General features: G+C 67.7%; 78 protein-coding genes, 7 tRNA genes, 3 pseudogenes and 1 riboswitch (1 of these 89 cut by a window edge). Of the genes and pseudogenes, 62 read left to right on the forward strand and 26 right to left on the reverse strand.

Annotated features, from left to right (window positions below; all coding sequences use genetic code 11):
* Together recB and recC are read right to left on the reverse strand one after the other, a co-directional pair.
* Nucleotides 1-3,007 carry the 5' portion of an exodeoxyribonuclease V subunit beta gene (recB, locus tag EJK91_RS02055; protein WP_125078134.1) on the reverse strand. 296 nt of this gene lie to the left of the window's left edge, so only the first 3,007 of its 3,303 coding nucleotides appear in the window; the start codon lies at nt 3,005-3,007; the stop codon falls past the left edge of the window.
* Nucleotides 3,007-6,291 (reverse strand): exodeoxyribonuclease V subunit gamma, encoded by a 3,285-nt coding sequence (recC, locus tag EJK91_RS02060; protein WP_125078135.1) that lies wholly within the window; start codon nt 6,289-6,291, stop codon nt 3,007-3,009. The genes recB and recC overlap by 1 nt, the downstream gene beginning before the upstream one ends.
* A gap of 62 nt (nt 6,292-6,353) precedes the next feature.
* Here recC and EJK91_RS02065 point away from each other — a divergent pair, with 62 nt between their 5' ends.
* The 5 genes and pseudogenes from EJK91_RS02065 (at nt 6,354) to EJK91_RS23095 (ending at nt 10,753) form a co-directional block, all read left to right on the forward strand.
* Nucleotides 6,354-6,848: a protein disulfide oxidoreductase gene (locus EJK91_RS02065; RefSeq protein WP_125078136.1), complete on the forward strand. Its 495-nt coding sequence runs from the start codon at nt 6,354-6,356 to the stop codon at nt 6,846-6,848.
* Nucleotides 6,849-7,676 (forward strand): cytochrome c biogenesis CcdA family protein, encoded by an 828-nt coding sequence (locus EJK91_RS02070; RefSeq protein WP_024440965.1) that lies wholly within the window; start codon nt 6,849-6,851, stop codon nt 7,674-7,676.
* A 37-nt stretch (nt 7,677-7,713) separates the two neighbouring features.
* The gene (locus EJK91_RS02075; RefSeq protein ID WP_125078137.1) at nt 7,714-8,880 is read left to right on the forward strand and encodes a zinc-binding dehydrogenase; all 1,167 of its coding nucleotides are present in this window, start codon (nt 7,714-7,716) and stop codon (nt 8,878-8,880) included.
* On the forward strand, nt 8,877-10,001 hold the full coding sequence (locus tag EJK91_RS02080; protein WP_125078138.1) for a 6-phosphofructokinase: 1,125 nt from the start codon (nt 8,877-8,879) through the stop codon (nt 9,999-10,001). The genes EJK91_RS02075 and EJK91_RS02080 overlap by 4 nt, the downstream gene beginning before the upstream one ends.
* A pseudogene (locus EJK91_RS23095) lies at nt 9,994-10,753 on the forward strand (class I SAM-dependent methyltransferase). The gene EJK91_RS02080 and the pseudogene EJK91_RS23095 overlap by 8 nt, the downstream one beginning before the upstream one ends.
* A 318-nt stretch (nt 10,754-11,071) precedes the next feature.
* Here EJK91_RS23095 and EJK91_RS02090 read toward each other — a convergent pair.
* The 4 genes from EJK91_RS02090 to EJK91_RS02105 are packed head-to-tail and all read right to left on the reverse strand — an operon-like array spanning nt 11,072 to nt 13,614.
* Complete coding sequence (locus EJK91_RS02090; RefSeq protein WP_125078139.1) at nt 11,072-11,689, reverse strand: RES family NAD+ phosphorylase; 618 nt, start codon at nt 11,687-11,689, stop codon at nt 11,072-11,074.
* Nucleotides 11,682-12,197: a hypothetical protein gene (locus tag EJK91_RS02095; RefSeq protein ID WP_125078140.1), complete on the reverse strand. Its 516-nt coding sequence runs from the start codon at nt 12,195-12,197 to the stop codon at nt 11,682-11,684. Before EJK91_RS02095 ends, EJK91_RS02090 begins: the two co-directional genes overlap by 8 nt.
* Nucleotides 12,198-12,244: 47 nt before the next feature.
* Nucleotides 12,245-13,105, reverse strand: a complete 861-nt coding sequence (locus EJK91_RS02100) for a cytochrome c biogenesis CcdA family protein (protein WP_125078141.1) — start codon at nt 13,103-13,105, stop codon at nt 12,245-12,247.
* A complete protein-coding gene (locus EJK91_RS02105; protein WP_046300931.1) occupies nt 13,102-13,614 on the reverse strand; it encodes a redoxin domain-containing protein in 513 nt (170 codons plus the stop codon). Before EJK91_RS02105 ends, EJK91_RS02100 begins: the two co-directional genes overlap by 4 nt.
* A gap of 44 nt (nt 13,615-13,658) precedes the next feature.
* On the opposite strand from EJK91_RS02105, the gene EJK91_RS02110 reads away from it, so the two are divergent.
* From EJK91_RS02110 to EJK91_RS02120, 3 genes are read left to right on the forward strand one after another with little or no spacing between them, the layout of a single operon-like run.
* Entirely contained in the window at nt 13,659-14,096 is a 438-nt protein-coding gene (locus EJK91_RS02110) for an SRPBCC family protein (protein WP_125078142.1), read from the forward strand.
* A 23-nt stretch (nt 14,097-14,119) separates the two neighbouring features.
* Nucleotides 14,120-14,569, forward strand: coding sequence for a cyanase (gene cynS, locus EJK91_RS02115; protein ID WP_444850789.1), 450 nt, complete (start codon nt 14,120-14,122; stop codon nt 14,567-14,569).
* A gap of 10 nt (nt 14,570-14,579) precedes the next feature.
* A complete protein-coding gene (locus EJK91_RS02120) occupies nt 14,580-15,644 on the forward strand; it encodes a patatin-like phospholipase family protein (RefSeq protein ID WP_024440975.1) in 1,065 nt (354 codons plus the stop codon).
* 22 nt (nt 15,645-15,666) lie between these two features.
* On the opposite strand, the gene EJK91_RS02125 is transcribed toward EJK91_RS02120, so the two are convergent.
* Together EJK91_RS02125 and EJK91_RS02130 are read right to left on the reverse strand one after the other, a co-directional pair.
* Entirely contained in the window at nt 15,667-16,500 is an 834-nt protein-coding gene (locus tag EJK91_RS02125; protein WP_024440976.1) for a hypothetical protein, read from the reverse strand.
* A gap of 11 nt (nt 16,501-16,511) precedes the next feature.
* Nucleotides 16,512-17,228, reverse strand: coding sequence for an MBL fold metallo-hydrolase (locus EJK91_RS02130; RefSeq protein WP_125078143.1), 717 nt, complete (start codon nt 17,226-17,228; stop codon nt 16,512-16,514).
* Nucleotides 17,229-17,415: 187 nt separating this feature from the next.
* On the opposite strand from EJK91_RS02130, the gene EJK91_RS02135 reads away from it, so the two are divergent.
* The 11 genes from EJK91_RS02135 (at nt 17,416) to rplA (ending at nt 22,120) form a co-directional block, all read left to right on the forward strand.
* A tRNA-Thr gene (locus tag EJK91_RS02135) sits at nt 17,416-17,488 on the forward strand.
* Between the two features lie 39 nt (nt 17,489-17,527).
* Nucleotides 17,528-17,601: transfer RNA gene (locus tag EJK91_RS02140), tRNA-Met, on the forward strand.
* Between the two features lie 37 nt (nt 17,602-17,638).
* Nucleotides 17,639-17,806 (forward strand): 50S ribosomal protein L33, encoded by a 168-nt coding sequence (gene rpmG, locus EJK91_RS02145; protein WP_024440978.1) that lies wholly within the window; start codon nt 17,639-17,641, stop codon nt 17,804-17,806.
* A gap of 12 nt (nt 17,807-17,818) precedes the next feature.
* A complete protein-coding gene (gene hadA, locus EJK91_RS02150; RefSeq protein WP_024440979.1) occupies nt 17,819-18,295 on the forward strand; it encodes a (3R)-hydroxyacyl-ACP dehydratase subunit HadA in 477 nt (158 codons plus the stop codon).
* Nucleotides 18,282-18,710 carry a (3R)-hydroxyacyl-ACP dehydratase subunit HadB gene (gene hadB / locus EJK91_RS02155; protein ID WP_046300928.1) on the forward strand — a complete coding sequence of 143 codons (429 nt, stop codon included), beginning with the start codon at nt 18,282-18,284 and terminating at the stop codon, nt 18,708-18,710. Before hadA ends, hadB begins: the two co-directional genes overlap by 14 nt.
* A gap of 14 nt (nt 18,711-18,724) precedes the next feature.
* Nucleotides 18,725-19,225 carry a (3R)-hydroxyacyl-ACP dehydratase subunit HadC gene (hadC, locus tag EJK91_RS02160; RefSeq protein WP_125078144.1) on the forward strand — a complete coding sequence of 167 codons (501 nt, stop codon included), beginning with the start codon at nt 18,725-18,727 and terminating at the stop codon, nt 19,223-19,225.
* A 160-nt stretch (nt 19,226-19,385) separates the two neighbouring features.
* Nucleotides 19,386-19,458, forward strand: a tRNA-Trp gene (locus EJK91_RS02165).
* A 77-nt stretch (nt 19,459-19,535) separates the two neighbouring features.
* Entirely contained in the window at nt 19,536-19,988 is a 453-nt protein-coding gene (gene secE, locus EJK91_RS02170) for a preprotein translocase subunit SecE (protein ID WP_024440982.1), read from the forward strand.
* Nucleotides 19,989-20,011: 23 nt separating this feature from the next.
* Nucleotides 20,012-20,803, forward strand: a complete 792-nt coding sequence (gene nusG, locus EJK91_RS02175) for a transcription termination/antitermination protein NusG (RefSeq protein ID WP_024440983.1) — start codon at nt 20,012-20,014, stop codon at nt 20,801-20,803.
* 25 nt (nt 20,804-20,828) lie between these two features.
* On the forward strand, nt 20,829-21,257 hold the full coding sequence (gene rplK / locus EJK91_RS02180) for a 50S ribosomal protein L11 (RefSeq protein ID WP_024440984.1): 429 nt from the start codon (nt 20,829-20,831) through the stop codon (nt 21,255-21,257).
* A gap of 155 nt (nt 21,258-21,412) precedes the next feature.
* Complete coding sequence (gene rplA, locus EJK91_RS02185) at nt 21,413-22,120, forward strand: 50S ribosomal protein L1 (RefSeq protein WP_125078145.1); 708 nt, start codon at nt 21,413-21,415, stop codon at nt 22,118-22,120.
* A gap of 63 nt (nt 22,121-22,183) precedes the next feature.
* Here the strand turns inward: rplA and EJK91_RS02190 are convergent, their stop codons facing one another.
* The 4 genes from EJK91_RS02190 to EJK91_RS02205 all read right to left on the reverse strand — a co-directional run bounded on the left by EJK91_RS02190 (nt 22,184) and on the right by EJK91_RS02205 (nt 26,475).
* Complete coding sequence (locus tag EJK91_RS02190; protein ID WP_024440986.1) at nt 22,184-23,074, reverse strand: cyclopropane mycolic acid synthase family methyltransferase; 891 nt, start codon at nt 23,072-23,074, stop codon at nt 22,184-22,186.
* Nucleotides 23,075-23,230: 156 nt separating this feature from the next.
* Complete coding sequence (locus EJK91_RS02195; RefSeq protein WP_046300925.1) at nt 23,231-24,094, reverse strand: cyclopropane mycolic acid synthase family methyltransferase; 864 nt, start codon at nt 24,092-24,094, stop codon at nt 23,231-23,233.
* A gap of 117 nt (nt 24,095-24,211) precedes the next feature.
* Entirely contained in the window at nt 24,212-25,120 is a 909-nt protein-coding gene (locus tag EJK91_RS02200; RefSeq protein WP_275451595.1) for an alpha/beta fold hydrolase, read from the reverse strand.
* 2 nt (nt 25,121-25,122) lie between these two features.
* Nucleotides 25,123-26,475 (reverse strand): ABC1 kinase family protein, encoded by a 1,353-nt coding sequence (locus tag EJK91_RS02205; RefSeq protein WP_024440989.1) that lies wholly within the window; start codon nt 26,473-26,475, stop codon nt 25,123-25,125.
* A 142-nt stretch (nt 26,476-26,617) separates the two neighbouring features.
* On the opposite strand from EJK91_RS02205, the gene EJK91_RS02210 reads away from it, so the two are divergent.
* A complete protein-coding gene (locus tag EJK91_RS02210; RefSeq protein ID WP_125078146.1) occupies nt 26,618-30,781 on the forward strand; it encodes an NEW3 domain-containing protein in 4,164 nt (1,387 codons plus the stop codon).
* Entirely contained in the window at nt 30,781-31,695 is a 915-nt protein-coding gene (locus EJK91_RS02215; protein WP_024440991.1) for an ROK family protein, read from the forward strand. The genes EJK91_RS02210 and EJK91_RS02215 overlap by 1 nt, the downstream gene beginning before the upstream one ends.
* A gap of 56 nt (nt 31,696-31,751) precedes the next feature.
* Here EJK91_RS02215 and EJK91_RS02220 read toward each other — a convergent pair whose 3' ends face one another.
* Entirely contained in the window at nt 31,752-32,075 is a 324-nt protein-coding gene (locus tag EJK91_RS02220; protein ID WP_024440992.1) for a winged helix-turn-helix transcriptional regulator, read from the reverse strand.
* Between the two features lie 71 nt (nt 32,076-32,146).
* Between EJK91_RS02220 and EJK91_RS02225 the strand changes: the two genes are divergently transcribed.
* The 13 genes from EJK91_RS02225 to EJK91_RS02285 all read left to right on the forward strand — a co-directional run bounded on the left by EJK91_RS02225 (nt 32,147) and on the right by EJK91_RS02285 (nt 50,083).
* Nucleotides 32,147-32,587, forward strand: a complete 441-nt coding sequence (locus EJK91_RS02225; protein WP_024440993.1) for an anthrone oxygenase family protein — start codon at nt 32,147-32,149, stop codon at nt 32,585-32,587.
* 259 nt (nt 32,588-32,846) lie between these two features.
* Complete coding sequence (gene rplJ / locus EJK91_RS02230; protein WP_046300534.1) at nt 32,847-33,467, forward strand: 50S ribosomal protein L10; 621 nt, start codon at nt 32,847-32,849, stop codon at nt 33,465-33,467.
* Nucleotides 33,468-33,521: 54 nt separating this feature from the next.
* Nucleotides 33,522-33,908, forward strand: a complete 387-nt coding sequence (rplL, locus tag EJK91_RS02235; RefSeq protein ID WP_024440995.1) for a 50S ribosomal protein L7/L12 — start codon at nt 33,522-33,524, stop codon at nt 33,906-33,908.
* Nucleotides 33,909-34,003: 95 nt separating this feature from the next.
* Nucleotides 34,004-34,192: a carotenoid oxygenase family protein gene (locus tag EJK91_RS22890; protein ID WP_024440996.1), complete on the forward strand. Its 189-nt coding sequence runs from the start codon at nt 34,004-34,006 to the stop codon at nt 34,190-34,192.
* 80 nt (nt 34,193-34,272) lie between these two features.
* Nucleotides 34,273-35,325: an ABC transporter ATP-binding protein gene (locus tag EJK91_RS02245; RefSeq protein WP_024440997.1), complete on the forward strand. Its 1,053-nt coding sequence runs from the start codon at nt 34,273-34,275 to the stop codon at nt 35,323-35,325.
* A 386-nt stretch (nt 35,326-35,711) separates the two neighbouring features.
* Nucleotides 35,712-39,242 carry a DNA-directed RNA polymerase subunit beta gene (gene rpoB / locus EJK91_RS02250; protein ID WP_164517861.1) on the forward strand — a complete coding sequence of 1,177 codons (3,531 nt, stop codon included), beginning with the start codon at nt 35,712-35,714 and terminating at the stop codon, nt 39,240-39,242.
* Between the two features lie 38 nt (nt 39,243-39,280).
* Nucleotides 39,281-43,231, forward strand: coding sequence for a DNA-directed RNA polymerase subunit beta' (locus tag EJK91_RS02255; RefSeq protein WP_024440999.1), 3,951 nt, complete (start codon nt 39,281-39,283; stop codon nt 43,229-43,231).
* Between the two features lie 153 nt (nt 43,232-43,384).
* A complete protein-coding gene (locus tag EJK91_RS02260) occupies nt 43,385-44,866 on the forward strand; it encodes a glutamate--cysteine ligase (protein WP_024441000.1) in 1,482 nt (493 codons plus the stop codon).
* 34 nt (nt 44,867-44,900) lie between these two features.
* A complete protein-coding gene (locus EJK91_RS02265; RefSeq protein ID WP_125078147.1) occupies nt 44,901-45,659 on the forward strand; it encodes a deoxyribonuclease IV in 759 nt (252 codons plus the stop codon).
* Nucleotides 45,660-45,991: 332 nt separating this feature from the next.
* The gene (locus EJK91_RS02270) at nt 45,992-47,632 is read left to right on the forward strand and encodes an acyl-CoA dehydrogenase family protein (RefSeq protein WP_125078148.1); all 1,641 of its coding nucleotides are present in this window, start codon (nt 45,992-45,994) and stop codon (nt 47,630-47,632) included.
* A gap of 14 nt (nt 47,633-47,646) precedes the next feature.
* Nucleotides 47,647-48,582, forward strand: a complete 936-nt coding sequence (locus EJK91_RS02275; RefSeq protein WP_125078149.1) for a crotonase/enoyl-CoA hydratase family protein — start codon at nt 47,647-47,649, stop codon at nt 48,580-48,582.
* A gap of 29 nt (nt 48,583-48,611) precedes the next feature.
* Nucleotides 48,612-49,325, forward strand: coding sequence for a PaaX family transcriptional regulator C-terminal domain-containing protein (locus tag EJK91_RS02280; RefSeq protein WP_125078170.1), 714 nt, complete (start codon nt 48,612-48,614; stop codon nt 49,323-49,325).
* The gene (locus tag EJK91_RS02285; RefSeq protein ID WP_125078150.1) at nt 49,322-50,083 is read left to right on the forward strand and encodes a crotonase/enoyl-CoA hydratase family protein; all 762 of its coding nucleotides are present in this window, start codon (nt 49,322-49,324) and stop codon (nt 50,081-50,083) included. The genes EJK91_RS02280 and EJK91_RS02285 overlap by 4 nt, the downstream gene beginning before the upstream one ends.
* A 106-nt stretch (nt 50,084-50,189) precedes the next feature.
* On the opposite strand, the gene EJK91_RS02290 is transcribed toward EJK91_RS02285, so the two are convergent.
* Together EJK91_RS02290 and EJK91_RS02295 are read right to left on the reverse strand one after the other, a co-directional pair.
* Nucleotides 50,190-50,600: a DUF3060 domain-containing protein gene (locus EJK91_RS02290; RefSeq protein WP_024441006.1), complete on the reverse strand. Its 411-nt coding sequence runs from the start codon at nt 50,598-50,600 to the stop codon at nt 50,190-50,192.
* Nucleotides 50,597-50,962, reverse strand: coding sequence for a DUF3060 domain-containing protein (locus EJK91_RS02295; RefSeq protein ID WP_024441007.1), 366 nt, complete (start codon nt 50,960-50,962; stop codon nt 50,597-50,599). The genes EJK91_RS02290 and EJK91_RS02295 overlap by 4 nt, the downstream gene beginning before the upstream one ends.
* A 140-nt stretch (nt 50,963-51,102) precedes the next feature.
* On the opposite strand from EJK91_RS02295, the gene EJK91_RS02300 reads away from it, so the two are divergent.
* The 13 genes from EJK91_RS02300 (at nt 51,103) to EJK91_RS02360 (ending at nt 64,170) form a co-directional block, all read left to right on the forward strand.
* Complete coding sequence (locus tag EJK91_RS02300; RefSeq protein ID WP_125078151.1) at nt 51,103-51,732, forward strand: TetR/AcrR family transcriptional regulator; 630 nt, start codon at nt 51,103-51,105, stop codon at nt 51,730-51,732.
* Nucleotides 51,733-51,991: 259 nt separating this feature from the next.
* Complete coding sequence (rpsL, locus tag EJK91_RS02305) at nt 51,992-52,366, forward strand: 30S ribosomal protein S12 (RefSeq protein WP_007767794.1); 375 nt, start codon at nt 51,992-51,994, stop codon at nt 52,364-52,366.
* Nucleotides 52,366-52,836, forward strand: coding sequence for a 30S ribosomal protein S7 (gene rpsG / locus EJK91_RS02310; RefSeq protein WP_024441009.1), 471 nt, complete (start codon nt 52,366-52,368; stop codon nt 52,834-52,836). The genes rpsL and rpsG overlap by 1 nt, the downstream gene beginning before the upstream one ends.
* 72 nt (nt 52,837-52,908) lie before the next feature.
* Complete coding sequence (gene fusA / locus EJK91_RS02315) at nt 52,909-55,011, forward strand: elongation factor G (protein WP_125078152.1); 2,103 nt, start codon at nt 52,909-52,911, stop codon at nt 55,009-55,011.
* Between the two features lie 91 nt (nt 55,012-55,102).
* The gene (gene tuf / locus EJK91_RS02320) at nt 55,103-56,293 is read left to right on the forward strand and encodes an elongation factor Tu (protein WP_046282637.1); all 1,191 of its coding nucleotides are present in this window, start codon (nt 55,103-55,105) and stop codon (nt 56,291-56,293) included.
* Between the two features lie 97 nt (nt 56,294-56,390).
* A complete protein-coding gene (locus EJK91_RS02325; protein ID WP_125078153.1) occupies nt 56,391-57,194 on the forward strand; it encodes an SHOCT domain-containing protein in 804 nt (267 codons plus the stop codon).
* Nucleotides 57,195-57,245: 51 nt separating this feature from the next.
* The gene (locus EJK91_RS02330) at nt 57,246-58,076 is read left to right on the forward strand and encodes a mycofactocin-coupled SDR family oxidoreductase (protein WP_024441013.1); all 831 of its coding nucleotides are present in this window, start codon (nt 57,246-57,248) and stop codon (nt 58,074-58,076) included.
* 30 nt (nt 58,077-58,106) lie between these two features.
* A complete protein-coding gene (locus EJK91_RS02335; protein ID WP_125078154.1) occupies nt 58,107-59,285 on the forward strand; it encodes an NAD(P)/FAD-dependent oxidoreductase in 1,179 nt (392 codons plus the stop codon).
* A gap of 178 nt (nt 59,286-59,463) precedes the next feature.
* Nucleotides 59,464-60,510 carry a phosphotransferase family protein gene (locus tag EJK91_RS02340; protein ID WP_125078155.1) on the forward strand — a complete coding sequence of 349 codons (1,047 nt, stop codon included), beginning with the start codon at nt 59,464-59,466 and terminating at the stop codon, nt 60,508-60,510.
* Nucleotide 60,511: 1 nt separating this feature from the next.
* Nucleotides 60,512-61,273, forward strand: coding sequence for an SDR family NAD(P)-dependent oxidoreductase (locus tag EJK91_RS02345; RefSeq protein WP_125078156.1), 762 nt, complete (start codon nt 60,512-60,514; stop codon nt 61,271-61,273).
* A gap of 22 nt (nt 61,274-61,295) precedes the next feature.
* Nucleotides 61,296-62,594, forward strand: a complete 1,299-nt coding sequence (locus EJK91_RS02350) for an acyl-CoA dehydrogenase family protein (RefSeq protein ID WP_046300528.1) — start codon at nt 61,296-61,298, stop codon at nt 62,592-62,594.
* On the forward strand, nt 62,591-63,202 hold the full coding sequence (locus EJK91_RS02355) for a TetR/AcrR family transcriptional regulator (RefSeq protein WP_125078157.1): 612 nt from the start codon (nt 62,591-62,593) through the stop codon (nt 63,200-63,202). The genes EJK91_RS02350 and EJK91_RS02355 overlap by 4 nt, the downstream gene beginning before the upstream one ends.
* Nucleotides 63,202-64,170, forward strand: a complete 969-nt coding sequence (locus tag EJK91_RS02360) for an NADPH:quinone oxidoreductase family protein (protein ID WP_125078158.1) — start codon at nt 63,202-63,204, stop codon at nt 64,168-64,170. Before EJK91_RS02355 ends, EJK91_RS02360 begins: the two co-directional genes overlap by 1 nt.
* Here EJK91_RS02360 and EJK91_RS02365 read toward each other — a convergent pair.
* Complete coding sequence (locus EJK91_RS02365) at nt 64,157-64,546, reverse strand: lipocalin-like domain-containing protein (RefSeq protein WP_125078159.1); 390 nt, start codon at nt 64,544-64,546, stop codon at nt 64,157-64,159. The two genes, EJK91_RS02360 and EJK91_RS02365, sit on opposite strands and share 14 nt — an antisense overlap.
* Nucleotides 64,547-64,713: 167 nt before the next feature.
* On the reverse strand, nt 64,714-65,364 hold the full coding sequence (locus EJK91_RS02370; protein ID WP_125078171.1) for a TetR/AcrR family transcriptional regulator: 651 nt from the start codon (nt 65,362-65,364) through the stop codon (nt 64,714-64,716).
* 164 nt (nt 65,365-65,528) lie between these two features.
* On the opposite strand from EJK91_RS02370, the pseudogene EJK91_RS02375 reads away from it, so the two are divergent.
* Nucleotides 65,529-65,849: pseudogene (locus tag EJK91_RS02375) on the forward strand (amidohydrolase family protein); the annotation flags it as partial.
* 38 nt (nt 65,850-65,887) lie between these two features.
* Nucleotides 65,888-66,802, forward strand: a complete 915-nt coding sequence (locus tag EJK91_RS02380; protein ID WP_046300543.1) for a class I SAM-dependent methyltransferase — start codon at nt 65,888-65,890, stop codon at nt 66,800-66,802.
* A 49-nt stretch (nt 66,803-66,851) separates the two neighbouring features.
* Here EJK91_RS02380 and EJK91_RS02385 read toward each other — a convergent pair.
* Nucleotides 66,852-66,927: transfer RNA gene (locus EJK91_RS02385), tRNA-Lys, on the reverse strand.
* A gap of 134 nt (nt 66,928-67,061) precedes the next feature.
* Between EJK91_RS02385 and EJK91_RS02390 the strand changes: the two genes are divergently transcribed.
* The 3 genes from EJK91_RS02390 to EJK91_RS02400 all read left to right on the forward strand — a co-directional run bounded on the left by EJK91_RS02390 (nt 67,062) and on the right by EJK91_RS02400 (nt 67,346).
* A tRNA-Glu gene (locus EJK91_RS02390) sits at nt 67,062-67,134 on the forward strand.
* Between the two features lie 33 nt (nt 67,135-67,167).
* Nucleotides 67,168-67,241: transfer RNA gene (locus EJK91_RS02395), tRNA-Asp, on the forward strand.
* A gap of 31 nt (nt 67,242-67,272) precedes the next feature.
* Nucleotides 67,273-67,346, forward strand: a tRNA-Phe gene (locus tag EJK91_RS02400).
* A 63-nt stretch (nt 67,347-67,409) separates the two neighbouring features.
* Here the strand turns inward: EJK91_RS02400 and EJK91_RS21620 are convergent.
* Nucleotides 67,410-67,565: a hypothetical protein gene (locus EJK91_RS21620; protein ID WP_164517862.1), complete on the reverse strand. Its 156-nt coding sequence runs from the start codon at nt 67,563-67,565 to the stop codon at nt 67,410-67,412.
* 45 nt (nt 67,566-67,610) lie between these two features.
* Nucleotides 67,611-67,722, reverse strand: a riboswitch (SAM riboswitch).
* A 159-nt stretch (nt 67,723-67,881) separates the two neighbouring features.
* Complete coding sequence (locus EJK91_RS02405) at nt 67,882-68,319, reverse strand: DUF5994 family protein (RefSeq protein WP_125078161.1); 438 nt, start codon at nt 68,317-68,319, stop codon at nt 67,882-67,884.
* Between the two features lie 314 nt (nt 68,320-68,633).
* Here EJK91_RS02405 and EJK91_RS21625 point away from each other — a divergent pair, with 314 nt between their 5' ends.
* Nucleotides 68,634-69,425 carry a hypothetical protein gene (locus tag EJK91_RS21625; RefSeq protein ID WP_164517863.1) on the forward strand — a complete coding sequence of 264 codons (792 nt, stop codon included), beginning with the start codon at nt 68,634-68,636 and terminating at the stop codon, nt 69,423-69,425.
* Nucleotides 69,426-69,428: 3 nt separating this feature from the next.
* Here the strand turns inward: EJK91_RS21625 and EJK91_RS02420 are convergent, their stop codons facing one another.
* Complete coding sequence (locus tag EJK91_RS02420) at nt 69,429-69,761, reverse strand: DUF732 domain-containing protein (protein ID WP_231384361.1); 333 nt, start codon at nt 69,759-69,761, stop codon at nt 69,429-69,431.
* Between the two features lie 94 nt (nt 69,762-69,855).
* Here EJK91_RS02420 and EJK91_RS02425 point away from each other — a divergent pair, with 94 nt between their 5' ends.
* The gene (locus EJK91_RS02425; RefSeq protein WP_024443954.1) at nt 69,856-70,299 is read left to right on the forward strand and encodes an SRPBCC family protein; all 444 of its coding nucleotides are present in this window, start codon (nt 69,856-69,858) and stop codon (nt 70,297-70,299) included.
* A gap of 55 nt (nt 70,300-70,354) precedes the next feature.
* Nucleotides 70,355-70,807: an SRPBCC family protein gene (locus tag EJK91_RS02430; protein ID WP_125078162.1), complete on the forward strand. Its 453-nt coding sequence runs from the start codon at nt 70,355-70,357 to the stop codon at nt 70,805-70,807.
* Here EJK91_RS02430 and EJK91_RS02435 read toward each other — a convergent pair.
* The gene (locus EJK91_RS02435) at nt 70,794-71,984 is read right to left on the reverse strand and encodes a pyridoxal phosphate-dependent aminotransferase (RefSeq protein ID WP_125078172.1); all 1,191 of its coding nucleotides are present in this window, start codon (nt 71,982-71,984) and stop codon (nt 70,794-70,796) included. The genes EJK91_RS02430 and EJK91_RS02435 overlap by 14 nt on opposite strands.
* A 188-nt stretch (nt 71,985-72,172) precedes the next feature.
* Here EJK91_RS02435 and EJK91_RS02440 point away from each other — a divergent pair, with 188 nt between their 5' ends.
* Genes EJK91_RS02440 through EJK91_RS02450 form a run of 3 tightly spaced genes read left to right on the forward strand, consistent with a single transcriptional unit; the run spans nt 72,173 to nt 75,829 of the window.
* The gene (locus EJK91_RS02440; protein WP_125078163.1) at nt 72,173-73,384 is read left to right on the forward strand and encodes an acetyl-CoA C-acetyltransferase; all 1,212 of its coding nucleotides are present in this window, start codon (nt 72,173-72,175) and stop codon (nt 73,382-73,384) included.
* A gap of 15 nt (nt 73,385-73,399) precedes the next feature.
* Nucleotides 73,400-75,532, forward strand: a complete 2,133-nt coding sequence (locus tag EJK91_RS02445; RefSeq protein WP_024443958.1) for a 3-hydroxyacyl-CoA dehydrogenase NAD-binding domain-containing protein — start codon at nt 73,400-73,402, stop codon at nt 75,530-75,532.
* Nucleotides 75,533-75,544: 12 nt separating this feature from the next.
* On the forward strand, nt 75,545-75,829 hold the full coding sequence (locus EJK91_RS02450; protein ID WP_024443959.1) for a hypothetical protein: 285 nt from the start codon (nt 75,545-75,547) through the stop codon (nt 75,827-75,829).
* A gap of 15 nt (nt 75,830-75,844) precedes the next feature.
* Here EJK91_RS02450 and EJK91_RS02455 read toward each other — a convergent pair whose 3' ends face one another.
* The 3 genes from EJK91_RS02455 to EJK91_RS02465 are packed head-to-tail and all read right to left on the reverse strand — an operon-like array spanning nt 75,845 to nt 80,319.
* Complete coding sequence (locus tag EJK91_RS02455) at nt 75,845-76,270, reverse strand: pyridoxamine 5'-phosphate oxidase family protein (protein WP_125078164.1); 426 nt, start codon at nt 76,268-76,270, stop codon at nt 75,845-75,847.
* Between the two features lie 35 nt (nt 76,271-76,305).
* Nucleotides 76,306-77,958: a DNA repair helicase XPB gene (locus tag EJK91_RS02460; RefSeq protein ID WP_125078165.1), complete on the reverse strand. Its 1,653-nt coding sequence runs from the start codon at nt 77,956-77,958 to the stop codon at nt 76,306-76,308.
* 39 nt (nt 77,959-77,997) lie between these two features.
* A complete protein-coding gene (locus tag EJK91_RS02465; RefSeq protein WP_125078166.1) occupies nt 77,998-80,319 on the reverse strand; it encodes a helicase-associated domain-containing protein in 2,322 nt (773 codons plus the stop codon).
* Nucleotides 80,320-80,381: 62 nt separating this feature from the next.
* Between EJK91_RS02465 and EJK91_RS02470 the strand changes: the two genes are divergently transcribed.
* From EJK91_RS02470 to EJK91_RS02485, 4 genes are read left to right on the forward strand one after another with little or no spacing between them, the layout of a single operon-like run.
* Nucleotides 80,382-80,570 (forward strand): hypothetical protein, encoded by a 189-nt coding sequence (locus EJK91_RS02470; protein WP_024443963.1) that lies wholly within the window; start codon nt 80,382-80,384, stop codon nt 80,568-80,570.
* 10 nt (nt 80,571-80,580) lie between these two features.
* Nucleotides 80,581-81,054: a cyclic pyranopterin monophosphate synthase MoaC gene (gene moaC / locus EJK91_RS02475; RefSeq protein ID WP_024443964.1), complete on the forward strand. Its 474-nt coding sequence runs from the start codon at nt 80,581-80,583 to the stop codon at nt 81,052-81,054.
* Complete coding sequence (locus EJK91_RS02480; RefSeq protein WP_024443965.1) at nt 81,051-81,530, forward strand: MogA/MoaB family molybdenum cofactor biosynthesis protein; 480 nt, start codon at nt 81,051-81,053, stop codon at nt 81,528-81,530. Before moaC ends, EJK91_RS02480 begins: the two co-directional genes overlap by 4 nt.
* Entirely contained in the window at nt 81,527-81,964 is a 438-nt protein-coding gene (locus EJK91_RS02485; protein ID WP_036458814.1) for a molybdenum cofactor biosynthesis protein MoaE, read from the forward strand. The genes EJK91_RS02480 and EJK91_RS02485 overlap by 4 nt, the downstream gene beginning before the upstream one ends.
* A gap of 62 nt (nt 81,965-82,026) precedes the next feature.
* Here the strand turns inward: EJK91_RS02485 and EJK91_RS02490 are convergent.
* A pseudogene (locus EJK91_RS02490) lies at nt 82,027-82,500 on the reverse strand (transglycosylase family protein); the annotation flags it as partial.

Below are 82,500 nucleotides of genomic sequence, written 5' to 3' on the forward strand. Positions count from 1 at the left end.
CCAGCCGGTTGGTCTTGTAGTCGACCACCACAAAGCGCTGTTGCCGAACCCGCAGCACCACATCGATCGACCCGGACAGATATCCGCGCAGCGGCTGGCCGCCCAGTGCTTCGGTGGCCAGCCGGTCGGCATACGGGGCGAACGGGTCGTCAGCCGGCAGATGCTCGCGCAGCAGCGTCCCCACTTCGGCCAGCCGCAGGTCCGTTGCCACCCCCCGAACATCCCCTCCGGCCAATGGAATCTCGAAATCCAACTCCCGCAACCGGTCTCGGGTGCCGATGTCGCGCAGCGTCAGCCCACCGGCCAGCGGCCCCAGCGGGGTGTCGTGCATCGGCACCAGTGCCGCGGCCAATACGGCCGGCTCGGCGTCGACCGACCACCAGGCGGCGTGCAGGCTTACCTGGGCTTCCAGCTCGGCCGCCAGGTCGGCGGCGAACGGATCGGCGGTCTCCAACACCGCGTGCACCAACGAACCGAACGCCGCCCCCGCCGGCAACTCGGCCATCGGCGAGACCAGATCCGCGCCGTCCGGCGGCGCCGCCACCGCCACGGGCACGTCGTCGGCCTCGTCGTCGCGGGCGGTCAGCTCCGGCTCGCTGTGCACCCCGGACGCCGCGCCCGCCACATCTGCCACGCCTTCGGAGGCATGCCGGATCAGCCCCGAATACGACGTGCGCCGCCAGCCGGTGTCGATGTGGCGGTGGAAGTGCCGTGCTTCCAAGCCATCCGGAGGCTGTGCCGAGGCGACCGGGGCCAGCGGGGCGATCACCGACTCCTCGATGACCAGACCGCCGGCGGCCTCCCACTCCCGAAAGCAGCTCAGCGCTTCGTCGTCGGACGGCTTGGGCTCGCAGCGATCCGGTACCGGCGCCTCGCCACGGCACCGGCCCCGCAGCAACCGGGACAGGCCGCCGTTGGGTTCGTCGTAGGACGCCGCCCACCACGCCACCACCTGCGACTGCGCGCGGGTCAACGCCACATAGGCGAGCCGAATGTCATTGCGGGCGGCCTCGGCCACGCTCAACCGCTGCACCTCGTTGTGGTCGGAACTGTTCGGGCCGCCGACGTGCCGGCAACGCACACCGGCTTCGTGGTAGAGCGGGATGGCCTCGTCGAACATGTGCCGGTTGAACGCGAACGGCAGGTACACGATCGGAAACTGCAAGCCCTTGGAGCCCCACACCGTCAGGATCTGCACGGCGGCCGCGTCGGAGTCGAGCCGGCGATTGTGCTGCCCGCCACCGTTTCTTTCCGTGCACTGACGGCGCAACCAATCCCGCAACGCCGGCAGGCCCAACCGGTCGCGGTGCGCGGCCTCATGTAGCAGCTGCGCCACATGCGCCAGATCGGTCATGGTGCGTTCCCCGCCGTACTCGCCGAGCAACCGGCGCTTGAGGCCGGCCAACTGCGCCGCCTCGAACACCGCCGCCGGCCCGTGCAGACGCAGTTCATCGGACCAGTCCCGCAACGTGGACGCCACCTGGTCGGTCAACGTGTCACCACCGTCGGCCAGGGTAGCGGCGGTATGGCCGAAGAACACCGTCGCCGCGGCGGCCCGCACCAGCCCGGCGCGATGCGTTGCCTCGAACGCCTCCAAAAGACACAACCAGTCGGCGGCCGCAGCCGAGGAGAACACGTCGGCGTCACCGGTGAACACCGCGGGAATCCCGGCCCGCAGCAAGGCTTCTTGGCAGGCGGCCGCGTCCTTGCTGTTCTCCACGATCACCGCCACATCGCCGGGGCTGATCGCACGGCCGTCGAAAGTCGCGCCGCTGGCCCACAAGGCGGCGACGTCGGCGGCCAGATCATCGGGGATATGGCGGCGCAGCTTGGTCATCGGGACGACACGGTCGGCGCTGACACCGAAGGTCGCGCGGCCGACCACCCGCAGCCGCAACGGCGCGGTGCAAGGCGCGCCGGCCAGCCGGGTTCCGCTGACCGCGGCCTCGACATCGTGGACCACGATCTGCGGATCGCCCAGCGCCGCACCGCCCATCACCGTCTGCAGCGCATCGACCAGTGCGGAGTCGCTGCGCCAGTTCACCGCCAGGGTGCGCTGCTGCCCAGCGGTGCGGGCCGCCTGCAGATAGGTGTAGATGTCGCCGCCGCGGAACCCGTAGATCGCCTGCTTGGGGTCGCCGATCAGCACCACCGCCGAATGCCCGACGAAGCCGCGTTCGATCACCTGCCACTGGATCGGGTCGGTGTCCTGGAACTCGTCGACCATCACGATCGGCCAGCGTTGCCGCATCCGTTCACGGGCCGGTGAGTCTTCGGGCTCCAAGGCGCCGGCCAGCCGGCGCAACAGGTCGTCATAGCCCAGCACGCCGAGCTGGCGTTTGCGCAACTCCAATTCGGTGCAGACCGCATCGACGAATCTCAGCCGCACCTCGGCCACCGAGTCGGGTTCGGGATCCAGCGGGCGCAGCTGGGCATAGGGGTCGGAGACCACCTGCCGCGCGAGTTCCAGCGCGTCGGCGTAGCTCAGCGCCACCTCGTCGCGCTGGGTACCGAACTTCGCCAGGTACAGGTCGTCGACGACCCGGATCACCAGGTCGTCAAGGCTTTCCACCAACTCGACCCCGGCGCTGGTGTCACCGGCGATGCCCAGTGACTTCAGCACCAGATGACAGAACTGATGCGTGGTGGCGATGGTCGCGGCGTCGAATCCGGCCAGCGCATCACGCAGCCGGCGCCGGCTCAGCTCCCGCTCGTCGGCGCTACCGGCGCACAGATGCGCGACAAGATCATTGGGTTCCTGTGCGCACATGCCGTCCAGGGCGGCCAATGTCTCCACCAGTTGGCGACGCACCCGGTCACGCAGCTCCCGGGTGGCGGCGCGGCTGAAGGTGATCAACAACATCTCGTCCAGGGTGGCGTGACCCTCGGCCAGGTAGCGGGTCACCAGACCGGCCAGCGTGAACGTCTTACCGGTGCCGGCGCTGGCCTCCAGCACCGTGGTGGTGCCGCGGGCCGGCAGCGGGCCCAGCAGATCGAAGCGGTCCATCAGCGCATCCGCCGTTCCGCGCGCAGCAGCGGCAGCCACAGCCGGGCGGCCAGCGCGCCCAGGCGGGTGTCCTCACCGTCGAACTCCTCGCCCGGGCGTGGTGGGGCCTGCAGCACGTCAAACGGCGCGTGCGGTCCCCACACCCGCACGCTGGCGGGTTCGGCGTTCTCACCGGGATAGCGCTGGGTGGCCCATTTACTGCTCGCATACGACACCGGGTCGCGCCCGGCGTGACGCTTCTCGGCCCATGCGAACGACGTCTTGATCGGCAGTGGCAGCGGTTCGCATCGCCCCATGTCATAGAGCCACACCAGCTCCCGCAATGTTTCGACCGGGTCGGGTGGCGGCCCGAGCACCCGCTGCCGGGCGCGCTCGCCGCCTCGGTCGCGGCCGATGCAGCGGGCGGTCCACTCGACGTCGGGACGCTGGGCGGCCAACGCCACCAGCGGAATCCAGGCCTGCAACAGATGCGTGTCCCGCAGTTTGGAGTAGTTGACCGACACCGTGGTGGCATCGAACACCGGGGTGACGGTGCCGGTCAGCCGGCGCCCGCCTCCGAGATCCAGATCGATGTCAAAAGTCGCCGGGGCGCCTTGGCGATGCTCAAGGGCCGCCGCCGCCAGGTACATGACCCGGTCCCGGATCTGTTTGGCGGTGCGCCAGCCCAGTTGCCCGGGTGGCAGGCTGCCGCGCCGCCACTCAGCCGCGATGGCATTGGCCGGGTCGGTGCCCAGCAGCATGTCGTGCAGCATTCGGTTGCCCACCGCCCACTCGCCCAGCGCGTCGATCTCGACCGGCATACCGTCTTCGACCTCGTCGACTTCCCACGGCAGGGTGTAGTTCAGCGCACTGAAAAAGCCCTTGACCGGGTCCTTGAAGAACTTGAGCAGGTCGACGAGCGTGACGTCTGCCGGCGGCGGCGCGGGAAGCGGGTCGTTGATGAACACCCGTGCAGCACAACGGATTCCGGCGGCGGTTCGGGCGGCCAGCGGCACGGTCGGGTCGAAGGTGAACGGCACATCGGGGATCAGCCGACCGGGTTCGACGTTCTTGACGTCGAACGGCTGCAGCGGATGCTCCACAACAAGCTGCGCGCGCACCGGTTCGGGGGTGGTCTGATCCAGCGCATCGAGCAACTCGGCCAACGGGACGGCGGGCGGGCGGGGGTGGCCGCTGTGTTCGTCGGCGCCGGTGTAGGTGATCACCAGCTTGTCGGTGGCCGCGGTGATCGCATCCAGCAGCAATTGCCGGTCCTCGGAACGGATGTCACGTTCCCCGGTCATCGGGCGCCGCGCCAGCACGTCGTCGCCGTCGGGCAGGTTCAGCCGGGGGAACACTCCGTCGTCCACGCCCAGCAGGCACACCACCCGGTGTGGCACCGACCGCATCGGCACCATGGTGCACACCGTCAGCGTTCCGGTGCGGAAGTTGGCCCGGGTCGGCCGCCCGGCCAGATGCCCGGCCATCAGCACGCGCACATCGGGTAGCCGCAGGGCGGTGTCGCTGCGGGCCGCGGCGTCGTCGAGCACCTGCGCCAACTCCCGTTGCAGATGCGCGCTCTGCCAGGCATCAGCGCCGGCATCGGCCAGCTCGGCGACCCCGTCGCGCAGCGCGGTGATCCACTCCGCCAGCGGGCGCGTGCCCTCCAACTTCTCGACCGCCGACTGCAACCGGGCCACGAACTCGGCCAGTTTCCCGGCCAGCTCCACCTGACTGCTGCCGACGTCGTCGAGGGGGAGCGCGGTGCCCAGCCAGGCCTGCGAATCATCGGACATCGCCACCCCGGTCAAGATGCGGTCCAGGCCGAATCTCCAGGTGTTGTGCACGATGTGCGACAGCCCGTAGCGCTCGCGGGTGTGTGGGTCAAAACCCCAGCGGATGTTGGCGGTACGCACCCAGGTGGTGATCTGGGCCAGATCGTTGTCGGTGAAGCCGAACCGCGCCCGTACCGGGTCGGCGTGGGCGAGGTTGAGCACGGCGGTTGCGGTGGCGCGGCTGCCGGCGATCTCCAGCAGTTCGGCGGCCACCGCGAGCAGCGGATTGGTCTGGGTCAGTGCCCTGTCGGCGAGCTGCACCCGCAACCGATGCGCCGGGTGGGTGTCGCCGGCGAGCTCGCCCAGACCGAAATCGGCGACGATCAACGGCGCATAGGTTTCGATGTCGGGGCACATCACCACGATGTCGCGGGGCTCCAGCGTCGGATCGTCGTGCAGCAGCCCCAGCAGGACTTCGCGTAGCACGTCGACCTGCCGCGCCGGGCTGTGGCAGCTGTGCACCTGCACCGAGCGGTCTGATGCGGCGTGGCGGCGGCCCGTTGGGCGCAGCGCATTGGCGCCCAGATCGGATTGCAGCCAACCCAGCAGGGTGTCCGGCCGCGTTGCGGCATCGAGGAATTCATCACTGTCGGGCGCGGCGGGCAGGCCGCGTTGCAGCTCACGCAGATCGCGGCCCAGCGTCTCCAGCAGCGGATGGTGGGCGTGGTGGCGGGTGTCGTCCTCGGTGCGCGGTACGACGCCGTGCACGTCGCCGAGCGAGCGCCACAGCGCGTCGGAGGGATGCGGCAACCACAGGTGCAGGTCGTGATGAGTGGCCAGCGCGTCCAGCAACTCGATGTCGGTGCACGCCAACCGGGTGTGCCCGAACAACGACAGCCGGGCCGGCAGTGTGTCGGTCGGCGCCTGGCGCAGACGCGCGACGGTATCGCGGTGCCGAACGGGTGGGGGATCGATACCGATGGCGGCCACCAACGCCCGCCACAGCGGCGGCTGCCAGGCCAGGTCCTCATGCAATTCACCGGTCGCACCGGCGTTCCAGTCGACCAGCAACTGCGGGCGCTGCCGGGCATAGGAGGCGAACAGTCCGGCCAGCCGGCGCGCCACCGCATAGCGCCGGCCGCGCCGCAGCTCACCTTCTCCGCTGGAGTCGGCGTGGCCCAAATGCGTTGCCAGCGTGGCGCACCAGGGCTCGGCCAGGTTCGCGTCGATCACCGCCAACAGCGGCCAGGTCATGGCATCCGGGGACCACGGATCGTCGTCGCCGGCGCCGGTGATCTCGGCGATGAGCGAGATCGGGTTGCGAAACTCCACGCCCGCGCAGACCCCGTCGCCGCCGGGACCGGCACCCAACACATGCGACAGACGTTGGGACAGCCAGCGCTCGACCCCGCGCGCCGGCACCAGCACCAGCTCCTGGGCGAACGGGTCGGCCGGCGGCGTCGCCAACAGTGCACCGAGGCCGTCGGCGAGGACGTCGGTGCGCTCGGCGCGGTGCAGGTGCAGTCCCATCGCGGCCACCATAAACCGCGGCCCCGACGCGTGGGCTGAACCATCGGCCGTCCGCGTTCGTGATGCCTCACATGAGGATCTACACGTTGGTACTGGCCGCTGTCGCCGCACTGGTTGTCGGGCTGGCCGCCTCACCGGCCGCCACCGCCGCAGATGACCGGTTGCAGTTCACCACCACGACCATTGACGGGACCCCCTTCAACGGCGCCAGCCTGCAGGGCAAACCCGTAGTGCTGTGGTTCTGGCGGCCGAGTTGTCCGTTCTGCAACGCCGAAGCGCCGTCGGTGAGCCAAGTCGCGGCCGCCAACCCCCGGGTGACCTTCGTCGGAGTCGCGGGCCGCTCCGATGTGGCGTCGATGCAGGCCTTCGTCGCCAAGTACCACCTGAACTTCACCAACCTCAACGACGCCGACGGCTCGATCTGGACCCGATTCGGAGTGCCGTGGCAGCCCGCCTACGTATTCGAGCGCTCCGACGGCACCTCGACCTTCGTGAACAACCCCACCTCGGCGATGTCGCAACAGGAGTTGTCCGACCGGGTCGCGGCGCTGACCTAGGTGAACCAGAACCTGCCCGCGCTGGCCTTCGCCGCAGGGTTGGTGGCGGCCCTGAATCCGTGCGGGTTCGCGCTGCTGCCCGCCTACCTGGCATTGGTGGTGCGTGGCGAGCGGACCGGCGGGCGGCAGGCGGTGGGCCGCGCGCTGGCGGCCACCGCGGCGATGACCCTGGGCTTTCTGGCGGTGTTCGGCGTCTTCGGGCTGCTCACCGTCACGGCGGCCGCACGGGCGCAGCGCTACCTGCCCTACGCCACGGTGGTGATCGGGGTGGTGCTGGTGGCCCTTGGGTTTTGGCTGCTGGCGGGCGGCCGACTCGCGGTTGGATCGTTCGGCGGACGATGGGCGCCCACCGCCCGGATCGGGTCGATGCTCGGCTACGGGGTGGGCTACGCGTGCGCGTCGCTGGGCTGCACGATCGGCCCGTTCCTGGCGGTCACCGGGGCGGCCTTGCGCGGTGGCCGCGACGCGGTGACGGTCTATCTGGCATATGCGGCCGGGTTCGGCCTACTGGTCGGGGTGCTCGCGATCGCGGTGGCGCTGGCCCGCTCCGCGCTGATCGCCAAGATACGGCGAATCACCCGCTACGCGAGCCGGATCAGCGGGGCACTGCTGGTGGCCGTGGGACTCTACGTCGGCTACTACGGCTACTACGAAGTTCGCCTGTTCCAGGGCGACGCCAGCGTGGGCGATCCGGTGCTGGCCGCGGCGGGACGGCTCCAGGGCACGCTCGCCGGGTGGGTGCACCAGCACGGCGCCTGGCCGTGGCTGGCGGTGTTGGCGATCGTCCTGGTGGGAGCCCTGTTACGTGCTCGCCGCCCCGGTCGTTGACACCCCACCCGCCGGTCACCCTCGTAGGCTGGAAACCGTGAAAGCGGTCAGTTGCAGCAACAGCGAACTCGAGCTCGTCGAACTACCTACCCCCGTCCCGGCCAGAGGCCAGCTCCTCATCGACGTGCTGCGGTGCGGTATCTGCGGATCTGATCTGCACGCACGCCAGCACTGCGACGAGGTCGCCGATGTCATGGCCGCGACCGGATACGACGGCTTCATGTGCTCGGATCAGCAGGTGGTGCTCGGGCACGAAGTCTGCGGCGAAGTACTCGACCACGGTCCCCGTACTCGAAAGGCGCCGCGCCCCGGCACCCGAGTAGTCGCACTACCGCTGTTGCGGCGCGGTGACGCTGTCCATGCGATCGGGTTGTCGGAATCGGCGCCGGGCGGCTACGCCGAGCAGATGCTCGTCGAGCAGTCGCTGACCCTGCCCATTCCCAACGGCCTGTCGGTGGACGCGGCCGCACTCACCGAACCGATGGCGGTCGCCTGGCATGCCGTGCGACGCGGCGAGGTGCGCAAGCGCGACGTGGCGATCGTGATCGGCTGCGGACCGATCGGCCTGGCGGTGGTGTGCATGCTCAAAGCCCGCGGTGTGCGCACGGTGATCGCCAGCGACTTCTCGCCCGGCCGCCGCGCGCTGGCCACCCGATGCGGCGCCGACATCGTCGTCGACCCGGCACACGATTCGCCCTATGCCGCGGCCGCGGGCCACGGCCACCTGGAGAAGGCGCCGGATGCGCTGGGCTTGGCGGTGGGCACCGTCGAAAAGCTGTACAAGGCACGGTTGCCCTGGTGGCATGTCTGGCGGGCCGCCGAAGCCGTCGGCGCCGCCACACCCAACCGCCCGGTGATCTTCGAGTGCGTCGGGGTGCCCGGTGTCATCGACGGCATCATCGCCGGCGCGCCCCTGTTCTCCCGGGTGGTCGTGGTCGGCGTCTGCATGGGAACCGACGCGATCCGGCCGGCGATCGCGATCAACAAGGAAGCCGACCTTCGGTTCGTATTGGGATACACACCAATGGAATTCCGAGACACCCTGCACATGATCGCCGAGGGGAAGGTCGACGTCTCGCCGTTGATCACCGGCACCGTCGGACTGGGCGGGGTGGCGAACGCGTTCGACGCGCTGGCGGACCCGGCCCGGCATGCCAAGGTTCTGATCGATCCCAAAAGCCCGGTGCTGGCGGTCCAGGGGTGACGGCGGGCATCAAGCGCATCGCGATCAGCACTGGTGGCGGTGACGCACCAGGTCTCAACGCCGTCGTCTACGCCGCCACCCTGGCCGCCCAAAGACGAGGCTGGGACGTGGTCGGGATCCGCGACGGCTACAACGGGCTGCTGCTGGGCGACGACTATCCCGATGGCGGTCTGATCGAGCTGAACCGTAACCGGGTGCGCGGCATCATCCACCAGGGCGGCACCATCTTGGGCAGCACCAACCGCGGCAACCCGATCGCCTACCCGGTGCAGCAGCCCGACGGCAGCTGGAGCGAACAGGACCGCACCGACGAGCTGCTCGAGCGCTTCGCAGAGCACGAGATCGATGCGTTGATCACCATCGGGGGCGACGGGTCCCTGGCGATCGGCCACCACCTGCACCAGGCTGGGCTGCGGCTGGTCGGGGTGCCCAAGACCATCGACAACGACCTGGAGGGCACCGCGGCGACGTTCGGTTTCGACAGTGCGGTCGATTTCGCCTCCGAGTGCATCGATCGGTTGTTTCCCACCGCGACCTCGCACAGCCGGATCATCGTGGTGGAGGTGATGGGCCGCTACGCCGGCTGGATCGCGCTGCATGCCGGGCTGGCGTCCGGGGTGCACGCCATCTTGCTTCCGGAGATCCCGTATCGGCTCGAGCCGGTGGCCGAGCTGATCAACCAACGCGCGCAACGTGGTTCGACCTACTCCATTATCTGCGTGGCCGAAGGCGCCAAGCCGGTAGGCGGCGAGCTCACCGTGGCGGGCAAGGCGGTGGGTCAGGCCGAACGCCTGGGCGGCGTGGGCGCCAAGGTTGCCGCTGAACTCGAGGCGCTCACCGGGCGCGAGTCGCGTGCCGTGGTGCTGGGGCATCTGTTACGCGGCGGTTCGCCGTCGTCGGTGGACCGGCTGCTGGGGCTGCGGTTCGGCGCTGCGGCGGTGCGGGCCCTCGACGAGGGGCGCAGCGGGGTGATGGTGGCGCTCAACCCGCCGACGGTGGATTACGTGCCGTTGGCCGAAGCTACCCGCCGACAGAAAACCGTTCCAGTGGACTGTGATTCGATCGAGACAGCGCGCGATCTCGGGATCAGGTTCGGCGACGAGAGCCTGCACGATGACTGAGGCGCCACGCCATCGCGGCGACTACGGCATCGACGGATCGTTTCACCGGGTCTCGCTGGGCGGGCAGCTCGCCGCTTTTGGCGATCGGGTCCGCCGCGCTGGCGATCTACGGCGGCATCGCCCTGGCCCGCGGTCCACTGTGGCCCGGCGCGGCGGCGTTGGTCCTCGACGCCGCCGTCCTGACCCAGGTCGGGCTGTATTGGCATGCGACGCGGGCCGGCAAGTTCAAGGTGTGGGACGACGTACTCGATGGGCTGCGCCTGCGCGGCGACGAAACCGTGCTCGACATGGGATGCGGTCGAGGTGCGGTGTTGTGCGCCGCGGCCAAGCGGCTGCCCGACGGCCGTGCGATCGGAGTCGACCTGTGGCAGGCCGATCAGACCGACAACTCAGCTGATGCCACCCGGGCCAACGCCGCCCTGGAAGGCGTCGCCGACCGGATCGAGGTGAGCACCGGCGACATGACCGCGCTGCCGCTGCCCGACGCCAGCGTCGACCTGGTGGTGTCCAACCTGGCGATCCACAACATCGGGTCTCGCGAGGGCCGCCGGCGTGCGCTGGCGGAGGCGGCCCGGGTGCTGCGGCCCGGAGGCCGGTTGGCCATCGCCGATCTGTGGGAGATCCGCCGCCACGCCGCCCAACTGCGTGAAATGGGTTGGCGTGACGTGACATGGCGCAACCTGGGCTGGCGAATGTGGTACGGCGGGCCGTGGACTTCGACCCGGCTGGTCACCGCGACGAAGCCGGGCTGAGCGCCGGGATCGGTCACGTCCGTCTCAGGCGTCACGCGGGAGCGGGGGTGTGGTGTGTGCCCGGCTCCGAGCGACAAGCGACGTTATGTCAGGCCGTGGCGGGGTGCTGGTGGAGAATCGCGCCTCGGCGAGCGCAATGCGAGTTGACATAACCGGCGTTGTCGCTCAGAGGCGGGCGCATGCCCACATCCTCCGTGCTGTGACTGGTGGGTATGTGACGGGTGGGTCTGTGACAGATGGGTCTGTGGCAGGTGGGTCTGTGACGGGTGGGTCTGTGACGGGTGGGTCTGTGGCAGGTGGGGCAGTGCGCTATCGGACTCAGTACGCGACGGTAAACCCGTGCCGCAGCACCAGATCCGCGGTCACCTCCGGGCGCTCCGCGAGCGGCCAGCACTCCACCGCGAATGCACCGACATCGAAGAACGCATAGTTGACCGAAGTCTCCGGGGTGGTGCGCGAACGATAGACGATCGCATCCGGGCATTCGTCGGGCTCGGGCCACCAGCGCCGCACGGCATCTGCCAGGTGCTGGCAGGTGGCCCACACCGCGTCGTGCTGGCCGGTGCTGATCTGGTCGTCGACGCCCAGGGCATCCAGGTTGCGCTCGGTGCGCAGATCGAGCACCCGCAGGTGTCGGGCGGCGGACAGCCGCACCAGATGGTGGCGGGCGTGATCGCCGGGGATCATCAATCCGGTCAGTCGGTAGCGTTCCCGGAACGCGCCGACGAGATCGGTCGCCGCGTAGCGGGTGCGAAACCCGCCGGACGGGGGATCGAAGCGATAGCGCGGCTGACCGAAGCCGCCCCAGGTCCACTGGCCGGGGGGCTCGGCGTCGAGTCGCCACAGCTGTGCGCCGGCGGCGATGCGCCGGCGGCGCAGCCCGCTGGGCCGGGCATCGGGCAGCGGTGCCCGATAGCCGGCCGGGAGTTCAGGCACCGAGCGAGGTGAGCAGTCGGCGCGCGGCGGGCGCCGTCTCGCCGTGGCGCAGCGCCTCGGCGATCGAGACACCGCCCAGTTCGTCATGGGTGAGCCGCATGATGCGGTCCGCGGCCAGCGGGTCGGTGGTGAACCGGCCCAGCAGCTCCAGGATCTCGGTCAGCTCCGGGCGCAGCCGGGCGTCATCGAATTGCCAGGCCGGAAACCAGGTCTGGTTGCCGATGGCCGCGCCGATGAGCTTGCCGCGGCTGCGCAGCCGGTGCACCGCCTGCGGTGTGCCCAACCGCAGGAGGTCTTGGACCTTCGGCGTGGGCAGCGCCCCGGCGACGAAGTCGTCGMCGAGGGCAGCGCGGCGCTGGTCGTTCAGGGCGTGGGCGGCGATACGCTCCAACGTGCCCTGAGGGGCGGTGGGCGCCTCCAGGAGCGCGTCGAGGACAAGGGCGAACCCGGCGTCGGTGCGGGCGCGTTCGGCGACCTGGCGGGCGATCGGGGCGACGGCGGTGGGCATGCGCCCATGCTACCCGCCGCTGCCCGAGATTGAAACAATCGAAACAATTATTCGGGGGCGGACCGGTGCCGGCGCCGCAGCGCTCGCCAGCCCAGTGCGCCGGCCACCAGCGCGACGATCGCGCCCAGCAGCGGCCAAACACCCAGCGCGTCGACCTGATCGGCCAGCCAGGACTGCACCGCACCCGCGGCACCGACCACCGGATCATGAGCGTCGCCCTCGGCGAAGTACAACCGGATCTCGTAGTAGCCGTAATAGCTGACGTACAGCCCGGTGAGCAACACGATCACCCCGGCGACGCGTCCCACATACGGCAGCACGCGCCGCAACGCGGAGCTGGCGGCAGAACCCGCCACCGCCACCGCCAGCGCCGCAACGCCGACGGTGATGCTCATGCCCACGGCATAGGCGATGAACGCCAGCACGCCCGCCACCGTCGAACCCTGCCGAAACGTGGTGCTGATCACCGCCAGAAACGGAGCGATCGTGCAGGACAGTGACGCCATGGCGTAGCCGACGCCGTAGCCGTACATCGACCCCAGCCGTGCCGTGGGTATCCCGCCCGCCCTACCGAGCAGCAACAGCGGGATCTCGCGGCCGGCCAACAACCAGACGCCCGTCGCCAGCAGCGCCACGCCGATCACCACAGTGGCGAACGGCAGATACTTCTGTGCCGAAGCGATCAACGGCGAGACGGCCAATCCGAAGATCCCGAACACCGTCAGAAATCCGGTGGCCATCACCATGGTCGCCAGCGCTGCCCGGGCCAGGGCGACCGGTCGTGAGGTATCTCGGCTGGCGGCGATAACCAGGCCCAGATAGCCGGGAAGAAACGCGAAACCACACGGGTTCAGCGCCGCCACCAGCCCGGCCCCCAGGGCAAAACTGAGTGCGGCGGTGTCGATCACGAACCGGTCAGGGCCTGTAGGCGCCTGTTCAGCTCGGCCTCGGCCAGCGAGCCCGTCACCACCTCGACGTGCCCGTCGGGCTTGATGAAGGCGTACGCCGGCTGCCGGGTGACCCCGAACCGGGCCCACACCGCCGCGTCGGTGTCGGCCAACTCGGTGAACTCGTCGACGCCGTACCTGTCGACGAACGCCCGTAACGCGTCCAGCCGGTCCTGCGCGCCCACGCCGACGAAGGTCACCTTGGGGTGCGCGGCGGCCAGTCGAGCGACCATCGGTGCATCCCGTTGGCACAGCGGACACCACGGCGCCCAGAACCACAACACGGCCGGTCTGCCGACCAGGCTCGCACCGGAAAATGGTCGGCCATCGAGGGTTTGGGCGGCGAAATCAAGTTGGGTGTTCTCGGCCCGGGTTTGCGATCCGCAGCCGAAGAGCAGCACCGCTATCGCCGCTACAGCCATGAGCAGTACGACCGATTGGCGACGCCCAGAGGCCTTGTCTTGCGGCATACCGGCGAGTATGCCACCGCAACCTGCGGGGCTAAGGTGCTGCCATGGCACGCGGACGCCTGGAGCACACCGCCGTCATCGCTGCGCCGCCCGAGACCGTCGCGGCGTTTCTGGCCGATCTGGTCAACTACGAAGCCGTGCACCCGATGCTGGTGCACGTCCGCCAGGTTCCCGGCGGCGCCGACGGCGTCACCCGATACCTGGCTCCGCATCGTATGCGCCTCTACGGAATACCGATCCGGTTCACCTGCCGGGTGGACCTGCGCACCAGCGCGCCCGGCGAGATCCGCACCCACACCCGGCAGCGGCCCGGCATCGAGATGTGGTCCACCATGACGGTGCACCCGCACGGTGGGGGCACCAGACTGCACGAACTGGTCGACATCAGCGCCCCACGGTTGTTGATGAAGACCGTGCTGCGCGACGGCGGCAGCTCGCACGCCGCGATGTGGGACAACCTGCGTCGCTATTTCGAACAGTGAGCGAGGCGGGCATGCTGGATGCCATGAACCGAAGCCAGATCACCGAGCAGATCATCGCCGCCCGCCTCGCCAAGGGACTGACCTGGCAGGAGCTGGCCGACGCAATCGACAAGCCGGTCGTGTGGACCACCTCGGCACTGCTGGGCTCACATCCCATTCCCGCCGAAGCGGCCAAGACCCTCGCGAGCCTGCTCGGACTGGACCCCGAGGTGGTGCCGGTACTGGCCGCGGTACCGATGCGCGGCGGGCTCACTGGACCGCCCACCGACCCGACCATCTACCGGCTTTATGAAGCGGTGGGCGTGTACGGCCCGGCGATCAAAGAGCTGATTCACGAGCAGTTCGGCGACGGCATCATGAGCGCCATCAACTTCAGCATGGACATCGAGCGCAAGCCCCATCCGGGCGGCGACCGAGTGGTGATCACTTTCGACGGTAAATTCCTTCCCTACGAATGGAATTCAGCGGACTGAGCGCCGGTCGATGGCTACTCGTCGAGCCCGCGACACCGACCCGCTGACCGCCGACCTGGTGCTGTCCGGCGGGGGAGTGCGCTTCATCGGGCTCGTCGGAGCGGTGGTCGCCCTGATGGAGGCCGGCTACTCGGTACAGCGCATCTCCGGGGTGTCCGGCGGTTCGGTGGTGGGCACGATTCTGGCCGCCGCGGCCCAGGGCGACCAGCTGACCGCGGCGCAGGTCAAAGACCTGGCGCTGTCGGTACCGCTGCACACCTGGCGCGACGCGGGGCCGATCCCGCTGGTCGGACCGGTGTGGGGGTTCCTGCGCGACAACGCCCTCTATCGCGGCGACGTCGCCTACGAGTGGATCCGCAGCGAGCTGGCGAACCTGGGAGTGCGCACCTGGGGAGATCTGGGCTACCACGCCGACAACCTGCTGCCCGAGCGGCGCTACCGCGCCGTGGTCACCGTCACCGACGTGACGACCGGGCAGCTGGCGCGGCTGCCGTGGGACTACCGGCGGCTCTATGGGCTCGATCCCGATGAGCAGTCCGTCGCCGACGCGGTGCGCGCTTCGATGGCGGTGCCCTTCTTCTACCGCCCGGTGACGCTGACCAGCGCCAGCGGGCTGCGATCCACCCTGGTCGACGGTGGGGTGCTGTCGAACTTCCCGATCTACACCTTCGACCGGCTCGACGGCCGAGCACCGTTGTGGCCCACGTTCGGGGTCACGGTCGTCCCGGAGATATCCGACGGGATCGGTGCCATGGTTCCGGTGCTGCGGCCGCTGCGACTGTTCGGGCAGTCACTGCTGCTGGAGAACCTGATCAGCACCATGCTGGTCGGCCACGACCAGACTTACCTGAACCAGCCGTGGGTCAGTGTGCGGGCCATCAAGGTCAACTCCACCGACGTCAGCGTGCTGGACTTCGACATCTCCCGGGAGCGGCTGGAGAAGCTCTACGACAACGGCTACGCCGCGGCCAGCGAGTTCCTGTCGAGCTGGGACTGGCCGGCTTACCTGCAGCGGTTCCGGGCGTCGCACTACCCCAGCACGGGCGCAGCCGAGGACACCGCCGAAAGCGACTGAAGCCGGGATCCGTGCGGTGGGCTCAGCTGCGATGCTTGCCTAACTCCGCGCTGGGGTCGCCGAGCCGCACCGTGATGTCGGTGCTGCCGGACGCCTCCAGTTGCTCGCGACCGCGAAGGCGGTCCTGGATCTCACGCGCCGCACCGTTGATCCGCTCGATCTCGCCGCGGAACACGTCCGGGCGGGTCTCCTTGCTGGCGTAGTGGAAGTAACTGAGCAGACTGCGCAGCAGCTCCAGTTTCTGCTTCTCGCGCTTGGCCAGGTCGTGGGTGGTCATCAACTCGACCCGCCGCACCGGGGGCAGGTCACCCCAGTCGAGGACCACCTTGTTCTCGTACCGAGGCTGCTTGCCCCGCCGCCCGAACCAGCCCTTGGGCTCGTCGGGGCTGTCGGCGTAGCTGATCGTCCCGGTGAACCGCGACTCGATGCCCTCGCCGAGCTCGGCTCGGTCGATCGCGGAGTCCCACACCGTTCGCCATTCCTGGTTCGGCGCCAGCACCGTCAGTTCTTCGGGCAGTTGCAGCGCGACGACGTCGGCGTAGCCGTCCGAGGCGGTTTCGTAGCGGGCCACCGTCGGTGGCTGGTCGAACGCGAACCGGATGTCGTAGGCCGCGGTCTTGCCGAAGTTGCGGACCACCAGCTCGATGACGTGCCAATCGGCGGCGTGCGGCTCCATGAACATCGCCACGTGCGGCCGGGTCTGTTCGGCGGCCAACCGGCGGTTGCGCTGCAGTTGACGGTTCAAATAGAACAGCGCCAGCACGGTGATCCCGATGGCCAGCCAGGCGGCCCAGGCCAGCCAGGCATCCGCGCCCGCGTGGGCGACGTCATACAAGCGGTCCTCAACTGATCCCATCAGCCATCCCCTCATCCGCCCATCAGCATGCGCCACCGGTCCAGGCTTCCGGCGCTGAATACGTAGTTGGATCGCTTCACTTCCGACAGCGCTGCGCTCGGGTCGGCCGAATACCAGTGCCCAGGGAACACGGTCGGGTCACCCGGCAACGCGGCCAGCTGCTGCAGGCTGCGGTACATCTCGTCGGAGTCGCCGCCCGGAAAGTCGGTGCGGCCGCAGCCCTCCAGGAAGAGAGTGTCGCCGGCCACCAGCCGGCCATCGAGCAGGAAGCATTGGCTGCCCGGCGTGTGGCCGGGGGTGTGCAGCAGCTCGATGTCGATGGCGCCGACGCTGACCTTGTCGCCGTGTTCGTGCGAGGTCAGATCCGACAGCGGAATTTCGGTGACCCGCGAAACCCACTGCGCTTCATGGCTGTTCACGTGCACCGGAACGCTGGCCCGTTCCAGCAGCTCGGCCAGCCCCTTGAGCTCGAAGCCCATCATCTTGCCGCCCACGTGATCGGGGTGGTGATGGGTGACCAGTACGCCCGACAGGTGCATCCCGTCGGCCTCGAGCGCGTCGAGCAGATCGCCGGCGGCATAGGCCGGGTCGATCACCACGGCGTCGCCGGTCTCGCGGTCGCCGATCAGGTAGGCGAAGTTGCGCATCTGCGCAGCGATCGGGTCGCCGGCCGCGAAATCGCGTCCGGAGAGCAGCTGGCGGAAGTACAGCCGGTCGGAATCGGGCACGCCCTTCAGCCTAAAGCAGCGGGGGCCGGTCGATTGCGAGCGCGGCGAAGCCGGGCGATGCAGGTCGCCGCCAAGCGGGCCGGGCCTGCCCTGACACAGGTTCTGTCGTCGCGGTTTGGTGACCTCGTGGCCGAGGTTGTAACCTTCTACAGGCTTGCAGCGCCCGAAAGGGTTGCTGTGGGTGACCGCCCCCTTAGCTCAGTCGGCAGAGCGTTTCCATGGTAAGGAAAAGGTCAACGGTTCGATTCCGTTAGGGGGCTCGGTGGACGCCAGTCGGTGCGCCGACTAGCGCCGATCGGGGCGGTGTAGCTCAGCTGGTTAGAGCGCACGACTCATAATCGTGAGGTCGGGAGATCGAGCCTCCCCACCGCTACTGCAAGCAATTCGACATGTGAAGAAGGACGACAGACGTGGCCTCCAGTACTGATGTGCGGCCGAAGATCACCTTGGCCTGTGAGGTGTGCAAGCACCGCAACTACATCACCAAGAAGAACCGCCGTAACGACCCCGACCGGCTGGAGCTGAAGAAATTCTGCCCCAACTGCGGCAAGCACGAGTCGCACCGCGAATCTCGCTAAGCAGGCCGAGCCATGTCGTTGGCCGACCGCCTCGCTGGGGCGCACTACCGCTATCCCGACCACTACGACGTGGAACGGGAGAAAATCCGCGAGTACGCCCGTGCGGTCAAGGCGGTGGACCCCGCCAGCCTGGACCTGCGAGCGGCAGCGGATCTCGGTTACGACGGGCTGGTGGCCTCGCTGACCTTCATCTCGGTGTTCGGGCACATGGCCATTTCGGGTTTCTTCGAGCATTGCGGTGTCACCACCGACGACGCTCAGATCGTCCAGGTCGACCAGAAGATTGAGTTTCACCAAGCGATCAAGGAAGGTGACCGGCTGTTTTGCGACGTGTCGGTCGAATCCGTTCGCCGCGCACACGGCACCGACATCATCGTCACTCAACAGGTGGTCACCAACCACGCCGGCGAGATCGTGCAGAAGACATATACGACACTGGCGGGCCGCGCCGGCGAGGGAGATAAGGGTTTCACCGATGGCGTTGCGTGAGTTCAGTTCGGTCAAGGTCGGCGACCAGCTGCCCGAGCGGGTCATCCCGCTGTCGCGGCAGGATCTGGTCAACTACGCGGGCGTGTCCGGCGACCTGAACCCGATTCACTGGGACGACGAGATCGCCCAGCAGGTGGGCCTGGACACCGCTATCGCCCACGGCATGCTGACCATGGGCCTCGGCGGCGGATACGTCACGTCGTGGGTGGGGGACCCGGGCGCCGTGACCGAGTACAACGTGCGTTTCACCTCTGTGGTGCCGGTGCCCAACGATGGCAAGGGTGCGGAGATCACCTTCAGCGGCCGGGTGAAGTCTGTCGACGCCGAGTCGAAGACGGTGACCATTGCGCTCACCGCCACCACTGGGGGCAAGAAGATCTTCGGGCGGGCGGTCGCGTCCGCGAAGCTGGCTTAGAGGAACGCGCTGCGATGGCGATCAAGACTGACATCAGGGGGATGATCTGGCGTTACCCGGAGTCGTTCGTGGTGGGCCGCGAGAAGATTCGCGAGTTCGCCCGGTCCATCAAGGCCGAGGATCCCGCCTACTACGACGAGGCGGAAGCCGCCAAGCTGGGCCACGACTCGCTGCTGGCACCGCCGACGTTCGTGGCGATTCTGGCGAAGCTGGTGCAGTCCGATTTCTTCCGTCACGTCGACACCGGCTACACCACCATGCAAATGGTCCAGGTGGACCAGGGCTTCAAATACCTCAAGCCGATCAAGGCCGGCGACACCCTGTACGCCCGGATGGAGATCGCCTCGGTAGTGGAGCGTTTCGGTGCCGACATCGTCACCACCCGCAATATCTTGACCAACCAGGACGGTGAGGTAGTGCTCGAAGCCTTCACCACGATGATGGGTCACGACGGCGATGATTCGGTCAACCTCCGATGGGACGCCGAATCCGGTCAGGTCGTCCGAACAGCCTGATTAGTAACTGGCCGCAGCGGCGAGGTACACTCGGACCTCGGGGTTTTCCCAGCATTAGCGCGCTTTCCGTGAGGCGAACGGGGGGCGCGCGAATTGTGTGAGCCGGAGACGGCGCACGGGTAAGGCTTCCGAACCCGCAGGGTTGGTACGCCAACCGCGAAGGGGCGTAGCTCAACTGGCAGAGCAGCGGTCTCCAAAACCGCAGGTTGCAGGTTCAAGTCCTGTCGCCCCTGCTGACGTGCCATGGTGGACACTGGACACCATGCGCGGTACGGCAATGAGGTAAGCGCGAACAACGAAGGAGCATGCGGTGACCGACGAGCTCGACCGTCCCGACGCCGCAGCCGACGGCGATAGCGATGCCGAATCCGGCAGCAGCAGTCGCACGGCCGTGGTGAGCAGGCAGGTCGGCGACCCGCTGCGGCCCACCGGCAAGCGTTCGCGGCGTCGTGGTGCCGGTGACGGCGGCGACGACGTGGAGTCCACGGCTACCGAATTGGACGCGGAAGACGCCGCGGACGCCGCAAAGGCCAAGAAGAAGGCGAAGAAGAAGGCCGAAGGGCCTTCCCGCAACCCGTTCGTCTTCGTTCTGAATTTCCTCAAGCAGGTCGTCGGCGAACTTCGCAAGGTGATCTGGCCGAACCGCAAGCAGATGGTCACCTACACCGCGGTGGTGCTGGCCTTCCTGGTCTTCATGGTGGCGTTGGTCGCCGGGGCAGACTACGGATTCGCTCGGCTGGTGCTGCTGGTGTTCGGCGAGTGAAGTTATAGGAAGGACTGACAACCGTGACTACCTTCGACGGCGACACGCCCGCGGGCGAGCCGGTCGACGTGGCGGAGGCCGCTGAGGTTCCCGCTGAGGACTCCGCGGTGGAGGCCACCGAGTCCGCCGAGGCTGACGCTCCCGAGGCCACTGAGGCCACCGAGGCGGCCCCGGACGAGCCGGCTGAGGAACTCGACCCCGCGGTGGCGCTGAAAGCCGAACTGCGCTCCAAGCCGGGCGACTGGTACGTCATCCACTCCTACGCCGGGTACGAGAACAAGGTGAAAGCCAACCTCGAGACCCGCGTGCAGAACCTCGACGTCGGCGACTACATCTTCCAGGTGGAAGTGCCCACCGAAGAGGTCACCGAGATCAAGAATGGCCAGCGCAAGCAGGTCAACCGCAAGGTGCTGCCGGGCTACATCCTGGTCCGAATGGACCTGACCGACGACTCCTGGTCTGCGGTGCGCAACACCCCGGGCGTCACCGGATTCGTCGGCGCCACCTCGCGGCCGACCTCGCTGCCGCTGGACGACGTGGTCAAGTTCCTGCTGCCGCAGGGTGCGGCGAAGAAGCAGGCCCGTGGCACGGCGAGCGCCGCGGCGGCCGCCTCTGAGGGCGGTCTGGAGCGGCCGGTCATCGAGGTCGATTACGAGGTTGGCGAGTCGGTCACCGTCATGGACGGTCCGTTCGCCACGCTGCCCGCCTCGATCAGCGAGGTCAACGCCGAGCAGCAGAAGCTCAAGGTGCTGGTGTCCATCTTCGGTCGCGAGACACCAGTGGAACTGGCCTTTAACCAGGTCTCCAAGATTTAGTACGTAGGAAAGGAAACACCCTCTCATGGCCCCGAAGAAGAAGGTCGCCGGGCTGATCAAGCTTCAGATCAAGGCTGGCGAGGCCAACCCCGCGCCGCCGGTCGGACCCGCACTTGGTCAGCACGGCGTGAACATCATGGAGTTCTGCAAGGCGTACAACGCCGCGACGGAAAGCCAGCGCGGCAACGTCATTCCCGTGGAGATCACCGTCTACGAGGACCGCAGCTTCACCTTTGCGCTCAAGACCCCGCCCGCCGCACGGATGTTGCTCAAGGCCGCCGGTATCGCCAAGGGCTCGGCCGAGCCGCACAAGACCAAGGTCGCCAAGGTGACCTGGGACCAGGTGCGCGAGATCGCCGAGACCAAGAAGGCTGACCTCAATGCCAACGACATCGAGGCCGGCGCCAAGATCATCGCCGGAACCGCCCGCTCCATGGGCATCACCGTCGAGTAGTACCCCCACTCGACGAATGTCCTGAGCACGACGAAGCGGGCCGAGGAACGAGGCCCAGCGCAGGAGTGCGAAGGAGTATTCGGAGAGAAACGGAACCGTGGGAGGGCCAGCTTCGGCCCGTCAACCACAACCAACCATTTGAGATTGGATAACCAATGAGCAAGACCAGCAAGGCTTACCGCGCCGCCGCCGAGAAGGTGGACCGCGACAACCTCTACACTCCGTTGCAGGCGGCCAAACTCGCCAAGGAGACGTCCTCGACCAAGCAGGACGCCACCGTCGAGGTCGCCATCCGGCTCGGTGTCGACCCGCGTAAGGCCGACCAGATGGTCCGCGGCACCGTCAACCTGCCGCACGGCACCGGTAAGACCGCCCGCGTCGCGGTGTTCGCGGTCGGTGAGAAGGCCGAGCAGGCTATCGCCGCCGGCGCCGACGTGGTTGGCAGCGACGACCTGATCGAGAAGATCCAGGGCGGGTTCCTCGACTTCGACGCCGCGATCGCCACCCCGGACCAGATGGCCAAGGTCGGCCGCATCGCCCGCGTGCTGGGCCCGCGTGGTCTGATGCCCAACCCGAAGACCGGCACCGTCACCCCCGACGTCGCCAAGGCCGTCTCCGACATCAAGGGCGGCAAGATCAACTTCCGTGTCGACAAGCAGGCCAACCTGCACTTCGTCATCGGCAAGGCGTCGTTCGAAGAGGCCAAGCTGGCGGAGAACTACGGCGCCGCCCTCGACGAGGTGCTGCGGCTCAAGCCGCCGTCGTCCAAGGGCCGCTACCTCAAGAAGGTCACCATTTCGACGACGACCGGCCCCGGCATCCCGGTGGATCCGGCCGTCACCCGCAACTTCGCGGCTGAATAGCACTCAGCGAAAAGCCCCCGCCCGCTTGCGCGTGACGGGGGCTTTTTTGCTGGCTGGTGGGATCTAGCCGGCCTGCTTGACGTAGCTGACCAGACTGACGTCCAGCGCCTCATCGGTGAAGTAGTACTCGCAGCCGCGCAGGTACTTCATGTAGCGCTGGTAGACCTCTTCGGACTGGATCGCGACGGCCTCGTCGTGGTGGGCCTCCAATGCGTCGCCCCAGATCCTGAGGGTCTTGATGTAGTGCGGCCGCAGCGAAAGCGCCTCGGGCACAGTGAAACCGGCCTTCTCACCGTGCTCCACCATCATGTTGGTGGTGGGCAGCCGGCCGCCCGGGAAGATCTCGGTCAGGATGAACTTGATGAACCGCGCGGTCTCGAACGTCAGCTTCTTGCCGCGCGCGTTGAGCTCATAGGGGTGGAAGCTCACGCTGCTCTGGATCGTCATCCGGCCGTCGGCCGGCATGATGTCGTAGCTGTTTTTGAAGAAGCTGTCGTAGTTCTCGAAACCGAAGTGCTCGAACGCCTCGATGGAGACGATCCGGTCCACCGGCTCGTGGAACTGCTCCCAGCCCTGCAGCAGGACCTGCCGTGACCGGTCGGTGTCGATGGCGTCCAGCAGGCTCTGCGAGTACGCATGCTGGTTCTTCGACAGGGTCAGGCCGATGACGTTGACGTCGTACTTCTCGACGGCGCGCTTCATGGTCGCACCCCAGCCGCACCCGATATCCAGCAACGTCATGCCGGGCTTCAGGTCCAGCTTGTCGAGGTTCAGGTCGAGCTTGGCCAGTTGGGCTTCTTCCAACGTGGCGTCCGGCGGCTCGAAGTACGCGCAGCTGTACATCCGGGTCGGGTCCTGGAACAGCGCGAAGAAGTCATCGGACAGGTCGTAGTGGGCCTGAATGTTCTCGAATTTCGGACGCATATCTGCGGTCCGGGTCGATTTGTCCACCATTTTTGACTGATTGCCTTCCTGATGAAACCCGCTGTGACCGGACGCGATAACCGCCTTGTCGTCCGTTCCGGTCAACTGTTGCAGCTTAGCGGGTCGGGGGTGAATCGGTTGACGTGAAATGTAGCCAAGCCGGATCCCGCGGCAGGCCGATCCCGACTATTTCTGCAAGGTGTACTGGTGGACGCTGGTGTTTCCGTTGCGGAACAGCTCCACACAGCCATTGAGGTACTTGTCGAAGCGGTCGTAGGCCTCTTGGCCCTGAACCTCGATCGCCCGCTCCTTGTTGGCCGCCAACATGGCCGCCCAGTCCTGCAGGGTGCGTGCGTAGTGGAATCCGATCTCGTCATCCCGGGTCACGGTGAAACCGGCGTCGGCGGCGTACTTGCGGGGCAGCCACGCCGACGGAAGCTGTCCGCCGGGGAAGATCTCCCGCATGATGAACAGCGTGAACTTGGCCAGTGACATGGTCATCGGGATGCCCTTGGCCTGCGCTTCGTCCTGCCCGCTGATCGCGGTGATGGTGTGCAGCAGCATCCGGCCGTCGTCGGGCAGCGCGTTGTAGGTGATGTCGAAGAAGGCCGGCCAGCGGTCGCGGCCGAAGTGCTCGAACGCCCCGATCGACACGATCCGGTCCACCTTGTCGGTGAACTCCTCCCAGCCCTGCAGGCGCACCTCGACGTTGCGGTTGGTGTCCACCTTGGCCAGCTTGTCGATGGCGTACTGGCGCTGCTCGCCGCTGAGGGTGAGCCCGATGACGTTGACGTCGTACTTCTCCAGCGCCCGCTGCATGCAGGCCCCCCAACCGCAGCCGATGTCGAGCAGCGTCATGCCGGGCTCCAGACCCAGCTTGCCTAGCGCTAAGTCGAACTTGGCGATCTGCGCCTCGTCGCAGGTGGTGTCCTTGTCCGGGTAGAACCCGCAGGTGTAGCCCATGGTCGGACCTAGGAAAAGCTCGTAGAACTCATTGGAGATGTCGTAGATCGACTGCAGTTCCTCGTACTTCGGCTCCAGCTTGGGCATGGCTCAGTTCACTCGCGATCTTCTCAAAATGGGGGGAGAGTGTGCACAGACTACCGTTGCTCAGCTGTTATGAGCACTTCGGTGTGGCTTTGGCGACGTAAGGACCACCGCCATAGATCACCGCGCGGCGGCAAATGTCGTGGTCAGCTCACTGATCACCGGATCCCACAACTCTTCGGGCAGGTCGTGACCCATGCCCTCGAACAGCACCAGCCGGGCGCGGTCGATGGCATCGGCGACCGCCTTGCCTCCCGAGGGCCGCATCAGCTTGTCGGCCAGGCCGTGAATGACCACAGTCGGCGCGGTGATCAGTCGGTCATAGGCGGTCAGGCTGCCGCTGGCCAGGATGGCGCCGAACTGCCGGGCGATGCCCCACGGGTAGTAGCTGCGTTCGTAGGCCTCGATGATGTTGGCCCGAAGTTGGTCTTCCGGCGCCGGGTAGCGCGGACTGCCGATGATCCGGCTGGCCCGCACCGCGTTGTCGATGATCACCTCACGAGGGGAGTCCGGTGAGGGCCCGGTCAGCAGCGCCATCAGTGCGCGCGGCGCCGGCGGGGGAAGAAAACGCCGGTTGTTGCTGGAGAAGATGACGGCCAGCGAACGCGTGCGGGGCGCGAACCGTGCGGCGAACACCTGCGCGATCATGCCGCCCATGGATGCGCCGACCACGTGCGCCTGCTCGATTCCGAGGTGATCCAGCAGGGCGGCGGCGTCGTCGGCCATGTCTTCGAGGGTGTAAACGGCCGGGCTGGGCTTGCCCATCCAGAACCGCGCCATCCGGGGCACCAGTGCGCCCCGGGCATGTTCGCGGCCCAGCTTGCTGGACAAGCCGACGTCGCGGTTGTCGTAGCGGATGACGCGCAGACCCTCGGCGACCAGCTTCTCGCAGAACCCGGTGCGCCACAGCAGCAGCTGAGCGCCCAGCCCCATCACCAGCAGCACCGGCGGATCCTCGGGGTTTCCCAGATCTTCGTAGAAGATCTCCAGATCGCCCGAGCGGGCGGTGCCGCTGCGCATCTCCACCAAGGTCAGACTCCCGGGTCGTCGTTGTCTTTGTGCTCGCGGCTGACATCGACCATGAAGTTGGCGAAGTAACCGGTCAGCTGTGGGTCGGACATCATCTGCCAGCGCGGCGCCAGCAGTTTCATGTAGCGCTCCACGTAGAGGAACTGCTTGCCGATGAGCACCAGCTCGCGCGGCAACTTGACGTCGTAGGCATCGGCCAGTGCGCCGAGCTGCTTGCCGATCTCGGAGTAAGACATGTCGCCCAGCGATTTCATCGTCAGCGGGGTGGCGAACGCCTCGAGATCCTTGGCGGCCTGGCCCTCGGGTTTGACGGTGCCCACCGCGCCCATTAACACCACGATCTTGCCGGCCGCGGCGTGATCCTTCTTGACCAGCAGCGCGTAGACCAGCTCGCGCAGCAGCCACCGGGTGCGGGGGTCGATGCGGCCCATGATCCCGAAGTCCAGGAACACCACCCGGCCCTCGTCATCCACCAGCAGATTGCCCGCGTGCAGGTCGCCGTGGAACAACCCGTGCCGCAGCCCGCCCTCGAAGGTCGAGAACAGCAGCGCCTTTACCAGCTCCACGCCGTCGAAACCGGCTTTGCGGATGGCGAGGGCGTCGTCGATGCGGGTGCCCGCCACGCGCTCCATCGTCAGCACCCGCTCGCTGGTGAAGTCCCAGTGCACGTCGGGCACCTTGATGTTCTTGCCGAGGGGGGAGGCGTGCAGGTGCGACACCCAGGTCTGCATCGACTGGCCCTCGATACGGAAGTCCAGCTCCTCGGCGAGATTGTCGGCGAAATCGGCGACCACATCACCGGCCGACAGTCGCCGGCCCAGCTTGGCCAGCTCCACCACCTGGGCGAAGCGTTTGAGGATCTGCAGGTCGGCCGCGACCCGCCGGCGGATGCCCGGCCGCTGGATCTTGACCACCACCTCCTCGCCGCTGTGCAGGGTGGCGAAGTGCACCTGGGCGATCGAGGCTGAGGCGATCGGGGTCTCGTCGAACTTCGCGAACAGCTCCTGCGGTTCGGCGCCCAGTTCCTCGACAAAAAGGGCATGTACCTCGGCCGGGTCGGCCGGCGGCACCGAGTCGAGCAGTCCGCGGAACTCGCGAGACAGCGGTTCGCCGAACGCGCCGGGACTCGAGGCAATGATCTGGCCGAACTTGACGTAGGTGGGGCCCAGATCGGCGAACGTCTGGGGCAGCTCGCGGATCACCTTCTGCTGGATGGGCCCGGGCCCGAGCAGCCGGGTGAACACCCGGGTGGCGGCGCGGGTGAGCTGCCAGCCCGTTGCGCCGATGCGGGCCGCCTCAACCGGCAGCGGCACCCGGTCCAGCTGGGCCACCTGGCGGGGTGGGGTCGAACTCATTGCTGCAGTCTGCCAAATCAGCGGCGGAAGTTCTCCGCCAGCGCATCGCCTCAGGGCTTGGCACCCGGGCGCCAGGGGGTCAGCCATGCGCCCGGTCGCCGAAAGTCTCCGCTCGGCGGGCGCGCATCCGTAGGTTTGTGTCATGCGGATCCTCGACGTCGAATCGACCGAGAAGTTCGTCGGGCCGGCCGATGCGCCCGCGCAACTGGTCCGCGTCGAATACGGCGAAACCGAGGTGGCGACACCGCTGCGTATCGACGGCGAGGGTCTGGCCGGGGAGGCCGTGGCCGAGCCCGGAAGCGGTGTCGTCGAGGTGCCGGTGACCGTCGACGACCCGGTGCCGGGTCAACAGCGGCCCGCCCAGGTCAACGGCAGCCGGTTCACGTTCACCGTCGCCGAACCCGGCTGGACGATGTTCATGATCGGCCACTTCCACTACGACCCGGTCTGGTGGAACACCCAGGCCAACTACACCAGCGTGTGGACCGAGAGCCCGCTCGGCGCGTGCCGGCAGACCAATGGATTCGATCTGGTGCGCGGCCACCTCGACTGGGCCCGGGACCACCCCGACTACAAGTTCGTCCTGGCCGAAGTCGACTACCTCAAGCCGTACTGGGACACCCACCCGGCCGACCGCGCCGAGCTGCGCCGGCTGATCGCGCAGGGCCGGGTCGAGGTGATGGGCGGCACCTACAACGAGCCGTCCACCAACCTCACCGACGCCGAGACCACGATCCGCAACCTGGTGGCCGGGATGGGTTTTCAGCGCGACATCATGGGTGCCGCACCGGCCACGGCCTGGCAGCTCGACGTGTTCGGCCACGACCCACAGTTCCCCGGGCTGGTCGCCGACGCCGGACTGACCTCCAGCGCCTGGGCGCGCGGACCCTTTCATCAGTGGGGTCCGATGGCCGACCGGGGCGATCCGCGCCGCATGCAGTTCGCGTCCGAGTTCGAATGGATCGCGCCGTCCGGTCGCGGTCTGCTGACCCACTACATGCCCGCGCATTACGCGGCCGGCTGGTGGATGGACGCGAATGCGACCCTGGCCGCCGCCGAGGACGACGTCTACCGGTTGTTCACCGAAATGAAGAAGGTCGCCGCCACCCGCAACGTGCTGCTGCCGGTGGGCACCGACTTCACCCCGCCGAACCGCTGGATCACCCAGATCCACCGCGACTGGAACACCCGCTACACCTGGCCGAAGTTCGTCTGCGCCGTGCCGAGTGAATTCTTCGCCGCGGTGCGCGCCGAACTGGAGCAGCGCGGCACGGCCCCGTCCCCGCAGACCCGGGACATGAACCCGATCTACACCGGCTGCCACGTCTCCTATATCGACACCAAGCAGGCCAACCGGGCCGCCGAGCAGGCGGTCCTGGACGCCGAGCGCTTCGCGGTGTTCGCCGCGGCGCTCACGGGCGTGGACTACCCGGAGGCGGCACTGGCCAAGGCCTGGGCACAACTGTCCTACGGCGCCCACCACGACGCCATCACCGGCTCGGAAGCCGACCAGGTCTACCTGGACCTGCTGACCGGCTGGCGCGACGCCTGGCAGGTGGGCGCCGACGCCCGCGACAACGCCCTGGCGGTGCTGTCGGGCCTGGTCGATACCGGCCAGGGTGACAGTGCCGTGGTGTGGAATCCGGCGGCCCGCGACCGCACCGACATCGTCACCGTGCACCTGGCGACACCGCTGTCGGCCGGGGCGCGCCTGGTCGCCCCGGACGGAACCGAACTGCCCGCCCACGTCGAACACGGCGGCAGCACCGTCAGCTGGCTGGCCCGCGACGTGCCGTCGCTGGGCTGGCAGACCTACCGGCTGCGGCCCACCGCGGACATCACCGGCTGGCAACCGGTGGACGGCACCCGGATCAGCAACGAGCACCACCAGCTGACCGCGGACCCTGATCGCGGCGGCGGTATCACCTCGTGGCGCCAGCAAGGCCGCGAAATGATCGTCGAAGGGGGCCTGGGCAACCAGCTCGCCGTCTACGACGAATACCCCAAACACCCGCAGGCCGGTGAGGGCCCATGGCATCTGGTGCCCAGCGGCAACCTGTTCACCTCCGCGGTCGCCCGCGATGTGACGGTGCAGGCCTACCGCGGACCGCTGGGGGAGCGGCTGGTGGTGTCCGGGCGGCTCCGCAACGTGCTGGCCTACACCCAGACCCTGACGCTGTGGCACGGCGTGGACCGGGTGGACTGCTCCACCACCATCGACGAGTTCACCGGCGCCGATCACCTGCTGCGGCTGCGCTGGCCGTGCCCGGTGCCCGGCGCCCTGCCGGTCGCCGAGGTGGCCGACGCCGTCATCGGCCGCGGCTTCGGCCTGCTGCACGAGCCCAGCGGACGCTCGGTGGACACCGCGCGGCACCCGCGGACCCTCGACACCCCCGCGCACCGCTGGTTCGGGCTGTCGGCAACCGCGCGGATCAGCGTCGGCGACGCGAGCCGGGCGGTCGCGGTGGCCGAGGTAGTCACCGCGGGCTCCCCGGCGCGGGAGCTGATGGTGGCGCTGGTGCGCGCCGGGGTCACCGCCGCCTGTTCGGTGGCCGAGGGGCCGCGCTACGGCAACCTCGACGTCGACTCCAACCTGCCCGACACCCGTATCGCGCTGGGCGGACCGGACCGCAACGCCTTCACCCGGGCCGTGCTGGACGCCGCCGATCCGGCCTACACCGCCGAGCTGCAACGCCAGCTCGATCGGCACGGCCGGGCCCGGGTGTGGGTGCCGGCCGAAAAGCCCCTCACCGAGGTCTGGGTGCCCGGGGCGGATCTCAGCGGCCCGCGCGCCCTGCCGGTACTGGTGATCGCCGGCCGCGACGACGACGCCTTGGTCGCCGAGATCGCCCGGGTGGCCGACGACCTGGCCGACGCCGAGATCGAGGTGGACCAACACGCCGACGCCGAGATGGCGCCCTTCCAGGCGCGCACCGTCGCACTGATCAACCGCGGCGTGCCCAGTTTCGCGGTGGACTGCGCGGGCACGTTGCACACCGCCCTGCTGCGCTCGTGCACCAGTTGGCCGTCAGCGGCCTGGGAAGACGACCCGCGCCGCACCGCGCCCGACGGCAGCGCCTTTCAACTGCAGCACTGGACGCACACCTTCGACTACGCGCTGGTGGCCGGCGACGGCGACTGGCGGCAGCTGGAGATGCCCGCGCGCAGTGCCGAATTCGCCGACCCGCTGCGGGCCGTGGCGGTGACCGGAGGTGATGGCCGGCTCCCGGCGAGCGGCTCGCTGCTGCGCATCGACCCCGCCGACGGGGTGGGCCTGGGGGCGCTCAAGGCGGCCGGCAACCCGATCGCGCGTGGCAGCGTGCAGCCCGTCGACCCGAACACCGTCACGCTGCGCCTGGTGGAAACGCGCGGCGCCGACGCCGCCGTCACACTGCGCAGCGACCTGGGCCCGGTGACCGTGTTGGGCCGGGCCGATCTGCTGGAGCAGCCGTACGAGCATCCCGCTCCGGATCGGCTGCACGGCTACGAGATCGCCACCGTCACCGCTCGCCTCGACATGGAAAAGCGGGGCGACGCCGTTGCTGCTTTGGCCCCCGAATCCGAGGCAGCCCAACCGCTCTACGCCCGCTATTGGCTGCACAATCGCGGGCCGGCGCCGCTGGGTGGGCTGCCGGTGACCCCGGCGCTGCACCCGCACCGGCTCGACACGGACGCAGGCGCACTGCTGAACCTGGAGCTGACGGTGGCCAGCGACTGCGTCGACGCGGTCGTGTCCGGTGCGCTGACGTGGCAGTGCCCGGCGGGCTGGGCGGTCGCGCCGGCCGAACAACCGGTGCGGTTGGCCGCCGGGGACCACACGTGCATCCCGGTGCGGGTGAGGGTTCCCGCCGACACCGGCCCAGGGCTGTATCCGCTGCGCGCGCGACTCGACCTGTTCGGTGACGTGCCACCGGCGTGGCGCCAGGCGGTGGAGGACGTGGCGGTGGTGCGGGTCGGCGATCCCGGTTCCGACCGGCTGCTCTACGTCGACGACCCGTCCGCGATCGAAGTCACCGCCGGACGCTCTGCCCGGCTGACCGTCCTGGTCGGCACCGACGCGCACGCCGCCCTGGCGGTCGAGGCGCACCTGATCAGCCCCTGGGGTACCTGGGAATGGGCCGGTCCGCCGGCCCAGGGTGCGGTGGTGCCGGCGCGCGGCCGGGTGGAGCTGAGCTTCGACATCGCCCCGCCGGTGTGGGCGACACCAGGCACCTGGTGGGCGCTGGTCCGGGTCGGCGGCGCGGGTGCGCTGGCCTATTCGGCCGCGGTGCCCCTGGTGGTGCTGGCGCCCGTGGGGGTCGACTGATGGCCGCGGTCCTCGCGCTGGATGTCGGTGGCACCAAGATCGCCGTCGGCCTGGTCGATCCCGGCGGATCACTGATCTACGCCGCCACCTTGCCCACCCAGGCCGATCAGGGCACCGAGGTGGTGTGGGCGGTGGTGGCCGAGCTGATCGACGGTGCCCTGCAACGGGCCGGCGGGCGGGTGGCCGCCGTGGGCATCGGCTCGGCCGGACCGATCGACGTCAACGCCGGAACCGTCAGCCCGGTCAACATCGGGGGCTGGCGCGGGTTCGCGCTGCGTGACCGGGTGGCCGCCGCGGTGCCCGGGGTTCCGGTCCGATTGGGTGGCGACGGCGTCTGCATGGCGCTCGGCGAGTACCGGCACGGCGCCGGGCGCGGCACCCGATCCATGCTGGGCATGGTGGTCTCCACCGGCGTGGGCGGTGGCCTGGTGGTCGACGGCGCGCCGTTGCACGGCCGTACCGGCAACGCGGGCCACGTGGGGCACGTCATCGTCGATCCCGACGGAGAGCGGTGCCGCTGCGGTGGCCGCGGCTGCGTCGAGACCATCGCCTCCGGTCCGTCGATGGTGCGCTGGGCGCTGGCCAACGGATGGACGCCGCAAGCATCCCCAGCAGATGCCAAAACGCTCGCCGCGGCCGCCGCCGCCGGTGACCCCGTGGCGCTGCGGGCTTTTCGGCGCGGCACCGACGCGCTGGCGGTGATGATCACCTCGGTGGCAGCGGTGTGCGACCTGGATCTGGTGGTGATCGGCGGGGGAGTCGCCCGCTCCGGTCCCCTGTTGTTCGACCCGCTGCGGATCGCGCTGGCCGAGCGTGCCGGGTTGGACTTCCTGGTGGGCCTGCAGGTGGTGCCCGCCGAACTCGGCGGCGACGCCGGGCTGGTGGGGGCGGCTGTGTTAGCCACCTTGCGTTGACTCTGCTTACTACCTACCGCCGATGGTTCGGCAACGGCCCCGCTCCCGGGGCTGAGTCAGCGTGAAAGGTGGTGGCGGCCCCACTCGCACAGCTGAGCCAGCACCGGGGCCAGAGTGTTCCCGTACTCAGAGATCGAATAGTGCACACAGGGCGGCACGGTACCGGCGTCGTGGCGTTCGATGATCCCGTCGGCGACGAGCTCGTGCAGATGACGGATGAGCATTCGTTCGGTGATGCCCGGGATGCTGCGACGTAGCTCCGCGGTCCGCATCGGCCCGTCGGCCAGGCGCCAGAGGATGGTGCCCTTCCAACGGCCGTTGATGACCGACAGTGCGGCGTCGATGGGGCAGTCACTGACGATTGTTTTCGATGCCGCCACCAGCGCTCCTTATGCTGACTAATTTGTCAGTACCTTGTTTTTTGTCAGCATAACCCTCACAGTGGCTTGTCGTGAAGCAGATCGTGGAAATACTTGCGCTGGTGGCGGTCGGGAGCCTGCTGGGTTCGGAGTTCGCGGTGGCGGCGTTTCTTCGTCCAATCCTCGGGTGCCTGCCCGACGAAGCCTTCTGGGCCGCCCGCGGGGGCGGCGCCGGGCTACTGGGGAAGGTGATGCCGTTCTGGTATCTGGCCTCATTCGCACTGCTGGTGGGGGTCGCCGTCGTCGCAGGCCCGCAGCGTTGGCTCATCGGTGTGGGCGCCGGCCTGATGGTGGTCGTCGTGGGACTGTCCGTGCTGGTGCTGGTGCCGATCAACAACAAGATCGCAGCGTGGCGCAGCGCCGACGACGTGTCGCGTGTGCTGGCCGCGCGTTGGGATCGACTGCACTGGTTGCGCGTCGCGATGCTGGCGGTGATCTTCGTGTCGCTCGTGGTCGGCGTGGTGATCGCTTAACGGCCGCCGGGCCGGTGGACGCCGTTTTGGCTGATCGGCCCTCGTCACGTTATGGTGTGTGGCGATCCACCAAAGACCGTCGGTCACCGAGCAATCGGTTGAAGGTCCGGGAACATCCCGGCGGCCCACGCAGGAGGACGAGGCACCGGCACCGCCGGCACACATTGTGACGCCCCGACCGCATCCTGCGTCGGGGCGTTCGTTATTTCCCGGGTGGAGCAAAACTTGAGACAACAACAGCGACACCGAGGAGGTATGCATGGCGCGGGCTGACAAGACCGCCGCCGTCGCGGAGATCGTCGAGCAGTTCAACGGCTCGACTGCCACCGTGATCACCGAGTACCGCGGTCTGACGGTTGCGAACCTGGCGGAGCTGCGGCGTTCGCTCAGTGGTGCGGCAACCTACGCGGTGGCGAAGAACACCCTGGTCAAACTGGCCGCGGCCGAGGCCGGAGTCGAAGGGCTCGACGAGCTGTTCGCGGGCCCGACGGCCATCGCGTTCGTTCAGGGCGAGCCGGTCGACGCCGCCAAGGCCATCAAGAAGTTCGCCAAGGACCACAAGGCGCTGGTCATCAAGGGCGGCTACATGGACGGTCGCGCGCTGACCGTCGCTGAGGTGGAGCGCATCGCCGACCTGGAGTCGCGCGAGGTGCTGCTGGCCAAGATGGCTGGTGCCATGAAGGCCAACCTGTCCAAGGCCGCCGGACTGTTCGCCGCCCCGGCGTCGCAGATGGCCCGCCTGGCAGCCGCACTGCAGGAGAAGAAGCCTGCCACGGAAGCCGCCCCTGCAGCACCTGCTGCCGAGGCGCCCGCCGAGGCGCCTGCCGAGACCGAAGCCGCGGCGGAGACCGCCGAGGCTCCGGCCGAAGCCGCCGAATAACTAGGCACAACCCCAACCCAACTTCCCTAACCGGAATCAGAAAGGACCGAAATCATGGCCAAAATTTCCACCGAAGAGCTGCTCGACGTCTTCAAAGAGATGACTCTGCTGGAGCTGTCGGAGTTCGTGAAGCAGTTCGAGGAGACCTTCGACGTCACCGCTGCGGCCCCGGTCGCCGTGGCCGCCGCTGGCGCTGCCCCCGCTGCCGCTGAGGCCGGCGAGGAGCAGAGCGAGTTCGACGTCATCCTCGAGTCGGCTGGCGAGAAGAAGATCGGCGTGATCAAGGTGGTCCGCGAGGTCGTCTCCGGCCTGGGCCTCAAGGAAGCCAAGGACCTGGTCGACAGCGCGCCCAAGCCGCTGCTGGAGAAGGTCGCCAAGGAGGCTGCCGAGGACGCCAAGGCCAAGCTCGAGGCGGCTGGCGCCACCGTCACCGTCAAGTAGTTCCCGGAACAAGGGGAAGCCCCCGGAACCCGCGAGGTTCCGGGGGCTTCTGCTGTCTGCGGGATGGTGCTGTGCGGCCAGGTCGGCAGGCGTGGATGCCCACTCCGAGCACCGCGACGGTCAATCGCGGCAGCCGGCCGCCGGGCGGGTTGTCCTACTCCTGGAACTCCCGGTTCCTCGACGCCGCGACCTGTGAGTCGTTGGCTGCCGTGCAGCTGCCGCAACGGGTCGCGATGGGCTTCTGCGGCAACTGGACACCACTGACTGAGACGGACCGCCGATAACAGTCGCACCCGTGCGCTACAGTGGCCCAAGCCACAAGCCAGTCGTGGCACGAATAGACGTTGCGGAAGGACCTCAACTAATGGGTGTCGCCATCGAGGTGCAGGGGCTTACCAAGTCCTTCGGATCGGCCCGGATCTGGGAAGACGTCTCCATGACAATTCCCGAGGGAGAGGTCAGCGTTCTGCTCGGTCCCTCCGGTACCGGCAAGTCCGTGTTCTTGAAGTCGCTGATCGGCCTCTTGCGCCCCGAGCGCGGTTCGATCGTCATCGACGGCACCGACATCCTGCAGTGTTCGGCCAAGGAGCTCTACGAGATCCGCACCCTGTTCGGCGTGCTGTTCCAGGACGGCGCCCTGTTCGGCTCGATGAACATCTACGACAACACCGCCTTCCCGCTGCGCGAGCACACCAAGAAGTCCGAGAAGGAAATCCGTGACATCGTCATGGAGAAGCTCGAGATGGTCGGTATGCCCAACGACGGCTACAAGTTCCCGGGTGAGATCTCCGGCGGTATGCGCAAGCGTGCCGGCCTGGCCCGCGCCCTGGTGCTGGACCCGAAGATCATCCTCTGTGACGAGCCGGACTCCGGCCTGGACCCGGTTCGCACGGCCTACCTGAGCCAGCTGCTGATCGACATCAACGCCCAGATCGACGCGACCATCCTCATCGTTACCCACAACATCAACATCGCCCGGACCGTGCCGGACAACATCGGGATGCTGTTCCGCAAGGAGCTGGTGATGTTCGGGCCCCGCGAGGTGCTGCTGACGTCCGACGAGCCGGTGGTGCGCCAGTTCCTCAACGGCCGACGGATCGGCCCGATCGGCATGTCCGAGGAGAAGGACCAGGCGACCGCGGCGGCCGAGGAGGCCATGATCGCCGCCGGGCAGAGCGACGGCGGCGTGGAAGAGATCGAGGGCGTGCCGCCTCAGCTGAGCGCGACCCCTGGCTTGCCGGAGCGCCAGGGTGTGGCCCGACGCCGGGCTCGGGTGCGCGAGATCCTGCACACCCTGCCCCCCAACGCCCAGGCGGCCATCCGGGACGAGCTGGAGGGCACCCACAAGTACGCCGTGCACGACTTCCCGGCAGACGAAGAGGCTCCCACCGCGTCGATCCCGACCCCGCCTGGCTGAATCCGCGCAGGCTCACCCCGTGTCAGCTCTTGACGGACGGACCTAAACGGTCCAATCTGGTCACCAGCACACGTGCGGAGAGCCCGGCGGAAGGTCAGCCAGCACCGATAGGGCCCCGGGGCATCGCAGTTGAGGATTGCGTCAGCCTGCGCTATTGTTGGACGTTGCGCTGGCTTCCTCCTGCCCATCCCTTACCCGCACCCGAACACCGCAGTACCAGCCTGAGTCACGTTATTGGCTCGTTTTGGCTTGTCACCTCGTGGTTTGGCTGTGCGTGAGACCGGACAGAGCGTTCGCCAGCCGAACCAACGGTCGAATATTCGCAGCGAACGGGTCCGGTGAGAGCCGGAATCCGCTGGCCGCATTAGGTGCTGGAAGGATGCATCTTGGCAGTCTCCCGCCAGAGCAAAAAGAACGCTTCAGGTACTACCACCCAGAATTCTCCCAATAGTTCTGTGCCCGGAGCCCCGAACCGGGTCTCCTTCGCCAAGCTGCGTGAACCCCTCGAGGTTCCGGGTCTGCTCGATGTGCAGACCGACTCGTTCCAGTGGCTGATCGGGGCGTCGGAGTGGCGCGAGAAGATGGCCGCGCAGACCGGTGCTGCGCCCAAGGGTGGCCTCGAAGAGGTTCTCGAAGAGCTGTCCCCGATTGAGGACTTCTCCGGCTCGATGTCGCTGTCGTTCTCCGACCCGCGGTTCGACGAGGTCAAGGCCCCGGTCGAGGAGTGCCGCGACAAGGACATGACGTACGCGGCCCCGCTGTTCGTCACCGCGGAGTTCATCAACAACAACACCGGCGAGATCAAGAGCCAGACGGTGTTCATGGGTGACTTCCCGATGATGACGGAGAAGGGCACCTTCATCATCAACGGCACCGAGCGGGTGGTGGTCTCCCAGCTGGTGCGTTCTCCTGGCGTGTACTTCGACGCCAACATCGACAAGTCGACCGAGAAGACGCTGCACTCGGTGAAGGTGATCCCGGGCCGCGGCGCCTGGCTGGAGTTCGACGTCGACAAGCGCGACCTGGTGGGCGTTCGTATCGACCGCAAGCGCCGGCAGCCGGTCACCGTGCTGCTCAAGGCGCTGGGCTGGACCTCCGAGCAGATCCGCGAGCGCTTCGGCTTCTCCGAGATCATGATGTCGACGCTGGAGAAGGACAACGCCGCCAACTCCGACGAGGCGCTGCTGGACATCTACCGCAAGCTGCGTCCGGGCGAGCCCCCCACCAAGGAGTCCGCGCAGACGCTGCTGGAGAACCTGTTCTTCAAGGAGAAGCGCTACGACCTGGCGCGGGTGGGTCGCTACAAGATCAACAAGAAGCTGGGCCTGACCGCCAACCCGGGCGAGTCGCAGCCGACCACGCTGACCGAAGAGGACATCGTGGCCACCATCGAGTACCTGGTGCGTCTGCACCAGGCCGCTCAGGATGGCGTATCGGCCACCATGACGGTGCCTGGTGGTGTCGAGGTTCCCGTCGAGGTCGACGACATCGACCACTTCGGAAACCGCCGTCTGCGCACCGTGGGTGAGCTGATCCAGAACCAGATCCGGGTCGGTCTGTCCCGGATGGAGCGCGTGGTCCGTGAGCGGATGACCACTCAGGACGTCGAGGCCATCACGCCGCAGACCCTGATCAACATCCGCCCAGTGGTCGCCGCGATCAAGGAGTTCTTCGGCACCAGCCAGCTCTCCCAGTTCATGGACCAGAACAACCCGCTGTCGGGTCTGACCCACAAGCGCCGGCTGTCGGCGCTGGGGCCGGGCGGTCTGTCGCGTGAGCGGGCCGGCCTGGAAGTTCGTGACGTGCACCCGTCCCACTACGGCCGGATGTGTCCGATCGAGACCCCGGAAGGCCCCAACATCGGTCTGATCGGATCGCTGTCGGTGTACGCACGGGTCAACCCGTTCGGCTTCATCGAGACCCCCTACCGCAAGGTAAACGACGGTGTGGTCAGCGATGACATCGAGTACCTGACCGCCGACGAGGAGGACCGCCACGTTGTGGCGCAGGCCAACTCGCCGCTGGAGGACGACGGCCGCTTCAGCGAGGACCGCGTTCTGGTCCGCCGTAAGGGTGGCGAAGTCGAGTACGTCTCCTCCGCCGAGGTCGACTACATGGACGTCTCGCCGCGCCAGATGGTGTCGGTGGCCACGGCCATGATCCCGTTCCTCGAGCACGACGACGCCAACCGCGCCCTGATGGGTGCCAACATGCAGCGTCAGGCGGTTCCGCTGGTGCGCAGCGAGGCACCGCTGGTGGGTACCGGCATGGAACTGCGCGCCGCGATCGACGCCGGCGACGTGATCGTCGCCGACAAGACCGGTGTCATCGAGGAGGTGTCCGCCGACTACGTCACGGTGATGGCCGATGACGGCACCAGGCAGACCTACCGGATGCGCAAGTTCAACCGGTCCAACCACGGCACCTGCGCCAACCAGCGTCCGATCGTCGACGCCGGCCAGCGTGTCGAGACCGGCCAGGTGATCGCGGACGGCCCGTGCACCGACAACGGTGAGATGGCCCTGGGCAAGAACCTGCTCGTGGCGATCATGCCGTGGGAAGGGCACAACTACGAGGACGCGATCATCCTGTCCAACAGGCTGGTCGAAGAGGACACGCTGACCTCGATCCACATCGAGGAGCACGAGATCGACGCCCGTGACACCAAGCTGGGCGCCGAGGAGATCACCCGGGACATCCCGAACGTCTCCGACGAGGTGCTGGCCGACCTCGACGAGCGCGGCATCGTCCGCATCGGCGCCGAGGTCCGCGACGGCGACATCCTGGTCGGCAAGGTCACCCCCAAGGGTGAGACCGAGCTGACGCCCGAGGAGCGGCTGCTGCGCGCGATCTTCGGCGAGAAGGCCCGGGAAGTCCGCGACACCTCCCTGAAGGTGCCGCACGGCGAGTCCGGCAAGGTCATCGGCATCCGGGTGTTCTCCCGCGAGGACGACGACGAGCTGCCCGCCGGGGTCAACGAGCTGGTGCGCGTCTACGTCGCGCAGAAGCGCAAGATCTCCGACGGTGACAAGCTGGCCGGTCGCCACGGCAACAAGGGCGTCATCGGCAAGATCCTGCCGGCCGAGGACATGCCGTTCCTGCCGGACGGCACCCCGGTCGACATCATCTTGAACACCCACGGTGTGCCGCGACGGATGAACATCGGTCAGATCCTGGAGACCCACCTGGGCTGGATCGCCAAGACCGGTTGGAACATCGACGTGGCGGCCGGTGTGCCGGACTGGGCGGACAAGCTCCCCGAGGAGCTGTACGCCGCCGGGCCCGACACCCGTACCGCGACGCCGGTGTTCGACGGTGCGCGGGAGGCCGAGCTGCAGGGTCTGCTGTCCTCGACGCTGACCAACCGCGACGGCGAGGTCATGGTCAACGGTGACGGCAAGGCGATGCTGTTCGACGGTCGCTCCGGTGAGCCGTTCCCGTACCCGGTGACCGTCGGCTACATGTACATCATGAAGCTGCACCACCTGGTGGACGACAAGATCCACGCGCGTTCCACCGGCCCGTACTCGATGATCACCCAGCAGCCGCTGGGCGGTAAGGCGCAGTTCGGTGGCCAGCGGTTCGGTGAGATGGAGTGCTGGGCCATGCAGGCCTACGGTGCGGCGTACACGCTGCAGGAGTTGTTGACGATCAAGTCCGACGACACGGTCGGTCGTGTCAAGGTCTACGAGGCGATCGTCAAGGGCGAGAACATCCCCGAACCGGGTATCCCGGAGTCCTTCAAGGTGCTGCTCAAAGAGCTGCAGTCGCTGTGCCTCAACGTTGAGGTGCTGGCGAAGGACGGTGCGGCGATCGAATTGCGCGAAGGCGAGGACGAGGACCTGGAGCGGGCAGCCGCGAACCTGGGAATCAACCTGTCCCGCAACGAATCCGCCTCTGTTGAGGACCTCGCTTAATTACTCGCTACTAAACCCGCAAGGGGAAAGGGAGTTACGTGCTCGACGTCAACTTCTTCGATGAGCTCCGCATCGGCCTGGCGACCGCGGAGGACATCCGGCAATGGTCCTACGGTGAGGTCAAGAAGCCGGAAACGATCAACTACCGCACGCTCAAGCCCGAGAAGGACGGCCTGTTCTGCGAGAAGATCTTCGGACCGACTCGCGACTGGGAGTGCTACTGCGGCAAGTACAAGCGGGTGCGCTTCAAGGGCATCATCTGTGAGCGCTGTGGCGTCGAGGTGACTCGCGCCAAGGTGCGTCGTGAGCGGATGGGCCACATCGAACTGGCCGCCCCGGTCACCCACATCTGGTACTTCAAGGGCGTGCCGTCTCGCTTGGGTTACCTGCTGGACTTGGCGCCCAAGGACCTCGAAAAGATCATCTACTTCGCGGCCTACGTGATCACCAGCGTCGACACCGAGATGCGCCACAACGAGCTGTCCACGCTGGAAGCCGAGATGGTCGTCGAGAAGAAGGCCGTCGAGGACCAGCGCGACGCCGACCTGGAGGCCCGCGCCCAGAAGCTCGAGACCGACCTGGCCGAGCTGGAGGCCGAGGGCGCGAAAGCCGATGTGCGCCGCAAGGTTCGCGACGGCGGCGAGCGCGAGATGCGTCAGCTGCGCGACCGTGCTCAGCGTGAATTGGACCGCCTCGACAACATCTGGGACACCTTCGTCAAGCTGGCTCCCAAGCAGCTGATCGTCGACGAGACCGTCTACCGCGAGCTGGTGGACCGCTACGGCGAGTACTTCACCGGTGCCATGGGTGCCGAGTCGATCCAGAAGCTCATCGAGACCTTCGACATCGACGCCGAGGCCGAGCTGCTGCGCGACATCATTAAGAACGGCAAGGGGCAGAAGAAGCTTCGTGCCCTCAAGCGCCTCAAGGTGGTCGCCGCATTCCAGCAGTCGGGTAACTCCCCGATGGGCATGGTTCTGGACGCGGTGCCGGTGATCCCGCCGGAGCTGCGTCCGATGGTGCAGCTTGACGGTGGCCGCTTCGCGACCTCCGACCTCAACGACCTGTACCGCCGGGTCATCAACCGCAACAACCGCCTCAAGCGACTGATCGACCTCGGCGCCCCCGAGATCATCGTCAACAACGAGAAGCGGATGCTGCAGGAGTCCGTCGACGCGCTGTTCGACAACGGACGTCGTGGCCGGCCGGTCACCGGACCGGGCAACCGTCCGCTGAAGTCGCTCTCCGACCTGCTCAAGGGCAAGCAGGGCCGGTTCCGTCAGAACCTGCTCGGCAAGCGTGTCGACTACTCCGGCCGTTCGGTCATCGTGGTCGGCCCGCAGCTCAAGCTGCACCAGTGCGGTCTGCCCAAGCTGATGGCCCTGGAGCTGTTCAAGCCGTTCGTGATGAAGCGACTGGTTGACCTCAACCACGCGCAGAACATCAAGAGCGCCAAGCGGATGGTGGAGCGTCAGCGTCCTCAGGTGTGGGACGTCCTCGAAGAGGTCATCGCCGAGCACCCGGTGCTGCTCAACCGTGCACCCACGCTGCACCGCCTGGGCATTCAGGCCTTCGAGCCGCAGCTGGTGGAAGGCAAGGCCATTCAGCTGCACCCGCTGGTGTGTGAGGCCTTCAACGCCGACTTCGACGGTGACCAGATGGCGGTGCACCTGCCGCTGAGCGCCGAGGCGCAGGCCGAGGCCCGCATCCTGATGCTGTCGTCGAACAACATCCTGTCGCCGGCCTCGGGTCGGCCGCTGGCCATGCCGCGTCTGGACATGGTCACCGGGCTGTACTACCTGACCACCGAGATCGAAGGTGAGACAGGCGAATACACCCCGGCAGCCAAGGACCGCCCGGAGACCGGCGTGTACGCCTCGCCAGCCGAGGCGATCATGGCCGTCGACCGTGGTGCGTTGAGCGTGCGGGCCAGGATCAAGGTGCGTCTGGACCAGCTGCGGCCGCCGGCCGAGGTGGAGACCGAGCTGTTCGGGGTCAACGGCTGGCGCCCGGGCGGTGCCTGGATCGCCGAGACCACGCTGGGCCGGGTGTTGTTCAACGAGCTGCTGCCGACCGGCTACCCGTTCGTGAACAAGCAGATGCACAAGAAGGTTCAGGCCGTCATCATCAACGACCTGGCTGAGCGCTACCCGATGATTGTGGTCGCCCAGACCGTCGACAAGCTCAAGGACGCCGGCTTCCACTGGGCCACCCGTTCGGGTGTCACGGTTTCGATGGCCGACGTGCTGGTGCCGCCGCGCAAGAAGGAGATCCTCGACTCCTACGAGGAGCGTGCCGACAAGCTGGAGAAGCAGTTCCAGCGTGGCGCTCTCAACCGCGAAGAGCGCAACGAGGCGCTGGTGGAGATCTGGAAGGAAGCCACCGAGGAAGTGGGTCAGGCGCTGCGTGACCACTACCCGGCCGACAACCCGATCATCACCATCGTCGACTCCGGTGCTACGGGTAACTTCACCCAGACCCGGACGCTGGCCGGCATGAAGGGTCTGGTGACCAACCCGAAGGGTGAGTTCATCCCGCGCCCGATCAAGTCCTCCTTCCGTGAGGGCCTGACGGTGTTGGAGTACTTCATCAACACCCACGGCGCCCGAAAGGGCTTGGCGGACACCGCCCTGCGTACCGCTGACTCGGGTTACCTGACGCGTCGTCTGGTCGACGTGTCCCAGGACGTGATCGTGCGCGAGCACGACTGCGGCACCGAGCGCGGCATCATGGTGGAGCTGGCCGAGGTGGCCGCGGACGGATCGCTGATCCGCAACCCGTTCATCGAGACGTCGGCCTACGCCCGCACGTTGGCCGTCGACGCGGCCGACGAGAAGGGCAAGGTCGTCATCGAGCGCGGCCACGACCTCGGCGACCCGTCGATCGAGGCGCTGCTGGCTGCCGGCATCGCGCAGGTAAAGGTGCGCTCGGTGTTGACCTGCGCCACCGGAACCGGCGTGTGTGCCACCTGCTACGGCCGCTCGATGGCCACCGGCAAGCTGGTCGACATCGGTGAGGCGGTCGGTATCGTCGCGGCCCAGTCCATCGGTGAGCCCGGTACTCAGCTGACCATGCGTACCTTCCACCAGGGTGGCGTCGGTGACGACATCACCGGTGGTCTGCCGCGTGTGCAGGAGCTGTTCGAGGCCCGGATTCCGCGCGGCAAGGCGCCGATCGCCGACGTCGCCGGACGGGTGCAGCTGGAAGAGGGCGAGAAGTTCTACAAGATCACGATCGTGCCGGATGACGGTGGCGAGGAAGTGGTCTACGACAAGCTGCCCAAGCGCCAGCGGCTGCGCGTGTTCAAGCACGAGGACGGCTCGGAGCGGTTGCTGGCTGACGGCGACCACGTCGAGGTCGGCCAGCAGCTCATGGAGGGCTCGGCCGACCCGCACGAGGTGCTGCGTGTGCAGGGCCCGCGCGAGGTGCAGATCCACCTGGTCAACGAGGTTCAGCAGGTCTACCGGGCCCAGGGTGTGTCGATCCATGACAAGCACATCGAGGTGATCGTCCGGCAGATGCTGCGCCGGGTGACCATCATCGACTCGGGCGCCACGGAGTTCCTGCCCGGTTCGCTGACCGAGCGGGCCGAGTTCGAGACCGCGAACCGTCGGGTGGTGGCTGAGGGCCTCGAGCCCGCGGCCGGACGTCCGGTGCTGATGGGTATCACCAAGGCGTCGCTGGCCACCGACTCGTGGCTGTCGGCGGCGTCCTTCCAGGAGACCACGCGCGTGCTGACCGATGCGGCGATCAACTGCCGCAGCGACAAGCTGCAGGGTCTGAAGGAGAATGTGATCATCGGCAAGCTGATCCCGGCCGGCACCGGCATCAACCGGTACCGCAACATCGCCGTGCAGCCCACCGAGGAGGCCCGGGCCGCTGCGTACACGATCCCGTCCTACGAGGATCAGTACTACAGCCCGGACTTCGGCGCCGCCACCGGTGCCGCGGTTCCGCTGGACGACTACGGGTACAGCGACTACCGCTAGATCCGTTCTGCGCGAGCAGTCCCGAAAGCCCCCATTTCGAACTCGAAATGGGGGCTTTCGCGTCTTGTCGCGGCGCGGGTGAGGAGCTTTGCACAGGGGGAGGCGGGCCTGCCCAGGTTGCGGCCGGCCGCCAGACCGGGTTGCATCGTTGAGATGGGGGACGAAGTCAACCGCACCGCCTACTCGCGCACCCAGCGTCGCCAATACCGGCGCAAGATTCAGCAGTGCCTGGACGTCTTCGAGACGATGCTGGCGCAGGCCAGCTTCGAGTGTGAGCCGCCGCTGACCGGTATGGAGATCGAGGGCAACCTGATCGGCGACGACCATCACCCGGCCATGTCGAATGCCGGCGTGTTGTCCTCGATCGACGATCCGGCATTCCAACGGGAACTGGGCTCCTACAACATCGAATTCAACGTGCCGCCTCGTCAGTTCACCGCGCGCGCAGCCCTGGAACTGGAAGCCGAGGTGCGTGCCAGCCTCAATGACGCGCAGGCCAAAGCCCGCACAAACGATGCGGGCATCGTCATGATCGGCATCCTGCCCACCCTGATGCCCGAACATCTGGCCGGTGACTGGATGAGTGATTCGGCGCGGTACGCGGCGCTCAATGACTCGATCTTCGCGGCGCGAGGCGAAGACATCGACATCGACATCGACGGCCCCGAGCCGCTGAATCTGCACGCGGAGAACATCGCACCGGAATCGGCTTGCACCAGCATGCAGTTGCACCTGCAGGTCTCGCCGGCCGACTTCGCCAACTACTGGAACGCCGCCCAGGTACTGGCCGGCCCGCAACTGGCGATCGGCGCCAACTCGCCCTACTTCTTCGGTCACCGCCTGTGGGCGGAGACCCGGGTGGAGTTGTTCGCGCAGTCCACCGACACCCGACCCGACGAACTGAAGAACCAGGGGGTGCGGCCCCGGGTGTGGTTCGGCGAGCGGTGGATCACCTCGATCTTCGACCTGTTCGAGGAGAACGTGCGTTACTTCCCGTCGCTGCTTCCCGAAGTCTCCGAGGAGGACCCGGCCGACGAGCTGGCCCGGGGACGCACCCCGCAACTGGCCGAGCTGCGGCTGCACAACGGCACGGTGTACCGCTGGAATCGCCCGGTTTACGACGTGGTCGACGGAAGACCGCACCTGCGGGTGGAGAACCGGGTCCTGCCCTCGGGTCCCACTGTCGCCGACATGGTGGCCAATGCGGTGTTCTACTACGGGCTGCTGCGCAGCCTGGCCCTCGACCAGCGCCCGCTGTGGACCCAGATGAGTTTTGCGGTGGCACACGACAACTTTCGCCGCGCCGCGCGCCTGGGTATGGATGCCCGGCTGTTCTGGCCGGAGCTGGGCGAGGTGAGCGTGGCGGAACTGACCCGGCGTGAGTTGTTGCCGCTCGCCCGCCACGGGCTCGAGGAGTGGGGCGTGGCCGCCGAGGTGATCGACCGGTTCCTCGGCATCATCGCCGACCGGGTGGCAACCGGACGCAACGGCGCCACCTGGCAGGTGTCGACGGTCCGCGCGCTACAGGCCCAGGGCTTGAGCCGGCAGGACGCATTGGCGGAGATGCTGAGCCGCTACTGCACACACATGCACACCAACCAGCCGGTGCACACCTGGCCGACAGAACTGGGCTGAGGTGGCCGGTCGCGGCGCCGGTAGGCTGGCCGCCGTGTTGATCGGATCCCATGTGCGCCCGCAGAATCCGCTGGCGGCCGCGGAAGCCGAGGGCGCCGATGTGGTGCAGATCTTCCTCGGTAACCCGCAGAGTTGGAAGCCACCCAAACCGCGCGAGGACGCGGCGCAACTTCGCGCGGCGGCGCTGCCGATCTATGTGCATGCGCCGTATCTGATCAACGTCGCCTCGCCGAACAACCGGGTGCGCATCCCGTCGCGCACCATCTTGCAGCAGACCTGCGAGGCGGCCGCTGACATCGGCGCGGCCGCGGTGATCGTGCACGGTGGCCACGTGACGGCCGACGACGACGACCCGCAGGCCGGGTTCGCGCGGTGGCGCAAGGCGCTGGACCGTCTGGAGAGCACCGTCCCGGTGTACCTGGAGAACACCGCGGGCGGCGACTATGCGATGGCCCGCCACTTCGACACCATCGCCAAACTGTGGGACCACATCGGTGACACCGGCGTCGGGTTCTGCCTGGACACCTGCCACACCTGGGCGGCCGGGGAATCCCTGCCCGACGCTGTGGAGCGCATCAAGGCGATCACCGGCCGCATCGATCTGGTGCACTGCAACGACTCCAAGGACGCGCCCGGCTCCGGACGGGACCGGCACGCCAACTTCGGTGACGGCCAGATCGACCCCGACCTGTTGGTCGCCGTGGTCGAGGCCGCCGGTGCCCCGGTGATCTGCGAGACCGCAGAGGAGGGCCGCAAGGCCGACATAGCGTTCCTGCGTGAGCGGCTGAGTTGACCGGCGCCCGGGGTGCCGACCGGCCGAAAAAACATCCGAAATGACTGATTTGTCACGCAATGGGCGACATTGGGTCGGTTGTGTGCTACAACTTTCCTAGGCGCCGTGACCGCGGCAGCTGCGCACACGTCTCAGGACTGGAGGGGGTCCAAATGCCTGAGCGACACCAGCATGGTGTGGGGGGAGTGCGCAGCACCTAGTCCGGCGCCCCAAAACGACGGCGGTCACAGCTTGGAACCTCCCGACCCCAGGCTGTGACCGCCGTTTTTATGTGCCGACATCAATTTTATTACACCCATTGTGCATGCGTGCAAAAACTGTAATATTCGGCTATGGCCGATACGCACATCGTCACCAACCAGGTCCTTCCGTTGGAAGGCTATAACCCGGCGTCGTCCCCGGTCCTCATCGAGTCGCTGATCCGCGAGGGCGGCCAATGGGGCGTCGACGAAGTCACCGACCTCGGTGCGACTTCCGGATCCAAGCAGGTGCAACGCTGGGGCGCGCTGGCCGACCGCCACCGGCCGGTGCTGCACACCCACGACGTCGTCGGTAACCGGATCGACGAAGTGGAATACGACCCGGCCTACCACGAGCTGATGCGCACCGCGATTGCCCACGGCCTGCACGCGGCCCCATGGGCCGACCCGCGACCCGGCGCACATGTCGTCCGCGCCGCGCAGACCGGGGTGTGGACCGCCGAGCCGGGCCACGTCTGTCCGATCTCGATGACCTACGCGATCGTGCCCGCGCTGCGCCACAACGCCGAACTCGCCAAGACCTACGAGCCCCTGCTGACCAGCCGGGTCTACGACCCCGAGTTGAAGGTGCCGGCCACCAAGGCCGGCATCACCGCCGGGATGTCGATGACCGAAAAGCAGGGCGGCTCCGATGTGCGCGCCGGTACCACCCAGGCGGTGCCGAACGCTGATGGCAGCTACACCCTGACAGGGCACAAATGGTTCACCTCCGCGCCGATGTGCGACGTGTTCCTGGTGCTGGCGCAGGCTCCCGGCGGACTGAGCTGTTTCTTCCTGCCCCGGATCCTGCCTGACGGCACCCGCAACCGGATGCGGCTGCAGCGGCTCAAGGACAAGCTCGGCAACCACGCCAACGCCTCCAGTGAGATCGAGTACGAGGGCGCRACCGCCTGGCTGGTGGGGGAGGAGGGCCGCGGGGTCTCGGTCATCATCGAGATGGTCAACCTCACCCGCCTGGACTGCGCGCTGGGCAGTGCCACCAGCATGCGGATGGGACTGGCTCGCGCCAGCTACCACGCCCAGCACCGCAAGGCGTTCGGCGCTTACCTGATCGACCAGCCACTGATGCGTAACGTGCTGGCCGACCTGGCGGTGGAGGCCGAGGCCGCCACCATGGTGTCGATGCGGATGGCCGGCGCCACCGACAAGGCGGTCCGCGGAGATGAACGGGAGGGCCTGCTGCGCCGGATCGGGCTGGCAGCCACCAAGTATTGGGTATGCAAGCGCGCCACCCCGCACGCCGCCGAGGCGATGGAATGCCTGGGCGGCAACGGCTACATCGAGGACTCCCTGATGCCGCGGCTCTACCGGGAGGCACCGTTGATGGGCATCTGGGAAGGTTCGGGCAACGTCAGCGCCCTGGACACCCTGCGCGCCCTGGCCACCCAGCCCCAATCGGTGGCCGTGCTCTTCGATGAGCTCGCCGAGACCGCCGGCCAGGATCACCGCCTCGACGCCCACGTCGACGCGTTGAAAGCCCGGCTGGCGGACCTGGGCGCCGACGTGGTCGCCGCCCAGTACCAGGCGCGCAAGATCGCCGAGGACATCTGCCTGGCGTTGCAGGGCGGGTTGCTGGTCCGCCACGGCCACCCGGCCGTCGCCGAGGCGTTCCTGGCGACGCGGCTCGGCGGCCAATGGGGTGGTGCGTTCGGCACCCTGCCGGCCAGCCTCGACCTCGGGCCGATCATCGAGCGTGCCCTGGTCAAGGGCTGAGGTCAGCGCACGCCATGCGACACCACATCGCCCCGGTCGAGTTCGACAACCTTCGGACGATGACCTACGAGGTCACCGACCGCATCGCCCGGATCACCTTCAACCGCCCGGAACACGGCAACGCCATCACGGCCGACACCCCGCTGGAACTGTCGGCGCTGGTGGAACGCGCCGACCTGGATCCCCACGTGCATGTGATCCTGGTGTCGGGTCGCGGCGAGGGATTCTGCGCCGGATTCGACCTGGGCGCCTACGCCGAAGGCTCAGCGTCGGCGGGCGGGGAGAACTACCGGGGCAGTGTGCTCGACGGTAAGACACAGGCGACCAACCACCGCTCGGATCAGCCGTGGGATCCGATGATCGACTACCAGATGATGAGCCGCTTCGTCCGCGGCTTCGCCTCACTGATGCACGCCGACAAGCCCACCGTGGTCAAGATCCACGGCTACTGCGTGGCCGGTGGCACCGACATCGCGCTCCACGCCGACCAGGTGATCGCGGCGTCCGACGCCAAGATCGGCTACCCGCCGATGCGGGTCTGGGGAGTGCCGGCGGCCGGGCTGTGGGCGCACCGTCTCGGCGACCAGCGTGCCAAACGTCTACTGCTGACCGGAGATTGCATCAGCGGAGCCCAGGCCGCCGAATGGGGCCTGGCGATCGAGGCCCCCGACCCCGCTGATCTCGACGAGCGCACCGAACACCTAGTGGCCCGTATCGCCGCCATGCCGGTCAACCAACTGATCATGGCCAAACTCGCCCTCAACACCGCACTGCTCCAGCAGGGCGTGGCCACCAGCCGCATGGTCAGCACCGTGTTCGACGGGGTGGCGCGGCACACGCCGGAGGGGCACGCATTCGTCGCCGACGCGGTGCAGCACGGGTTCCGCGACGCGGTGCGGCACCGCGACGAACCGTTCGGCGACTACGGCCGGAAGACTTCCGGGGTCTAGGCGGCCACCCGATGTCAAAGCCAGTGCGTATGACGGCCCGCTCGGTAGTCCTGTCGGTGCTGCTGGGGGCCCACCCCGCATCGGCCACGGCGGCTGAATTGCTGCGATTGACAATGGGCTTCGGGATCAAAGAAACAGCCTTGCGGGTGGCGCTGACCCGGTTGGTCGCGGCCGGGGACCTGGTCCGCTCGGTCGAGGGGTACGGGCTGTCCGAGCGTCTGCTGGAGCGACAGCGTCTCCAGGACGCGGCGCTGAATCCGCAGACCAAGCGCTGGGACGGTGGCTGGCTGGCCGTGGTGATCACCAGCATCGGCTGCGATGCGCGAACCCGGGCGGCTTTGCGCTCGGGGTTGGTTAACCGGCGCTTCGCCGAGCTGCGCGAGGGATTCTGGATGCGCCCGGACAACATCGACGTCGAGCTGGGCGAGGAGCTCGGGAGATACACCCGGTTGCTCACCGCTCGCGACGAGAAGCCCGCTGACTTGGCCGCCACGCTGTGGGATCTGGCGGGGTGGTCGCAGACTGGCCACGAGCTGCTGGCCGCGATGGCCGACGCCGAGGACATACCAAGCCGCTTCATCGTGGCGGCGGCCATGGTTCGCCACCTGCGCCTCGACCCGGTGCTGCCACCCGAACTGCTTCCTGCGGACTGGCCGGGGACCCGGATCCGCAGTGGCTACGCAGAGTTCGCCAATGAACTGGGCGCGCGACGCGACGCGGACCGAGAGGCGGTGCTGCGATGAGTGCGGTGCGCGTGGAGCGCAGTGGCCCGGTCACCACGGTGATCCTGGATCGGCCGCAGGCCCGTAACGCCGTCGACGGCCCGACCGCCGCCGCGCTGTATCAGGCGTTCGACGAGTTCAACCGCGATGCGAGCGCGTCGGTTGCCGTGCTGTGGGGCGACCACGGAACCTTCTGCGCGGGAGCCGATCTCAAAGCAATGGGTACGCCGAACGCCAATCAGACCCACCGCAGCGGGCCTGGCCCCATGGGTCCGACCCGAATGATGTTGTCCAAACCGGTGATTGCCGCGGTCAGCGGCTACGCGGTGGCCGGTGGCCTGGAGTTGGCGCTGTGGTGTGACATGCGAGTGGTCGAGGCCGACGCGAACTTCGGCGTGTTCTGCCGACGCTGGGGCGTTCCGCTTATCGACGGCGGCACCGTGCGATTACCCAGACTGATCGGCCACAGTCGCGCCATGGACATGATCCTCACCGGCCGTGCCGTCGACGCCGAAGAGGCGCTCGCGATCGGACTGGCCAATCGTGTTGTCCCGATGGGGGAGGCGCGGAGCGCGGCCGAGCAGCTGGCCCGCGAACTGGCGGAGTTGCCACAGGGTTGCCTGCGCTCGGATCGGTTGTCGGCGCTGCGGCAGTGGGGCATGACCGAATCCCACGCGATGGACGCCGAATTCGAAAGCATCGAGCGGGTTGCCGACGAGGCGCTGCGTGGGGCGGGCCGCTTCGCCGGCGGGGCCGGCCGCCACGGCGCTAAAGCGTGACGCCGGCGGCCCGTCCCCCGCAAGCGGGAGGTACCCCCAGCACCCGGCTTCGCCGCGCTTGCGACCGCCGCGAGGCTTGACGCCGGGGAGTCCCGCCGGCGGCCCGTCAGCGTCTGTCGGCGACGGTGTTACCCGACCCGCGGTTGTCGATCTTGGGATCGCCGCCGCGGTAGGTGACGGAGTTGTTGAGCCCGGTGATCGTCAGCGTCTTGTCGACGCGCTCGATGGTGATGCGGTTGTCGGCACCGGCTACGTTCACCGCCTCGCAGCGGCCCCGGACAGTCAGCTTGTTGTTCGAACCGGCCACATTCAGCGATTTGCCGTCGGCACAGTCCAGGGCCGATGTCGCACCGAACGACTCGTATCTGATCGTGTTGGCGAACCGGCCGTCGAAGTTCTGCGAGATCCGCGAGGACTTGGGCGGCGCCTCCGACTCGCAGCCGGTGAGCACTACCGTAAGCAGCGTGATTCCGCCGGCCAGCAGCGAGCAGAGATTGACCCGGAGAACGTGGGTCACGCCGGTACGCGTTGGAGCCGGTTGGTCATCCCCAGCTCGCGTCCCCGGTCGAACAGCAGCGGGTCGCCATTGTGGAAGTACACGGTCGTGTCGTTACCGTAGACGGTGACGTCGTTGACGATGGTGTCGGCGATCACGGTGTTTTGCGAGCCCTGCGTGGTAACCGCGTAGCAGGTGCCCATCGCGTGGATGGTTAGGTTGACGCCGTTGATGAACAGCGTCCCGCCGTCGCAGTCCAGCGTGTGCGTCTCGTGCACCCCGTAGATGTGGATGTCGCCGGGTACGGCCTGAGCGCTCGCGGCTGCCACCAGCGAACCGGCGGCCAAACCGAGCAACGCACTAGCCAGAGCGGTCCATTTCATCGCCGAGCCCCTCTCACCGGACGCAATCTCGGCAAAGCTTACGTCGCACCAGCTGGCGCGTACTCGGGTTCCCCCACTAATTGGTCCATTAGAGTTCTGTGCTGATCTCCTCCCGCCGCACGATACGAAGGGCGTACGCCATGTCAGCTCGACCAGACCCGCCCGCAGCGGCGGGTCGCTCGCGCGCCAACGGCAAATCGGGGGCGCGCCCGGTCAAGCTGAGCCGGGAAGTCATCGTCAACGCGGCTTTGAATTTCCTGGACCGTGAGGGCTGGGACGCGTTGACCATCAACGCGTTGGCCACCCAGCTGGGCACCAAGGGCCCGTCGCTGTATAACCACGTGCACAGCCTCAACGACCTGCGCCGCGCCATGCGGATGCGGGTGATCGATGACATTCTCGAGATGCTGACCCAAGTCGGGCAGGGCCGCGCCCGCGATGATGCGGTGCTGGTGATGGCCGGTGCCTACCGCAGCTATGCCCATCACCACCCCGGCCGGTATTCGGCGTTCACGCGGATGCCATTGGGCGGCGACGATCCGGAGTACACCGCCGCAGCCAGCCGGGCCGCCGCCCCGGTCATCGAAGTGTTGGAGTCGTACGGGCTCGAAGGGGACCGGGCGTTTCACGCGGCGCTGGAGTTCTGGGCGGCGATGCACGGCTTTGTCCTGTTGGAGATGACCGGCGTGATGGACGATGTGGACACCGACGCTGTCTTCTCCGACATGGTGCGCAGGCTGGCCTCGGCGATGGACAGCCGCACCCAGTAGTGGCGCCGGGGCGGAGGGGCCGCGGGGGACGCTGGGCACGCGCTTTGACCTGCCGGAGTGCTGCCGGGTATTGTGGTAGCTCGTGCCTGGCCACGAGGCGCGTTTGGTGACATAACGCGCGCGCCTGGCCCAATTCGCATGTCCATTATGCAGCGGAGGAATCCGCGGCGGCCCATGCGACACGCCCGACCGCGGGGTAGCGGTGGGGCACAGACCGCGGATTACGACAGTTTTGAACAGCGATACAGGAAGCCGGTAGATGCCAACCATTCAGCAGCTGGTCCGTAAGGGCCGCCGCGACAAGGTCGCCAAGGTGAAGACCGCGGCCCTCAAGGGCAGCCCGCAGCGACGGGGCGTGTGCACCCGCGTGTACACCACCACCCCGAAGAAGCCGAACTCGGCGCTTCGCAAGGTGGCGCGCGTCAAGCTGACCAGCCAGGTGGAGGTGACCGCCTACATCCCGGGTGAGGGTCACAACCTGCAGGAGCACTCGATGGTGCTGGTGCGTGGTGGCCGGGTGAAGGACCTGCCGGGTGTGCGCTACAAGATCATCCGCGGCTCGCTGGACACCCAGGGAGTCAAGAACCGCAAGCAGGCCCGCAGCCGCTACGGCGCGAAGAAGGAGAAGAGCTGATGCCGCGCAAGGGCCCCGCACCCAAGCGTCCGCTGGTCAACGACCCCGTCTACGGGTCGCAGCTGGTTACCCAGCTGGTCAACAAGGTGCTGCTGGACGGCAAGAAGTCGCTGGCCGAGCGCATCGTCTACGGCGCTCTCGAGCAGGCTCGGGACAAGACCGGTACCGACCCGGTGGTGACGCTCAAGCGTGCTATGGACAACGTCAAGCCGGCTCTCGAGGTTCGCAGCCGCCGCGTCGGTGGTGCCACCTACCAGGTTCCGGTCGAGGTGCGCGCCGAGCGCTCCACCACGCTGGCACTGCGCTGGCTGGTCAGCTTCTCGCGGGCTCGCCGCGAGAAGACCATGATCGAGCGCCTGGCCAACGAGATCCTGGACGCCAGCAATGGCCTGGGTGCCGCCGTCAAGCGGCGTGAAGACACCCACAAGATGGCCGAGGCCAACCGGGCGTTCGCGCACTACCGCTGGTGATCACCCCGGCGTAACAGCCGGACACTTGCGACAACAAGCAATTGAAGTAACCGAAAGAGTGGGAAGACTGCTGTGGCACAGGATGTGCTGACTGACCTGAACAAGGTCCGCAATATCGGCATCATGGCGCACATCGATGCTGGTAAGACGACGACGACCGAGCGGATCCTGTACTACACCGGCGTCAACTACAAGATCGGTGAGACGCACGACGGTGCCTCCACGACCGACTGGATGGAGCAGGAGCAGGAGCGCGGCATCACCATCACCTCCGCCGCGGTGACCTGCTTCTGGAACAAGAACCAGATCAACATCATCGACACCCCGGGCCACGTCGACTTCACCGTCGAGGTGGAGCGCTCCCTGCGTGTTCTCGATGGCGCCGTTGCCGTGTTCGACGGCAAGGAGGGCGTGGAGCCGCAGTCCGAGCAGGTGTGGCGGCAGGCCGACAAGTACGACGTGCCCCGGATCTGCTTCGTCAACAAGATGGACAAGCTCGGTGCGGACTTCTACTTCACCGTGCGCACCATCGAAGAGCGCCTCGGCGCTCGCCCGCTGGTGATCCAGCTGCCGATCGGCGCGGAGAACGACTTCGAGGGCATCGTCGACCTGGTCGAGATGAACGCCAAGGTGTGGCGCGGCGAGACCAAGCTCGGTGAGACCTACGAGACCATCGAGATCCCGGCCGACCTGGCCGACAAGGCCGACGAGTACCGGACCGCTCTGCTGGAGGCAGTCGCCGAGACCGACGAGGCTCTGCTGGAGAAGTACCTCGGCGGCGAGGAGCTCTCGATTGAGGAGATCAAGGGCGGCATCCGCAAGCTGACGGTCTCGTCGGAGCTCTACCCGGTGCTGTGCGGCAGCGCGTTCAAGAACAAGGGTGTCCAGCCGATGCTGGACGCGGTGATCGACTACCTGCCGTCGCCGCTGGACGTCGAGTCCGTGCAGGGCCACGTGCCCGGCAAGGAAGACGAGGTCATCAGCCGCAAGCCCAGCATCGACGAGCCGTTCTCGGCGCTGGCGTTCAAGATCGCGGTGCACCCCTTCTTCGGCAAGCTCACCTACGTCCGGGTGTACTCGGGCAAGGTGGAGTCCGGCACGCAGGTGGTCAACTCGACCAAGGGCAAGAAGGAGCGGCTGGGCAAGCTGTTCCAGATGCACTCCAACAAGGAGAACCCGGTCGACTCGGCGTTCGCCGGCCACATCTACGCGATGATCGGCCTGAAGGACACCACCACCGGCGACACGCTGTGCGACCCGAACAACCAGATCGTGCTGGAGTCGATGACGTTCCCGGCACCGGTCATCGAGGTGGCCATCGAGCCCAAGACCAAGAGTGACCAGGAGAAGCTGAGCCTGGCCATCCAGAAGCTGGCCGAAGAGGACCCGACCTTCAAGGTCCACCTCGACCAGGAGACCGGTCAGACCGTGATCGGCGGCATGGGCGAGCTGCACCTGGACATCCTGGTGGACCGCATGCGCCGCGAGTTCAAGGTCGAGGCCAACGTCGGCAAGCCGCAGGTGGCCTACAAGGAGACCATCCGCCGCAAGGTGGAGAAGGTCGAATACACCCACAAGAAGCAGACGGGTGGCTCGGGCCAGTTCGCGAAGGTCCTCATCGACATCGAACCGTTCACCGGCGAAGACGGTGCGACCTACGAGTTCGAGAACAAGGTCACCGGTGGCCGCGTGCCCCGCGAGTACATTCCCGCGGTGGACGCCGGGGCCCAGGACGCCATGCAGTACGGCGTGCTGGCCGGCTACCCGCTGGTCAACATCAAGGTCACCCTGACCGACGGTCAGTACCACGACGTCGACTCCTCCGAGATGGCCTTCAAGGTGGCCGGCTCGCAGGCACTGAAGAAGGCTGCCGCTGCCGCGCAGCCGGTGATCCTGGAACCGATCATGGCCGTTGAGGTCACCACGCCCGAGGACTACATGGGCGATGTGATCGGCGACCTGAACTCCCGCCGTGGCCAGATTCAGGCCATGGAGGAGCGCAGCGGTGCGCGCGTCGTCAAGGCGCAGGTGCCGCTGTCGGAGATGTTCGGCTACGTCGGAGACTTGCGGTCGAAGACCCAGGGCCGGGCGAACTACTCCATGGTGTTCGACTCCTACGCCGAAGTGCCGGCGCAGGTGGCGAAGGAGATTATCGCGAAGGCAACGGGCGAGTAACCAGCTTCCCGCCCGTGCCGCTACGGTGGCACAAACCAAAAAAGATCAATCCTGCTGTAACCCAGCACCAACAAGTCCAGGAGGACAAGAAGTGGCGAAGGCGAAGTTCGAGCGGACGAAGCCGCACGTCAACATCGGGACCATCGGTCACGTTGACCACGGCAAGACCACGCTGACCGCGGCTATCACCAAGGTTCTGCACGACAAGTACCCGGACCTGAACGAGTCGCGTGCGTTCGACCAGATCGACAACGCTCCCGAAGAGCGTCAGCGCGGTATCACGATCAACATCTCCCACGTGGAGTACCAGACCGAGAAGCGGCACTACGCCCACGTCGACGCGCCGGGCCACGCCGACTACATCAAGAACATGATCACCGGTGCCGCGCAGATGGACGGCGCGATCCTGGTGGTCGCGGCCACCGACGGCCCGATGCCGCAGACCCGCGAGCACGTGCTGCTTGCCCGTCAGGTCGGTGTGCCCTACATCCTGGTGGCGCTGAACAAGTCGGACATGGTCGACGACGAGGAGCTCCTCGAGCTCGTCGAGATGGAGGTCCGCGAACTGCTGGGTGCCCAGGACTTCGACGAGGAGGCCCCGGTGGTCCGGGTGTCGGCTCTAAAGGCCCTCGAGGGTGACGAGAAGTGGGTCAAGTCCGTCCAGGACCTGATGGAGGCCGTCGACGAGTCCATCCCGGACCCGGTTCGTGAGACCGACAAGCCGTTCCTGATGCCGGTTGAGGACGTCTTCACCATCACCGGTCGTGGCACCGTGGTCACCGGTCGTGTCGAGCGCGGCGTGATCAACGTGAACGAGGAAGTCGAGATCGTCGGCATCCGTCCGGAGACCACCAAGACCACCGTCACCGGTGTCGAGATGTTCCGCAAGCTGCTGGACCAGGGCCAGGCCGGTGACAACGTCGGTCTGCTGATCCGTGGTATCAAGCGTGAGGACGTCGAGCGTGGCCAGGTTGTGGTCAAGCCCGGCACCACCACCCCGCACACCGAGTTCGAGGGCCAGGCCTACATCCTGTCCAAGGACGAGGGTGGTCGCCACACGCCGTTCTTCAACAACTACCGTCCGCAGTTCTACTTCCGCACCACCGACGTGACCGGTGTGGTGAGCCTGCCGGAGGGTACCGAGATGGTGATGCCCGGTGACAACACCGAGATGACCGTCAAGCTGATCCAGCCTGTCGCCATGGACGAGGGTCTGCGGTTCGCCATCCGTGAGGGTGGTCGTACCGTCGGCGCCGGCCGGGTCGTCAAGATCATCAAGTAGTACCTGCGCTAGCAGAGGCGAAAGCCCCCTTCCCCGGGCGGGAAGGGGGCTTTCGTGTTTGGCAGCAAGAAGCGCCCGCGGCGATATTCTGACGCTCATGGTGTGGCGCTATCTGAAGGCCCAGTTACTAGTCCTGCTGTTCGGCGGCCTGGTGGGGCCGATCTTCCTGATCTGCTACCTGGCCTTTGGCAGGGAGGAAGGACTGGACTGGATGCTGCACTCCGGTGTGCTGATCACCGGCTGCGACATCGTGGCCGCAGTGTTGTGGGCGGGCTACGGTGCGAGATCAGCCCGCTGGAGCGAATTCCTTGAGCAGCACGGTGTGCTGGCACTGGCCGAGGTGGTCGGCATTCATGAGACCGGGACCCGGGTCAACGATCAACCGTTGGTCAAGCTCGACCTACACATCGAAGGGCCGGGCCTGACATCGTTCGACACCCAGGATCGGGTTCTGGCCTCCCTCAACCGGTTACCGGTGATCTCCGGGCGCACTCTGGCCGTCCTTGTCGACCCGGCGACCAATGGATATCGCATCGACTGGGAGCGCAGCGCCCTGCTCAGTGGCACGGTGCCCGCGCGGTTCACCCTGGCCGAGGACAACCAGACCTACGATCTGGCCGGCCAGGTCGGGCCCATGATGGAGATTCTGCAGATCCTGCGGGCCCACGGCGTCCCGGTGCAGGGGGAGATCGACATCCGCTCCGATCCGGCGGTACGTCAACAGGTGGCGGCCGTGGTCCGCCGCGCCGCTGAGCGCAGCGCCGAGGCGGCAGGACCCGGCGGGGCGGCGTCGCGATCGACGGGGGAGCGCCTGCAGGAATTGGAAGCTCTGCGCAAAGACGGAATCGTCACCGACGACGAGTACCGGCAGAAACGTCAGCAGATCATTGCCGACCTCTGACCGTTCGCGATAGGTAGAACACGTTCTAGATTGAGCTGCTAGCCTCGTCGAGTGAGCGAGAGCCAGAACCACAACCTGCAGGGCAAGGTGGCCTTTGTCACCGGTGCGGCGCGCGGCCAGGGCCGTTCGCATGCGATCCGGCTAGCGGCCGCCGGCGCCGACATCATCGCCGCCGACATCTGCGCCCCGGCGTCGGACTGCATCACCTACCCGGCGGCCACGCCCGAGGAATTCGCCGAGATGGTCAGTGCGGTCGAGGCCCACGGCCGTAAGGTGTTGGCCCGCACGGTCGACGTTCGTGACGACGCCGGCCTGCGCCAGCTGGTCGACGACGGCGTTGAGCAGTTCGGGCGCCTCGACGTGGTGGTGGCCAACGCCGGCGTGCTGAGCTGGGGCCGGTTGTGGGAGCTCACCGACGAGCAGTGGAACACCGTCATCGACGTGAACCTGACCGGTACCTGGCGCACCATCCGCGCAGCGGTGCCGGCGATGATCGAGGCCGACAACGGCGGTTCGATCGTGATCGTCAGCTCGTCGGCCGGGCTGAAGGCCACGCCGGGCAACGGCCACTACGCGGCGAGCAAGCACGCCCTGGTGGGTCTTACCAACACGTTGGCTCTCGAGGTCGGGGCGCATCGGATCCGGGTCAACTCGATTCACCCGTACTCGGTGGACACTCCGATGATCGAGCCGCAGGTGATGGCCCAGATCTTCACCGAACGCCCGGACTATCTGCACGCCTTCCCCCCGATGCCGCTGCACCCGCAGTCCTTCATGACCGCTGACCAGGTCTCCGACGTGGTGGTTTGGCTGGCCGGTGATGGCTCTGGAATCCTGACGGGAGTCCAGATCCAGGTCGACAAGGGCGCGCTCAAGTACTGATCGTCCCTGGCCGGGAGAAACAGGGGGATCGTGGTGCCCGACAACGGGATCGTCATCGTCGGCGGCGGCTTGGCGGCTGTCCGCACGGCCGAGGAATTGCGGCGCGAGGAGTATGCGGGGTCGATCACGATCGTCTCCGACGAGACTCGCCCGCCCTATGACCGGCCGCCGCTGACCAAAGAGGTGCTGCGCGGGGAGCGCGACGACACCACGTTGGAGCCGCCCGAGTTCTACGCCTCCCGCGACATCACCCTGCGGCTGGACTGCGGTGCGTGCACCGTCGACACTGCCGCACAATCGGTGACGCTGGCAGACGGCACCGTGCTGGGCTACGACCAACTCGTGATCGCCACCGGTCTGGTGCCGTGGCGTATCCCGAGCTTCGGCGACCTGGACGGCATCCGCGTGGTCCGGTCGTTCGAGGACAGCCTGGCGTTGCGCGACGACGCGGCCGGCGCCAGCCGGGCGGTGGTGATCGGCGCGGGATTCATTGGTTGTGAGGCGGCTGCCAGCCTGCGCAAGCTGGGCGTGGACGTCGTGCTGGTGGAGCCGCAGCCCACCCCGCTGGCGGCCGTGCTCGGTGAGCAGATCGGCGAACTGGTGGCACGGCTGCACCGGGCCAACGGCGTCGATGTCCGCAGCGGCGTCGGCGTCGCGGAGGTTCGCGGCGCGGGCCGCGTCGAGACGGTGGTGCTCTCCGACGGCACCGAACTGGCTGCCGACGTGGTGGTGCTCGGCGTGGGGTCGCGGCCGGCCACCGAGTGGCTGGAGGGCTCCGGTGTGGAGTTGGACAACGGGGTGGTGTGCGACGCGACGGGACGCACCAGTACACCGAACGTCTGGGCCGTCGGCGACGTGGCGTTCTGGCGGGGCCGCGAAGGCCACCAGGTGCGCGTCGAGCACTGGAGCAATGTCGTCACCCAGGTCCGGGTGATGGTCCCGACCATGCTGGGCCGGGAGTCGCTGCATGACGTGGCGGTGCCGGCGTACTTCTGGAGCGACCAGTACGACGTGAAGATCCAGTGCCTGGGCGAGCCGGAGGCTACCGACACCGTGCACCTGGTCGAGGACGACGGTCACAAGTTCCTGGCCTACTACGAGCGCAACGGCGTGCTGGCCGGCGTCGTCGGCGCGGGCCGGCCCGGCAAGGTGATGGGTGCGCGGGCCAAGATCGCCGCGGGAGCGCCGATCTCCGAAGTGCTGGGCTGACGCGGGTCAATCAGGATCGGATCGCCCCACAAGCACCATCGTTACCAGTTCGTCGTTGAGATTGCTTCCCGGGCTGTAGATTTCGTGGATCTACGACCCTAGGTGCAGTTTCAACGGTGGTCTGGTGCTGTCGCTTGGAGAACGCTATTCTCTGCATAGAGATTGCGGGGTGCGTGCGATGGCGGACAGGCAGGCGGCACGGCTGGACAGCGGCGCGCTGGGGCGATGGCTCGACACTCAAGGTGCCCCCGGAACCGGTGAACAACCGTTGTTGGAACCGCTGCGCGGCGGCTCGCAGAACACCCTGTACCGGGTGCGCCGGGGCGAGGCCGCGATGGTGCTGCGAATGCCGGGCGCCCGGGCGGACGCCGCCCGCGTCGACGGGCTACGGCGCGAGATCCGCCTGGTGCGGGCGCTGTCGGGAACCGACGTCCCGCACGCGCAGTTGATCGCCGCCGACGACGGCGGGGAACTGCTCGGCACACCGTTCTACGTGATGGCCGAGGTGGACGGCTGGAACTCGACCGGCGACGCCTGGCCGGCGCCGTTCGACGCGGATCTGAGTACACGCCGCGGCCTGGCCTTCGAGCTGGTCGAGGGCGCCGCCCGCCTCGCACGAGTGGACTGGCGGGCCCAGGGGCTCGACGGGTTCGGCCGTCCGAACGGCTTCCATGAGCGTCAGGTGGACCGCTGGCTGGCCTTTTTGGACAGCTACCGGGTACGCGACCTGCCGGGCCTGGACGAGGCCGCGGACTGGTTGCGCCACAACCGGCCGGCGCACTACACCCCAGGCATCATGCACGGCGACTACCAGTTCGCCAACGTGATGTATGCCCACGGCGCACCCGCGAAGCTGGTCGCGATCATCGACTGGGAGATGACGACCATCGGCGATCCGCTGCTGGACCTGGCCTGGGCGCTGCTCGGCTATGACGGCGAAAACCCGCGTACCCAAGGTTATTACGCCGACCTCGCGGGCATGCCGACCCGATCGGAGTTGCTGGAACGCTACGAACAGGTCAGCGGCCTGTCCACCGAGAACATCGACTACTACCTGGTGCTGGCCAACTGGAAGTTGGGAATCGTGCTGGAGAAGACCTACGCCGCCTCGGTCACCGGTGACCGGGTCGATCCGAAGATCGCCGCCGCCATGGGCCCGATGATCCCGCAGTTGATTAGCGCCGCAGCCGAACTCGCCCGCTCCTTACCGGCCAAGCGCAGTTGACATGGGGTACGCGGATTCACTCTTCGACCTGACCGACCGGGTGGTGCTGGTCACCGGCGGCAGCCGCGGCCTGGGGCGCGAGATGGCGCTGGCGGCCGCCCGCTGCGGCGCCGACGTGGTGGTCGCCAGCCGCAAACTCGAGTCCTGCCAGGCCACGGCCGCGGAGATCGAGGCCGAGACGGGGCGCTCCGCGATGCCCTATGCGGTGCACGTGGGGCGCTGGGATCAGCTCGACGGATTGGTCGACGCGGCCTACGAGCGGTTCGGCCGGGTCGACGTGGTGGTCAACAATGCCGGCATGTCACCGGTCTACGACAAGCAGACCGACGTCACCGAGAAGATGTTCGACGCCGTGGTGAACCTCAACCTCAAAGGCCCGTTTCGGTTGTCGGCGTTGATCGGTGAACGGATGATGACCGCGGGCCGGGGATCGATCATCAATGTCAGCACTCACGGATCGTTGCGCCCGCACCCGTCGTTCATCCCCTATGCCGCGTCCAAGGCCGGCCTCAACGTCATGACCGAAGCGCTGGCACAGGCGTTCGGGCCGGTAGTTCGGGTCAACACCTTGATGCCCGGGCCGTTCCTCACCGAAATCTCCAAGGCGTGGAACTTCGACGAATCCGACAACCCGTTCGGCGCCGCCGCGTTGCAGCGTGCCGGCAACCCGCCGGAGATCGTCGGTGCGGCACTGTTTTTGATGTCGGACGCCTCCAGCTTCACCACCGGTTCGATCGTGCGGGCCGACGGCGGCAGTGTCTGACCTACCGTAGAAGGAGCGGAAAATGGCGTGGGACTTCTCTACTGAATCGGAGTTCGAGGCGAAGCTCGACTGGATCCGGACGTTCGTGCGCGACGAGGTGGAGCCGCTGGAGGTGGTGTTTCCCGGCTGCGAATACCTGCCGCTGACCGAGGAACGCCGCCGGATCGTCGACCCGCTCAAGGACCGGGTGCGCGAACAGGGGCTGTGGGCGCCGCATCTGGGGCCGGAGCTGGGCGGCCAGGGATTCGGGGCGGTCAAACTGACGTTGATCAATGAGATCCTGGGCCGGTCCAGTTGGGCGCCGATCGTGTTCGGCACCCAGGCCCCCGACACCGGCAACGCCGAAATCCTGGCCCGCTTCGGCACGCAAGAGCAGAAGGACAGCTACCTGGCCGGTTTGCTGTCGGGGGAGATCTTCTCCTGCTTCTCGATGACCGAGCCGCAGGGCGGCGCCGACCCTCGGGTGTTCACCACTCGGGCCGTCCGCGACGGTGACGACTGGGTGATCACCGGGCGGAAGTACTTCTCCTCCAACGCATCGGTGGCGTCGTTCTTCATCGTGGTGGCCATCACCGACCCGGATGTTCCGGTGCACCGCGGTGCCTCGACGTTCTTGATCCCGGCCGGAACCCCGGGCCTGGAAATCGAAGCCACCCATCACCTGGTGGGGTCGCATCCGCACGAGGCCGGCCATTCACTAGTGCATTACGCGGGCGTGCGGGTGCCGGCCGACGCGATCCTGGGCGAGCCCGGGCAAGGTTTCCTGATCCTGCAGAGCCGGCTGGCCGGCGGGCGCCTGCATCACGCGATGCGCTCGATCGGGGTGGCCCAGCGGGCCATCGACATGATGGCCCGCCGCGCCAAAAGCCGTTTCACCCAAGGCAGTTCGCTGGCTGACAAGCAGCTGGTGCAGGCGTTCATCGCCGACTCCTATGCCGAGCTGGTCCCCTTTCGGCTGACGGTGCTGCACGCGGCGTGGCTGATCGACTCCGGCGACGAGAAGGCGGCCCGCGCCGAGATCGGGGTCTGCAAGATCCTGGCCTCGCAGGTGCTCAAGTCGATCGGGCTGCGCGCGATCCAGGTGCACGGCGCGATGGGCCTGACCGAACAGTTGCCGCTGACCAATGTGCTCCTTGGTGGGGTGGCGCTGGGCCTGGCCGACGGCCCCACCGAGGCGCACAAGGTGAACCTGGCCCGGCTGCTGCTCAAGGACTACGACGCCGAGGACCCGGAGTGGCCCAGCGAATTCCTGGACAACCGGATCGAAGCCGCGCGCGAGAAGTACGGCGACTTGGTCGACCGGATCCCGGCGGTGCCATGACCACTCGTGTCGATGCCGCGGTGCACCGCGCGCTCGACGACCGCCAGCGCGAGGCCACCGCCGAGGTGGAACGCATCCTGGCCGCGGCGGTGACGGTGCTGCAGCGCAGTGCGCCCGACCCGCCCCGGGTGTGCGACATCGTCGCCGAGGCGGGCTCATCGAATAAAGCGTTCTACCGCTACTTCGCCGGTAAGGACGACGTGATCCTGGCGGTGATGGAGCGCGGTATCGCGCTCGTGGTGTCCTACCTGGAGCATCAACTGGCCAAAGAACCCACGCCGGAAGCCAAGGTCGCGGCCTGGATCCAGGGCGCCCTGGCGCAGCTGTCCGATCCGCACCTGCTGAGCCTGAGCCGCGCCGCCAGCACCCAGCTGGCGGACAGTGCCGACCGCACGCGCTCCGATGAGGACATCCTGGCGCCGTTGCGCGATCTGCTCACCGCACCGGTCAGCGCGCTCGGCGGCGACGACCCCCGCCGGGATGCCGATCTGGTCTTTGGCGCTACCTTGTCGACCATGCGTGGCTACCTCAATGCCGGCCGGCGGCCGAAGCGGGCCGATGTGGATCACCTGGTGTCGTTCTGCCTTCGCGGGCTGGGGGTGGCCTGATGCGCGCGATCGTCTGCGAACAGTACGGGCCGCCGGAAGATCTGGTGCTGCGGGAGCTGCCCGACCCGGCGCCCGGACCCGGCACACTGGTGGTCCGGGTACGGGCCGCGGCGGTCAACTTCCCCGACGTGCTGCTGATCGGCGGCAAGTACCAGCTGAAGATTCCGGCACCCTTCACCCCCGGCAGCGAACTGGCCGGTGATGTGCTCGCCGCCGGCGAGGGCGTGCCCTTTGCGCCCGGTGACCGGGTGGTCGGCACGTCATTCGTGGGCGGTTTCGCCGAGCATGCGCTGGTGCCCGCCGCGGCGGTGAGTGCCATCCCCGACGGCATCGACTACGCGGCCGCGGCCGGCTTCGGAGTGACCTACCGCACGGCCTATCACGCCCTGCGCTCGGTTGCCCAAGTGGCCGAAGGTGATTGGGTAGTGGTGCTGGGTGCTGCCGGCGGTGTCGGGCTGGCCGCCGTCGACCTCGCCGTGGCGATGGGCGCCAAAGTGCTTGCCGCGGCGTCCAGCCCCGAGAAGCTGGAAGTGTGCCGCCAGCGTGGCGCGGTCGCGACGGTCGACTACGACCGCGAAGACCTCAAGACGCGGATCCGCGAGATCACCGGCGACGGCGCGCAGGCCGTGCTCGACCCGGTAGGCGGTTCCTACGCCGAGCCGGCCCTGCGCAGCCTGGCCCGCGGCGGGCGCTTCATCACCTTGGGCTATGCCGCCGGAACGATTCCGGCGATTCCGCTGAACCTGGTGATGCTCAAGGGCATCACGGTGCAGGGCATGGAGATTCGGACGTTCGCCACCGACTTCCCGGCGGAGAACGAGCGTGACCTCGCCGAACTGCAGCAGCTGTTCGCCGAGGGCAGGGTCAGCCCCTACATCGGGGCGCGTTTCCCGCTCGCCGAGGCCGCAACCGCGCTGCGCTACGTTGCCGACCGCAAAGCGATCGGCAAGGTCATCATCGACGTCTGACCCAGACCAACGTGTTGTGCGTCGTCACACCGTCGTTGGTGGTGGTCGCCGACAGCGTCAGCCGGTCGCCCTCGACGCGTGCCTGCCGCAACTGCGGGCTCGCCAGCAGCTCCGGCAGCATCGAGACACTGACGTCGTGATGCACGGTCGCGGTGTCCTCGTCGACCCGGAAGCGGCCGCAGTAGGCGATGTAGGTGGGTGGCGTCGCGTCGGCGCTGCCGGTCAGTTGAGCCGACATATAGCCGTCGGCGGTGTAGAGGATCAGACCGCGCGGCGCCGTGCCCAACGGGTGTGACACCGCGCCGGTGCCGGTGTCGACCGAATCAAACGACGCCAACTCCCAGCCGCCCAGCAGTGCCTCGCGCAGAGTGCTCATCAGGGCATGATGACGGTTCGGGTCACCGGCTCGGCGGCGGCCTGGCGGCTGCGCAGCCCGCGCTGCAGGGCGGACAGCAACGCGTCGCGGGTCTCGCGGGGATCGATGAGCTCGTCGAAGCCGAGTTGCTGGGCCGAGTGACGGAAGGCAGAAAGAACGAGGCGTTCCTAATTGGCGAGGCCGTGGGCACAGAAGTCCCACACCTCCTCGGCTGTGATGGGGTGCGCCGCCGGGTCATTGGACTCGGCGCTGGACTGTGCGACGAACATCACCGTCTGCATTGTCATCGCCGCCACGCGGCGGGCGTTGACGCCCGGACGCAGCTCGCCGGCCTCGTCTGCGGCCTCCACCAACTGGGTCAGCAGCGCCAGTAGGGGGGTGAAGGCCAACCGGACCTCGGCTGGGTGCGATACCAGCAGGCGCGGTGCGAAGTCTGTCAGCAGCGGTCGTTTGGCCGTCGGGTCGGGTCGGGAGAGCTCAAAGAGCAGCTCGATAGCTGCCTTCAGCCGTGCAAGCGGCTGGGGCTGAACCTCGGTGGCGGCGCGGATCTGATCGGCGGCGCGTAGCAGCGCGTCCTCGAACAGGGCCAGCAGCAACTCGTGCTTGCCGTTGAACTGCAGGTAAAAGCTGCGCAGTGACTGCTGGGAACGCTCGACGACCTCCTGGACGGTGAAGTCAGTGCTGCCTTTTTCGAGGATGATCGCTTGGGCCGCGTCCAGGAAGCGCTGAACGCGCTGGGCGGCCCGCAACCGCGCGGTCTTGATCGACCGCTCAACGGCCCGCTGCTTCCAGACAGGCTCTTCTTCCGGGTTGCTCACCAGCGGCTCCGAATAGTTGCCCTGTTGGGAGAACACCAACGCACCCTACCGGAGAAAGGGCTGAGTCGAGGCCGGCGATCGTGGCATTGACGTCTCCGTAGCGAAGGCGACAGCCCTCCCCGGAAGGGAGGTTGTCTCGCCGCGATACCGCGACCGGTGCCGCTTCCTCCCTGCAGCGCAACGCCATTCCGGTGGCACTGTCCACCGACACGCCCTTCGGCGACGGCGACCCCTGGGCGGCCATGCGCGCCGCCGTCCACCGCGCCACCCCCAGCGGTGCCGTGCTGGGGGCGGGGGAGCGGATCTCGGCTCGTACCGCCCTACAGGGGTTCACCGGCCATGCCGAGCGGCCAGCGACACCGCGGCGCATCGCCGTCGGTGAGCCCGGCGACCTGTGCGTGCTCAGCGGTGATCCGCTTGCGCTCGACGCCGGCCTGGTGACGTCCACGATCGTCGCCGGTGCTGTGGTCCACGGCGGTCGGTAGCCTGGCTAGATAGTTTGAGATTTTCGAGAGAGGCATCGATGACGCGCACGGACAGTGACAGCTGGGACTTGGCCACCAGTGTGGGAGCGACCGCGACCATGGTGGCGGCGCAGCGCGCGCTGGCCACCTCCGGTCCGGACAAACTGATCAACGACCCCTGGGCGGCACCGCTGGTGCGTGCGGTGGGCATCGACTTCTTCACCCGGATGGTCGATGGCGACATCCCGGTCGTCGAAGGCGGCGAGTTCGACCCGATCCGGATGGGCCACGGCATGGGCGTGCGGACCCGATTCTTCGACGAGCACTTCCTGTCGGCGACCCGCAGCGGCATCCGCCAGGCGGTCATCCTCGCCTCCGGCCTGGATTCCCGCGCCTATCGGCTGGACTGGCCGGCGGACACCGTGGTCTACGAGGTCGACCTGCCGGAGGTCATCGAGTTCAAGACCACCACGCTTCGCGACTTGGGCGCCGAGCCGACCGCCGAGCGTCGCGCCGTGGCCATCGACCTGCGTGACGACTGGCCGAGTGCCCTGCGGGCCGCCGGCTTCGACCCGCAGGCTCCCACGGTGTGGAGCGCCGAGGGTCTGCTGATCTACCTGCAGCCCGACGCCCAGGACGCCCTGTTCGACACGATCAAGTCGCTGAGCGCTCCGGGCAGCCGGGTGGCCTGTGAGTTCATCAGCGACACGTCGGTGTTCGCCGGCCCGGCGTGGCGTGAACACCGGGAGAAGATGTCGGCGCTGGGGTTCGAAGTGGAGATCGGCGACCTGATTTACCACGGCGAACGCAACCACATCATCGAGTACCTGACCGGCGCGGGCTGGACGGTGACGGGCCGCCAGGTCCGCGACCTCTACGCCGAGTGCGGCCTGGAGTACGGCGACGACGAACTGGCGATCGCGTTCGACGACATGACTTACTTGAGCGCCGTTCTGGCTGGTCCCGAGGTATGAAACGGGTCACAGCGCTGCGTTCGCCGATGTCGGCGGTTGGACGGTGGTGTGGTGCCCCCAGCAGGGCTCGAACCTGCGACCTGCGGATTAAAAGTCCGTAGCTCTACCAACTGAGCTATAGGGGCCGTGCTGGAACAGAATACTGCCTGCCCGATCGTGGTCGATGGGGGCCGGGTTTGAGGATTCGGGCTCCTGTGCCCTAAGCTAGCCAAGCTCCCAACGTGAAACGTTGTGAGTGCCTCGGAGAGATTCGGTTCTGGCCCCCATCGTCTAGTGGCCTAGGACGCCGCCCTTTCACGGCGGTAGCACGGGTTCGAATCCCGTTGGGGGTACTCGCTTCGTAGTAATAACGGAGCGAACAGCAAGGCCCTGTGGCGCAGTTGGTTAGCGCGCCGCCCTGTCACGGCGGAGGTCGCGGGTTCAAGTCCCGTCAGGGTCGCTTTTACGCGGCGAGGCACCTGGTGCCTTCCGGCCAGGTAGCTCAGTTGGTACGAGCGTCCGCCTGAAAAGCGGAAGGTCGCCGGTTCGATCCCGGCCCTGGCCACTTCAGAGGCGGTTTTGGCCTTGGCGTTCAACGTGACTTGTCATTTATTCGTCGCGGGTCATCTCACCAAGCGACCGTCACCGGCCGGGTGTCTCCGGCCTCTTGACGGCGGCGTTGCTCGGCCTCGACCCAGTCGCGGGCCGCGCTCGCCCGAGACCTGTGCAGCTTCCGCTCCTTGGTTGGCGGCGGCTCGCCGATCCAGCCCTGCTCCGCGCTCATCAGCTTCGGCTCCTGTCGCTGTTGTTCACCGGCCTCGCCCGAGGGGAGGCGCTCTTGCCGACACCGGCTGGTGTGGGCCGCTTCGTCATCCGAGCCACCCACGAGCGTGGGGTTGGCGTGCCGTCCAGTCGGAGCTTGGCGACGCCATCTCATGAAGCCACTCCAGGGTACCGAGGTGCACCGACAGCACCCTGATACGGCGGTGGGAGATGCCCACCGGGATCGTCTCGGCCTGGCGCCACCTCGCTTCGGTGTACCCGGGCCGGCGGCGAACGCGTGATGCATCAGCGGCGGGACCACCGCGATGTCAGTCGTCTCAGGCAGAGAGTTGTTGTTTGGCGAGCCGCAAGACTGATCCCGCCGTCAAGCATGCGGGTTTGTCACGGTCCGCAGCGGCTATCGGTAGGCCTGCGGCGCAGCGCATCACCATCAAGGCGAGTGCGCTGTGGGTCGCGTAGGAGATGACCAGCAGGTTGACGCAGCCCTGCGTGCCGCTGACGGTCATGACGTGCTGGCGTTTGCCCTCCCACCCCGGCCAGTTCAGGTCAGGAGGACGTTGCAGCGCGGGCCAGTTGACGTTGATGGTGGTTATGTCTCCGAGCAGGGGAGTCAGGATGGCCATCAGGCTCGGCAATTCGTTGGTGATGCGGTCCGCGTGCGGCCACCAGGCACCGTCTATGGCGCGGCCGAACTCGCGAGCAACCGTGACCCGGGTAGGGCGGGATTGGCGTGCGCCGCCGAGCGGGTGGATCATTGCTCCCGCCGCCTTTGGGGTCTCCCGACAGCCATGGAGCTGGGTATGTCTAAGTGTCGCACCAAATCTCACAATCCACGGGCGGTTCCGTCACAGTCGGAGTCGTCTGGCCCGCGGGTGCAGGTAGGCGGAGGAATCGCAATTGCCCGGCGGGATCGCCCGGGTCGAGTCTGGGTGGACCACCGCTGACAAGTGAGGCAGCTCGCCTTCGACCGTACGCCGCCGGCATCGTTTCGGAGACAGTTCGGCAAAAGCCTGGATTGCGAGGCGAAATGCGGATAGCGGATAAGTGCAGCCCCCTAGACTGGCCCGCTGTGCACCGTGACTCGACTCGACGCGCGTCCTCGATCGTCATCGCCGCGTTGCTCACCGCCGCCGGGCTGCCGACCGCCGCGGCCGTAAGTGACAAGATCCAGCTCGGCGGCGGCGCCGCGATCGTCCTGCACGACGACACGCTGTGCACGCTGACCGCGATGGGTCACGACAGCGCCGGCCGGCTGATCGGCTTCACCGCCGCGAACTGCGGGGGGCCGGGTTCGTCCGTGGTCGTCGAGGGAGCCGAAGACCACGGTGCCGTGGGCACGGTGGTGGCCGCCGACGAGGGACTGGGTTACGCGGTGATCGAGTTCGACGCGGTCAAGGTGAAGCCGATCGGCGACTACGAGGGCTTTGGGATCTTCGGCCTCGGACCCGTCGAACCGAAACCGGCTGCCCCGGAACCGGTCAACCCAGAGCCCGCGAGCCCAGAGCCCGCGAGCCCCGAACCCGCGGGCCCAGAACCGGCGAGCCCGGAACCCGCCGGCGCAGAACCTGCTGCCCCAGAACCTGCTGCCCCCAAGCAGGCCTGCAAGCTCGGCCGCGGCACCGGCCTCAACTGCTACGAGCTGGGGCCTGCCGGCGTGGACACCGCCGGTGAGGATTGGTGGAAGCCCGGTGACGACGGGTCGCCGATCACCATCGACAATCTGCTGATTTCCATGGTCCGCGACGGAAGCTTCCCGACCGCGCCGCTGGACCAGTCGGGGCCGGGGATCGTGATGTTCAAGGCGATCCTCGATGACCTCAACGCCAAGGGCGGCCCGGGCGCCGGGTTCGGCCTCGGCTAAGCCTCAGGGCCGCAACGTCTCCGGGCAGATCTCGGCCTGCGCCGCCTGGATCTGAACGTCCGCGGCTTCGGGGCTGTAATAGAAGGTGTTGGTCAGCTGCCGCACCAGATCACCCGGCGAGATGCCGGAGCGGTAGGTCCCGGTGTGGCCGTACATCCGCAACTGGGCGCAGATGTAGTGCCCGGAGGTCACCTTGACGTGATCGGCGACCGGGATCGCCACCGGGGCGGCATTGACCCGGGCCAGATAGCTCGCGTCATCGGCGTGGGCGGCCGGTGCGGCGGTCAGTGCCGCGGCGGCCAGCAGGGGAGCGGCAATCCGGACGGTCACATGCATGACCTCCATCGTGCCACCGCCGCCCGGCGAGGGGGCGACTCTCGGAGGGCCCAAATCCCCACGCATCACCGCCCGCCTGGTTAGGGTGCCAGCCATGGCAGTCAAGGATTCCCGCGAGGTGGTCATCGAAGCGAGCGCCGAGGAGATCTTCGACGTTCTCGCCGACGTCGAGTCTGTTCCGACCTGGTCACCGCAGTACCAGAGCGCTGAGGTGCTCGACACCTACGATGACGGTCGCCCGCGCCGGGTGCGGATGAAGATCAAGGCAGCGGGCCTCACCGATGAGCAGGTCGTCGAGTACACCTGGACCGACGACAGCGTCGGCTGGACCCTGGTGTCGGCCGGTCAGCTCAAGGCGCAAGACGCCAAGTACACCTTGACGCCGCAGGGTGACAAGACCAAGGTGCGGTTCGACATGGACGTCGACCCGTCGATCCCGATTCCGGGGTTCCTGCTCAAGAGCACGCTCAAAGGCGGCATGAAGACCGCCACCGACGGTCTGCGCGACCAGGTGCTGAAGCTCAAGAAGAGTCGCTGACACCACCTGCGATGAAATCCCGCCTCCGGCAGGGCGCGACGTTAGGCTCGATCTAGTGGCTGTTCGAGCATCGCGGGAAATTGTGATTGACGCGCCGCCGGAGAAAATCCTCGACGCGCTCGCTGATGTGTCCGAGTTGGCGTCGTGGTCGCCGGTGCACAAGCGGATCGAAGTCCTCGACAAGTATGAGGACGGCCGTCCCCATCACGTGCTGGCCACCATCAAGATTCTGGGCTTGGTGGACAAGGAGCTCCTGGAATACCACTGGGGTCCGGACTGGATGGTCTGGGATGCCAAGGCGACGGCCCAGCAGCGCGCCCAGCACGTTGAATACACCCTGACCCGCGAAGGTCCCGACAGCACGAGGGTGCGCTTCGATATCACCGTTGAGCCGTCCGGGCCGATCCCGGACTTCATCGTGCGGCGCGCCAGCAAGCTGGTGCTGAGCATCGCCACCGAACGGCTGCGTCAGCAAATCATGGGAGACGACGCCACTACCGAGCAGTAGCGGGCCCGTCGCGCAGCGTCTCCAGCCGCCGGATCGCCTCGTCGATGGTGTCCTCACGTTTGACGAAGGTGAACCGCACCAAGTGATTCCAGACATCGGGGGCGGTCGCTTCCGAACCGGGCACGCAGAACGCCGACAGCGGGATAGCGGCCACCCCGGCCCGATGTGGCAGCTCGGCGCAGAACGCCGTGCTGTCGGCATAGCCCAGCGGGCGGGGATCGGCGCACAGGAAATAGGTGCCGAAGCTGTCGTGCACCTCGAATCCGATGCGCCGCAGGCCGTCGGTCAACCGGTCGCGGCGGGCCTGCATGGTCGCTCGCAACGCCGCCACCCAGGCGTCCTCGGTGTTCAGCGCCAGTGCCACCGCCGGCTGAAACGGCGCACCGCCGACATAGCTCAGGTACTGCTTGGCGGCCCGCACTCCGGCCAACAGTTCCGCCGGTCCGCACGCCCACCCGATCTTCCAGCCGGTGCAGTTGAACATCTTCGCCGCACTCGAGATGGTGATAGTGCGCTCCGCCATTCCGTCGAAGGGGGCCAGCGGCCGATGGGTCCGTCCGGCGAAGACCAGGTGCTCATAGACCTCGTCGGAGATCACCAGCAGATCGGCGGCCACCGCGATGCGCGCGATCTCGGCCAATTCGGACTCGGTGAACACGGTGCCGGTCGGATTATGCGGTGAGTTGACGATCAGCGCTCGAGTCGCCGGGGTGATGGCGCGGCGCAACGCGTCGGCATCCAGGGCGAACCCCCGCCCGTCGGGCACCAGTGACACGCTGACCCGTCGTGCCCCGGCCATGGCGACCACCGGGGAATAGGAGTCGTAGAACGGTTCGAGCAGCACCACGTCGGAACCCGGCTCCACCAGCCCGAGCACCGCGGCGGCGATGGCCTCGGTAGCCCCTACCGTCACCAGGACTTCGGTGTCGGGGTCGTAGTCGATCCCGTACTTGCGGGCGCGCTGCCCGGCGATGGCTTCGCGCAGGGCGGCGATGCCGGGCCCGGGCGGGTATTGGTTGACGCCGTCGGTGATCGCGGCCCGGGCGGCCTCGAGCATGGCCGGCGGCCCGTCCTCGTCCGGGAAGCCCTGGCCGAGGTTGACCGCGCCGATCCGTGCGGCCAGCGCCGACATCTCGGCGAAGATCGTGGTGGCATAGGGCTCCAGTCGTGAGACCATCCGCGCCGTCATGGGACCCGAGCCTAAAGCGCAGGCGACGAGGTCCGGGGAGCGGCCGGAAACAGACCTCCAGACGGACCAACCATCCGGTTGATAGGCCACCCTGTTAGGCTGGGAATTCGGGGACTACGCTCCGACCAAGACGCAGTCGATCCGCATCGAATACCAATACTGAAGAGGAATCGCCCATGTCCGAAGAAGCCTTCATCTACGAGGCCATTCGCACCCCGCGCGGCAAGCAGCGCGGCGGCGCGCTGAACGAGGTCAAGCCGATCAGCCTGGTCGTCGGCCTCATCGAAGAACTGCGCACCCGCCACCCCGACCTGGACGAGAGCCTGATCAGCGACGTCGTGCTGGGCTGCGTCTCGCCCGTAGGTGACCAGGGCGGCGACATCGCCCGCACCGCGGTGCTGGCCGCGGGCCTGCCCGACACCGTCGGCGGCGTGCAGCTCAACCGGTTCTGCGCCTCCGGACTCGAGGCCGTCAACGTCGCCGCGCAGAAGGTGCGCTCCGGCTGGGACGACCTGGTGCTGGCCGGCGGGGTGGAGTCGATGAGCCGGGTGCCGATGGGCTCCGACGGCGGCGCGATGTTCTCCGACGTGCCCTTCACCTACGACAACTACATCGCCCCGCAGGGCATCGGTGCCGACCTGATCGCCACCATCGAGGGCTTCTCGCGCGAGGACGTCGACAACTACGCGCTGCAGAGCCAGCAGCGCGCGGCCGCAGCCTGGTCGGGCGGCTACTTCGCCAAGTCCGTCATCCCGGTGCGTGACCAGAACGGCCTGCTCATCCTGGACCACGACGAGCACATGCGCCCCGACACCACCCTGGAAGGCCTGGGCAAGCTGCGCACCGCCTTCGACGGCATCGGCGCGATGGGCGGCTTCGACGATGTGGCGCTGCAGAAGTACCACTGGATCGAGGGCATCAACCACGTCCACACCGGCGGCAACAGCTCCGGCATCGTCGATGGTGCCGCCCTGCTGATGATCGGTAGCGAGAAGGCCGGCGCTTCGCAGGGCCTGACCCCGCGCGCCCGCATCGTGGCCACCGCCACCACCGGCGCCGACGCGACCATCATGCTCACCGGCCCCACCCCGGCCACCGTCAAGGCACTGGACCGGGCCGGGCTGACCGTCGATGACATCGACCTGTTCGAGCTCAACGAGGCGTTCGCCTCGGTGGTGCTGAAGTTCCAGAAGGACCTCAACATCCCCAACGAGAAGCTCAACGTCAACGGTGGCGCCATCGCGATGGGTCACCCGCTGGGCGCCACCGGCGCCATGATCACCGGAACCATGGTCGACGAGCTTGAGCGTCGCGGCGCCAAGCGTGCCCTGATCACGCTGTGCATCGGCGGCGGCATGGGCGTGGCCACCATCATCGAGCGCGTCTGAGAGGGTTTGTAAAAAATGGCAGAGAACACCATCAAGTGGGACAAGGACGCCGACGGCATCGTCACGCTGACCCTGGATGACCCGACCGGGTCGGCCAACGTCATGAACGAGCACTACCGCGAGTCCATGCACAACGCGGTGCAGCGCCTGATCGAGGAGAAGGATTCGGTCACCGGTGTCGTCATCACCAGCGCGAAGAAGACCTTCTTCGCCGGCGGTGACCTCAAGGCGATGATCCACGTCGGCCCGGCCGACGCCCAGGCCGTCTTCGACCAGTGCGAGGGCATCAAGGCCGACCTGCGCGCCCTGGAGACCCTGGGCAAGCCGGTCGTGGCCGCCATCAACGGCGCCGCTCTCGGCGGTGGCCTGGAGATCGCGCTGGCGTGTCACAGGAGGATCGCGGCCGACGCCAAGGGCAGCCAGCTCGGCCTGCCCGAGGTCACCCTGGGCCTGCTGCCCGGCGGCGGCGGTGTCGCCCGCACGGTGCGCATGCTGGGCATCCAGAACGCCTTCATGAACGTGCTGGCCCAGGGCACCCGCTTCAAGCCGGCCAAGGCCAAGGAGATCGGCCTGGTCGACGAGGTGCTGCCCACCGTCGAGGAGCTGGTGCCCGCCGCCAAGGCGTGGATCAAGGCCAACCCCGACGCCGGCGTGCAGCCGTGGGATGCCAAGGGCTACAAGATGCCCGGCGGCACCCCGGCCAGCCCGGCGCTGGCGGCGATCCTGCCGTCGTTCCCGGCCCTGCTGCGCAAGCAGGTCAAGGGGGCCAACATGCCCGCGCCGCGGGCGATCCTGGCCGCCGCGATCGAGGGCGCGCAGGTGGACTTCGACACCGCCAGCCGCATCGAGACCCGCTACTTCATCTCGCTGGTCACCGGCAACGTCGCCAAGAACATGATCCAGGCGTTCTTCTTCGACCTGCAGCACATCAACGGCGGCGGCAGCCGGCCCGAGGGCATCGCGCAGACCCCGATCCGCAAGATCGGTGTGCTCGGTGCCGGAATGATGGGCGCCGGCATCGCCTACGTGTCGGCCAAGGCCGGCTACGACGTGGTGCTCAAGGACGTCTCCCTCGAGGCGGCCCAGCGCGGCAAGGGCTACTCGGAGAAGCTGGAAGCCAAGGCGCTCGAGCGGGGTCGCACCACCGCCGAGAAGTCGCAGGCGTTGCTGGACAAGATCACCCCGACCGCCGACCCGCAGGACCTGGCCGGCGTCGACTTCGTGATCGAGGCCGTGTTCGAGAGCCAGGACCTCAAGCACAAGGTGTTCCAGGAGATCGAGGACATCGTCGAGCCCAACGCGCTGCTGGGATCGAACACCTCCACGCTGCCGATCACCGGTCTGGCGACCGGCGTGAAGCGCCAGGAGGACTTCATCGGGATCCACTTCTTCTCCCCGGTCGACAAGATGCCGCTGGTGGAGATCATCAAGGGCGAGAAGACCTCCGACGAGGCGCTGGCCCGGGTGTTCGACTACGTGCTGGCGATCAAGAAGACCCCGATCGTGGTCAACGACAGCCGCGGCTTCTACACCTCGCGGGTGATCGGCACCTTCGTCAATGAGGCGCTGATGATGCTCGGCGAGGGCGTGGAGCCGGCCAGCATCGAGCAGGCCGGTCTGCAGGCCGGCTACCCGGCGGCCCCGCTGCAGCTCTGCGACGAGCTCAACCTGGAGCTGATGCAGAAGATCGCCATCGCCACCCGCGAGGGTGTCGAGGCGGCCGGTGGCACCTTGGAGCGGACCCGCAACGAAGAGGTCGTCGACAAGATGATCGAGATCGGTCGTCCGTCGCGGCTGAAAGGCGCCGGCTTCTACGAGTACGTCGACGGCAAGCGCAGCGGTCTGTGGCCGGGCCTGCGGGAAACGTTCAACTCGGGCAGCTCCACCCCGCCGCTGCAGGACATGATCGACCGGATGCTCTTCGCCGAGGTGCTGGAAACCCAGAAGTGCTTCGACGAGGGCGTGCTGACCTCGACCGCCGATGCGAACATCGGCGCGATCATGGGCATCGGGTTCCCGGCCTGGACCGGTGGCACCGCGCAGTTCATCACCGGCTACCCCGGCGGCAAGGCCGCCTTCGTGGCGCGGGCCAAGGAACTGGCCGCCACCTACGGCGACCGGTTCAACCCGCCGGCATCGCTGCTGTAATCAGGTGACAACGTGGAATCCCCCGAAGCCCCGTGGTTTCGGGGGATTCTGCGTTTCCTCGACCGCCGGGTGAGCGTTGGGGCGCTGATCGAGTCGGCGCTGTGGCTCGGCCTGGTCTATGTGATCGCCGGCGTGGTGTGGCTGTTCTTACACCCCGACGGCGTCGAACGCCTCCAAGCCCAAGCCGAGCGGCAGTACGGCATACCACCGTCCAGCGTCTACGAGGTGGCGACGGTGACCTCGGTGGCGCTGTGGCCGGTGCTGCTGCTGTTGCCCGCCGACGTCTGCGCGCGCTGAGCCGCGAAATCGGGCTCAGATCGCCCCCATGTCGGCTGAAATCCACTGCTGGGGACGCAGATAGATGGCCACGTACTCGCCCAGTTCGGTCCGTACGTACTCGAGGAACTTCTCGGCCCGGTCGGGGGGAAGGTAGCGGTGGGCCAGCTCGGCGTGTTGGTCGTCGGTGCCGGGCTCGATGCGGCTGACGGCACCGTCGACGGCGACGTAGCGCACGGTCGGCTCGGTGCGCTCCACCATGAGCGAGAAGCAGCCGGCGGCCTCGATGAGCTGCGTCTTGCGCGAGTCGGCCCCGGTCAACACCCAGGGCTCCCCGCCGGGTTCGTACTGATACCAGATCGGCACCGTCAACGGACCCCGGCCGGCGCCGGCGTTCACCGACAGCGCCGCGATGTGGGGCTCGGCCAGAAACTGTTCGCGTTCGTCTTTGGACAGTGCCATGTTTTCGAGGCTAGCCGCGATCGGCGTGGGATTCCTCAGATCGCCGGACCGAGCAGGTCGTCGGCGTCGCGGATGATGTAGCCGTAGCCCTGCTCGGCCAGGAACCGCTGCCGGTGTGCGGCGTATTCGGCGTCCAGACTGTCGCGAGCGACCACCGAATAGAACACCGCGCCGCCGCCATCGGCTTTGGGCCGCAACAGCCGGCCCAGCCGCTGGGCCTCCTCCTGGCGCGATCCGAAGGTGCCCGAGACCTGCACGGCCACTGAGGCTTCGGGCAAGTCGATGGAGAAGTTGGCCACCTTGGAGACCACCAGGGTGGAGATCTCACCCCGGCGGAAGGCGTCGAACAGCTTCTCGCGCTCGGCGGTACGCGTCGATCCCTGGATCACCGGCGCGTGCAGCTGCTCGCCGAGTTCTTCGAGCTGGTCCAGATAGGCGCCGATCACCAGGGTCTGCTCGCCGGGATGCTGCTTGAGGATCGAGCGCACCACCGCGATCTTGGAGTGCACCGTCGAGCACAACTTGTAGCGCTCCTCGGGTTCGGCGACGGCGTAGCTCATCCGCTCGCTCTCGGTCATGGTGACCCGCACCTCGATACATTCGGCCGGGGCGATCCAGCCCTGCGCCTCGATGTCCTTCCACGGTGCGTCGTACCGCTTGGGCCCGATCAGCGAGAACACGTCACCTTCGCGGCCGTCCTCGCGGATCAGCGTCGCAGTCAATCCGAGGCGGCGGCGGGACTGCAGATCGGCGGTCATCCGGAACACCGGCGCGGGCAGCAGGTGCACCTCGTCGTAGATGATCAGCCCCCAGTCGCGACTGTCGAACAGTTCCAGGTGCCGGTACTCGCCCTTGGTGCGCCGGGTGATCACCTGATAGGTGGCGATGGTGACCGGCCGGATCTCCTTGCGCTCACCGGAATACTCGCCGATCTCCTCTTCGGTCAGCGACGTGCGCGCCACCAGTTCGCGTTTCCACTGCCGGCCCGCGACGGTGTTGGTGACCAGGATCAGCGTGGTGGCCTTGGCCTTTGCCATCGCCGCCGCGCCGACCAATGTCTTGCCGGCACCGCAGGGCAACACCACCACCCCCGAACCACCCGACCAGAACGAGTCGGCGGCCATCTCCTGGTAGTCGCGCAGCTGCCAGCCGTCCTGATCCAGGTCGATCGGATGGGCCTCGCCGTCGACATACCCCGCCAGATCCTCCGCCGGCCACCCGATCTTGAGCAGCATCTGCTTGACCCGGCCGCGCTCGCTGGGATGCACCACGACGGTGTCGTCGTCGATGCGGGCGCCGAGCATCGGAGCGATCTTCTTGTTGCGCAGCACCTCCTCGAGCACCGCGCGATCCAGGCTGACCAGGGTCAGGCCGTGCACCGGGCTCTTCACCAGCTGCAGGCGCCCGTAGCGCGCCATGGTGTCGACGATGTCGACCAGCAGCGGCTGCGGCACCGCGTACCGGGAATGGCTGACCAAGGCGTCGACCACCTGCTCGGCGTCGTGGCCGGCGGCGCGGGCGTTCCACAACGCCAGCGGGGTGATGCGGTAGGTGTGGATATGCTCCGGGGCGCGTTCGAGTTCGGCGAACGGCGCGATGGCAGAGCGCGCCGAACCGGCCTGTTCGTGGTCGACCTCGAGCAGCACGGTCTTGTCGGATTGGACGATCAGCGGCCCGTCGGTGCTCATGCGCCCATTATCCGGAGAGCTCTGACACCTCGCTCAGCGCTAGGCGTCTTCGCCCGCCGACGACACCGACGTGATGCGGTGGATCGCGAAATCTTTCATCTGCCCCGACGTGGAATCGAACGCCACCAGCCGCCCACCCAGCACTTGGGTGGGGGCCACTTCGCGCTGGGTGGCCACCCCGGCGGCGTCGACGTAGCCGATCATCACCGTGGCTCGTTCCAGCGCGGCGCGCTTGAGCATGATCATCGCGGTCACCGGGTCCAGCCGGATGTTGTCGAACGGCGCCGACGTCACCGTGCGCAGCACCCGGACCAGCGCGGTCAAGCTGTCCTCGCCAGGACCGGCGTGCTGCCGGTGCCCGCGACGCTCCGCGGGGGTGTGCACCCGCAACCCGCGCGGCCGGATGTCGACGATCGTTCCGGTGGCATCCTCGGCGGCCGGGGCGAAACCGGCGTCGCGCAGCGCCGCCAACACGTCGGCAAGCGGAGCCTGCGCCACGGCCACCGTCGGGGCCAGCATCCGCAGCCCCAGCGCCTCGGCGGCCGGAACGGCGACCGCCTGGGCCAGCAGCGCGGGATCCTCGCACCGCACGAAGGAGGCCGCCAACCCGATCCGCAGCTGCCCGTGCCGGCGCGCGACGTCGTCGATCAGATAGCTGAGTCCTTGCGGCACGGGAGTCTTGGAGTGCTTCTCGAAGAACGCCCGCAGCCCGGCACCGGTGCGGCCCACGTCCAAGGCGGACCGGATGGTCTGTTCGGAGACCCGGTAGACCATTGCGGCGCCGGCCGATTCCACGGTCGCGACGACGGCCAACTCCTCGGCGAGATCACGTTTCAGCGGGCCCGGCACCACCACGGTCAGGTCGGCCTGCACCAAGAAGTGGTCGATCGGCTCGGGCAACGCCTTGGCCATGGCGGCCACCGCGGCGGCATCATCGGCGTCGGACGTAGCGCCGTCGGCGCCGGCGGCCAGCAGGATCCGTCCCGGAGAGCTCAGCGCGCCGCGGCCCAGCACACCCAGCGCGTGCGCCTCGTCGAGCAGCTCGCCCACCGGGCCGGGCTGCAGCCGGCTGGCCCAACGCGGCCGGCGCCAGATCAGCGCCTGCGACGCGGTCACCGCGTCAACCCCGGCGCCCGCGGGCAGCTCGGCGAGCATGCCCAGCAGCAGCCGGCGATCCAGCGGGGCGGCGGTGGAGAACAGCGGGGTGGACAGCGCGGCCCGGGGTTTGCCGTCGGCGCCGCGGCTGCCGATCAGACCCGGCCGGGCCGGCAGATCCAGCCAGGTGGCGGCCAGCAGATGCCAGCGCTGGGCGGTGGACTGCTCGGCGAACCGGTCGGCGAGCACCGTCGGCGCCCAGTACGGGCCGTCGGCGTCGGGCCAGTCTCGTTGATCGACGCGCGCCGGATCGGGAAAGTCGGCCGCGATCAGGCGGGCGGTCGCCGCGACCTCCAGTAACAGGCCCAGCCGGATCTCGTCGACCCCGGTGGTCTTGGCCAGTCGCTTGACCTCGCGCACGCCCAGCCCGCCGCTGCGCAGCTCCGGCACCGGCGTTTCGCCCAGATTGGCCAGGATCACGTCGAGTTCACGCAACACGTCGATCACCGAGCCGGCCGCCGCCGCGTCGACATCGGCCGCGGTGGTCTGCGACACCACAGGGTCGGGCGCGTGCAACGCGACCGGGCCCGGCTGTTCGCCCCGCAGGATCTGCCCGACGAGCCGCGGCAGGATCACCGTCTCGTCGTCGATGCGGCGCAGCAGTCCGGCCGCCAGCAGCCGGGGCACCGGACGCTCCGGGGGTGCGTCGGGGGCAGCGTCGCGGGTGCGCCCGATCGGGGAGCCGGTCAGCAACTTGTCCAGCAGGTCACGTTGCGGTGCGTCCAGATCGTCGACGGCGCCGTGCAGTGCAGCGAAGTGCGCATCGTCCTGCGCCGGTTCTTCCCGGGTCACCTGACCCGGATGCCAGGGCAGGCCCGCGCCCGCCTCGGCGACCACGCGCAACACTCCGTTCGGTTCTGTCGAACCCCAACACAGCCCCCGCTCGATCAGGTCGGCCAGTGCCTCGGCCACCGCGTCGGCGGGGGCGCGCGCGCCGATCAGGGCCAGCAGATCGGCGACCGGCACACCGGTGCCGTCGGCATGCAATTCCAGCAGCGCATCGAGGAGGGCAAGCCGCAGAAAATCCAGCTCATCGGTGGCAGCCCGAACCGACTGGCGAGCCTGGGCCCGCGCGGCCAGGGCGGCGATACTGCCCGGCGGGGGTTGGGCGAGGTCGGGCCGTAGCTTCAGAAGCCGGATCAGATCCTCGTCGGGCAGCTCGGCCAGCCACGACCCCAGTGGGACACCCCGGGCGCGTTCGGTCATCGACGACCAGCGTAAGGCCCAACCGGTGAACGTCGTCGATCGCGACCTGTCAGAATGGTGCCGTGGCTGGAAACCAGGACAACAAGAACCGGTACGTCGACAACGGTTGGCCGAAGACCGACGGCGAACCGGCCGTCAGCGAGCTGCGCACCGATCGGACTGGCGCACTGTCGCCGTTCGGGGACCTCGTGTTCCCGCTGCCGTCCGAGGAGCTGCCCTACCTGCATCCGGTCACCGTCGTCAACCGGTAGCGGTGACGCTATGACCGGGCCGCTCTCACATCTCGACGACCGGGGTGCGGCCCACATGGTCGACGTCAGCGCCAAGGCGACCACCAAGCGTGTTGCGGTCGCCGGCGGGGTGCTGCGCACCACCGCCGAAGTGATCCAGCTGATCTCGGCCGGCGGACTGCCCAAGGGCGACGCGTTGGCCACCGCCCGGGTGGCGGGCATCATGGCCGCCAAACGCACCAGCGATCTGATTCCGCTCTGCCACCAACTGGCTCTGACCGGCGTCGACGTGGACTTCACCATCGGCGAGTCACAGATCGACATCACCGCCTCGGTACGCACCACGGACCGCACCGGTGTGGAGATGGAAGCACTGACCGCGGTCAGCGTGGCGGCCCTGACCCTCTACGACATGATCAAGGCCGTCGACCGCGCCGCCGTCATCGACAACATCCGGGTGCTGAGCAAGGACGGCGGCCGTACCGGCGCCTGGGAGCGCTCGTGAGCGCCCGGACCGCCCGCGTCATCATCGCGTCCACCCGAGCATCGGTCGGGGAGTACACCGACCGCACCGGGCCGGTCATCGCCGACTGGCTGGTGCAGCGCGGCTTCGCCGACGTGCAGCCGGAGGTCGTGCCGGACGGCGAGCCGGTCGGCGCCGCTCTGCGCGCCGCGGTGGCCGACGGGACGGACGTGATCATCACCTCCGGGGGAACCGGTATTTCACCGACGGACGACACCCCGGCGCAGACGCGTACGGTGCTCGATTACGAGATCCCCGGCCTCGCCGATGCGATTCGCCGGTCCGGGCTGCCGAAGGTGCCGACCTCGGTGCTGTCTCGTGGCCTGTGCGGGGTGGCCGGCCGCAGCCTGGTGGTCAACCTGCCCGGGTCGTCCGGCGGGGTGCGTGACGGGCTTGGCGTGCTTGCCGACGTCCTGGATCACGCCTTGGACCAGCTCGCCGGCGGAGACCACCGATGACCGCCTCCGCCGCGGTGGTTCTGCGGGCCGCGATCACCGAGCAACCCATCGTGCTGTCCGAACACGAGGAGCTGGTAGGCCACCGGGCCGCGGGGGCGATCGTCGGATTCGTCGGCATGATCCGCGACCACGACCACGGCCAGCAGGTGACCCGGCTGGAGTACTCCGCGCACCCGTCGGCGCAGCAGGTGATGGCCGAAGTGCTGGCCGAGGTTGCCGCGCAGGCCGCAGGGGTCCGTGCGCTGGCCGCCAGCCACCGGGTCGGCGCGCTGCACATCGGTGACGCCGCCCTGGTGGCCGCCGTGGCGGCCGATCACCGCCGAGAAGCCTTCGAGGCCTGCGCGTTGCTGGTGGACACCATCAAGGCGCGGCTGCCGGTATGGAAGCACCAGTTCTTCGCCGACGACACCGAGGAGTGGGTCGGCTCGGCCTGATCGTGTGAACACAAAAAGCGGGGGCCGGTTATCCGGCCCCCGCTTTTTGTACGAACTTGTGACTACATAACCCGGCTGGGCTGCAGCGCGAACGCGTCCAGCGCGTCGTTGCCGCTGATGTTCTCCGACCGAACGGCCTGCCACAGCTGCTGGTGGAAGCCGACCGAGACAGCTTCCTGGCGGTTGCCGTCCTGGCCGGGAGCCGGAGCGACCTCGTCGCCGGGCGCCGGGGCCTCGGGCGCCGGAGCCTCCGGGTTCCACCACGGGGCCTCGGGGGCCGGCGGCGGGACATCTTCGGCGATCGGGGCCGGGGCCTCGGGTGCCGGGGCCTCCGGTGCGGGGGCCTCCGGAGCGGGAGCCTCGGGAGCGGGCGGCAGGTCCTCGGCGATCGGGGCCGGGGCCTCGGGTGCCGGTGCTTCGGGTGCCGGAGCCTCGGGAGCCGGGGGCATCCAGCCTGCGGGAGCCGCCGGTGCGGCGCCTTCCTCAGGAGCCGGAGCCTCGGGTGCCTGCGGAGCCCACCACGGTGCGGGCTCGGG

Origin of the sequence: Mycobacterium sp. P7213 (assembly GCF_900604305.1) — a bacterium.
GTDB lineage: Bacteria > Actinomycetota > Actinomycetes > Mycobacteriales > Mycobacteriaceae > Mycobacterium.

Bases quoted from the DNA above. Each gene is read 5' to 3' on its own strand.
- EJK91_RS02420 (WP_231384361.1), bottom strand. From the start codon at position 69,761: ATGCATGTGACCGTCCGGATTGCCGCTCCCCTGCTGGCCGCCGCGGCA.
- EJK91_RS22890 (WP_024440996.1), top strand. From the start codon at position 34,004: ATGCCCACTCCGAGCACCGCGACGGTCAATCGCGGCAGCCGGCCGCCG.
- EJK91_RS02360 (WP_125078158.1), top strand. From the start codon at position 63,202: ATGCGCGCGATCGTCTGCGAACAGTACGGGCCGCCGGAAGATCTGGTG.
- EJK91_RS02440 (WP_125078163.1), top strand. From the start codon at position 72,173: ATGTCCGAAGAAGCCTTCATCTACGAGGCCATTCGCACCCCGCGCGGC.
- EJK91_RS02295 (WP_024441007.1), bottom strand. From the start codon at position 50,962: ATGAAATGGACCGCTCTGGCTAGTGCGTTGCTCGGTTTGGCCGCCGGT.
- EJK91_RS02340 (WP_125078155.1), top strand. From the start codon at position 59,464: ATGGCGGACAGGCAGGCGGCACGGCTGGACAGCGGCGCGCTGGGGCGA.
- EJK91_RS02205 (WP_024440989.1), bottom strand. From the start codon at position 26,475: ATGAGTTCGACCCCACCCCGCCAGGTGGCCCAGCTGGACCGGGTGCCG.
- EJK91_RS02365 (WP_125078159.1), bottom strand. From the start codon at position 64,546: ATGAGCACTCTGCGCGAGGCACTGCTGGGCGGCTGGGAGTTGGCGTCG.
- EJK91_RS02455 (WP_125078164.1), bottom strand. From the start codon at position 76,270: ATGGCACTGTCCAAAGACGAACGCGAACAGTTTCTGGCCGAGCCCCAC.
- EJK91_RS02350 (WP_046300528.1), top strand. From the start codon at position 61,296: ATGGCGTGGGACTTCTCTACTGAATCGGAGTTCGAGGCGAAGCTCGAC.
- EJK91_RS02435 (WP_125078172.1), bottom strand. From the start codon at position 71,984: ATGGTCTCACGACTGGAGCCCTATGCCACCACGATCTTCGCCGAGATG.
- rpsL (WP_007767794.1), top strand. From the start codon at position 51,992: ATGCCAACCATTCAGCAGCTGGTCCGTAAGGGCCGCCGCGACAAGGTC.
- EJK91_RS02105 (WP_046300931.1), bottom strand. From the start codon at position 13,614: ATGCCGCAAGACAAGGCCTCTGGGCGTCGCCAATCGGTCGTACTGCTC.
- EJK91_RS02210 (WP_125078146.1), top strand. From the start codon at position 26,618: ATGCGGATCCTCGACGTCGAATCGACCGAGAAGTTCGTCGGGCCGGCC.
- EJK91_RS02485 (WP_036458814.1), top strand. From the start codon at position 81,527: ATGACCGCCTCCGCCGCGGTGGTTCTGCGGGCCGCGATCACCGAGCAA.
- EJK91_RS02380 (WP_046300543.1), top strand. From the start codon at position 65,888: ATGACGCGCACGGACAGTGACAGCTGGGACTTGGCCACCAGTGTGGGA.
- EJK91_RS02300 (WP_125078151.1), top strand. From the start codon at position 51,103: ATGTCAGCTCGACCAGACCCGCCCGCAGCGGCGGGTCGCTCGCGCGCC.
- rplK (WP_024440984.1), top strand. From the start codon at position 20,829: ATGGCCCCGAAGAAGAAGGTCGCCGGGCTGATCAAGCTTCAGATCAAG.
- rpsG (WP_024441009.1), top strand. From the start codon at position 52,366: ATGCCGCGCAAGGGCCCCGCACCCAAGCGTCCGCTGGTCAACGACCCC.
- rplJ (WP_046300534.1), top strand. From the start codon at position 32,847: ATGGCGCGGGCTGACAAGACCGCCGCCGTCGCGGAGATCGTCGAGCAG.
- hadB (WP_046300928.1), top strand. From the start codon at position 18,282: ATGGCGTTGCGTGAGTTCAGTTCGGTCAAGGTCGGCGACCAGCTGCCC.
- EJK91_RS02065 (WP_125078136.1), top strand. From the start codon at position 6,354: ATGCCTCACATGAGGATCTACACGTTGGTACTGGCCGCTGTCGCCGCA.
- rplL (WP_024440995.1), top strand. From the start codon at position 33,522: ATGGCCAAAATTTCCACCGAAGAGCTGCTCGACGTCTTCAAAGAGATG.
- EJK91_RS02190 (WP_024440986.1), bottom strand. From the start codon at position 23,074: ATGGTGGACAAATCGACCCGGACCGCAGATATGCGTCCGAAATTCGAG.
- EJK91_RS02280 (WP_125078170.1), top strand. From the start codon at position 48,612: ATGACGGCCCGCTCGGTAGTCCTGTCGGTGCTGCTGGGGGCCCACCCC.
- EJK91_RS02275 (WP_125078149.1), top strand. From the start codon at position 47,647: ATGCGACACCACATCGCCCCGGTCGAGTTCGACAACCTTCGGACGATG.
- EJK91_RS02425 (WP_024443954.1), top strand. From the start codon at position 69,856: ATGGCAGTCAAGGATTCCCGCGAGGTGGTCATCGAAGCGAGCGCCGAG.
- EJK91_RS02195 (WP_046300925.1), bottom strand. From the start codon at position 24,094: ATGCCCAAGCTGGAGCCGAAGTACGAGGAACTGCAGTCGATCTACGAC.
- EJK91_RS02110 (WP_125078142.1), top strand. From the start codon at position 13,659: ATGGCACGCGGACGCCTGGAGCACACCGCCGTCATCGCTGCGCCGCCC.
- EJK91_RS02355 (WP_125078157.1), top strand. From the start codon at position 62,591: ATGACCACTCGTGTCGATGCCGCGGTGCACCGCGCGCTCGACGACCGC.
- EJK91_RS21620 (WP_164517862.1), bottom strand. From the start codon at position 67,565: ATGAGCGCGGAGCAGGGCTGGATCGGCGAGCCGCCGCCAACCAAGGAG.
- hadC (WP_125078144.1), top strand. From the start codon at position 18,725: ATGGCGATCAAGACTGACATCAGGGGGATGATCTGGCGTTACCCGGAG.
- EJK91_RS02345 (WP_125078156.1), top strand. From the start codon at position 60,512: ATGGGGTACGCGGATTCACTCTTCGACCTGACCGACCGGGTGGTGCTG.
- EJK91_RS02120 (WP_024440975.1), top strand. From the start codon at position 14,580: ATGGCTACTCGTCGAGCCCGCGACACCGACCCGCTGACCGCCGACCTG.
- EJK91_RS02260 (WP_024441000.1), top strand. From the start codon at position 43,385: ATGGGGGACGAAGTCAACCGCACCGCCTACTCGCGCACCCAGCGTCGC.
- EJK91_RS02325 (WP_125078153.1), top strand. From the start codon at position 56,391: ATGGTGTGGCGCTATCTGAAGGCCCAGTTACTAGTCCTGCTGTTCGGC.
- moaC (WP_024443964.1), top strand. From the start codon at position 80,581: ATGACCGGGCCGCTCTCACATCTCGACGACCGGGGTGCGGCCCACATG.
- EJK91_RS02215 (WP_024440991.1), top strand. From the start codon at position 30,781: ATGGCCGCGGTCCTCGCGCTGGATGTCGGTGGCACCAAGATCGCCGTC.
- EJK91_RS02405 (WP_125078161.1), bottom strand. From the start codon at position 68,319: ATGATCCACCCGCTCGGCGGCGCACGCCAATCCCGCCCTACCCGGGTC.
- rplA (WP_125078145.1), top strand. From the start codon at position 21,413: ATGAGCAAGACCAGCAAGGCTTACCGCGCCGCCGCCGAGAAGGTGGAC.
- EJK91_RS02245 (WP_024440997.1), top strand. From the start codon at position 34,273: ATGGGTGTCGCCATCGAGGTGCAGGGGCTTACCAAGTCCTTCGGATCG.
- cynS (WP_444850789.1), top strand. From the start codon at position 14,120: ATGAACCGAAGCCAGATCACCGAGCAGATCATCGCCGCCCGCCTCGCC.
- EJK91_RS02460 (WP_125078165.1), bottom strand. From the start codon at position 77,958: ATGAGCACCGACGGGCCGCTGATCGTCCAATCCGACAAGACCGTGCTG.
- EJK91_RS02445 (WP_024443958.1), top strand. From the start codon at position 73,400: ATGGCAGAGAACACCATCAAGTGGGACAAGGACGCCGACGGCATCGTC.
- EJK91_RS02125 (WP_024440976.1), bottom strand. From the start codon at position 16,500: ATGGGATCAGTTGAGGACCGCTTGTATGACGTCGCCCACGCGGGCGCG.
- hadA (WP_024440979.1), top strand. From the start codon at position 17,819: ATGTCGTTGGCCGACCGCCTCGCTGGGGCGCACTACCGCTATCCCGAC.
- EJK91_RS02285 (WP_125078150.1), top strand. From the start codon at position 49,322: ATGAGTGCGGTGCGCGTGGAGCGCAGTGGCCCGGTCACCACGGTGATC.
- EJK91_RS02465 (WP_125078166.1), bottom strand. From the start codon at position 80,319: ATGACCGAACGCGCCCGGGGTGTCCCACTGGGGTCGTGGCTGGCCGAG.
- recC (WP_125078135.1), bottom strand. From the start codon at position 6,291: ATGGGACTGCACCTGCACCGCGCCGAGCGCACCGACGTCCTCGCCGAC.